Annotated in this window: 60 protein-coding genes and 2 pseudogenes (1 of these 62 cut by a window edge); 36 read left to right on the top strand and 26 right to left on the bottom strand. The window is 60.2% G+C overall.

Annotated elements, in window-relative coordinates:
- The coding region (gene hisC, locus FJ938_RS10365) for a histidinol-phosphate transaminase (protein WP_140693337.1) at positions 1 to 1,025 on the top strand (1,025 nt) is incomplete at its 5' end.
- 161 nt (positions 1,026 to 1,186) lie between these two features.
- A complete protein-coding gene (locus FJ938_RS10360) occupies positions 1,187 to 2,590 on the top strand; it encodes an FAD-linked oxidase C-terminal domain-containing protein (protein ID WP_140693377.1) in 1,404 nt (467 codons plus the stop codon).
- 54 nt (positions 2,591 to 2,644) lie between these two features.
- Here FJ938_RS10360 and FJ938_RS10355 read toward each other — a convergent pair whose 3' ends face one another.
- Positions 2,645 to 3,544 (bottom strand): LysR family transcriptional regulator, encoded by a 900-nt coding sequence (locus tag FJ938_RS10355; protein WP_140693335.1) that lies wholly within the window; start codon positions 3,542 to 3,544, stop codon positions 2,645 to 2,647.
- An 85-nt stretch (positions 3,545 to 3,629) separates the two neighbouring features.
- Between FJ938_RS10355 and FJ938_RS10350 the strand changes: the two genes are divergently transcribed.
- Positions 3,630 to 4,448 (top strand): phytanoyl-CoA dioxygenase family protein, encoded by an 819-nt coding sequence (locus tag FJ938_RS10350; protein ID WP_140693332.1) that lies wholly within the window; start codon positions 3,630 to 3,632, stop codon positions 4,446 to 4,448.
- Between the two features lie 97 nt (positions 4,449 to 4,545).
- Here FJ938_RS10350 and FJ938_RS10345 read toward each other — a convergent pair.
- Positions 4,546 to 4,858: pseudogene (locus FJ938_RS10345) on the bottom strand (transposase); the annotation flags it as partial.
- A 442-nt stretch (positions 4,859 to 5,300) separates the two neighbouring features.
- On the opposite strand from FJ938_RS10345, the gene FJ938_RS10335 reads away from it, so the two are divergent.
- The 3 genes from FJ938_RS10335 (at position 5,301) to FJ938_RS10325 (ending at position 8,443) form a co-directional block, all read left to right on the top strand.
- Positions 5,301 to 6,878, top strand: a complete 1,578-nt coding sequence (locus tag FJ938_RS10335; RefSeq protein ID WP_140693329.1) for an HD domain-containing phosphohydrolase — start codon at positions 5,301 to 5,303, stop codon at positions 6,876 to 6,878.
- Positions 6,879 to 6,968: 90 nt separating this feature from the next.
- The gene (locus tag FJ938_RS10330) at positions 6,969 to 7,241 is read left to right on the top strand and encodes a hypothetical protein (protein WP_140610904.1); all 273 of its coding nucleotides are present in this window, start codon (positions 6,969 to 6,971) and stop codon (positions 7,239 to 7,241) included.
- A gap of 68 nt (positions 7,242 to 7,309) precedes the next feature.
- Positions 7,310 to 8,443, top strand: a complete 1,134-nt coding sequence (locus FJ938_RS10325; RefSeq protein WP_140693326.1) for a substrate-binding protein — start codon at positions 7,310 to 7,312, stop codon at positions 8,441 to 8,443.
- A 435-nt stretch (positions 8,444 to 8,878) separates the two neighbouring features.
- On the opposite strand, the gene FJ938_RS10320 is transcribed toward FJ938_RS10325, so the two are convergent.
- The gene (locus FJ938_RS10320) at positions 8,879 to 9,622 is read right to left on the bottom strand and encodes a DUF1194 domain-containing protein (protein WP_181169052.1); all 744 of its coding nucleotides are present in this window, start codon (positions 9,620 to 9,622) and stop codon (positions 8,879 to 8,881) included.
- Between the two features lie 476 nt (positions 9,623 to 10,098).
- Here FJ938_RS10320 and FJ938_RS10315 point away from each other — a divergent pair, with 476 nt between their 5' ends.
- Positions 10,099 to 11,226 (top strand): helix-turn-helix transcriptional regulator, encoded by a 1,128-nt coding sequence (locus FJ938_RS10315; RefSeq protein WP_140693321.1) that lies wholly within the window; start codon positions 10,099 to 10,101, stop codon positions 11,224 to 11,226.
- 232 nt (positions 11,227 to 11,458) lie between these two features.
- Here FJ938_RS10315 and FJ938_RS10310 read toward each other — a convergent pair whose 3' ends face one another.
- From FJ938_RS10310 to FJ938_RS10295, 5 genes are all read right to left on the bottom strand, one after another.
- Positions 11,459 to 12,625, bottom strand: a complete 1,167-nt coding sequence (locus tag FJ938_RS10310) for a sulfite oxidase (protein ID WP_140693318.1) — start codon at positions 12,623 to 12,625, stop codon at positions 11,459 to 11,461.
- 856 nt (positions 12,626 to 13,481) lie between these two features.
- Positions 13,482 to 13,655: a hypothetical protein gene (locus FJ938_RS29395; protein ID WP_181165666.1), complete on the bottom strand. Its 174-nt coding sequence runs from the start codon at positions 13,653 to 13,655 to the stop codon at positions 13,482 to 13,484.
- Positions 13,656 to 13,688: 33 nt separating this feature from the next.
- Positions 13,689 to 14,816, bottom strand: a complete 1,128-nt coding sequence (locus FJ938_RS10305; RefSeq protein ID WP_140693316.1) for a WD40 repeat domain-containing protein — start codon at positions 14,814 to 14,816, stop codon at positions 13,689 to 13,691.
- 13 nt (positions 14,817 to 14,829) lie between these two features.
- On the bottom strand, positions 14,830 to 15,150 hold the full coding sequence (locus tag FJ938_RS10300) for a hypothetical protein (protein WP_140693313.1): 321 nt from the start codon (positions 15,148 to 15,150) through the stop codon (positions 14,830 to 14,832).
- The gene (locus FJ938_RS10295) at positions 15,147 to 15,623 is read right to left on the bottom strand and encodes a hypothetical protein (RefSeq protein ID WP_140693310.1); all 477 of its coding nucleotides are present in this window, start codon (positions 15,621 to 15,623) and stop codon (positions 15,147 to 15,149) included. The genes FJ938_RS10300 and FJ938_RS10295 overlap by 4 nt, the downstream gene beginning before the upstream one ends.
- A 563-nt stretch (positions 15,624 to 16,186) precedes the next feature.
- Here FJ938_RS10295 and FJ938_RS10290 point away from each other — a divergent pair.
- From FJ938_RS10290 to FJ938_RS10255, 8 genes are all read left to right on the top strand, one after another.
- Positions 16,187 to 17,854, top strand: a complete 1,668-nt coding sequence (locus FJ938_RS10290; protein WP_056565045.1) for an aromatic/alkene/methane monooxygenase hydroxylase/oxygenase subunit alpha — start codon at positions 16,187 to 16,189, stop codon at positions 17,852 to 17,854.
- A gap of 51 nt (positions 17,855 to 17,905) precedes the next feature.
- Positions 17,906 to 18,967 carry a 2Fe-2S iron-sulfur cluster binding domain-containing protein gene (locus tag FJ938_RS10285; RefSeq protein WP_140610909.1) on the top strand — a complete coding sequence of 354 codons (1,062 nt, stop codon included), beginning with the start codon at positions 17,906 to 17,908 and terminating at the stop codon, positions 18,965 to 18,967.
- Positions 18,968 to 19,014: 47 nt separating this feature from the next.
- Entirely contained in the window at positions 19,015 to 20,073 is a 1,059-nt protein-coding gene (locus FJ938_RS10280; RefSeq protein WP_140693307.1) for an aromatic/alkene monooxygenase hydroxylase subunit beta, read from the top strand.
- Between the two features lie 17 nt (positions 20,074 to 20,090).
- On the top strand, positions 20,091 to 20,462 hold the full coding sequence (locus tag FJ938_RS10275; RefSeq protein WP_056565037.1) for an MmoB/DmpM family protein: 372 nt from the start codon (positions 20,091 to 20,093) through the stop codon (positions 20,460 to 20,462).
- A gap of 74 nt (positions 20,463 to 20,536) precedes the next feature.
- On the top strand, positions 20,537 to 21,559 hold the full coding sequence (locus FJ938_RS10270; RefSeq protein WP_140693304.1) for an amidohydrolase family protein: 1,023 nt from the start codon (positions 20,537 to 20,539) through the stop codon (positions 21,557 to 21,559).
- 5 nt (positions 21,560 to 21,564) lie between these two features.
- Positions 21,565 to 22,362 carry an iron-sulfur cluster assembly protein gene (locus FJ938_RS10265; protein ID WP_140693302.1) on the top strand — a complete coding sequence of 266 codons (798 nt, stop codon included), beginning with the start codon at positions 21,565 to 21,567 and terminating at the stop codon, positions 22,360 to 22,362.
- A gap of 77 nt (positions 22,363 to 22,439) precedes the next feature.
- On the top strand, positions 22,440 to 24,071 hold the full coding sequence (locus FJ938_RS10260) for a molecular chaperone GroEL (RefSeq protein ID WP_140693300.1): 1,632 nt from the start codon (positions 22,440 to 22,442) through the stop codon (positions 24,069 to 24,071).
- Between the two features lie 38 nt (positions 24,072 to 24,109).
- Entirely contained in the window at positions 24,110 to 25,153 is a 1,044-nt protein-coding gene (locus FJ938_RS10255) for an NAD(P)-dependent alcohol dehydrogenase (RefSeq protein ID WP_140693297.1), read from the top strand.
- Positions 25,154 to 25,257: 104 nt separating this feature from the next.
- Here the strand turns inward: FJ938_RS10255 and FJ938_RS10250 are convergent, their stop codons facing one another.
- Both FJ938_RS10250 and FJ938_RS10245 read right to left on the bottom strand, forming a co-directional pair.
- On the bottom strand, positions 25,258 to 27,336 hold the full coding sequence (locus FJ938_RS10250) for a sigma-54-dependent Fis family transcriptional regulator (protein WP_140693295.1): 2,079 nt from the start codon (positions 27,334 to 27,336) through the stop codon (positions 25,258 to 25,260).
- 84 nt (positions 27,337 to 27,420) lie between these two features.
- Positions 27,421 to 27,894 carry a hypothetical protein gene (locus FJ938_RS10245; RefSeq protein WP_140611905.1) on the bottom strand — a complete coding sequence of 158 codons (474 nt, stop codon included), beginning with the start codon at positions 27,892 to 27,894 and terminating at the stop codon, positions 27,421 to 27,423.
- 214 nt (positions 27,895 to 28,108) lie between these two features.
- Here FJ938_RS10245 and FJ938_RS29865 point away from each other — a divergent pair, with 214 nt between their 5' ends.
- The 3 genes from FJ938_RS29865 (at position 28,109) to FJ938_RS10235 (ending at position 29,998) form a co-directional block, all read left to right on the top strand.
- A complete protein-coding gene (locus FJ938_RS29865) occupies positions 28,109 to 28,564 on the top strand; it encodes an SDR family NAD(P)-dependent oxidoreductase (RefSeq protein WP_246673254.1) in 456 nt (151 codons plus the stop codon).
- Complete coding sequence (locus FJ938_RS29860) at positions 28,486 to 28,830, top strand: SDR family oxidoreductase (protein ID WP_246673252.1); 345 nt, start codon at positions 28,486 to 28,488, stop codon at positions 28,828 to 28,830. Before FJ938_RS29865 ends, FJ938_RS29860 begins: the two co-directional genes overlap by 79 nt.
- Before the next feature lie 322 nt (positions 28,831 to 29,152).
- Positions 29,153 to 29,998, top strand: a complete 846-nt coding sequence (locus FJ938_RS10235) for an SDR family NAD(P)-dependent oxidoreductase (protein WP_140693292.1) — start codon at positions 29,153 to 29,155, stop codon at positions 29,996 to 29,998.
- A gap of 98 nt (positions 29,999 to 30,096) precedes the next feature.
- Here FJ938_RS10235 and FJ938_RS10230 read toward each other — a convergent pair whose 3' ends face one another.
- From FJ938_RS10230 to FJ938_RS10220, 3 genes are all read right to left on the bottom strand, one after another.
- Positions 30,097 to 32,130, bottom strand: a complete 2,034-nt coding sequence (locus FJ938_RS10230; protein WP_140693289.1) for an HWE histidine kinase domain-containing protein — start codon at positions 32,128 to 32,130, stop codon at positions 30,097 to 30,099.
- A 317-nt stretch (positions 32,131 to 32,447) separates the two neighbouring features.
- Positions 32,448 to 33,566 carry a DUF1501 domain-containing protein gene (locus FJ938_RS10225; RefSeq protein WP_140693286.1) on the bottom strand — a complete coding sequence of 373 codons (1,119 nt, stop codon included), beginning with the start codon at positions 33,564 to 33,566 and terminating at the stop codon, positions 32,448 to 32,450.
- A complete protein-coding gene (locus FJ938_RS10220; RefSeq protein ID WP_140693283.1) occupies positions 33,557 to 34,909 on the bottom strand; it encodes a S8/S53 family peptidase in 1,353 nt (450 codons plus the stop codon). The genes FJ938_RS10225 and FJ938_RS10220 overlap by 10 nt, the downstream gene beginning before the upstream one ends.
- A gap of 162 nt (positions 34,910 to 35,071) precedes the next feature.
- Here FJ938_RS10220 and FJ938_RS10215 point away from each other — a divergent pair, with 162 nt between their 5' ends.
- Positions 35,072 to 35,653, top strand: a complete 582-nt coding sequence (locus tag FJ938_RS10215; protein WP_140693281.1) for a hypothetical protein — start codon at positions 35,072 to 35,074, stop codon at positions 35,651 to 35,653.
- Positions 35,654 to 35,665: 12 nt separating this feature from the next.
- Here FJ938_RS10215 and FJ938_RS10210 read toward each other — a convergent pair whose 3' ends face one another.
- Positions 35,666 to 37,399 (bottom strand): tetratricopeptide repeat protein, encoded by a 1,734-nt coding sequence (locus FJ938_RS10210; protein WP_140693278.1) that lies wholly within the window; start codon positions 37,397 to 37,399, stop codon positions 35,666 to 35,668.
- Between the two features lie 125 nt (positions 37,400 to 37,524).
- On the opposite strand from FJ938_RS10210, the gene FJ938_RS10205 reads away from it, so the two are divergent.
- From FJ938_RS10205 to FJ938_RS10195, 3 genes and pseudogenes are all read left to right on the top strand, one after another.
- Complete coding sequence (locus FJ938_RS10205; protein ID WP_140693275.1) at positions 37,525 to 38,799, top strand: YcaO-like family protein; 1,275 nt, start codon at positions 37,525 to 37,527, stop codon at positions 38,797 to 38,799.
- A gap of 129 nt (positions 38,800 to 38,928) precedes the next feature.
- Positions 38,929 to 39,045: pseudogene (locus FJ938_RS10200) on the top strand (leucine zipper domain-containing protein); the annotation flags it as partial.
- Positions 39,046 to 39,330: 285 nt separating this feature from the next.
- Entirely contained in the window at positions 39,331 to 39,747 is a 417-nt protein-coding gene (locus FJ938_RS10195; protein ID WP_140611923.1) for a hypothetical protein, read from the top strand.
- Between the two features lie 284 nt (positions 39,748 to 40,031).
- On the opposite strand, the gene FJ938_RS10190 is transcribed toward FJ938_RS10195, so the two are convergent.
- The 4 genes from FJ938_RS10190 to FJ938_RS29680 form a co-directional block, all read right to left on the bottom strand.
- Positions 40,032 to 41,273, bottom strand: coding sequence for an HlyD family type I secretion periplasmic adaptor subunit (locus FJ938_RS10190; protein ID WP_246673250.1), 1,242 nt, complete (start codon positions 41,271 to 41,273; stop codon positions 40,032 to 40,034).
- 85 nt (positions 41,274 to 41,358) lie between these two features.
- Entirely contained in the window at positions 41,359 to 43,602 is a 2,244-nt protein-coding gene (locus FJ938_RS10185; RefSeq protein ID WP_140693269.1) for a cadherin-like domain-containing protein, read from the bottom strand.
- Positions 43,603 to 43,612: 10 nt separating this feature from the next.
- Positions 43,613 to 45,412, bottom strand: a complete 1,800-nt coding sequence (locus FJ938_RS10180; protein ID WP_140611930.1) for a type I secretion system permease/ATPase — start codon at positions 45,410 to 45,412, stop codon at positions 43,613 to 43,615.
- Positions 45,413 to 45,488: 76 nt separating this feature from the next.
- Complete coding sequence (locus FJ938_RS29680) at positions 45,489 to 54,041, bottom strand: peroxidase family protein (protein WP_210243410.1); 8,553 nt, start codon at positions 54,039 to 54,041, stop codon at positions 45,489 to 45,491.
- A 253-nt stretch (positions 54,042 to 54,294) separates the two neighbouring features.
- On the opposite strand from FJ938_RS29680, the gene FJ938_RS10160 reads away from it, so the two are divergent.
- From FJ938_RS10160 to FJ938_RS10150, 3 genes are all read left to right on the top strand, one after another.
- Positions 54,295 to 54,519: a hypothetical protein gene (locus FJ938_RS10160; RefSeq protein WP_140693267.1), complete on the top strand. Its 225-nt coding sequence runs from the start codon at positions 54,295 to 54,297 to the stop codon at positions 54,517 to 54,519.
- 524 nt (positions 54,520 to 55,043) lie between these two features.
- A complete protein-coding gene (locus FJ938_RS10155) occupies positions 55,044 to 55,706 on the top strand; it encodes a response regulator transcription factor (RefSeq protein WP_181165704.1) in 663 nt (220 codons plus the stop codon).
- 85 nt (positions 55,707 to 55,791) lie between these two features.
- The gene (locus tag FJ938_RS10150) at positions 55,792 to 58,122 is read left to right on the top strand and encodes an ATP-binding protein (RefSeq protein WP_140693264.1); all 2,331 of its coding nucleotides are present in this window, start codon (positions 55,792 to 55,794) and stop codon (positions 58,120 to 58,122) included.
- A gap of 91 nt (positions 58,123 to 58,213) precedes the next feature.
- Here the strand turns inward: FJ938_RS10150 and FJ938_RS10145 are convergent, their stop codons facing one another.
- The gene (locus FJ938_RS10145) at positions 58,214 to 58,588 is read right to left on the bottom strand and encodes a histidine kinase dimerization/phosphoacceptor domain-containing protein (RefSeq protein WP_181169051.1); all 375 of its coding nucleotides are present in this window, start codon (positions 58,586 to 58,588) and stop codon (positions 58,214 to 58,216) included.
- 871 nt (positions 58,589 to 59,459) lie between these two features.
- Here FJ938_RS10145 and FJ938_RS10140 point away from each other — a divergent pair.
- The 3 genes from FJ938_RS10140 to galE all read left to right on the top strand — a co-directional run bounded on the left by FJ938_RS10140 (position 59,460) and on the right by galE (position 62,874).
- Positions 59,460 to 60,527, top strand: a complete 1,068-nt coding sequence (locus FJ938_RS10140) for a cyclic nucleotide-gated potassium channel (protein WP_140693258.1) — start codon at positions 59,460 to 59,462, stop codon at positions 60,525 to 60,527.
- A gap of 401 nt (positions 60,528 to 60,928) precedes the next feature.
- Positions 60,929 to 61,903, top strand: a complete 975-nt coding sequence (locus tag FJ938_RS10135) for a UDP-glucuronic acid decarboxylase family protein (RefSeq protein ID WP_140611945.1) — start codon at positions 60,929 to 60,931, stop codon at positions 61,901 to 61,903.
- Positions 61,900 to 62,874 (top strand): UDP-glucose 4-epimerase GalE, encoded by a 975-nt coding sequence (galE, locus tag FJ938_RS10130; RefSeq protein ID WP_140611947.1) that lies wholly within the window; start codon positions 61,900 to 61,902, stop codon positions 62,872 to 62,874. Before FJ938_RS10135 ends, galE begins: the two co-directional genes overlap by 4 nt.
- Before the next feature lie 124 nt (positions 62,875 to 62,998).
- Here galE and FJ938_RS10125 read toward each other — a convergent pair whose 3' ends face one another.
- The 5 genes from FJ938_RS10125 to FJ938_RS10105 are packed head-to-tail and all read right to left on the bottom strand — an operon-like array spanning position 62,999 to position 70,993.
- Entirely contained in the window at positions 62,999 to 64,819 is a 1,821-nt protein-coding gene (locus FJ938_RS10125; RefSeq protein ID WP_140693255.1) for an ABC transporter ATP-binding protein, read from the bottom strand.
- Positions 64,816 to 65,805: a glycosyltransferase family 2 protein gene (locus FJ938_RS10120; RefSeq protein ID WP_140693252.1), complete on the bottom strand. Its 990-nt coding sequence runs from the start codon at positions 65,803 to 65,805 to the stop codon at positions 64,816 to 64,818. The genes FJ938_RS10125 and FJ938_RS10120 overlap by 4 nt, the downstream gene beginning before the upstream one ends.
- Positions 65,802 to 68,816: a trifunctional glycosyltransferase/class I SAM-dependent methyltransferase/polysaccharide deacetylase gene (locus FJ938_RS10115; RefSeq protein ID WP_140693250.1), complete on the bottom strand. Its 3,015-nt coding sequence runs from the start codon at positions 68,814 to 68,816 to the stop codon at positions 65,802 to 65,804. Before FJ938_RS10115 ends, FJ938_RS10120 begins: the two co-directional genes overlap by 4 nt.
- Positions 68,817 to 68,822: 6 nt before the next feature.
- Positions 68,823 to 69,995: a glycosyltransferase gene (locus FJ938_RS10110; protein WP_226890666.1), complete on the bottom strand. Its 1,173-nt coding sequence runs from the start codon at positions 69,993 to 69,995 to the stop codon at positions 68,823 to 68,825.
- Positions 69,996 to 69,997: 2 nt separating this feature from the next.
- Complete coding sequence (locus tag FJ938_RS10105) at positions 69,998 to 70,993, bottom strand: glycosyltransferase family A protein (protein ID WP_140693247.1); 996 nt, start codon at positions 70,991 to 70,993, stop codon at positions 69,998 to 70,000.
- A 940-nt stretch (positions 70,994 to 71,933) separates the two neighbouring features.
- Here FJ938_RS10105 and FJ938_RS10100 point away from each other — a divergent pair.
- From FJ938_RS10100 to wecB, 5 genes are read left to right on the top strand one after another with little or no spacing between them, the layout of a single operon-like run.
- Positions 71,934 to 73,808, top strand: a complete 1,875-nt coding sequence (locus FJ938_RS10100) for a nucleoside-diphosphate sugar epimerase/dehydratase (RefSeq protein ID WP_140693245.1) — start codon at positions 71,934 to 71,936, stop codon at positions 73,806 to 73,808.
- The gene (locus FJ938_RS10095) at positions 73,805 to 75,103 is read left to right on the top strand and encodes a glycosyltransferase family 4 protein (RefSeq protein WP_210242687.1); all 1,299 of its coding nucleotides are present in this window, start codon (positions 73,805 to 73,807) and stop codon (positions 75,101 to 75,103) included. The genes FJ938_RS10100 and FJ938_RS10095 overlap by 4 nt, the downstream gene beginning before the upstream one ends.
- Positions 75,104 to 75,117: 14 nt before the next feature.
- Positions 75,118 to 75,990 carry an SDR family oxidoreductase gene (locus tag FJ938_RS10090; protein ID WP_140693242.1) on the top strand — a complete coding sequence of 291 codons (873 nt, stop codon included), beginning with the start codon at positions 75,118 to 75,120 and terminating at the stop codon, positions 75,988 to 75,990.
- Between the two features lie 18 nt (positions 75,991 to 76,008).
- Entirely contained in the window at positions 76,009 to 77,019 is a 1,011-nt protein-coding gene (locus FJ938_RS10085) for a polysaccharide biosynthesis protein (protein ID WP_140693239.1), read from the top strand.
- Positions 77,012 to 78,136 carry a UDP-N-acetylglucosamine 2-epimerase (non-hydrolyzing) gene (gene wecB / locus FJ938_RS10080; protein WP_281409095.1) on the top strand — a complete coding sequence of 375 codons (1,125 nt, stop codon included), beginning with the start codon at positions 77,012 to 77,014 and terminating at the stop codon, positions 78,134 to 78,136. The genes FJ938_RS10085 and wecB overlap by 8 nt, the downstream gene beginning before the upstream one ends.
- Positions 78,137 to 78,153: 17 nt before the next feature.
- On the opposite strand, the gene FJ938_RS10075 is transcribed toward wecB, so the two are convergent.
- The gene (locus tag FJ938_RS10075) at positions 78,154 to 79,749 is read right to left on the bottom strand and encodes a hypothetical protein (RefSeq protein ID WP_140693236.1); all 1,596 of its coding nucleotides are present in this window, start codon (positions 79,747 to 79,749) and stop codon (positions 78,154 to 78,156) included.
- Positions 79,750 to 79,966: 217 nt separating this feature from the next.
- On the opposite strand from FJ938_RS10075, the gene FJ938_RS10070 reads away from it, so the two are divergent.
- From FJ938_RS10070 to FJ938_RS10060, 3 genes are read left to right on the top strand one after another with little or no spacing between them, the layout of a single operon-like run.
- A complete protein-coding gene (locus FJ938_RS10070) occupies positions 79,967 to 80,920 on the top strand; it encodes an NAD-dependent epimerase/dehydratase family protein (protein ID WP_140693233.1) in 954 nt (317 codons plus the stop codon).
- Positions 80,917 to 82,053 (top strand): glycosyltransferase family 4 protein, encoded by a 1,137-nt coding sequence (locus tag FJ938_RS10065; RefSeq protein WP_140693230.1) that lies wholly within the window; start codon positions 80,917 to 80,919, stop codon positions 82,051 to 82,053. Before FJ938_RS10070 ends, FJ938_RS10065 begins: the two co-directional genes overlap by 4 nt.
- Positions 82,054 to 82,110: 57 nt before the next feature.
- Positions 82,111 to 83,037: a glycosyltransferase gene (locus FJ938_RS10060; protein ID WP_140693228.1), complete on the top strand. Its 927-nt coding sequence runs from the start codon at positions 82,111 to 82,113 to the stop codon at positions 83,035 to 83,037.
- Between the two features lie 2 nt (positions 83,038 to 83,039).
- Here the strand turns inward: FJ938_RS10060 and FJ938_RS10055 are convergent, their stop codons facing one another.
- Positions 83,040 to 83,213, bottom strand: partial view of a heme-degrading domain-containing protein gene (locus tag FJ938_RS10055; RefSeq protein ID WP_140693225.1) — the 3' end only. Its footprint extends 339 nt past the window's final position; the window shows 174 of its 513 coding nt (coding positions 340-513); its start codon lies off the right edge, out of view; it ends in the stop codon at positions 83,040 to 83,042.

Genomic DNA, 83,213 nt, shown 5'->3' with positions numbered 1-83,213 from the left:
GTCGGGGGCGGGCGGGGCAAGGCGTCGTTTTTGCGCACAGGCTCGGCTCCAATGAGGCGCCGGACCCACCCAGCGCCGCCATTCAGGCCGCCGTGGCAAGGGCAATGGCGGGTGCACACCGCTATCCGGACCTGCGTGGCGAAATGCTGGTGGAAGCGTTGGCAAGCCGGCATGGCTTGCCCTCCGACATGATTGCGGTATCCGCGGGCTCGGTCACCATGCTGGACCAGCTCGTCCGAGCATTTTGCGACCCGGGCGACAGGGTCATCACCGCCTGGCGCTCCTACGAGGCTTATCCGATCATTGTCGGCGGAGCGGGGGCGCGCCTCCTGGAAGTGCCGCTGGACAGCGACCATCGGTTAGACATGGCAGCGATCCTCCACGCCTGCAGGTCCCAGGCGCGAGTGGTGATCATCTGCAATCCCAACAATCCGACCGGCACCATGCTTGGGCCGGCTGAATTGGAGGCTTTGCTGGATGCCATACCCGCGCAAACGCTCGTTATCCTCGATGAGGCTTATGCCGACTATGCCGACGAGGCGGGCATGGTTGCATCCTCTCCCGCGCGACGTCTTTCCCGACATCGAAACCTGGTCGTGCTGCGCACCTTTTCCAAGGCTTGGGGGCTTGCCGGCATGCGGGTCGGCTACTGCCTCGCGGATCGCAGTATCGTTGCCGCGGCGAACACGGTTGCGCCGCCCTTTCCGTTGCCGATGACCGCGCAGGCGGCGGCACTTGCCGCGCTTGCCGAGGGGGACGTGGTAACGGCGCGAATAACGGCCAGCGTTGAGCAGAGACGGCGCATGTCTGAAGGTCTCGCAGCTCTTGGGTTCCAGGTTGCGCTCTCGAAAGCCAATTTTGTATGGCTGGCGGTCGGCGAGGAGGCGGGGGCGCTGACGCTTCACTTGCATGCGGCCGGCATAGCGGTGCGCTGTTTTCATGGCGAGGGGGTGCGTGTCACAACGGGCACGGCCGCAGATACCCAGGCCCTGCTCACAGCGGCGGCGGCGTGGATGTCGAGATGAGGCAAGCGGCGCGGGACAGCCATCCACCGGCGCCCGCAGGTCGGCTACCTTGTCGCCCATCATGACCCCGACAGGATATTTTTTCACGGCCGCAAACCGTGGCCCCTCGATCCATTCCAGAGCCTTCCAGCAGCCTGCGGACTAACAATCAGTTGAGCGCCATGTCGAGACAAAGCACCCTTCCCAGCGCGTTCGAGCAAACCATGCGCGATCGGTTTGCGGATCGTTTCCAGACCGGTACGGCCATCCGTGCTCAACACGGTTCCACAGCCACCTGGATCGAGAACCAGCCCCCGGATGGCGTGGTCTTTGCCGAGAGCACCGAGGAGGTGGCGGATATCGTCACGCTTTGTGGCGGCGCCGGCATGCCCATCATTCCCTTCGGTGCGGGCAGTTCGCTCGAAGGTCAGGTCAATGCACCAAGCGGCGGTATTTCCGTCGACCTGACGCGGATGGACCGCATTCTTTCGGTCAATGCCGAAGACATGGACTGCGTCGTCCAGCCAGGCGTGACACGCAGCCGCCTCAACGACTATCTGCGCGATACTGGCCTTTTCTTCCCACTAGACCCTGGTGCCGATGCAACGTTAGGCGGCATGGCCGCCACCCGTGCTTCGGGTACGACAGCCGTGCTCTATGGGACGATGAAGGACGCGGTCCTGTCGCTTCAGGCCGTGATGCCGAACGGCCGGGTGATCCGCACCGGCCACAGGGCGCGCAAGAGTGCGGCAGGCTACGATCTGACGAGGCTGCTGGTCGGTTCCGAAGGCACGCTCGGCATCATCACGGAGCTGACGATTCGGTTACGCGGCATTCCGGAGGCGGTGTCGGCGGCTCGCTGCTCCTTCCCAACCGTCGAAGATGCGAGCAACGCCGTCATCGGCGGACTCCAATTCGGCCTCCCCTTTGCACGGATCGAACTGTTGGACGCAGCCACGGTCAAAGCGGTCAACGCCTACTCGCAGTTGAGCCTTCCGGAGATGCCATTGTTGCTGGCCGAGTTCCACGGCACACCTGACACTGTCGCCGAATTATCGGTGCGTTTTGGCGAGGTCGCGCGTGAGTTCGGCGCCACCGCTCTGGACTGGACGACCGATCCGCAAGAACGGACGCGGCTGTGGAAGGCGCGCCATGACCTGTTCTGGGCGGTCCTGGGTCTACGGCCCGGCGCCAAAGGTATCAGCACCGATGTATGCGTGCCGATCTCGCGATTGGCCGAATGCATCGGCGCGGCGACGGAGAGGGCGCAATCGCTGGGGTTGCTTGCCCCGATTGCCGGCCATGTCGGTGACGGCAATTTCCACAATTTGATCCTCATCGATCCGCAGAACCCGGCAGAGAGGGCCGCCGCCAAATCCTATATCGGCTGGTTGAACGAGCTCGCTCTTTCCATGGAAGGAACCTGTACGGGCGAGCACGGCGTGGGGCAGGGCAAACGCTCCTACATGGAGCGCGAGATGGGCCCGGCGCTGGACGTGATGGCGGCCATCAAGGCTGCGATCGATCCGAAGAACATCATGAACCCGGGAAAGATCTTGCCCGAACGATCTGAGAAGACAAGCTGACGCTTGGCGACCTCATCACGGCAGCGACGATAGAAGGCATTGGGCAGGGCCTGCTCATGCATGGTCAAACGCGTCAACGATGGCTTGCGAAGCCGGATGCACGATCGCGCTCTTCGCCCCGTCGAGCGAGCGAGCGAGAATGATTGGCTCCCAGGCGAAATCCTCGGTAATCGGAACGCTGGCAAGCGGCTCTCCGTCATAAGCGGATCCGCCCAGCGGGCCCGAATAGGCGATGCCAATGCCTTCGCCATGAGCGGCCAGGCTGCGCATGACCTCTAGCGCCCGCACTCTGTGATGGACGACCGGCTCCGCACCGATCCGTCTGAAGAGGCCCAGGACGTGCCGAACCGACAGCCCTTCTTCGAAGAGGATCAAAGCGCGTTGGCTGAGGTCCTTGAGACTGACTTCCTGCAAGTCAGCCAAGGGATCATCGATCCGCATGAGGGCATGGGGTTGAACGGATGTGAGCGGGCGACGCAGGAAACTTGCGTCGAGACCGAGGTCGAACGTCACGGCGATGTCGATGCGCGACTGCAGCATGTCGCGGGCGAGCGTCTCGAAATCGGCGATACGATAGCGGATCTCCGCTCCTGGAAGCTTGCTGCGCACGGCATCGAGCAGGCGGCCGATGTGAAGCGGCGCCAGATCCTCGAATAGGCCCAAGGTCAGGCGGCCGACAGTCGCATGCCGGGTGCGGGCAGGATCGTCCAACTGGCGGGCTTGCGAGAGGATGTCCTCGACCTTGGCGAGATAATCCCGACCAAAATCGGTCAACTCGACCGGGGCCCCCCTGCGTCGGATAAAAAGCTTGCGCCCAAGACGCCGCTCGACCTGGGTGATGGCGACCGAAAGTGAGGGTTGCGAAACGTTGAGCTGCGCGGCCGCACCGGAGAGGCTGCCGAAACGGCCCACGGCCGAGACATATTCGAACTGGCGAAGGGTGAGGTATAGCATGAGCCTAAGAGCATATTAAAATACTTATTATTTGCAACTATGAATAACTGCGTGTTTGCTCGAACCGTCAAATCGGGAGAAAGCAATGACACGTCCACTCGTCGCACAGGAACAGATCGAGGCCTATCAGCGCGACGGCGTCGTGCTCGTGCGCGGGCTGTTCAAGGACCACGTCGAAGCGCTGCGGGCTGGCGTCGCCCGCAACATGGCGGAGCCCAGCCAATACGGCGCCGAAAACCTCAAGCCTGGCGAAGCAGGCCGCTTCTTCGACGATTACTGCAATTGGGACCGCATTCCCGAATTCGAGAAGGTGATCCGTCACTCGGCGGCCGGCGAGGTGGCCGCGGAACTGATGAGGTCGGATTCGGTCCAGCTTTTCCACGATCATGTCCTTGTCAAGGAGCCCGGCACATCAAAGCCAACGCCCTGGCACCAGGATGGGCCCTACTACTTCGTCGAGGGGATGCAGACGGTCAGCTTCTGGTCGCCGCTGGATCCGGTGCGCGAGGCCTCGCTGCGCTGCGTCGCCGGCTCGCATCGTTGGCCCAAACCGGTATTGCCGACGCGCTGGCTCTCGGAAGAGAATTTCTACGCCGATAGCGACACCTATATCCCAGTCCCCGATCCCGATGCCGAGGGCATGGACATCCGCGAATGGGAAATGGAGCCGGGCGATGCCGTCGCCTTCAACTATATGACCCTTCATGGCGCACGCGGCAACGAAGCGGCAACACGCCGGAGGGCCTTCTCCCTGCGGCTCGTGGGCGACGACGCCCGCTATGTCCAGCGACCCGGGCGTACCTCGCCTCCCTATCCCGGCCATGGCATGTCGGCAGGCGAGAAGCTGCGCGAGGATTGGTTCCCGACGATCTTCCGCCGCGAAGCCGTGCGCGACGTCGGCTGATCAGCCACGGAAGATGGTCGACCGAGCGTCGTCAAACCCCACGGCGTCACAATCGCCTGCCTAACCCCTCAAGCAGCGTGAGCCCTCTAACCACGTCGACCGAAATGACGTGAACCGCATCGCGAACATATTCGCCGCTGGAGTGCTTCACGGTCTCATGCCCGGCGAAGCTCTCACCAATGGCCATGAACGCGTTCGCCATCGCTCTCGAGCGGGCATTGGGGCGTAATCTGCGTTTCGATCGCGCGCTCCGCACCGCGGAGCGGAAGGCCGGTCACGAGGCGGCGTGCATCGCCGGTCGGAGCGCCCGGCGTTTCGTCACCCGGCCGTTGCACCATCGCCATGACTGGCGTTTTCTGAGTATTCGGCTGACCTTTTCGGCCTCGTCCGGGTGGCGGATCGTCTGGATGCGAAGCGGTTCGCCAAAGCTTTGCGCCTGCTTGTCGGCCGTTGGAGTCAGCCTCATCGTCGTCTGAAATCAGACATCGTTCGCGACCGACGCTTGAGATCCGGTTGCGCCAAGACCCGACGATCAAGGTGCGTGGTAGTCGACGCCAATATCGATAGAACCCACTATGTGATCGTCGGTAACGAAGTCGCCTATCAGGTCGACGCCGAAGGACCGCTTTGTAAGTACCCTGGTCTTGCCGATGAGTTCGCGCAGGATCTGGGGTGGGTTAATGTCGGATACCTATCTTTATCACCACTACCGCGCTTGGCACCGTCGAGGTAACGGCTCTCACCTGTCGCAGCCAACCCAACGAGCCGCCGGCACCGGCTCTTGCACGATAAGGATTTCCCTAGGCGATAGCCGCATGCAGGCGTAGCATGCCGTCGATTTGGGGGTGTGCGATGACGGATGTCTCGATACGCCGGGCGGACTTCATGATGGTCCTAGCCTATGCTTCGGACCTTGCCACCGGGCATTCGCGTGACTTCGCGCTCAAATCCTGCGTGCTCGCAATGCGCATTGCCGAGTTTGCTGGCGTTTCAGAACAGGTTCGGCGCAACGCCTATCACCAGTCCATGCTGCGTTATGTCGGCTGCAACGCCGATACCGATCTGCTCTCGGCCACCTTCGGCGACGAAATCGCGCTTCGCCAGGACCTTGTCGGTCTCGACATGGGCAACCGTGCGGAACTGGGCAAGGTCTTCGTGCAGGCCTTTAAGCGGTTCTACTACGATCTCGAGCCTGACGCCCACGCAAAGGCGATCGAGGCTGCGATGGGGCAAGCGATCGCGGTGGCCCGCCCGGTGCTCACCGCACATTGCGAGGTCGCGCAGCGGATCGGCGAGCGGCTCGGACTGTCCGACGAGATCCGGCGCAATCTTGGGCAGATCTACGAACGCTGGGACGGCAAGGGCCTGCCGCGCGGGCTGAGCGGCGAGGATGTTCTGCCAGCCGTGCGCCTGATCACATTGGCACAGGACGCTATTGCGCTCAGCGACGCCGCCGGTATCGAAGCAATGGCCGAAACCATCGCCAGCCGCGCCGACGGTCCGTACGAAGCGGAGCTGGCCCGGCTCGTCTCGACCAATGCAGCGATGTTGATGCAGGGTATCGGCGCGACTGTCGACCGCGACACAATCCTGGCGCTGGAGCCCGATCCGCCGGTGACGCTGGACGAGGCGGCCTGCGACCAGGCGTTCCTCGCCATAGCCGACATGATCGATATGCGCATGCCATTTACGCACGGCCATTCGCGGATGGTGTCGGAACTGGCCGCGGGTGCGGGGACACAGGTCGGGCTGCCCGCCGCTGACGTCCGCGCGCTGCGCTGGTCGGGCTGCATCCATGACCTCGGCGAACTCGTGGTGCCGGTCGCGACCTGGATGCGCAACGGTCCGCTGTCGGTGCGCGAGCGCGACGCTGCGCAGCTGCACGCCTACTACGGCGAGCGGGCGCTGACCTCCTTAGGCCGCGACAGCGATGCGATTGCCACGCTCGTGCTGCGCCATCACGAACGGCTCGACGGCTCTGGCTATCACCGCAAGGTTGGCGGCGCCGACCTGTCGCCGGCGGCGAGGATCCTGGCGGCTGCCGAGGCGTTCCAGACATCGCGGGAGGAACGTCCTCACCGCAGGGCGCTGTCCAGCGAGGCGGCGGCGACGCAATTGCGCGCTGCCGTCCGCGAGGGCTGTATCTGCTCCGATGCCGCCGAGGCCGTGTTGTCCTTCGCAGGGCAGCCGTCGCGCCGGGCGGCGCCGCGGCCGCTGGCCGGCATGACGCCGCGCGAGATCGAGGTGCTGCGCCTGATCGCCGCCGGACTTACCGCGAAGGAGGCGGCGCGGAAGCTGGAAATCTCGCCCAAGACCGCGGACCACCATATCCAGAGCGTCTATTCCAAGATCAGCGTGACCACCCGTGCCGCCGCCGCGCTCTATGCGGTCGAGCATGGCCTTATCCGACCGGGCGAAACGCAGGCATAGGGAATCCACCCCATGTGCGCCTGCTCCGGGGCGCGCATCGTGCTCCTGTCGACGGACCAATGGTGGCCCCGACCGACAGGAGGAAATCAGATGCTTCTCGCAACGACCAAGGTGGCGGACGTCGACCACTTCATCCGTATCTTTTCGACCAAGGGCGCCGACAAGCGCCGGCTGCACGGCTCGAACGGTGCAACCGTGTTCCGCGACCCCAGCGAGGCCGACCGCGTCTGGGCGATCTTCGACTGGGACGCCGAGGGCTGGAAGAACTTCGTGTCGGATCCGGAAGTGCCGGCGATCCTGCAGGAAGCCGGTCATGTCGGCAAGCCGCAGGCGGCACTGCTGCTCGGCCACTACGAGGCCTGACGTCCACACTGCGCGCCGCCTGCTGTCCGGCGACGGCGCGCCCGACCAACCCGCAACGGAGAAATCAGATGGACCCGAAACCAATCAAGATCGGCCTCATTGCCGAACTCACCGGCCCATTGTCTTTCATGGGCATCGCCAACGCCAACCTCACGACCATGCTCGTCGACGACATCAACGCCAAGGGCGGCCTCCTCGGCCGGCCGGTGGAGCTCGTCATCGAGGACGGCGAGACCACCGAAAACGTCGCCAAGGCAAGGGCCGCGAAACTGATCGACGTCGATAAGGTCGACGTGGTCGTCGGCGGCATCTACAGCTCGACCCGCCAGGCCATCAAGAGCGAGGCGGTCACGCGGGGCAAGACACTCTACATCTACACCGAGCAGTACGAAGGACAGGAAAACGATCCCTTGATCTTCTGCACCGGTCCCGTGCCCGCGCAGCAGGTCGAACCGCTGATCCCATGGCTCATGAAGAGCACCGGGGCAAAGCGGTTCTATTTGCCGTCGGCCGACTACATCTGGCCGCATTTGTTGAACAAAGCCGCGAGCCGGGTGGTGCGCGCCAACGGCGGCGAGATCGTCGGCGAGGAGTACTTCCCTCTCGATACCACCGATTTCCGGCGGACCGTGCAGCAGATCATGGCGAGTCGCGCCGACGTGGTGTTCAACACCATCGTTCCGCCGGGCCTGACGCCGTTCTTCGACGAATTGCACAAGGCCGGTTTCGGCAAGCGCGGCGGCAAGATCGTCTGCACATACTTCGACGAGAACTTCTTCAATCTCGTGCCTTCCGAGCAGATCGAGGGCCTCTACAGCTGCCTCGACTACTATCAGGAACTCGATGATCCGTTTGGCCGTGCACTCTTGCTTCGCTACGAGGACCGGTTCCCGGGCAGCGCGATGTTGACCGCAGGCAGCGGCTGCACCGGCCACTACCGGGCGATCAGGATGTGGGAAGCGGCGGTTGAGGAAGCCGGCACGGTTGAGCGCGATGCGGTCATCCGGGCACTCGATCATGTCCGCATCAGCGAGGGCCCGGGCGGCCCGGCCGAAATGATTCCCGGCCAGCACCATGTTCGCATGAACATGTACATCGCGCAGGCGTATGGCGGTCGCTTCCGGGTTGTGAAGAATCTAGGCCCGATCGATCCGAACGAGCGCGTGCTCACCGGCGAACTCCACCTCGACAACGTGGGTTGACTTGGCCACGTCAATCCCGTTCTTCCAAGTGGCGAGGGCGGCCAGTTGCGTGCCTTCGCCACCCAACCGGACTCACAGTGACCGTCCCAATCACACCCATAAAGCAGTTCATTGGTCGCAATGGTCAGTTTTACTAGCCACAATTCGGAACAGGTGTTGATGATGCCTAATCATCTCGGAAGAGTTTTCAAATATTGGAACTGAACTGTCGACGGTTGTCGCCGATATGGGCAATGGCGATCGCCGGAGGGAAGCGCCCCGATGCGAACGCGTAGCAGAACGAGAGGCGCAGCGTCGTTGTAGAGGAATTTCGAACGTGTTGCGTTCCTGAGAACTCCACGATGTGCGCACGGGTGGGGCGTTCCGGCTCTCGTTTCGTAACGCCCGTGGCTTTCGTGACAAATCGGCCGCTGCGGAATTAACGTTAGGGGCTCTCTATCGTCCAGGCGCCTCTCCGACCGTGTCGCAATCGACAACCGGTCCTGAGTGGACCTGATAAGCCGCGGGGTGCACGCTGGCAGACAGACCAGCAATCTCATTTACGAGCTTGTTTCGGATCGCGTTTGCAAAGTCGGCTGTCTTCGCTACGGTGACAACGAAAGTCCCGGAACCGCCGATGACGCAGCTCTCATAGTACAACTCGACATAGCGCGGACCAAAGCTGTCGAGTGTGTCGTCTGCGTGCAGCGAGATCACCAGCCCATTGATGGTCACGCCATCGGCTATGAGTGTGTCGTGCACCAGTTGAAGCGGAAGGCCGGCATTGTTGGGTCCATCGCCGGAGACGTCGATGACTTGGCGATCGCCTGCAGGCCCACCCGCCAGCAGCTTGCCCGCCAACAGGAGCGCCCCTGAGATTGAGGTGCCGCGCCCCCTGATGATTGGTTGGGCTCGCAGCGCCTCTGCGAAGGCGGCCGCATCTTCGGGCTGCTCCAGAATAGCCCATGGTATCCGCACGCTCTGGTGGTCTGGGCCTGCCCACTCGACATAGGTTATACCGATTCTGCCGCGCCGGCCGGATTTGATGGACTGCCAAACTTTGGCATCCTGGAGCGCTTCGACATATCCTTCCCGCTGCAGCCGTTGTTCCGCCTCGCTCATTGAAGATGATACATCGACGCTAAGAACCAGTTCGAGATCCACCGAGGAAACCGGCTCAGCCGTGGCTGACATCGACATTGTCACCCCTACCGCGACAGCGAACAATCGGCCTCGTGCCTGTCCTTTTTGCGCAGCGTAGCGTGGAACGAAAGACACCATCTCACTGCGTCCATCCGATGGGAGATCGGGAAGATGCTGCCGGCGACTTTGTCTGCCATCACCCGTATGGGTGAATATCGGGACTACGCTGCTCCTAGCGAATGTGGGCCGGAATCCAGCACCAACGCGTCGAGATTCCTGCCTGCCGGGAGGTGGGAGATGCCTGAGCGGGCCGCGCAAGTCTGGTACGACGCCGTGGCACCGGCACGCGCGGCGCCGAGGATGTCCGCCTCTACGCCCGGTCAGAGTTACCGACCAGATGGCCAAGTGAGCCTTATCGTCGCCTTTCATCACGTCCCGCAATCGGCGATGAGTGACTTGCTGTACTGAATTTCAACCATCTGTGATATCGTCGCGGGTGAGTGGTAACTCATCCAAATGAAGGTGGGTTTCGAATGGCTCCCGACGCAACCGCACTTGCCCTAGAGGCCTGCTACGACGCCGCTTTCGAATTTGAGCGGTGGCCGGGAGGGCTGCAAAAACTTGCGGATGCGCTGGGCGCGACGAGCTGCGCTCTCCGCACCTGCGAAAAAGCGCACCCTTTTGCGGCCGATCAGCGTGGTAAAGCCGGCTGCGTGCCGGACTCCACGGAACATGCTGAATTTTCGGCTCTTTGGCATGAGCGGATCGGAGACGCTCCCAGTCCCCATCTTGAGAGGCCGCAGCTGCTCGCGAAACCCCCGGTCAGTTTCACCGTAGAGGACGAAATCACAACTCCGGAGGAACGAAAGGTTCTGCCTTATTATCGAGAGATCGCCCGTCCTGGACACCGAGAATGGTGGGCCTCCGTCAGCACAGTGGTGAACAACCGTAAATGGTGTGTGTCGCTGTACCGCGATGCTCATATCGGACCGTTCTACCCGAGCGAAGCTGACCATTTCCTGAGAGTGGCGCCGGACCTGAGCCGGATCATAAGCGCAGCAGAGAAGCTCGGCGAGCTATCTGTCGGTCCAAGCCTAGTAACTCTTGATCGGCTCAATTTTGGCGCGGTGCTGCTGGACTGTCATGGATGCGTGAGGCGGTTTAACGAACGCGCAGCAGCCCTGTTCGGCTCCGACCTCGTTGTCCGACACGGCCGCATCCGCGCGACTGATCAGCCGAGTGACGCCCGTCTTCAAGGCTTCATCAGAGCCGCCGTTTCGGGTCTGTCGGTTCGGTCCGAACCCGTTGTCATTGCGCGCCAGGGGTACCCCCGGATGATAGCGGAGGTGATGCCCATGACTGCATTAGGGCATGATCTGTTCAATGGCGGCGACATCCTACTGTATTTCACAAATCTTATAACCGAACCGGTTCTAAATGAGCAATTGCTGAGCGTGACTTTCAAGCTGACAAGAGCGGAAGCGCGTCTGGCCTCGCAATTGGCATCGGGGGAAGGCATTCGCACGGCCAGCGCAAAATTGGGCATCAGCCGCGAGACTGCCCGAACGCAGCTGCGGGCTGTTTTTGCGAAAACGGGGACGTGCCGACAGGCCGAACTGGCGGCACTGTTGTCCCGCTTGCGTATACCTTCCCTGCATTAGACGGCCACTCTCCCAGTTCAGTTTGGCCACAATGTTAGCGAGAGGCGATCCAAGGTCCGCCTTTGGTCATAATGAGCCTACCTATCCCCTACATGCAGTGCAGCTTTGCGCGTCTAAGCGGAAGTCATCCCTCACATGCGAATACGCTTGCTTGATAGTGACGAAATGACCCCATGTTCCGCATGAGGTCAATCGATTCTCCTGAGGTGGGTACGGCCGACTGGTAGACTTCTCAAACAATACCGATCCGACGCGTGACCTGGCCGTTGCTTTCCCAGTATGTATGTTTCCTGGTAATCCATGGATCATCCATGGCAGGCTGGATTTGTCCCGCCATATCAGTGGCACGCGAGGTGACCGTATGCTCGCCCTTTGCTGGGTGTTTCCAGTCGAGGTACCACACCTTCCAGGCGAATTCAGCTTCTTCACCATGGTCTATCGTCGCTTCAAGCCATGGGCCGTTATCAACCTTCACTTCGACCTTGGCGATTGGGGCCCCCCAGGCTGCACCGCTGATCCGGTATCCGGCATCGCTACGCGTCACTCTGGCAGGCGCCGACTTCAGCAATGCACGGCCGACCGAGGTCTCGGCCCACACCGTCTCGCCATTGTGCTCTTCCTCGCGGATGGTGACGTAGTCTCGTGCCATCAATTGACTCATGAAGCGCGTGTTGCGTATCTCAATGCGCTTGAGCCACTTGACATTGGCGATGCCATACCATCCGGGGGCGATGAGCCGCACCGGGGAACCGTTGGGTGGCGGCAGGGCGGCCCCATTCATCTCGTAGCAGAGGATGTTGTTGGGGCTCATCGCATCGGCGAGCGACATGCTGCGGGCGAAATTCTGATGCATCTTGACGTCGCGGTTATTGTCCTTGAGAGCGATGTCACCGATATCAGTGCCCCAGAAAACAACTTCGATGCCGTTTTCGTTGACCCCTGCCTCCTCAAGTATGGCGGCGAGCGGCGTGCCGGCCCAGCGGGCGTTGCCAATGCCGCCGATAAAGAATGGAAAACCATGATTGCCCGAACATTCCACCGTGAAAGCCACTTCGTGGCGCGGCCGCGCCTTGAGGTCGGCGAGCGACAGGCTCAGATGCTTCTTCACCAACCCATCAATTTCCAGCTTCCAGGCATTCACATCGATGCTTGGCCGATCAAAATGAGCGATGCTGAAGAACTTGTCATTAGGCGTCACCCATGAATCCATATCCTCCCAGACAAGCTGGTTCTGGATGACCGCGGGAACAGGATTGGGCTGCGGCTGGTCTAGCCACGGGATCACGCTCTCACCCGCCCGGCTTGGAAAGGCTTGGGCAAACTGTGAATTGAAGACCGCCAGTGCGGCAACGGCCGCGCTACCTTGAACGATGAATTCGCGGCGTGCAAGATGATGCATAATGGTTTCTCCTCCAGTGTGAAAAGCTGTTTTCTCCTCCAGGCATAAAAGTGACAGCGGCCGGAATCGCACGAGGGAAGGCCGGCCGAGGCGGGCAAATCTTGAGAGCGCTCGGAATCTGGCGAATAGAAGCGCGCCGTGTTTAGGCGGATTTTCCCGCTCTCAATCGCAGGCTCTATCAGGTCCCAGCAAGCGATCCGAAAATGTACGCCTTATGTGCGTTCGTGGCGAGGGCAAACGTAAGGATTCGCTAATTAATAACGAGCGTTACCATCAAGATGGGTCTGTCCGCCGATTGCGGCCTTCCCGTTCGGTGAGATCAGCGCTTTGTTAGGTTGTTGCACCAGCTATTCTGGAGAGCCTCCTGGTTAATCACCCATCCCGTAGCTGCACTAGCTCCTGCGCCGCAGTCCAACACAATATACGCCACCGGGCGACAGACTCGCATCGGGTCGAAAGCGGAATGGCGGCTTCTGGCTAGTTCGCTCCAGAGCCGGATCGTCGGTTCCCGGCCCAAACCAGCCGCGCTCATGCGCTCACCGAACCCCTTGCAGGAAAGGGAAACCCCGCTTGCATTGAAACTAGTCTTCCTCCTGATCCTTAGGTTCGCCAGAGCATATGAGATGATACGAAGGATATGGGTTGGCTAACCATCCGTTAAACCCCTGATTATCTTTTATAATCCCACACCTTCCGCGTTCAGTTCGAATGCCTAGCGGGCCGGCGCAGAGGCAGTGCACCGCGCAGTTCCGCCGTTGGAGATGTCCGTTGTCTTATCGTGGCCGGCTGAAGGGCAGGACAGTTGCGACCATTGTCCACCGGGACGCTCGACCGTCCACAAGGCCAACGAAACTTCCTAGTTGGTCTTCAAGCGTCCAACCCGGTTTTCGGCAATCCAGCGCGCCGCGAGCACCAGCGCACCCATGCTGAAATCCTTGCCGTGCTTGGCGACCATTTCTTCCGACAGTTTTGCCAGCTGTTCGAAAAACGCGTCCTTGCTCTTCTCCTCGGCGCTCAGTTCAGCCTGCATCACATCCTCCTGTCTTGCGCGGATCCGCGTCCGCTATTTGAACATCTGTGCCGGGAAGGTGACGATCGCAGCGGTGCCGTCGACCGCGCCAACCGCCAAATGCCGACCGTCACCCGACCAGGCGAGCGCGCTGATCGCACTGCCCAATGGCCTGACGAGAAGCTCGTCGCGTCCGCCGATCTGGGCGACAGCGATGCGGCCATTGGCGTAGCCGGCTGCGATCAGCTTCTTCTCAGGGTGCGCCGCCACCGCTTCCACCAGAACCAGCCCGGCGCGGCCTGTTTCAAGAGCCCCGGAGGTTTCGCCGTCAATGGGCGGGGCGGTCATTGACCAGCCGGCGATCCGGAACGCGCCCGACGCGAAAAGCGCATTGCCCGGCCGGCTCCAGCACATCGTGCGGACCGGCGATGGAAACCCCGCGACAATGCCGGAGCGGCCATCGGCCAGGTTGACAAGGGCAAAGCCACCCGTTTCGAGCCCGCAGGCCAGCCATGTGCCGTCGACGCTCCAGCGGATGGATACCGGTCGGGCTGGAAGAGACGATTCGCGGATCAGGACGGCGTCTCCCTCAACCGCCCAGATCGACAATCCGTCATCGAGACCGCAGGCGAGGCGCCGTCCGCCAGGCGAGAAGGCAAGTGCACTTGCGGGCGATGTCGTCGCGTTCTTTAGCGGCACGGCATTGTCTTGGCTGCGCGACAGGAACACATCGTGCCCATTGCTGGCAGCCGTCATATCAGTCCTGGCGCTATGGTCGAGGGCGACAATCGGTCCGTCCACCCTGATCGGCAGGGCGGCGACGTCGCCGCTGGCGCTGAGATGTTGCACTTCGCCACTGGCCGCGCCGGCCAGGAAACCGGAATGCCCATAGGCAATGATCGGCACATCGCCATCGCCAAACGCGGCCGACGCGATCAACGGCACCGACGGCTTTTCGCGCGGCCGGATTGTCGTCTGCCCGAGGTCGCCGCTCACTCGCATCCGCGATTCCGGCGGCTCCTGATCGGTAACAGCGGCGATGGCTACGGTTCCGTCCACGGAACTGAAGGCGACTGCTGAGCCATCGGCGCTGAAGCAAAGATCGGCGATAGCCGACGGACGCCGCCAGCTGCGCGCTAGAAGATCGAACAAGGTCAGGTTCTGCATCGTCTGCTGGTTCACAGTGTCACTCCCATCACTCCTTGTTCGCCATCGCGGCAAGCCGGCGATCGACATCGTCGACATCGCCTTCGGCGGCCACGATGCGCTCCTCGCAAGCCGCACATGCCTGCATGATCGCCGCCGCGCTCTGCTCAGCCTCATGCAAATCCCGCACCAGTTGCTCGCTGGCGCCGCTTCTGCCGATCTCCAACTCGAGGCGCAGCACCTCCATTTCGATGCCGGCGCGTTTCTGGTTGAGCCGCAGTGCTTCCGCTGTGAGGATGGAAACGCCGGCGACAAGATCGAGCCGGCGAGCGAGCAGCGCGTCACGCGCAGCGGTTTCGGATCCGCTCATTTCTCCCTCCCAGCCATCGGCCCGAGCGGCTTTTCGAAGGCCGACAGCAATCTGGGCAGCGTGCCGGCCTGCGACTGGAACTGCTTTTCGGCCGTCTCGATGTGGCTCTTGAGCTGGTCCCAGATGTCGACGCGGATCATCGATGTCGTGTCGCCGGTCAAGCGCTCGATCTCCTCGACACGGAACTGGCGCGTCAGTGAAACGCCGGAAAACACGAAGTCGCGCAACAGGATCGCGTGGCTCTCGATGAACAGATGGATCATCGGATGCGTTTCCGTGGTCACGCCGCCGGCTGCGAACTCGCCCCTGATGAAGTCCTGGAAATGGCTCTGCAGGCGGTGCTGACTCTCGCCCATGAAGCGCATGACGAAGACCAGGTCGCGCGGCATCAGCCTGACAAGATCGCCGGTGACGCCGTCGGCCTGACTGGACATCGGCCCCGGTGGCCCCTGGCTGTCTTTACCGTTTGCCATGATCTTTCTCCAGCGCCAGGACATCACCGGCCGCCGTCTCCAAGTAGTATAGAAAAATGACAAGTTAAATAGCTTGAGGTGAAATTTGATGTTTGCTGCGATTGCTAACTGAATATCTCGCATATGCGAAATAACGCTAAATATTACATGCGTAAGTTACATCTGTAAAATAAGGTTACAGTTTGCACCTTGCCCATGTGCGCAAAGAGCGGGAATTTTGTTGTGAGTGCCAGCTATGGGCACTGTCGCCAAACTGGCACGACGTTTGCTTTGTCTCTTGCACAAGAAGCCCATCGCGCTTTGACGCCGGGCCAAAAGAACGAAGGACCGGAGGAAGCAGGACATCGGCTTCGATACGCCATCGCAGATGCGATCGGCGTCTCGCAGCTCACGCCAGACGCCTCGAACACCTTTGCCCGATCCACTTGAACGGCCCGACCTTGTCGAGCGCGTTGCCGCGCAACCCCTTGTCACGCCGTTCGCACTCTCACTGGCGGTGCTTTTGTGCCGCTTCATGCCGGGGTCAAGGGACCCGCGGCTCAAACCTGGTGGAGGCTTATGAGATGACGTCTCTGACGCTCAACAAGATTACCTCGCAGCGCGGAATCTCCGTGGGCGAGGCGACCAAGAAGATTGCCGACCTCGGCTGGAATCCTTCCTACGTGCAGGAAGCGATGACGTTTCCGACCGACTACAAGATCAACAAGACGCCGCGCGACCCGATGAAACAGGTTTTGCGGTCCTATTTCCCGATGCAGGAAGAAAAGGACAATCGCGTCTATGGCGCGCTCGACGCGGCATTGCGCGGCGACATGTTCCGCAACGTCGAACCGCGCTGGGTCGAGTGGATGAAGCTCTTCCTGGCCATCATTCCCTTCCCCGAAATCTCCGCCGCCCGCTCGATGGCGATGGTTGCCCGCATCGCGCCCGGTGAGGAACTCAGAACCGGCTTCACCATGCAGATGATCGACGAGTTCCGTCACTCGACGATCCAGATGAATTTGAAGAAATGGTACATGGAGAACTACATCGACCCGGCCGGCTTCGACATCACCGAGGAAGCCTTCGGAAAGTGCTACGCCACCACCATCGGCCGGCAGTTCGCCGAAGGCTTCATCACCGGCGACACGATGACCGCCGCCTGCATGTACCTGACCGTGGTGGCCGAGACCGCCTTCACCAACACGCTGTTCGTCGCCATGCCTTCGGAGGCCGCCCGCAACGGCGACTATGCGCTGCCGACCGTCTTCCTGTCGGTGCAGTCGGACGAGAGCCGGCATATCGGCAATGGCCATTCGCTGCTGATGGCGGCGCTCAAGGAGCCGGAGAACCATCTGCTGCTTGAACGCGACCTGCGCTACGCCTTCTGGCAGAACCACGCGATCGTCGATGCGGCCATCGGCACCTTCATCGAATACGGCACCACCAACCGCGATAAGAACAAGGAGTCCTACGCGGAAATGTGGCACCGCTGGATCTATGAGGACTACTATCGCACCTACATGCTGCCGCTCGAGAAATACGGCATCAAGGTCCATCACGACGACGTCCAGGCGGCTTGGGAGCGCATCACCAAGAAGAACTACGTCCACAAGGTCGGGCAGTTCTTCGCGGTCGGCTGGCCGGTCAATTTCTGGCGCATCGAGGCCCAGACGGACAAGGACTTCGAGTGGTTCGAGCACAAGTATCCGGGCTGGTACGCCGAATTCGGCGACTTCTGGAAATGGTACGCCAAGCTCAGCCACAAGGGCGAGAAGGTGCTGCTGTTCAACAGCGATGTCGGCTACGTCTATCCGCACCGCTGCTGGTCTTGCCTCGTCCCCTGCCTGATCCGCGAGGACATGGTGGTCGGCGAGATCAACGGCGAACTCTACACATTCGCTCACGAGCTCGACCGCTGGACCACGATGGTCGCCTTCAACGACGAGTATGAGGGCCGTCCGACGCCCGCGATGGGCCGTTTCAGCGGCAAGCGCGAGTGGGAGACGCTCTATGACGGCTGGGACCTGGCTGATGCCATCAAGGACCTGAACTTCGTCCGCTCCGACGGCAAGACGCTGGTTCCGCAACCGCATCTGCGCTTCGACGACAAGGAGATGTGGACGCTTGACGATGTGCGCGGCAACACGCTCGGATCGCCGCTCAACGCGCTGCGTGCCATGTCGCCCGCGGACCGTGAGAAGCATCTGGCCGAATACCGGGCCGGCTTCACCATCAATCCTTGCAACTGATCAGGCCAGGGGGCGGGTTCATCCCGCCCCTTGCTTTCACTGGAGGTCCGTATGTCGGAAACCCACACGGTCAGGCTCAGCCCAGTCGGTGTCGAGTTCGATGTCGAGAATGGCGAAACGGTGCTCAACGCCGCGTTTCGTCAGGGCATCGCGCTGCCGCACGGCTGCAAGGAGGGGCAGTGCTCGGCCTGCAAAAGCGTGCTGCTCGAAGGCGAAGTCGACATGCTGAAATACTCGACCTTCGCGCTGAACGACATGGAGAAGGAAAACGGGCACGTCCTGTTGTGCCGTTGCATCGCCTACTCCGACCTGGAAGTCGAGCTTCTCAACTACGACGAGGAGATTCTGGCGAAGGCGATCGCCGTTAAAACATACAAGGGCCGGATTGCTCGCATCGAGCAGCTGACCCACGACATTCGCGGCATCGAGATCGAACTCGGCTCGCCGATGAAGTTTTGGGCGGGGCAATATGTCGACATCACGGTTACCACGCAAAAAGGGGAGACGATTACGCGCTCGTTCTCCATGGCAAATACGCCGGACCAAACCCAAAAACTCTCCTTCATCATCAAAAAATACCCCGAAGGAAAGTTCTCGGGAGAACTCGATTCCGGAGGCATCAGGGCCGGAGCCGAAGTCACCGTCGTCGGACCCTACGGAACCTGCTTCCGCCGCGACGAACGGCAAGGACCGCTAATCCTGGTCGGCGCCGGTTCGGGCATGTCGCCGATCTGGTCGATCCTCAACGACCACCTGAAGAGCGGCGAGAAACGTCCGGTCTATTTCTTCTACGGCGCCCGCACCCGCAACGACCTGTTCTATCTCGACAGGATCGCCGAGTTGGTCGGTAATCATTCCGACGTCACCTTCATTCCCGTGCTGTCGCACGCCAATGACGACGCCGAATGGCAAGGCGAGCGTGGCTTCGTGCACCAGAGTGTCGATGCCAAGCTCAAGCAATTGGCGGTCGACGGGCAGGGCGATGTCCATGCCTGTGGCCCGCCGCCGATGATCGATGCGCTGCAGCCGGTGCTGTTCATGAACGGCTTCGAGACCGAGCGGATCTTCTTCGACAAATTCACCACATCGGCAGGCGCAACGCCGGCCCATTGAGGGCGGTCGTGCCAAGCCAACCACAACTGCAACAAGGGAGAGAGACTATGCCTGCAACCTCGAGTTCAGTCGGTTCCGGTGCCGCTGGTGCCGCGATCTTCGCCGACTCCGACAGCCGGAAATACCGGTACTTCGAGCCGAAAGGCCAGCGTGCCACACACTACGAAGACATGACGGTCGACGTTCAGCCCGATCCGGAACGCTACCTGATCCAGGACTGGATCATCTCCTTCGCCGACGGCAAGGGCGCCTATGTCAAGCAGAACACCGCCGCCCAGAGCTCCAACTGGCATGCCTTCCGCGCCCCCGACCAGGAGTGGGAGCGCACGCACTACCAGCGCCAGTCGAAGATCGAGACGATGGTGCAAAGCGTCATCAACAATGCCCGCAAGTCGGGTGCGCCGAAGACCTTCGACAAGGCCTGGGTCAAGATCCTGCAGACGCAGCTCGGCGCCTGGAAACATGCCGAATTCGGGCTCGGCACCTCGCTGATGCAGGCGCAGCGTTACGGCTACACCCAGATGATCAACAACGCGACGCTGACCAACTCGTCATACAAGCTGCGGCTTGCCCAGGACATCACGCTCTACCTTGCCGAGATCGGCATGGACCTGCCGGGCTGGGACGACGAACTCGGCAAGAAGACCTGGCTCGAGGACAAGAACTGGCAGGGCACGCGCGAAGCGGTCGAGACCATCATGGGCGCGACCGATTATCTCGAGCAGTATTTCGCCATCAACATCGTCTTCGAGCCGCTGGTCGGCGAGGTGTTCCGCTCCGGTTTCCTGATGCAGATCGCCGCCGCCAACCACGACTTCATCACGCCTGCGGTGATCTCGGCGGCCGAGGCGGACTACGAGCGCAACCTCGCCAACACGATCGACCTGATTCACATGCTCGCCAACGACGAGAAATACGGCGCGGCGAACAAGAAGCTCTTCCAGGGCTGGGTCAAGAAGCACGGCGCACTCGCCGACAAGGCAGCCACCGGCCTGCAGCCGATCTGGTCGATGCCGCATTCCAAGCCCGTCGCATTCGTCGATGTCCGCGCCAAATCCGAGGAACGGATTGGCCAGATCCTTGGCGAACTCGGCCTCAAGCGCTGAAACAGGAGAAAATCGTCATGTCACTATCTGCACGCGACGCAACGCATTCCAACATCTTCAAGGCGATGAAGGATATCACCTTCGAGCAGACGATTTCGCATCAGTGCGGCGTCACCATGAACGACTCGGTCGAGGCACGCGCCATCGCCGAATTCATGGGGCAGAAGCCTGGGGTGACCATCACCTACCAGCCGGCACTGATCCGCATCGACGGCGACGGCAAGCTGATCTTCAAGATGGACGCGATCGGCGAATATCTCGGCCGTGAGATGTCGGCCGAGACCTTCGAGGTCAACACCTCCACCCATTACGGCCGCATGGTTCGCGTCGACGACAACACCGTGATCCTGTTCGGCAACATGGACGAGATGTTTGAATACATCGAATAGCCACCGAAAAAATCTGGCGCGCCGCTGGGTGCGGCGCGCCGAACCGTTCAACGCGATTTGCTGCGGAGGCAACAATGTACAGAACACCGGAAGGCAAGGACATTTTCGTGGTCGACGGCCACACCCATTTCTGGGACGGCAGCCCGGAGAACCAGAAGAACATCCACGGCAAGCAGTTCATCGAGTGCTTCTATGCCTACCACACGGGCTTGAGCCCCAAGGAACAGCTGTGGGAGAAGAGCAAGTTCGAGAAATACAGCGCCGACGATCTCTATCGCGACCTGTTCATCGACGGTCCCGACGATATGGCGATCGTCCAGTCGACCTATCTCAAGGATTTCTACAAGAACGGCTTCAACACGATCGAGCGCAATGCCGAGGTGGCCAAGCGCTACCCCGAGCGTTTCATCGTCAACGGCGCCTTCGACCCGCGCGATGGCGAGAAGGCGCTGGAGTACATCCACTTCCTCAAGGAGACCTATAACGTCAAGGGCGTGAAGATGTACACGGCCGAGTGGAACGGCGCCTCCAAAGGCTGGAAGCTCACCGATCCCGATGCCTACAAATGCTTCGAACTCTGCGACAAGCTCGGCATCCGCAACATTCACGTCCACAAGGGACCGACGATCATTCCACTTTCGAAGGACGCCTTCGACGTGCATGACGTTGACCACGCGGCGACGGATTTCCAGGGCCTCAACTGGATCGTCGAGCATTGTGGCCTGCCGCGTCTCGACGATTTCTGCTGGATCGCCACGCAGGAAACCAACGTCTATGGCGGCTTGGCGGTGGCACTGCCCTTCATCCACGCACGCCCGCGCTATTTCGGCGAGGTCATCGCCGAGCTTCTGTTCTGGCTCGGGCCGGAGAAGATCCTGTTCGGCTCCGACTATGCGATCTGGACGCCGCGCTGGCTGGTCGAGAAATTCTGGGCCTACCAGATCCCGCAGGATATCGCCGCCGAACGGGGTGTGCAACTGACCGACGAGATCAAGGAGAAGATCCTCGGCCTCAACGCCGCGCGTCTCTACGACATCGACGTCGAAGCCAAGAAGAAGGCGCTCGCCAGTTCGCCCTTCAGCATCGCGGCGGAGTAAGGGCCATGGCAACCGCCAGCATTTCCGGCGACTGCCAGAAGGAACTCTGGCGGCGCCTGGGTGAGGTCAACGACCCGGAACTCGACGAACCCATCACCGAGATGGGTTTCGTCGAGCGAGCGGAGGTGAAGGGCGATGGCAGCGTGGAGATAGATTTTCGGCTGCCGACCTACTGGTGCTCGCCCAACTTCGCGTTCCTGATGCTGGACGGTGTGCGCAAGGCACTCGACCAGCTTTCCTGGTCACCGGGCTATCGCGTCAAGCTGCACGATCACATGTTCGCCGAAGAGATCAATCGCGGTATGGAGGCCGGCAAGGCGTTCGGCGACATCTTCGCCGTGCTTGCCGAGGATCAGGATCTCGGCGCCTTGCGCGAAACCTTCGCGATGAAGGCCTTCAAGCGGCGACAGGAGGCACCTCTGCGCGGCCTCAAGGCGCATGGTCTTACCGATCGCGAAATCCTCGGCATGGGCCTGCCGGCATATGACGTCGCGCGTTTCGAGCCGGGCGAGGCAGCCAAACAGAAGCCGAGATACCGGGCGGCCCTGCTTGAGCGTTTTCCCGGCCGCAGGGCTGACGAACCCGCCTTCGTGACCTGGGAAGGGCAACCCATACCGCCTGCCGCCCTCACAGCCTACCTCGCCGAGTTGCGCGGTGTGCGCATCAACATGGAGTTCAACGGCGCGCTGTGCCGGGGACTCAAGCAGACCAGATACAAGGAACTGGATGTGGTCGACGGCGAACCGACGTTGGTCGATTTCATCATGGATCGCGTGCCGGTGCGAGTTGCACCAACCGCCTGAAGCAGAGCCGACAGCAACGGCCTCCCTTGCACGAGGCCCCTAACCAACAACCCGCCCGTAAGGCGGAAGGAGGAACCATGCCCAAGATAATGCTTCATAATTCCGAAGCTCGCCGCGCTCTCGCCCGCGGCGTCTTCCGGCTCGCCGCCGCCGTCGAGCCGACGCTCGGCCCTAAAGGCATGAATGCCATGATCGACCGGCCGATCGGCACGCCGATGGTGACCCGCGACGGTGTCAGCATCGCCTCCGAGATCGAGTTGCACGACCGTTTCGAAAACATGGGCGCGCAAGTCGTCCGCGAAGTATCGATGCAGACCAACGAGGTCGCCGGCGATGGCACCACGACAGCCATCGTGCTCGCCAATGCGCTGATCCAGGGCGGCGTCGAAGCGAACGAGCGCGGGGTGAAATCCGTCGATCTGTGCAAGGGCATCGACCTTGCCGTGGCGGCGGTGGTGGCCGCGCTCAAGACTTCCGCCAAACCCGCCAAGGGCAACGGCATCCTGGCGTCGGTCGCCAACATTGCGGCGACCAACGCCAAACTTGGCGCCCTGGTGGCGGAGGCGCATCAGCGGGTGGGTGCCGAAGGCGTCATCACCACCGATTTCAGCGTCACCACCGAGACCACGCTCGACGTCGTCGAGGGCATGTCCTTCGAACGCGGCTATCTCTCGCATCATATGGTGACCGACCAGGAGAAGATGGAGGCGGTTCTCGAACGGCCCTACATCCTAATGACTGACCTCAAGATCAAGGAGCCGGGACAGCTCGATGCGGTTCGCCGCATTGCCGACGAGAATGGCCGGCCATTGCTGATCGTATCCGAGGAGATGTCGCCGGAAGTGGTGGTGACGCTGCTCGGCAAGCAAGGGCCGGGAAAATACCTCGTCGTCCATCCGCCGGAATATGGCCATTGGCGCAAGGCGATGATGGAGGATCTGGCCATCATCACCGGCGGCAAGGTGATCGCGCGCGATCTCGGCGGCCGACTGGAAGACATCACCGCCGAGGATCTCGGCACGGCCGACCGGGTGAAAACCAGTTCGTCCTACACCTCGATCATTCGCGGCGGCGGCGATCATGCCGCAATCGTGTCGCGCCGCGCCCAGGTGCAGCGGCAGTACGAAGCTTCGCCGCCGAATATCGACCAGGACAAGCTGCGCGAACGCCTGGCCAAGCTCTCCGGCGGCACAGCAATCCTCTATGCCGGTGGGGTCACGCCGGTCGAGCAGAAGCGAACCATTCAGCTCATCGAGGATTCGCTGAATGCGGTGCGCGCCGCGTCCGAAGAGGGCGTGGTCGCCGGCGGCGGCTCGGCACTCGCCCAGATCGCGCCGCTGCTCGACAAGGTGGCGGCCGGGGTGGACGGCGATACCGCCGAAGGCGTGCGCCTGGTGCGCTCGGTTCTGTCGCGGCCGCTGTGGCGCATTGCCGCCAATGCCGGCGCCGATCCCGAAGCCGTCGTCGCCGAGGTGACGCGGATCAATGGCGGCTACGGCTATAACGCATCCGCCGGCAGCTACCAGAACATGTTCGAGGCAGGGATTATCGATCCCGTCCGCGTCACCTACACCGCGCTCGCCAATGCGGCTTCGGTGGCGACGCTGATCCTGACCACCGAAACGCTGATCGGCGATCTTGCCGAGGATGAGGATCCGACCGCAGGCCCTGCGCGGGGCGGCGGTTCCGAAAAGCTCGGCCGCGCTTGAACCATTCCAGACAAACTCGACGCTGAGAGGACAAGACGATGAAAGCTGCCAGGCTGTACGAATACGACCCGAAGGTGAATGTTCAGCTCAAGATCGAGGAGGTCAAGGCGCCGACGATCACCGCGCCGGACGAGGTGATCGTGCGGGTGGGTGCCGCCGGCCTCTGCCGCACCGATCTGCACATCATCGAAGGCGTGTGGAAGCCGACCATGGATCCCGAGGGCACGCTCTTGCCCTACATCATGGGTCACGAAAATGCGGGATGGGTCGAGGAGGTCGGCAGCGGTGTAAAATCGGTCAAGCGCGGCGATGCGGTTATCTGCCATCCGTTCCGCTCATGCGGCATCTGCCTCAATTGCCGCCATGGCGAGGACATGTACTGCGACAACGGCCAATTTCCCGGCCTTGGCATGAATGGCGGCTTCGCCGAGTATTTCATCACCAGCGAACGTTCGCTGATCAAGCTGAACGCCAATGTCACGCCGATCGAAGTGGCGCCGCTGGCCGATGCCGGCATCACCGCCTACCGCGCCGCCAAGCGCGCCGCCAAACTGCTGCGACCAGGAAGCTACTGCGTGCTGCTCGGCATCGGCGGGCTCGGCCATATCGCGCTGCAATCGCTGCACGCGATCTCGGGTTGCCGGATCATCGCCGTCGATCGCGAGCCGGCTGCGCGGGTTCTGGCCAAGGATCTGGGTGCCGACTTCATCCTTGATGGCGGGCCAAACGTCGTCGAGGAGGTCAGCCAGATCACCGGCGGCGGCGCCCATGTGGTCATCGACTTCGTCGGCGAACTCGGCGTCGAGAACATCTGCTGGAAGATGGTGCGCAAGGGCGGGCAACTGTTCGTCGTCGGCTATGGCGGCAACATAAACGTGCCGACCGCGCATCTGGTCATCGAGGAGATCAACATCGGCGGCAGCCTGGTCGGCAATTTCACCGAGCTGGTCGAACTGATGGAACTCAACGCCGACGGCAAGGTGAAGATGCACTACACCGAGTACAATCTTGCCAGCATCAACACCGCGCTCGACGATTTCAAGAACCGGCGGTTCACCGGCCGCGGCGTCATCGTTCCCTGACGCTCGGCCGGAATGCAGGCGTAGGCCGGTCGCCAGTCCGATCCATCGGCTGCAATTCCCCAACCCCATGGCGCGAATGCCGTGGGGGTCTTTTTTGCTGCGTGTCAGAGGAACCCGCGCCGGATGCCGTACTGGCCGAGCTTGCGATAGAGCGTCGGCCGGGAAACCCCAAGCCGCAGCGCAACCTTGCTGAGATTGCCGCCCTCCGCGGCAAGCGCGTTCTTGATCGCCTGGCGTTCCGCATCCTCAAACGAGCACACCGGCGCTTCGAGCGTGGCCGTGGGATGGTCCCCGAGCCTGGCCATGCTGTTTCGATCGCCCGAGCCGATTTCCCCGGGAAGGTCTTGCAGGTCGATCGCACTGTCGCGCGCCAGAATATGCAGGCGCTCGACCAGGTTCTTCAGTTCGCGCACATTGCCCGGCCAGCGATAGGCCAGAAGCGCGTCGAGCGCGTCGTTTGAAAACTCCAGCGGATCATTGCCTGCCAGCTTTGCGATCTGCCTGTTGAAGTGCTCGATCAAAAGCAGGACGTCCTCGCCACGCTCGCGCAACGCCGGGACGTGGATGGAGACCGCGCCGATGCGGTAGTAGAGGTCGCTGCGGAAGCGCCCGGCAGCCACTTCCTGCTTGAGGTCGCGGTTGGTCGAGGCGACCAGCCGCACATCCACCGGCCGGCCCTTCGAATCGCCGATGCGATGCACCACGCGCTCTTCCAGGACACGCAGTAGGAACGGCTGGATTTCGAGCGGTAGCTCGCCGATCTCGTCGAGGCTGAGCACGCCGCCATTGGCGAGTTCGAAGATGCCCGGCTTGCCGTCGCGCGAAGCGCCGGTAAACGCGCCCGCCACGTGACCGAACAATTCGCTGCCGAACAGTTCCTTGGTGATCGCCCCGCAATTCATGGCGATGAACGGATCGTTTTCCGAGCGCCGGCTGCCGGCATGGACAAGCCGCGCGAACAGCTCCTTTCCGACACCCGTTTCGCCTTCTATCAGCAGCGAGGTGACGCCGTTCGATCTTGCGACGCGGGAGGCGACATCGATGGCGGCAAGCAGCTTCTCGCTCTCGCCGACAATCATCGCAGCCGCCGTCTGCAGCTGCTTGTTCGCCTGTCGGTCGATCACGGTCACGCTGGAGACGACCGGCACCGAAGGGAAAACCAGCGCCGCGCCCCGAAGGTCACCGTCGAGCTTCAGCGGCGTGACATGGCAGGATCGCAGATGCGCCGGCAGCGCATTGGCGAGATCGGTCTCCGAGCCGGAGGCCGGCAGGTTCATCAGCCAGCGGCCGCGGCCCGGTTCCATCGGGCCGTCCATCATCTCCGTCGTGTCGCCGTTGGGCACGTTGTTGCAGAAGATCGCGCGGCCGCGATGATCGACGATCACCAGCCCATCCTTGCGGCGATAACTGGGGGCCGACGAGATGAAGGCCTCGAGCAAGCGCGTGCGCTGCTCCTGCTGCTGTTCGGCCAGCGCCTTTTCGATCTGCCTGGCGGTGGCGGCGACGAGTGCTGTGTTGTGCGGCCGAAAAATCGGCGAATAACCGGACAGGTCGACCACGCCGACGATCTTGCCGTCCAGCGGATCGCGGATTGGCGCACCGGCGCAGGTCCAGGATTTGATGCCGGCGCAGAAATGTTCGGCCGCATGGACGAAGATCGGTTCGCCGGTCCACAGCGCGGTACCGATGCCATTGGTGCCGACGGCGTCCTCGTTCCATTTGCCGCCGATGCCCAGATGAATGTCCATGCCGTCATGCAAGGTCTTCTTGTCGCCGATGGCGTCGATCAGCACGCCGTCGCTGTCGGCGAGCACCAGCATCGCTCCCGTCCCCTCCAGCAACTGGCCAAGGGACGCGAACGATCGCCGTGCTGCCGAAAGCAGCTCGGCGTTGGCGCGGGTCAGGTATTCTATCTCGTCACGGTCACTGCTCAGCGGCGCTTCGATGCCTTGCGCATTGATGCCGCCGGTGGCGCTGCGATACCAGGAATCGTGGATCAGCGAGCGAACGTGGACCGGATCGCGTGCGCTTGTCGGCTCGTCGGAAAGAAAACTCTCCCACGCACGCATGGTGGCGCGCTCATCATAGTCGATCTTGTCCAGAACCAGTTGCCCGGTGGCGATCGACGCACCCGCCGGAAGAGCACCGGGTTTCATAGGATTGGGGCCGCTCGCGTGTTTCATTCAGTCATCACAGTACCTTTGAGGTATGCCATTTCTGTATGCTGTCGCGGATCGGACGTGCACAGCCACGCCGGATATCAGTCCTCAGTCGATGCCTAGTCTCGCCCCGATGTCGGCAGCAAGCTGCTCTTCGCTGTAAGCCGCCGTCAGCCGCGATCCATCCAGCCCGGCAAGCGCCTCGGCGATAGTGTCGTCGACCGGTGAGAAAAAGCCGTTCTTCTTCGTAGCCAGCACGAAGGTCTGGTCTCCGTTGCGGTTGCGGACATCGCCGATATGATGAAGTTGGCGGCCGGTATTCTGATCCTTTGAGATCACCCGGCCATTCATCGTCACCTGGATGGACGGCTTGGCGTCAGTCGCGGTTGTCGTGCTGCCGCCGACATGGATGATCAGGCCTTCCGCCTTGGGTTGCTGGCGCGGCTGCCTGGACGCCGAATAACCACCACCGCTGATCTGGTCGGCGAGGCGAACGATGGTCGAGCGGTTCTGCTCGATCAGCCGCTTGACCTGAACATCCTCGCGTCGCGGGCCGTCCCGCTTTGAGATGATCTCGACCATGAATCCTCCCAGATTCGTCGGCAGTGCCGTGGACGCGGCGAATTCTTCTTCCTTACAGCGAACCCTACACTGACGCAGCCAGCTTCGCCATTCACACATTAGATAGCAACGAAATTCGGCTGGTTGGTAGCAGGTGGCTGCTACAGTCCCGCCCCCAAGCCGCGCAGATCAAACTGGATCACAACGCGATGCTGCGTTCGACTATCGAATATTCATGCGCACATTGGCTAGAGAAGACCAAACTGCGAGTGCCGCCTGTTTGCCATACAATCATCAGGAAGCCGTTGAGGAACCCTCGCAGGCGGCTGAGCTCGCGATCACGAAGGGCGAGATCGAGGCGGCCGGGCGCAAGGCCTACGTCTATACGATGGATGTGAGCAAGAAACAGGACATCGAAGCCACCGCGCAGGCGCTGCTCAAGGCCGCGGGCAGCATCGACGTGCTGGTCAACAATGCCGGCATTCTCAAGCCCAGCCTGCTGCAGGATCTCGACGAGGCCAACTGGGACGCGCATTTTGACGTCAACGCCAAGGGCGTGCTGATGATGTGCCAGGCGGTGTTGCCGCACATGCGCGCAAAAAATCGGGAAGGGTGGTCAACATCGCCTCGATCGCAGGCCGGCAGGGCGTGCCGACGCAGGGCCATTATGCCGCGACGAAGGCGGTCGTGATCACGCTGACCAGGGTGCTGGCGCAGGAGGTCGGCATGGACGGCGTCACCGTCAACGCAATCTGTCCCGGCATCATCCTGACCGAGATGGGCAAGAACAATCTGGGCAGCGAAGCGGCGATCCGCCATTGGGAAGATGTCGCGGCACTCAAGCGCCTTGGCGCGCCGGAGGATGTCGTTGGCCCGGTGCTTTTCTTCGCCTCGGACCTATCGGCATTCGTCACGGGGCAGGCGCTCAACGTCGACGGCGGCATCTACTATCACTGACGATCAGCTTCAGCGGCACGGCAGCTGCGCCTTCTTTGCCGAGCGTGGGACCATTGAAGTCCCCACCCGTTCAAGCGCCTCGCTGAAGTCAGCAGGGTATCGTGGCGCCGGCAATGCAGAAAATGCTCGCGGCGAGACCGCGGGGCAGCTGGCGCCAAACTCGTCAAAGTCGCTTTGGAGCAGGTGAGGGCTCTGAAGCAGCTAATTAGAAGCGTAGCTCAGCGGTTCAGATCATCGGCGTTGGCAGCGAAATTTCATCGCTGCCAGGTACTGGAGTAATGGTACTATTTGGAGAGCGGGTGAGATTTAGAGAGCGGGTGAGATGCGTTTTGAAGACAAGGTCGTAATCGTCACTGGAGGCAATTCGGGAATTGGACGTGGAATAGCGCGGTACTTCGCCAAGGAAGGCGCCAGACTTGCTCTTGTCGGTCGCGACATTGCCAAGGGCTCGGAAGTGGAAGCGGAAATTGTTGCCGCAGGGGGAAGAGCCACTTTTTTCCAGTGTGATCTTGCAAGCGAAACGGCGGTCGAGGCGCTGGTGAGGACGGTTGCTCAATGGGGCAGTCTGGACGTCGTCGTCAACAATGCGGGGGTCGGCTCCCGCCGGTCAGGCATCGAAGCCAATGAATCGCCGGGCCAGCGCTGGTCGAAGTTGCGCGGCCCCAATCTCGATTCGACCTATTTCGTCTCCTCCTATGCGCTTCCGGTGATGCGCGACTGCGGCGGTGGGTCGATCGTGAACATCTCATCGACGGCCACACTGCACGGAAACTGGGGATTGTACGGCGTTGCGAAGGCGGGGGTGGAGGCGCTCACACGCTCGCTGGCGGTCGAAGGCGCGCCATTCGGAATCCGGGCAAATTGTGTCAGCCCCGGCTGGATCGCCACAGAGCTCGATGAAAAAGAACCTGCGTCGAGCACGAACTCCTCGGGCGAATGGGAAATCCCGCCGGGTGTCTTCAACCGCATGGGTACACCCAACGAGATTGCCGCAGCGGTGGCCTTCCTCGCAAGCGAGGAAGCATCCTTCATCACCGGTCAGACGCTTGTGGTCGATGGCGGGTTGTCGATCCTTGATTACACGTCCTTGTCGCTGCTCAAGACGCGCGGCCCCGCGCTGTTTTCGGGAACGTTGGCCGATACGTCCACCCAGCAGGAACCAAAGTGACACAATCAAGGCGCTCATCGCCGGTGCGGGTGCGAAGGATGGCTGAGTTAGAACCGTAGCACGGCAGTTCAGATCATTCGGCGTTGGCGGCGAAATTTTCACTGGGAGCCAGGTGCGATCACTTGGACCCCTGGCAGGTCTATTTCGAAGAGGCAAACTAAGCCTGACTGCTCAAATGAAAGCGAAACGGTGCCAGCGGATTCGGACTCGAAAATCCGCTCCAGCATCCTGGTGCCGAATCCCTTGCGCTCCGCCGGTTTTACGGGCGGACCTCCCTGCTCGCGCCATTCGATCCTGAGACGTCGAGCTCCGGCCGTATCGATCGCGACCCAACCAATTTTGATTGTTCCGTCGGCCACCGAGAGGGCGCCATACTTGATGGCATTGGTGGTGAGTTCATGAAAAGCCAACGCCAGCGACAGGGCGAGGTTGGGCGGTAGCCATACGGATGAGCCCGTAAGCTGAAACCGACCTGTAACCGCGTGCGGCGAGACCGAGGCCGTAATCACGTCCTTAAGGTCGGCACCCGTCCAGTTCTCGTGGGTCAGAATCTCGTGCGCTTTCGAAAGAGAGACGAGTCGGCTCGCGAGAGTGCGCCCGGCCTCGGGAAGGCTCGTAGCGTTTCGCAGGGTTTGACTGGCGATCGCCTGGACTACAGCAAGAGTGTTTTTGACGCGGTGGTTGAGCTCGTTCACAAGCAGCTTGCGCTGTTCCTCGCCGCGCTTGCGATCGGTTATGTCCAGGCTGATTTGCACCGCACCTATGATGTTGCCACTGGAACCGGGAATAGGGCGCGCACTCGAGAGCAGGAAGCGTTGTACGCCAGAGGGTAGGATATAGGCGAACTCCTCGTTGTCGGTCTGCTCGCCACGCATGGCCCGGCTAAGCGGCCGATCCGCTCGACTAACCTTGTGGCCGTCTTTGAGGGCGATGGTGTCGATGACCATGTCAGGAGCGCCGAAGGATCTTCGAGTATCGGTCGGCAGCCCCATCAGCTCTGCAGCAAAGCGGTTGCGAATGACCTGAAGTGCCTGCGGGTCATAGGTGAACCACACCGCGGCAGGGACCGTTTCGAGTACGGCTTCCAATTCGTGTGTTCTTTCAGCGATGGCGCGCTCTGCCCCAATTAGAGCGTCCGCGATGGTCGCGAATTCCGAGACTGAAGTCGGCATTGGCGTGACCGGCTGACCCTTACCCATCGCCTCAGCGCGAACCTCAAGATTACGAGCAGCTCCGGCAAAGCGCTTGCCTACGACGTAGGCGAGGGCAAAGGACAATAGCATCGCCAAAAAGCCAATCGCGCAGATAGCGGCGAGAGAACGCCAGAGCGGAGCCTGAACTGCGGACAGGGGTACATTGGCGGTATAAAACCAATCGGAGAGACCTGAGCGGTAGTAGCCTGCAAGCAGTGTCGTTCCCTGGTAGTTGCGCGATGTGAACGTCCCGGAACTTCCCACGATCTTCTCAAGATACTCCGGCAGCCCCGGCTTGCCGGTCATTTCGTCGTGCAACTGAGAGCGTGCCACATAGGTGCCGCTGCGATCCCCGATACCTATCGTCCAGCCTGCGGGTGCTGCAGGCATCATGACATCGCGAATCTCGCTGGTCGGAACAGTAAGGGCAAGAAGCCAGCTTTCGCCGTGCGGGCCTTGCACTGGAATAGCGACGGCAATTCGATACTCTTTCGACGTAGGGCTGGCGTAGACTCCGCTGACCAATGGCAAATGCGATTTGAGCTTGTCGAGATCGGCAGGCGACAATGGGACAGCGGGAGGGAGTCCGCTCTCATACTCGGCTTGCGTGTTGAACAACTGACCACGGTCGAGGTCCCGGAGGAGTATGATCCGATCCGTGCCTTGAATTAGACTGCGTGCCTCTCTGTGCAGAGCCTTCAGATCGCCGTTGGCCAATGCCGTTGATTTGGATAACCCCTTTATCACTGTCTGAAGGTTGACCAGTTCACCTTCGACAACAAGAGCGACCTGACGTGCTGTCTGCAGCGCGTCCTCCTTGAAGCGATCTTGTTCACGGACGGCGTACTGGACAAGGAGATAGGCCGCAAAAAGCCAGACCGGAAAAACAGCGGCGGCGATCAAACCGAGTAGGTGCAATCGAGCGGAAACGCGACGCATCTAGTCCCCTGCGGAATTTTCCTCGCACAATAGAGGCGGTGATAGGAGCTGCAAGCGGATACTTGCATACGGTCACACAGCGGCCCAGATGTGTGACTATTGCGCCGGTGCGTCGTGGGCCTAGGGAATTCCGCGCTAAGCGCTTGAATCAGGCGCCTATCGGCGGTGGCGGCGAGACCGCGTCCTTCCGGGCCCCGACGTCTCGCCCCTGATGCAGGGCGTTGGCGTTGGGGCTGGCGCAAAAGACCTGCCGATCAACTGTCATCTTGGTTCACAAGCGGACGTTGGCGCTGCTACGCGTTCTTGCCAAGGGTGCATCAGATCTGAAACAACCCCTTGGTTGCTTGAAGGCCCGATGCGTTTGGAGCGACCATCGCCATTGCCTGCCTTGAGAGTCCAAGATGGTCTTTCAACACAGCGTTGACGATCGAGCGTATATCGGTGGTGACCGCTAAATCGGCCCCCTCGTCGAGCTGATCCGCCGCCAACCCGGGCCAGCGACCCTCGATCCGCCCCCCGGCTATCGCACCACCCATCAAGAACGCTACGCTGGCACTGCCATGGTCGGTGCCGCCTTGTTCGTTGAAGTGGATAGAGCGCCCGAATTCCGTAACGCCGAGCACAACGGTTTGACGCCAGATCGCGGCTGCTGCTTCCGAGAACGCGACGACACCACGCACCAATGTCTCAAGGGTCGCCGAAAGACGCCCTCCCTGAGCAACGTGGGTATCGATGCCGTCCAACCGCAGCAGGGCCACGCGCGGACCGTCCGGCCTGGACAGCGCCTGCGCCGCGGAGGTCGCCGCTGCGGCAAAGCTGGCAGCACTCAGCGCCTGTCGCCGTGCAAGCAACGTCTGTACCGCGTCTCCGGCTGAACCAAACGCCTCACCGAGGCAAAGGCGGGCGATGTCAAGTCCCGGATTGGCCAACACGAGATCGAAAAGCACATCATTTGGGAGTTCGGCCGGCGCTGCGCGCCAAAGTGTTTGCCTTCCCTGCGACAGCACCGAAGCGGCTCTTCCTGGCCAGCCAAAATCGCCGCCGTCGACATCGCCGTCGAACAGGACCCTCTGCGCGGCGTCATGCGATTTCCCGATACCCGGGATGCCCGTCGCGGGCAGGATCAGCAATTCGCCGGCCGAATAGAACCGAGCAAGAGGTTCCAGCGCCGGATGAAGCGCAAACAGCGGATCAAGCTTCCAACCGAACGCGTCGTCGGACGTGTCAAGTTCTCTCGCCGTGCCTCGCACCCGCCGGAAATCCGGATCGCCATGGGGCGGCAGCGCGGCCAGCGCATCAAGTCCGCCCCGAAGATGAACGACCAGCAGCCGTGGGTGGCTGTCGCCAGCAAAAACCGCCGAAGCAAGCCCTGCGCTCGTCCCAAACAGCGAGGTGAGACCCAAACACTGGAGGGCCGTGCGGCGCGTCAATTGCATTTCGGATAATCCGGATCGGTGACGTCCGACTTTCCGGGCGTCGAATATCCGACCTGATCGGCATTTGGGATCACGTACTTTTTGATCGGGACCTCCAGCAAATTCGCAGGGTTCCGAGCCAGCAGTCCTGCCAGAACTGGAGCGGCAAGGGATGTCCCCGAACAGATATTCTGTCTTAGCTCGTGTTTTTTTGTGCTCCGCCAAAGCACCGGGACGTCAACGCCGGGCTCGGACATGGCCGCGCCAAAAGAGCCGCCATTCCAAAGCAGATCACACCAATCGTTTGAAACGGTGCTGCACGCACCAATGACGATGGTACCGGTCGGGATATAAGTGCTTTTGGATGCCGAGACACTTTGGATGAAGCCTTGCGTCGGGTTTGGAGAAAAATATTCCGACGCATTCGCCGGGAAAAAGGACTGTACCCACGACGCCTCGTCATCTTCCGGCGCATTGCCCGCCGCAATCACAATGCGGACCTGCTTGTTTGCGATCGCAAACAGCAGCTTGTCCATCAGACCAAGCTGTTCTAATTGGCCATCCTTCCTCGCGGTCTCCAAGAACTGCGCGCCCCAGCTGATGTTCAGGATTTGGCCGGCGGACGCATTGTCACTGACATATTGCAGGGCGACAAGCGGCGATCCGACGATCTTCGACTTGTTATCCTCAAATGCCTTGACAATCTTGAGCGGCACCCCGGGGCTGACCCCAACGATGCCGAGGTATTCTCCACTTGTTGTACCTGACACACGCTTTCCGCCAACGATGCCTGCGACCATCGTGCCGTGACCTTGAGTGTCTGCCACACCCATGGTCGTGCTGCATGGAGTGACCGTGCAGTTGATCCGTTCCAAAATATTAAGAAGCCCTTTTGTGACGATGTCTTCGTCGACGCCGCTATCGATGATCCAGACCGCGGACCCGTTGGTCACAGGACTGGGCGACCCGACGACTCTGCAAACGCTCGGCGGCACGAGCTTGTCACCCGCCACATCCGCTAGCGGACTGCGTCCTTCGCAACCGCCATCCGCGAAGAGACTTACCTCAAATGAGTCCGGTTCCTGATACCCTTCCGACAGAAGCTTGTTCGCTTCCTCGTCGGTAAAGCTTCCCGTGACCAGGCTAAATCCCAGGTCCGGCATGTCGACAGCCTGCAGGGCGTCCCCCGACGGATTGATCTTTTTCAGACTGGCGATAACCGATCCAAATCTGTCCTTGTCCGCAAGTGGCGCAATGAATGTGTGTTGCGTTACTTGCGGCCCGTCCGGGTCTTCGTCCGCGTGCACGATCGTGGCCGCGAAAAGGGTGGTGGCAAGAAAAGTCACAAGCCAGGTGAGCCTCATGGATCCCTACCGTCTGCTGGTCGACTGACGGGCAGCATGCTCCCAATAGCTCTGTCTGTCCACGGCAAAGCATTGGAGGCAAACCGTTGAGGCTCTTCTTGCAGCCGAAGAAAAAGCAGCCTAGGTTGTTCGCGCACGCCTCAAGCGCGGGGAGTAATGCTTGTGCCCAAGGTGAAACTCAAGCAGGGCCGACAGGCTCAGGAGATTGGCGCGGCGCTCGTGGGGGCCTGGCTGAAGGCTTTGCCGCCCGCGTTCACGGCGACTATATCAGCAGTAGGTTCGACCAGTCCTTTGAGTATAACCGTGAACGTGGCGAACGCATTCATGCTCAATGAAGTCATAGCTCTGCGCACTAAAGACAAGACTGGCGGCGTTCGAAGTGTGAGGGTAGGACCGATCACCACGGGAACTTCGGGTAAAACCTTTCGTATAGTTGATCTTGATGGTGTCGATATCAATTACGAAGGAAAAAGTTTGGTGAATGGCGTGGTGTCGAAAGTAAAAGACTTGAATGACGCCACTTTTCGCAACGAACTTAAGATTGTGCTGGAGCAGATCGTCGTCGCGAAAGTGAAAGTGGTGTGCGATGCCCCGACGGAGCTGACTGTGGTCCTGCCAGCCCTGCCGGAAGGCGTTGTCACGCGCGAGGACCTGATAGATTACCTGGGGACGTACCACAACAACGCACAGGGTCGGCACTATCATGAAGAGCTTGCTTCCGCGGTCCTTTTCGGTTGCCGATAGCAAACTTCTACTTCATTTCGGCAGCCCAGCGGCGAGCAGCGCCTTGAACAGCGTGGCCCGATCCTCCTCCAGGCGATAGGGCTCCTTGGCCACGAATCGACTGCAAGAAAAGCTGGGCGTACCCGCCAACACGCGAGCCGCATACAACTTCGCGTCGCTGTCCCGGCCAAGCGCCGAGCTCGAAGCGGCCATGTAGGCGCTAACCCATGTCGGCATTGTCGACGAACGGGTCAAAGCAACCAATGCCGGCTCGGGCCGGCCCGCAATGAAGTGGACGATGCCGCGAAACGGCCAATACCAGGATGGTTCATAGAGGGGATCGAGCACCTGCGCCCGCTCGAACCATTGCATGGCGCGATCCGGTTCGCCGCCAAATGTGTAGAGGGTGCCGAGATAGGAAACCTGCTCGGGATCGTTCGGATTGAGAGAGAGGGCCCGTGCATAGAGTTGCGCGGCGACGTCGAAGTCTCGCAAGTGCAGCAGCACCCAGCCGAGAATGTTGAGGCAAACCGGATCGTTGGCGGAGAGCGCCACCGCCTTCTTGGCAATTGCATGCGCCTCGTCGAGCAGGGCATCGGAAGATCCCATGTCGCGAAACCATTCCAGCTGCTTGTAGTGAGCCAGCTTGGCGTAAGCGCGCCCATAGGTCGGATCGAGGTCGATGGCGCGCTGATACCATTGCCTGGCTTCCGCTTCGGACGCGAGGTCGCCTAGCGGCAGGGCATTGCCGCGCAGCACACATTCATAGGCCGCCAGGTTGGCCGGCGGCTTGCGCCGCGCCTTCTCCGCACCCGCTGCCTTGAGGCGCCCGATGACTGTGCCCACGATCTTGCGGACCAGTTCGTCCTGCACATCGAATATGTCCTGATCGTCGCTGTCATAATACTCGGCCCAAACGTCACCGCCGGACGTTGCGTCAACCAGTTCGCACGAAAGGCGGATACGCTTCCCCATCCTCCGGATTCGCCCCGAAAGCTCGAAATCGAGCCCGATATCCGAGACCAGCTTCGGCAGTTCCACATCCTTGAGCCGCAACGAGGTATGATATGACGCGACGGAGAGCTGCGTGAACCGCGTCAGCTCGGTGATGACGTCTTCTGTGAACCCTTCGCTGAAATAGGGTTCCACGCCGCCGGTGCTGACAAATGGGCGGACCAGGATCGATGGCGTGTTCGAGCCAGAAGTCTCGGCGCCGATCCTCGGAGAGGGGCCTTCGGGTCTGTGAATAAGCGAGTAGACTGCCACGGGTCGGGGAATGTTCTTGAGCTGAAACTCGCCGCAATATTCGAAGGGCAATTGCAGCCCTCCGCGGACCTCCTCATGCACTTTTGCCGAAAGGCAAATGCCTCCGGGTGCTGCGATCTGTTCAAGGCGTGCAGCCACGTTCACACCGTCGCCGAACACGTCTCCGTCGCCGTCGACGATAATATCGCCGAAATTTATGCCCATTCGAAGCAACAGACCGGGCGACGATCGCTCGGGGTTTGCGAGATGGGCTTGAATAGCCACGCCACACCGGACCGCTTCGATGGCGCTGGGGAACTCCGCTACGACACCGTCGCCGGTGTTCTTTACAACGCGGCCGTCATGCCGATGAAGGTAGCCTGGGACCTCGTCGTGCATCAGCGCCCGGACGCGGGTAAACGTGCCTTCCTCGTCTTCCGCCATCTGTTGCGAATAGCCGACCACGTCGGCGACCACGATCGCGGTCAGGCGCCGCTTCAGGGTGCCGTTGTTTGCGGTCAATTCATGCTTTGGGGTCAATCCATACCTCGGGTCGGACGTCCGAACGTACTTTAGCACATTTGCAGGATGCTATCGCGCATGGCAGCGTGTAAACTGCCACATGAGAGCTTCGGACGTGCGACAGAGTGAATCCGTTCAGAAGCGCTCGCAATGCGAAGATCCGTACATTCGAGGGCTGCGTGGGGTCGAGTCTTCTTTATGGCCCGGTGGTAATCTCGGACCCGTTGCTCGGCTGTCCTCTCACTGTGGCGGCCGGCCGCGTTCGCGCCGCCCGAGATGGGGATGAGAGCACTTACTTCGTGTCTGGTTGGGGCACGACAGCCGAGCAGGCGCTGCAGGGCTGCCTTTATGAGGCGGACGAGACCTACTTCGCCCAGATCATTCCCGAGAGGCGAATTCTCCGGTCTTGCGCCAATGCGATTTATGGGCGGGTCGTCGAGCCGCCCGGCATCCTTCTTTTCAGCGAAGAGCAATATGACCGGAGAGAGGGCGGGAACCGACAACCCGCACTCCGCAACATGGTTCCGACCCGCTGGGATAGATCCGCGCCTGAAGACTGGATACTGAATGACGACAAGCTCGGTACGGAGCAAGCTTGGGTGCCCGCGAGACTGTGTTTCCTCGGATATGATCCCTGCGGCGAGGACTCATCTCTGCCGGCGGCCGACTCGAACGGACTTGCGCTGGGCATCAGCCTTGAGGATGCTGCGATGAGCGCACTTCTCGAGCTGATAGAGCGAGATGCGACCTCCATCTGGTGGTACAATCGGCTTGTTCTGCCTCGAATCGATCCGAAGTCGATGGCAAGCGACACCGTATCTTCGTACGAGGATTGGCTTCGGCATCACGGCCGCGAATTGCGGCTTCTACGACTTACGTTGGATTTGGCGGTGCCAACAGTTGCGGCAATCTCCAGCGACAGTTCCGGCCGGTTTCCGGCGATGGGGTTTGCGGCAGGCGCATCGTGGTCAGAGGCTGCCATAAGGGCGGTCGGCGAGCTTGCTCAATGCGAAGCGAACCTCGCTCTGCTCTCACAACAGGCGCGGCAACAGGGAACGATTCGCTTTACGCCCGGCGCGCGGCAACTTTATCGCTGGCATCAAGAAACAGATCTTGGGCTATGTCCATTTCTGCAGGGTGGGAATAGCGGGCCGGCTTGCACGGATGAATCGACACTTGACTACGCCTCATGCGTCAAACTCTGCCAAGAGCGAAACCTGGAGATATTCGCCGTCATCTTGATGCAGGATGAGCAGCGGTCCCTTGTCCGCATTTTCGCTCCAGGCTTACGTTCGACCAAACCAAGGTTTGGCCCGGGCAGGCTCTATTCTGTTCCAGGCACTCTTGGCCTCAGGCCTGCGAGCTCAAATCTCATATGCCGAGACCCTTTCCCATTTTAGCGTCGAACCCAAGGCTGCTGCGGAGTTCCAAATTGGGACCGAACACCGGGGTCATGCTCTGCCGCTTCAGCCCATTCGACGCTGTTGCGTCGAGAGGAGATGGTGCGCTGGCCGTTGTTGAAGGCCGCCTCCAAAGCCGATGTGGCGCGGATCCATGGCGTGATGGCGAAGGTTGTAGTGCGCTGGGTTGAGCGGTTCCTGTCGGAAGGACCTGCCGGCATGGCTGATCGTTCGTCGCGGAACCGCTGATATAGCGCGACATTATTCCTGCTTGGCTTTGTCAGAATTCCGAAACCTGGAGGCGGCGTGGCCGCGCAGGCTGGCTAGCTCCCTGGAGCAGTCCATCCGAGTTCCCGGCCTGTGCAATAGGGAATATGGCATAGCGCGCAACTTCGGAGAGTTCAGAGACGGATCCATTGCGACCGTTGCGACGCATAGAGCCGGGCCCATGCCTCCTCATGTTCACAAGCCTTTTCAAGCCGGGTACGGCAGGTTACCAATCATTATAAGACAATTGCAAAAGGCCGCCGCATGACCGAGGCCCTTGGGTCCTTGCAAGATTGGTTCCACCAAACGGTTCCCCCGGTGCTCTCATGGTGGCTCGGTTCGATCATGACCGGCGTAGCCCTGTCGCCGGCGTTTGCCCTGGTTCTACTGCTGATGTCGATTCTTTGTGCGGTGCTTGGAAGAAGTATCGCCATCATGATCGTTTCCCTCTGCTTCAGCGCGAATGCCGTTGCACTGTGCGGTCTCGTCCCTACGCAGCCTTTGAGAGGCGGGTTGATCGTCCTGGTAATGTTGGGCTTCGGATTGTTGGCGTCGGCCTTATATCGTGAGCGGGGCAAGGTCGACAAAATGTATCAACGACTGGAAGCCGCTCGAAAAGAGACTGAGGAAATAAGGGGGCTTCTGGATAATGAAATCAAATGGCGCAAGGCATCGGAATGACGCCACCGAGGTTGGTAGCGGACCGCACCGTTGACGGCCATTGAATTGCACCTTGGGGCTGAACCATGTCGTGGCCAGGCACCATGACGCGCCTCGCGGGCTGGCGGGTGTCGGCCTGTCGGAATTTCCAGGCTCATCCGCCGAGAGCAGAGGAAGGAAGCAAACAGGCAGCTGCCAACGCCTGGCGGGTGGGGGGGAAAGGCGTTGGCAGCTATCAGGGCGCGCATGCTCACCCCGATCACCCCGTCGCCCCCCGCAATCAACGACGACGGAACGCTATTCGATCATTCTTCGTTCATGGCCCGCTTCATCTGATCGGTGAATGGCTTGACCAGGTAGGAAAGTGCAGATCTTTCCTTGGTGTGCAGGAAGACCTCGACCGGCATGCCTGGCACCAGTTGCTTGCCTTCGAGGCCACTGTCATCGACGATCGCGATTGTTGAAAGGTAATAGGCCTGGCCGGTCTGCGCGTCGACACTAGCAGCCGCTCCAACAACGTTGACGCGTCCGCCAATCTCGGGTGTGGTGCGCTGGTTGAATGACGAGAAGCGCAGCCTCACATCCTGGCCCGTTGATACCTGGTCTATATCGGTCGGTGCGACCCGAGCCTCGATGACAAGTTCGTCACCGCCAGGCACGATTGACATGACGGTTTCGCCGGGCGCAATCACCCCGCCCACCGTGTGAACCTTGAGATCGTTGACGATTCCCGAAATCGGCGCCCGCAGCTCCATGCGCGTGAGACGATCCTTTGCGGCGACGATACGATCGTCCAACTCGGCGCCTTTGGCCTCGACGTCGCGCAATTCACGCTGGGCATCAGTCCTGACCTGCTGGTCGAGTTCAATCATCTTGAGATTGACCTCGCTGATCTGGCCCCTGGCCCGCGCTATGTCGGACTCGACCTCGGCGATATGGCCGTCGATCTTGATCAGGTCTCGTTCCAGCGTGCGCGTCTTGTCGCCTTCGATGAGCCCCTTGCGCAACAAGGGCGCCAGGCGGCCTAGATCTTCAGCGACGAGGGCACGTTCGCTTTTGCTGGACGTTTTCTGCGCTTCCAGGCCTCTGATCTGTTCCTCGTACTGTTCGATCTGCGATGCCAGTTGCGCCTTCTGAGCCACACGCGTCGCCCGGTTATTGGCAAACAGCCGCTGCTCGCCATCCACGATGGCGTGCGGATCGACATCGGCTGCAAAATCGAATGTGATCTGGTCCAAATCGTCGCGCTCGGCGCGCAAGCGGGCGGAGCGTCCCTGGAATTCCAGAAACTGGCCACTCAACACGCCCAACTCCGCCCTGGTCTGGGTTTCGTCGAGACGGATCAAAACGTCACCGACTTTCACCGCATCGCCGTTGGCGACTTCGATCGCGCCGATGATGCCGCCGTCGCCATGTTGAATCATCTTCAACTGCTTTTTCGAGGTGACTTTACCCTGTGCGATGATCGCACCCGACAGGTTTGCATTGGCCGCCCAACCTCCGCAGCCCAGAACCAAACCCAATGCCAGGAGGCCGGAAACCGCCACCCTGGAGTGAATGGTGTAATGTGGCCGACGCGTCTTCTTCTCAAGATTCTTGTCCACGCTTTACTCCTATCGTCTGCGCGGTCGCCTATGCCTGACCAGGCATTGCGGCGTCGTGCTTTGCTTCAAGAATGAAGTCCTGGGCCGTCAGTTCGTGATGGCCGTCCAGGGCCAATGAGAATTCATCGTCCGGGTCGCTGTCGAGATTCCCGGAGACGAGCGTGACTTCGTGATCAATGTCGAGCGTTTGAAATTTGAAGACCACCGCCCCTAGATCGGCTGGTGCCGCCGAGGCCGCGCCGGCAAAGAACAGTTTGTGGCCTGCAAAGTCATTGAGATCTTCGGAAATGCGCGACAGATCGATGCGGTCTCCGGCATGGAAATCCATTATCAGGTCGCGCGGCCCGCCCTGGTTTTCCAGGGATTGAAGCGACTGGAACACGAACAGGTCACTGCCGCCGCCGCCCACCATGACATTGACGGCATCGTTCGCCACCAGCGTGTTTCGCCCATGGCCGCCCACGATGCTCTCGATTTCAAAGATATGGGCCTCTTCGATGCCATCGAGGAAGACGAGCCCGTCCGGCAGGTCCACAAGGGTGTCGTGGGCATTGGCGGAAAGATCGAGCGTATCCTGGCCCGCGCCGCCATCCACGATATCGATCCGGACGTCGTTGCAAAGAACAATGACGTCATCGCCCGCGCCGCCGTCAATGTGGTCGAGACCTGCGCCATCGCTCAGATGATCATTGCCGTCGCCGCCGCTCATGGTGTCGTCACCGGCGCCACCAATGAGCGTGTCATCGTCTTGCCCGCCGTCGAGCACATCGTTGCCGTCGCCGCCGTCCAGCGTATCGGCGCCCGCATCACCATGGAGCGAGTCGGCGCCGTCGCCGCCCAGCAAAGAGTCCGCGCCGTCGTCCCCGGCGATTGCATCGTCACCGCTGCCGCCAATCAGGAGGTCGGCCCCAGCGCCGCCGTCGAGCACATCGTTGCCGTCGCCGCCGTCCAGCGTATCAGCGCCGTCTTCGCCTTCCAGCACGTCACTGCCCGTGCCGCCGTCGGCGACGTCGTTGCCATCGCCACCATGGATCTGGTCCTGGCCCTCGCCGCCGAGAAGCAGATCGTTGCCCGCATCGCCATACAGAATGTCGTTGCCCTCGCCGCCGAACAGGGAATCGTCGCCATGACCGCCAAAAAGGACGTCATTGCCGCGGCCGCCCCAGATGACATCGTTGCCGTCGCCCCCGATGAGCCGGTCGTTGCCGTCGCCGCCGTGGATCGTATCGTTGCTTTCGCGCCCATAGACGACGTCGTTGCCGCCGCGGGCATCGATCAAATCATCGTAAGGGGTTCCTATCAGCACATCGTCACCCTCGGTGCCGGCGGTGGATTCACCGGCGGGCTCCGTGACTTCGAGGTGAGCGCTCTGCTGGATGGTCTCGACGCCGTCGCTGATTTGATAATGAAACGTGACGGCTCCAATCTGGTCGTGCTCGGGCGTATAGAGCCATCGTTCCAGTCCGATGCGGCGAAGTTCACCACTATCGGCCTCCAGCGAGCGCACGATCAAATTGTCCCCATCCGGGTCGCTGGCGCCGTTCAGCAGTTCGCCCATGGTGATGATGACCGACAGGTTCATCATGCCGTCGGAAAGAAAGACCGGACCGGTCAGGACCGGCCGCCGATTTGACTTAGTCGGCCCTGGCGAACCCTGGCCGGGGTCGGTTTGGCCGGGCTGATTTTCTTGTCCCCCGCTGCCGCCCGGCTGGCCGCCCGGGCCCGACCCGCCGCCGGTTTCGCTCCCGCCATGGCCCGGCAAAACGCCACCGGGAGGTGAGGATCCCCCACCACCATTGTCGTTGCTGGCAACGGGTGGCGGCGGGGCGCCATGGCCGACCGGACCGTGGATGCTGTTGCCGACGCCAGCGCGAACGTTCGGGTGCAGCCCTTGCACGCCCCAGGGCCGATGTGGCTGCCAGACGTCGAAATTGAGGTCGCTAACATTGACGCCTATGGGTTCGGCGAGACTTCGCAGATAGTCCGCGACATCGCCGATCTTCTGTATCTGCGTCACGACCGGGTCGTCCTCGGCGTTGGGTGGGTGATCGTCGCCCTTGGTGGGCTGGTCGGCATGTCCGCCCGGGTTTTTGTCGGGGACGTTCTGGTCGGTCTCGAACATCTTTTTCAGGAGTGCCGCGAATGCACCGATCAGGAATGGAAAGGCGGAGACCGAATTGACGCGCGAGCGTGCATCACGCAACTTAAAACGGTTCTTCGGAGCGTCGAGCTCCTCGTGGTTGGGCAGTCCAAGTGCGAGCCGATCGTCCATTTTTCGCTCATCAATCCTTTTGCGCGGCCGCAACGGCCGCCGCGGCGCGCACCTTGCCGCCAGAGCTAGGCGTTGGAGCGGCGCGCGTCTTGCCAGCTGAGGCAGGCACCGTGGCGACGCGCGCCGGTTCGCGGATCAGCTCATCCTTCGGGCCTATCGCAACCAGCTTGCCGTTCTGTATCAGCCCGACGAGATCGACCGCTGCCAGGGCACTCGGGCGATGGGCAATCACAATGGCGATGCCACCACGCTGACGAACGCCCTTGAGCGCCTCCGTCAAGGCGGCCTCGCCTTCGGCGTCGAGGTTGGAATTCGGCTCGTCCAGCACGACAAGGAAAGGGTCGCCGTAAAGAGCGCGAGCAAGGCCGATGCGCTGGCGCTGGCCGGCCGACAGGGAGGTGCCGTTTGGCCCAAGTTCGGTCTGGTATCCCTGGCTGAGCCTGACGATCATTTGATGGACACCGGCGGCGCGCGCGGCGGCAACGATCCCGCGTGCGTCGGCTTGCGGATCGAAGCGCGAGATGTTCTCGGCGATCGTCCCCTCCAGCAGAGACACATCCTGAGGCAGATATCCGATATGGGCACCAAGTTTATCGCTGTGCCACTGATCGAGATCAGCATCGTCGAGCCTGATCGAGCCGCGCAGCAGCGGCCAGACACCGACAATGCTTTTGGCCAGCGATGTCTTGCCGCCGCCGCTTGGGCCGATCAGTCCCAGCGCATCGCCGGCCTTGAGTTCGAAAAAAACCTCGCTCAGAAGAACCGCGCCGGTATGGGGCGCAACGACGGTTGCTTTTTCCACTTTCAGCGTTTGGCAAGGCGCCGGAAGATCGATAATCCGGGCCTCATCATCCATAGCCGCCAGGGTTTCCTTGAGCCGGCCAAAGCTTCGGCGTGCAGCGACGAAACCTTTCCAGTTGCCGATCGCCATGTCGATGGGAGCGAGGGCGCGCGCCGAAGCGACCGAACACGCAATGATGGAACCCGATGAGAGTTCTCCTTTCATGGTGAGATAGGCGCCAAGGCCCAGAAGCGCCGATTGCAGCATCATGCGCAGCACTTTTGCCAGGCCGCTGAAGGACCCCGTCACATCGCTGGTCTTGGTTTGCAAATGGAGATGTTTGTCATTGGCGGCTGAAAAGCGCGACACGGCACGCGAGCCGAAGCCCATTGCCTTGAGAATATCGGCATTGCGCGCATGTGCGTCGGCGATGTTCGAACGCGTGATGGCGGCGCGGTGCGTATCCTTGACGACATTTCTCGTCATCACTTCGGTAACGACGGTCAGGGCGATGAGGACTATGGCGCCCGCGAGTGTCAGCAATCCGAGCATGGGGTGGAGGAGATAGACGAAGCCCAGGAAGAGCGGCATCCAGGGCAGGTCGAACAGGGCGATAGGGGCCTGGCTGGATATGAAGCCGCGCACGGTATCCACGTCCCGGCCCCGCTCGAGCGCTTCCGACGTGGAATAGCCGTAGCGCGGCATCTCGATAACCACCTGATGGGCCAGCGGGGCCAGCCTGGCGTCGAGGCGCGCACCATAGCGGACGAGAATCTGGGACCGCAACACGTCGAACAGGCCCTGGAAGAGGTAGAGTCCGATGGCCAGCACCGAGAAGGCTACCAGCGTGGGCACGCTGCCGCTGGGCAAGGCCCGATCGTAGATCTGCAGCATGTAGAAAGAGCCGGTCAACGCCAGAAGGTTGATGACACCGGAAAGGCAGAGCAGAAAGACTGCAAGCCCGCGATAATTGCCGATGTATTGCGACACATCGGGAGCAGAACGGGTGCGTTTCTTTTGGGTACTCATGAAAGCCCACCTCAACCATATTGAACTGTCTGCAGACTTGAACGGCCGCCAGGGATTGCCCCGGCGGCCAGAACGTTCAGGCGAACTTGAACGAGGTTCCGTCCAGGTCGTGGTGGCCGGCAACATCGATGCTGAAGTCGGCCGCGCCGTCTCCGTTGATCTCGCCCTTGACCAGCGTATGTTCACCGTCCGCGGCGGTCTGGTAGCTGACCATCACCTGGCCCGCCGAAGTGAACCCGGCTCCGGCAAAGAGGACGAAGGACTGGTGGCCCGCGGCACTCGTGTCGGCGTCGATCAATGACAGATCGATCTTGTCGCCCGGCTGCAAGCCCACGATCGTATCGCCATTGGCGTCGGCTGCCGACCCGAACACGAAGGTGTCGCTGCCAAGCCCGCCATCCATTGTGTTGGCGGCGGCGTTGGCAATGATTGTGTCATTGCCGGAACCGGCGATCACGTTCTCGAAGCCGAACACCGTATCCTGACCGCTTTGCGCGCTCGAGACACTGCCGTGGTGCAGCAGCCCGTTGCCAAGATCGATTGTCAAGCTGGCGCCGATGGCCGCGTAGTCGAGCGTATCCTGCCCATCCTCGCCCCAGTAGACGTCGTCGCCATCGCCAACATTGGCGATGATGTGGTCGTCGCCGGTGCCGGCATAGACAGTGTCGTTGCCAGCTCCGCCTTCCACGACGTCGTTGCCTTCGTCGGCAAATATCCGGTCGTTGCCGCCATCGCCGAAGATCGTGTCATGCCCGGCGCCGCCGAAGATGTTGTCGTTGCCTGCGCCACCGAAGACGACGTCGTCGCCGGCGCCAGCCTTGATGAGGTCGTCTCCGGCACCGCCAAGCAGCGTGTCCGCGCCATCATTGCCCAGGATGACGTCGTCACCCTGGCCGCCGCTCAGCACGTCCGCATCGGGCCCGCCGATCATGACGTCGTCACCATCGGTGCCGAGATGGGCATCGCCGCCGGGCACCGGCGCATCCTCGCTGTCGCCTTCTCCCGCGGCGGCCGCCCTCAGATCCAGCGAAGCCGTTTGGTGGACGGAAGCCTGGCCGTCGCTGATGTCGTAACTGAAGCTCACCTGGCTGGTGTCGTCGGTATCGGGTGTGAAGGTCCAGCCATCGGGCTCCTCGGTGACGGATCCCGAAGACGGCGTGAGGTTGGTCACGGTCAGGGAGTCGCCATCGGCATCCGAGGCTCCGGCCAGAAGCGTCGCCGCGGTGATCAGCATCGCCGTGTTCGCGCCCAGCGGGGGCAGCACGATGGCTCCGTTCACGACCGGCGCACGGTTCTGGTGCTCGTTGTCGTCTTCGTCGTCGTCGTCACCTTGTGAGGTGTCGCCTCCGTTGCCAGGCGCATTTCCGTTGCCGGGCACGCCATTGTCGACGACGTCCTGGGGACGCAGGTCGCCAATGACATGGTTCGTCCCACCGGCACCATGGAAGACGATACGATGATCGGAGGTCAGGCCGGAGATATCGACCGTGTCGTCGCTGTCGCCGCCGTTGACCGTGATGGTGGAGTAGTTGAGGTCCGTGGCCGCGAAGTTGCCATGGATGACGACCGTGTCGCCGCCGGTGGGGCCACCATCGGGTCCACCATTGTTGTTGTTGGCAGTCACGTTAAGCGTGTTGACCGTGATCTCGTCGATATTGTCGAGTTCCGCCGCGACCGTGGTCACGCCGCTGACCGTCCGGGTGATGACGATCTCGGTGTCTGTGGCAAAGCTCGTGCCGAGCAGACTTGCCAGGCCAGCATTCTGACCATCAGTCATCGCGTAAATGTCGAAGGTCTCTGCCGAAGCATTGCCATTGACAACGAAGGTGTCGCCGCTGCCGCTGCCGCCGTCGATGGTATCTCTGCCGCCCAAGGCGTTCCAGGTGAATATGTTGTTGCCACCGTTGCCGACAAGGACGTTGTTAGCGCTGTTACCGACAATATTTAGGCTTGAGCTGCCGGTCAGGGTCGCATTCTCGACATTGGCAAAGACCGAGTCGCTGAGATTGAGGCTCGAATTGGACGACGTGATCGTGTCGGTGCCACCGCCGACGTCCTCGTGTACGACGTCCCTGGTGCCGCTGACGTCGTCGATGACATAGGTGTCATCGCCGGCGCCACCCGTCATCGAGTCCGCACCCGTACCTCCGTCGATATAGTCATTGCCGCTGCCGGTCACGATCGTATCATCGCCGTTATTGGCGAAGACGATGTCGTTGCCGCCATTGCCGTTGATGGTATGGACGCCTGTGCCACTGGTGCTGTCGACGATGATTTCGGAACCCGCCGTGCCGGTAAGATTTCCACCGTTCTGGTTGGAGACAGTCACTGTCGGGCGGCCAACATCATTCGAACCGACACCGCTGCCATAGTATCGGAAAGTACCGCCATAGGCGCCGTTTTGACCGCTTGTTGAATCCTGGATCGTGACGGACTGGCTGTTATTCGAGTGTGTGGGCGACCCGTTAGCGAGCCCAAAGGCTCCGTTCACGCCACTGATGCTGAGAACCGAGTCCGGATCGCTGTCATTGGCCAGCAAGGCCCAGTCCGGTACAGTGAACGACGTCGTGCCATTGTTGGTCAGGATAGTATCGTTGTGAAGCGTCGCCGGATCGTCGACAGGCGTCACATGCACCGTCGTCGTCGCCACGGGGCTGTTCTTGAGACCATCGCTGACCGTCACCTGGATGTGCCGATTGGCGCCGGTCGGATTGTCGTTGGTCGGGTTCGAGAAGGTGATCGCCGCGATCGCGTCTTTGTAGATCGTCTTGTTGGCCGACCCGCTCAACGTGATGAGCGTCGCATTCGTCAGCCCACCCAGACCGGTGCCGTTGCCGGTTGCGGTGATGGGCGAGCCGGCCGGTAGTGTGACATTGAGCCGATCCCCGGACACCGCATCGGTTAGGACGATCTTCGCCGAAACCATGTTCGTGTCGTCCGGGTCGGTGATCAGCGGGGTCGAGGCGATGGCGACCGGCGCGAGCTGTTCCGTGTAATTGGTCGAATAATCATTGCCGGGAAAAGTGTCGACCGTCTTGGTGGCGGTGACACTGATGTTATCGATCGTGACAATATCGCTGCTACTGTTCATCGAACTGGCCACGAAGTAGAGCCGCGAGCTCGATCCGAACGTTCCTGTTACATCGAAACTGACCTGCCCGACCGCGTTGGTATTTTGGTCGATTGTATAGATCGGCACATCGCTGCCGCTGGGCGGGCTCCCGTTATTCGTCAGGTAAACTTTCACGGTCTCATTACTGCCAAGGCCAGACTCCGAAACCTGGAAGCTGACGTGAGCGGTCCCGTATCCATTCAGGTTAACGCCACGATAGATCGACGCGCCGTTATATGGATTGTTGAAGCCCGAGCCTGGCCCACCGTTAATCTGGAGGGCTCCGCCCGAACTGTCGAGCCCGGGAGAAATATAAAGAATTTGGCCCGAACCAGAGTTGGTGTTGTTGCCATCGCCAGACTCGAACCACGATCCGCTCCAACCCGAGCCTCTCCCATAGGGATTGTTGCTTGGGCTGCCCGAAAACGTGTCCGTGGCGGAAAAATTAGTGGTGGCGATGTTTGAATGCAGGTCCAGCGTCGGGGCGATGTCGAAATAGGCCTGGATGTTGAAGTTGTGGTCGTTGGCGAAGTCGAGATACTCGACCCCAACCAACAGGTCAGTGCCATCGGAGGCTAGGACCGTGCCGTCGGCCAAGGTGCGCTCGCCGACATCATCGTGGATCTTGACCGCGAACACATTGCCCCAGTTCGCATGGGGATTTGCCACTATCGCGCCGTTGGCGTCGAGCGCCGTCAACGTGTAGTCGCCAACATTGCCGGTGTAGATTGCGACGTCATGGTCTCCCGCTGCACCAACGTCCGCGCCGAGGACCAGGTCCTTGCGGTCATGGGTCTTGAGCATTTCAGTGAAGTGCTTGGCGAAGCCGGCTGCCTCGCCGTGGCCGAGCAAGCCTCCTATCAAAGTGGTGTCACCGTTCAGCAACCCGTGCAGTGCGTTGCCGTTCGCATCGAACTGCGGCAGCTCGGGGTGATCTTCCAGGTAGCCGGAATAGTGCCCGATCAGCGCGTCGAGACGGACGGAGTCGCCGACGATGACGTCGTCGCCACCGTTGCCGAGGCTGCCGGTCTCATCGCCGACGCGGGTACCGAAAGTGTCGTTGCCGCCACCGCCTATCAGCCAGTTATCGCCTGACTGCACGCCTTCGGCGTCGACGGCGCCGGTGTCGGCGCCGATGATGGTGTCGTTGAATTTCGAGCCAACAACGCCCTCGAGGTCGGTCCAGAGCTGGTTGAAGGGTTCGAAGGCCGTTCCGCCAGGCGCGCCGGTCAGGTTGACGTTGCGCAGGTCGGCTGCGGTGTCGAGCACGATGCTGGTGTCGCTGAAGGCCGCCATGTCGAAGCCGGTGTCGCCCAGCGCTTCATCGCTGTCGCCGGTCTGGGCCGCCTGGCCGATGCCGCCGAAGAAGATGTCGTCGCCATGCTCGCCCTTGAGCTGGTCGGAGCCCGAGCCGCCCGACAACATGTCGTCGCCTTCACCGCCGCGCAGTTCGTCCGGGCCGTCGCCGCCGAACATGATGTCGTTGCCCGAATCGCCGAAGGCCAGGTCGGTGTCGCCGCCGGCGTCGATATAATCGTCGCCCTCGCCGCCATAAAGTTCGTCGATGCCGGCTTCGCCGTACACCCTGTCATTGCCGTGGCCGCCGATGGCGACATCCAGCCCGCCGGCGCTGGTGCCGGCATAGATGATATCGTCGCCGGCGCCGCCTTCGAGGAAGTCCTCGATGTCGCCGCCGTAGATGACATCCTGGCCATCGCCGCCATAGATGTGGTCGGCGCCCGCCTTGCCGTCGAGCACGTCGTTGCCCTTGTCGCCATAGATGGTGTCGTCTCCATTGCCGGCATCGAGCCAGTCGTTGTAGTCGGTGCCGGCGAAGGTTTCGTGCGAATTGTAGCCCGAAGAGGGCGTCCCGTCGGGGTTCTCCCCGACGTCGGGCCGGAAGTCGGCGATATAGGTATTGCTGAGGCCAAGATCGGCATTGATCTTCGTGAGCAGCGTACCGTTTCCGGCAGTGCTGTTGCCCGAGCCGGAATAGATGCCGTAGCCCGTTGCAGTGCTGGTGCCGGTGACCGCATGGGTGACAGGATCAATCTTGAAACCGTTCGTCATCCCAGCAGTGGCCGCGAGTGCCGCAAGATACATTGGCGCGAGCTCGAACGTGTGATCGGACCAGCCCATCACGTCGCCGTTGAGATGCAACGCCCCCGTCGTGCGCTCGATGATGTCCTTGAACTGCTCCGTCGTGATGGCGTGACCCAGGTCCGGATCGATGTTCAGCCCGAGACCAAGCCGATAGAGGTAATAGAAGCGGTCGCCATCCATCAGCCGTTCCATCTGGTCTTCGAAGATGGCGTTGAATGTGGTGCCGAGCTGGCCGGTGAACACGTGCAGTTCGGCCAGGCCACCCATCCAGAAATCGATATGGTTGTAGCCGTCGTCACCGCCATTCAGGAAAGCCACGGCCTGCTGCAACGTATAATTCATGGCATCGGGGGTGCCTTCGCTGATGGAGCCATCCTCGAGGCCAACAATTGCCCGGGCTTTGGCGAGATCTCCGTCGAAGGAATAGGCCGCGATGAAATTCACCAGGGATTCGGGATGCTGCATCTGAGAGCCGAACTCAGCCCAGCTGGTATATGGATTGAGGGCATCGACGATCAGATTGGTGTGGTGGGGCGTCGCCGGATCGGCGAGCCGCTCGGCAACGAGCGCGTCATGCAATTGGCGGCGCACTTCGTTGAGGGTTGGCATGCCGACATCGCGGCCGCGAGCGATGTTGATGGCGGCGAGATCGAGCGGCTGGCCGAGCAGCGTCTGCTGCATGGCCGGGGTGACGAACTCGTCCACTTCGTTGGTAAGTTGCTGCGACATGCCGCGCAGGATGTCCTCGGCGCCGGTTTGGGCGTAGGCGGTCGGGTTGAGGAACGCCGCCTCCAGCGCCCATTTGGTCACAGTGCTGTTGGGGTCGATGGCATCAATTGTTTCACGCAGCTGGGAGTGCCCAAAGCGGAATGCGGCCTGCGAGTATTCGAGCGAGATGTCCGACTTGATGTCGTTGTCGTAGGTCACGAACTCCGGCAGGTCGGGGGTCACCAAGCGCGCGTACTGGTCGATCGCGACGTGCTGGTACTCCATTTCGTTGATAAGCTTGGCCGCCTCGAACATCTTGTCCTGGTTCCAGGAAATTGAACCATCGGCGAGCGTGTAGTTGTGGTTCGCATCTTCGTAGTGACCGTTGATCAGGCTGATGCCATTGGCAACCACGTCACCGCTGTGTTGCGTGACCGCGATCTCGTAGCCGTGGCGCGCATCGATATCGGGGGACGCCAGCACCATCTTCTCGAGGTTGATCAGTTGCACATTGTGGTTGGCGTGGAAGACATGGTGAATGGCGGTGAGGCCGAAGTTTTCGTTGGCACGTCCGTCACCGGCGACGTAGTGGTCGCCGACCGACGCCATCATTATCTCGCTGACCGCGCCGTAGATGTCATCGGTCGCAGTTATGCTGAAGTTCGAGAAGTCGACCCAAAGCGCCATGGCATAGGCGCCGGTATACGCGACATTGGCCTGGAGCGGCCCCATCGCCGCGTTGAGGGTGAGGGTGAGGTCGTTGCCGACGAGTCCGAAGGAACCCAGACCGTTGTTCGAAACCCATTGGCTGAGGGTCGCGATGGCCGCATCCACCTTCGCCGCGGCGTTGGTATCCCAGTTCGTCCCGGCGTTCCCGTCATTGGGATGGAGCCGGCCGATGTCGAAGCGCGGATTCATGTCGAGCAGCAGCGCTTCGCCCGTGTAGTTGAAGCCGCCTGGAACGCTCCCGTTGGTGTCGATGACATGACCCTGAGCATCCCGCGCACGCAGGTTGTTGATGTCGTCCCACGTCAGGTCGTCGCGCATGGTGACGCGCAGGTGCTCGCGCAGTTCGTTGAGCGTGGGCAATGTTCGGGTGGTCTGGCCGACGCCAAGGCCAGTCAAGGAGGAGTCGTCGAAATATTGGCTGTTGTAGGCCTGGGTCTGGTGCCCGTCCAGCAACTCGGCGCCCGCGATGTAGTGGCCCGGATTGTTGGGATCCTTCACCCATTCGCGCAGGATGTAGGTGGTCTGCGAATCCGAGCCATAGCTCTGGCTTTGGTCGATGTAAGGCGAGGTATGGTTTGTGTAGGACGTCGTGGCCGGCTTTACCATTGCCGCGTGAACATCGTCGCCGGTCCCATAGACGCCGTCAGCGCCTGGGGCGCTCAGGTCGTCTGGTGTGCCCCAGACGTTGTCCGCTCCGGCTATCGAGATCGGGCGACCGTGATAATCGTCCACGGTGTATCCGTCCGGCGTGGCGCGCGAGATCGTGATGGTTGTGTTGCCAGGGTCGCTTGGACCATTTGCCATCGGAGCTCGGTACAGAGGATCGGAGGGCGACAGCGGAATGATGATCTTGGAGCCTTGGCCGCCTTTGCCGATGAAATCGAGACCATGGTCAAAAAATTGGCCGAACAAGGTGAAGATACCGCTGGTCGACGGGTCACCCGGCAGCGTGTTCAGGTTTCGCACCATATATTCGGTGATCGTTTCAGTCGTGCCGCCGACGCCGTGAACATTCTCGGACGTCACCACATCGGTGTAGACACCCGTTCTGATCATGGCGCTGGCGCCATCGGGCACGACAGGGTCAAACGTGCCGCCGAGGCCAAGACCGGCGTAGTCGAAGACCGCAAAGCTGCCATCCTGCGGAGAGCCCAATGACATGCTGATATGACCGTTTGCGTCGATGGCGACCACCGCGTCGGGAACACCGCCAATATGAGGATCGCGCAGGGCAACCTGCATGGCCTGCATGGCACTGGCTACGGTCGCCGGCGGGTTGACATTGATACCGACCAGATTGCCGTTGGAAGGATCCGCTCCGATATAGAAGCTGAAGGCAACCAGGCCAGCGCCGGTGCTTACGATCATCAGCTCGCCAGGAAGCATGGAGACTATCGCTGGATCCGTGCCAGCGAGAACGATGCCGGTGGCAGTCGCGGCACCGGGCGCACCATACGAGGAACTGATCGTCTGGGTGATCATGCGCGGCGTGTAGTCCACCACCGTGGTGTTGAGGTCGCCATAGGCGCCCGGTGATGCAAGTTGAGTGGTGTCGGGAAGGGTATGTGTATCCAGATAGCCCGTGTGAAATCCATTGGTCAGCGCCGGATTGAGCATCACCTGGGCCACGTAATTGTTGTAATCGGCCGCGGTCAGGCGCGGGAACGGATTGTCCGAAGAACCCCACTTCCAGCGGGTGACCTCGACCAAGTTGTTGAAAAACCCGATCGGGATACGAAAGCCACTTGCTTCGCGCGCGCCATCGTAAATAGAAAGCTGTGTAGTCGGATCGATAATGCCTAGAGGGTCGAACGTTCCAAAAAGGCCTAGCGTCCGGGTGGTTCCGGCAGCATCCGTATAGCCATAGATGGCGTGACCGTCGGCGTCGTAGCCAGTGATGAAGATTGCGTCGCGCATCTGGTCGAGAAGAAAGTTGATATCACTGAGCGTGATGTCGAACGGCTTGATGGAAGGCATCGCTTTTCTCCATTCGTGTGCCGTACGCAACGGCGACAGGACTACGGTCAGCGCCCTCGGGCGCATTGGCGGGAGTTGGGAAGTGCCTTCTCGGGGGGAGGGCAATGAGGCTGTGAAGCAGCGCCAATGCCGGTCTTCTCCGACTGGTTTAATCCCCACGTTAACCCTTGATTAAGCATGACACCGCCAGTTCGAATGCCTACGGTCGGACGTCGCATGATGTTTTCGGCACAAAGGCTAGGAATTTCGACGGATGGTCTGGCGCCAGCCTGGACCAAGGTTGGGGCTGAAACCAGACTTTGGTCAGGACCGGGCCAAGGTGTCGAATTTGTCAGGTAAGCTTTCGCGTCTGCAGCGATTGGGCTGGGCGCTACACGCTTGCTCGCTGGCGGCCCATGGCAGCGACGCCTTGCGCGCCGTCGTCTCCGCGGTGGAAGCCGAGGCCGAAATCCCTGCGGTCCAGCCCGCCGAAACCTAATTGCAGCGATTTCGAGGCCTCGAACGCTGCCTCAACGCCTCAAACACTTCGAAAGCATCGCCACCGATGTGACGGACACGCCTTGTCCTTCCTCAACTCCGTCCGCTCGTCTGCGCCATGTCTGGATTGAATATCGATCGAAGCCCGTCGCAGCCCCGCGGGCGGCTCAAACGCATGGGACAGGCGCAATGATTGTATTGTCGATCTCTCAGGCCCGATCGATTTAACCGCGATCACAGAATCTCCATGCGCGTCTCCGCGGGATTTTATATGTATCGATAAAACAATGTTCCTGATTTTCTTTCGTGACTACAAAATGTATAAAAGATTACCCTCCGCAAATTGTTATACACGAAGAGATTTAGAAAGATTTGCTGAATACCTCGCGTCTTCGACGATCCTTAGCTGCGTTGACATCCACTTAAGTCAAGTCTAACATATGGTCAGGGTGTTGATGGGATTGTGCAGGGTTGACGGCTCACTGGCGTGAGACACGCCTTGGGTTGTGCGCTGGGGGTAGCGGCGTGGGCGATCTGGAGAGAGTTTCAATTGCCATTGTCGACGATCATCCGATCGTTCGACGCGGTCTAGCCGCTGTCATTTCAGGCGAGGCGGGTTTCAGTCTCGTTGCCGAAGGCAGTACCGCGCGTGAAGCGCTGGAAATCGCCGAACGGTGGCGACCCCAGATCATGCTTCTCGATCTGGGAATCCCAGGAGGCGGCATGGAGGCGCTAAAGCGCATCGTCGTCCAAGCGCCTTCCGTCCGATGCATGATCCTGACAGTCTGTGATTTGGCGGCCACGGCGATTTCTGCCTTGAACGCAGGCGCCAAAGGCTATGTGCTCAAGGGCGTGAGCGCCGGGGACCTCAAGAAGGCGATGTGGACGGTGGCGAACGACGAGTCGTTCGTCTCGCCTGAATTTGCGACGAAACTGCTGCAGGCCGCGCAGATGAACGTCCGGCAGACGTCCTCCATCGATCAGCTTACCCACCGTGAAGCTCAAATCATGAAAGCCGTTGAAGAGGGTCTTACCAATCGAGAGATTGGCGAGAAGCTGGATATCAGCGAAAAGACGGTCAAATATTACATGTCTGGCATTCTGCAGAAGTACGGCGTCACAAACCGTGTTTCGGCGGTAATTGCGGCGCAAAAGTCGCGCGGAGTAAATCCGCCTCTGGGCAATTGACGCGTCAAGGACCGCCTTCTACGCGGTGCAGGTCTTGCGGGATGATAGCAAACGAGTGAGAGCCCCTGCGGCGGAACCGAGATCAATGCGCCACGCGCGTCTCTCCTGGATCGAGTTGGGTGGCTGCCTCCTGCTGGCCTCGCTCGGCTATCTGCTTTGGTTCCAGTTCAGCACTGGGCGGGAAATGGACATCAAGGCCGCGATGCTGGCGTTCCAGGCAGAGAACCAGGCCAAGAATCGAGCAGTCGCGGTCAACATCGAGGCCAGTTTTCGCCAGATGTACCAAGGCATTCGCACGATCGCCCGCTTGCCGACGGTGCGAGCGCTGAGCTCCGAATCCCATTCCTTGCAAGAGGATGCGAGGGTAAGCGCCCAGGAGATCTACAACAATCTGGCGGAAAACCTCTCGGTTTCCGAACTGTACATAGTGCCGGCCAATTTCGATCCGGACCGCGTCGACGCCGATCGGGCGACGCCAGAGGTACCGTTGATGACGTTCGATGAATTTATAGTTGGCAAGAATGCAGATCAGAACTCGGCGCGCTTAGCCTCTTCCGTAAAAAGCAGAGTAGAAGAGGTAGAAATATTTGAGTATCGAGCGATGAAAATCCAGCTCGACTATCTAAACAGAAAATATGGCAACGACAACGTAATCTCGAATCTGAACTATCCTGCAATTGCAAGCAGGGAAGTCATTACATGCGACAACACGCACTACTCGCCGACGGCACCTGATGACGACAATCGCAAGGGCCTTGTCTATTCGGTTCCATTCTTCGGGTTTGACGGAAAACTGCGAGGCATCGTTACCGCGGTCGTGCTGTCCGACGTCCTTACCGAAATTCTGCCGAACGACGGCTATGCGTTAAGCAATGACAGGCTCGGTTTCTACAGGGGGTCCCGTGACGGCCAACTTTGGAGGCAAGTCTCGCCGCGAACCGAAGCCAGTCTCGACAACGTCGCTTATGGCAGCTCGACGCCGCTCGATTTTCCGGATGTCGGGGGAGGATGGAGCCTTTGGTCCGTGGTGCCGACGGCGGTGTTCCTGAAATCACCCGCCGTCCAGTCGATCAACGAGCGTTTCCGCACCGAGGTCATGATCCTAATTTTGGGGAGCGTGGCCCTGGCCGCCGCGCTCCGATGGCTCGCCTATAGAGGCTCGACGGTTGAAAGGCACAATCGGGAGCTCGCCTTGCGCATCGAGGAGCGCACGGCCGAGCTGGCCAATGCCAAGAAGGTAGCGGAGGAGGCCAGTTCCGCCAAAAGCCGGTTCCTTGCCCGGGTCAGCCACGAGATCAGGACGCCTATGCATGCGATAGTCGGTGCGGCGGAGTTGCTACGCGCCAGTCAGCCCGACAGGCGTGCGCAGGCCAAACTTGAGATCATCGACCATGCCAGCCAGACATTGCTCGACATCGTCAACCAGGTGCTTGATCTGTCGGCGATCGAACACGGCAAGCTGAACGTCAACTCGGTCGAGTTCGAGCCTTCGACGCTTTTGTTGGAAACATGCGACATGATGCGGGCCGTTGCCGACCGCAAGGGACTGACGATCGCCGTCGAATGCGCTTCGAACACGCCCGCCCGCTACCGCTCGGATCCGGCGCGCATTCGCCAAATCCTGGTGAACCTGATCGCGAACGCCCTGAAGCATACTCCGGCCGGCGGAGTGACCGTCCGGGTCAGTAGCGAGGTATCCGGCATTCTCGCCTTTGACGTCGTGGACACGGGTTCGGGCATCGCAGAGGACGATCGCGAGCATATCTTCCAGGAATTCTATCGCGGTGCCAATTCGGACGGGTCGGGACTGGGGCTGGCAATCAGCCGCCAGCTTGTCGAACGGCTCGGCGGAACCATCCAGGTCAGCGAAGCTCACCCACATGGCGCTCACTTCCGCTTCACCATCGCCATCGAACCGGCGGCCGCAATTCCCATCGCACGCGAAGAACCTAGCCTGCCGGAGCCGAAGCGGAAGCTTTCGACCGCGGCAGGGCCGGCGATACGCATCCTGTTGGCGGAAGACAATGAGCGTGTCCGCGGACTGCTCGAGGAAACCCTTCGCCAGTTTGGCTGCCTTGTACAAGTGGCCAGCGATGGAGAGGGGGCGGTCGCCGCAGTTCGCCACACCAGTTTTGACGCAATTCTGATGGACTGCTCGATGCCGAAGCTCGACGGAATTCGTGCCACTTCCAGGATCCGTGAGATCGAGGCGGCCTCAGCCCCCGACTGTCGTCGGGCCCGTATCATTGCCTTGACAGCCAGCGCATATGCCAGCGATCGCGAAGCATGCCTGCGGGCAGGAATGGACGATTTTCTAAGCAAGCCATTCAAACGGGAAGAGCTCTTTCGTGTCTTGGGAATTGCCGGCGAAGCAACGGGCAACGCCAGTGCAGTTTTGGCACCGGTTGCGGAGTAGAGTAGCGCTGTCCGATTTCGTATGGCTGCGCCAAGCGCCGGGAGCATAGAAAAGCAGGGCCACTGGTCAGTATCTTCCTGGACCAGGCCTGTCACGCCAGCTGGCGCGAGATCTGCCGGAGATCGTTCAGCGCGTCGACGCTCGCCGACTTCACATCCTGAATTATCTGTCTGGGCACCGGTTGGGCGCTGCCTTCGGTGTCTCGCAACATGTCTTCGAGTTCATCGAGGCGCAGTATTGCATAGGTGAGCATTTGTGCGGGGCCATCATGGATGCGCTGGCCGATTCCTTCGTGGTGCAGGCCATGGGCGCGCCGGAAGACGACAACGATTGCGCCGAGCATGATGGCCCAAACGAGAGCGACTGCTGCGGCCACATGTGTTCTGCCGAGAACTGCATCCGGACCGGTCGTCGCCCCAACTGCCACGGAGATGTATTGATCGATCCACCAGCCGAGGGCGATCATCGAAAGGGAAACGACGACAACGAGAAAGACACAATGCCGAATCGCCCGAGGCGAATGCCTGAGCCAAGCCCGTGCACAGTTGAATCCACGTGCTGCGGCACAAACTGCCTGCCAGGCGCGAGCCGTAAGTCCAATCGCCTTTCCCCTACCATTTCCAGCCATATTGTTCCTCATGGCGAGCGCAAAACAGGTGAATAGACGTTAGAAAAAAAACTTTCAAAAATTTCATGAATCTCGGTTGCGTTAAAATTTACGCTGCGCCCGAACACTACATTTCGCAATGAGCCTCGCATCCGGTTCGCGATCTTGTGTGACAGAATAGGTCCGTTGCCGGTGGGCGGCAACGGTCTGGAAGGCTTGCCAGCTTCGCCAAGCAGATTTTGATCCGGGCGCCGTTGACCGTCAAAAAGGATTGGTGCAGTTCCTGGTCGGCTACAGAGAAATTCTGGAGGAACAGTTCCGAAGGACGTCGTGCCCGCTATTGACTGGACACTGCTTGGGGATCGCTGAAATCGCTACAGCGAACCTTAGATGTCAGTGCAGTAATGCAGCCTGCCGATCATTGGCCGTGCCCTAGCAGCCCCAATACTCCGGTGTGGGCGCGCTGGTGCCTTCTCTTTCGATTCACTTGCGTCGGTGTGGGAGGCTCAAAACGTCCCTACATAAAACCTGCCCATCGGCTTGTCGTCCTTCATCCATCCGGGCTTTGAGGGCCGGTTGTGTGTGGCCTGTCTGTTCACGTCCGGTCACGAAGCAATCCCGGACATCTGAGTTCACCGTTGGTGATGCACATCGCAGTGACAGTAAGCGCCTTTACGCTTGCCTTGAAGACATTCTATTTTGAAGGATACTAGCCGCTCGTGGGCACAGAATGTCGGTACTGCCTTTCTTGAGAATTTACGCGCCGCTCAACGCGGTGCTGGCCGCGCCTGGGCTTCTGGCGGTGGCTGCGCTCACGATACCGGACATGCCCGGACGAAGCAGACTCGCTCTGGCCGTCCTGCTTGCTGTCATTTGGGGCGCCTATCTCCTGCAAATGGGCGCGACGCTGCTCAAGCACCGGGCGGGAGACGTACGGAACTGGACGCCGGTAATCGCCATCGATGTGCTCGCGGTTTTGGTTCCACTCGCCGCATTTCTGTTCGTCGGCACGCCCGACCGGAGCCTCTACTGTGCTGTCTGGCTGCTGAAACCGCTGCGTGACTCGACGTTCTTCCCGGTGCTGGGCAGGGTCCTAGCCAACGAAGCGCGCAACCTGATCGGCGTCACCACGCTCTTCGGCGTCGTTCTGTTCGCCGTCGCGCTCGCGGCTTATGTCATCGAGCGCGACTTTCAGCCCGAAAAGTTCGGCAGCATCCCCCAGGCAATGTGGTGGGCGGTGGTCACGCTGTCCACCACCGGCTATGGCGACGCTATTCCGGAAAGCTTCGCCGGTCGCGTCCTTGCCGGGGTGGTCATGATGAGTGGCATCGGCATCTTTGCGCTTTGGGCTGGCATTCTTGCCACCGGCTTCTATCAAGAGGTCCGTCGCGGGGATTTCGTCCGTAATTGGCAATTGGTCGCCGGCGTGCCGTTGTTTCAGAAGCTCGGCCCGGCCGCGCTAGTCGAGATCGTGCGCTCGTTAAGACCCCGCGTCCTGCCGGCGGGCGCCGTGATCTGCCGCAATGGCGAGCGCGGTGATCAGATGTTCTTCGTCGTGGAGGGGCGCGTCAGCGTTGCGCTGCCGAACCCGGTGGAGCTTGGCCCTGGCGCCTTCTTCGGCGAGATGGCGCTGATCAGCGGCGAACCGCGTGCGGCGACCGTCAGCGCCGCAACGGTGGTCTCACTCCTGTCGCTGCACTCGGTGGATTTCCAGATGCTGTGCAGCAGCAGCCCAGAGATCGCGGAAATCATCCGCAAGACAGCGCTCGAACGGCGCGGCGCGGCGCCGATGGCGTGACCGTACCAGGTGTGCAGTTCCCGGACTGTATTGGTGTGTCATCGATCTTGAGTACCGAAATCGACGGATAATTTCCTCGTACTGCGCCCCTTTCCCAGGGTGGCCTCTGTCAGAGAAATACGGGAATCCCGACGCTGGGAGTATCGTATGACAATGCTGGCATATGCGCTGTTAGCCAGCGACAACAAACGGCTCGTTTCAGCAAGATCCTGAGACAGCGTGGTTGTCCAGCAAGGCGAGCCGCAGAGCATCATCCTCAACCCCCGGAATACGCCTCGGCGCGGGCGCATCCGGCAATGATGTCTTGTCGGTAATGTAAATTGAAGGCGGCGTGCTGTTGAATCGCCCAACTGTCCGGCTAGTTTATTAGGGATGTCTAAATTGGCCGGAAGGGTTCGAAAATGCAGCGGGCGAAACGAGTTCTGGTGACGGGGGGCGCGGGTTTTCTGGGATCGTTCTTGTGCGAGCGACTGCTTGGTGAAGGTCACGAGGTTACATGTGTCGACAATTTTTTCACCGGAAGCCGAAGAAACGTCTCGCATTTCCTCGACAACAGGTCCTTCGAGATCATTCGTCACGACGTCACCTTTCCACTCTACGTTGAGGTCGACGAGATCTACAATCTTGCCTGTCCTGCGAGCCCCGTTCACTACCAGTTCGATCCGGTCCAGACGACCAAGACCAGCGTCCATGGGGCGATCAACATGCTGGGGCTGGCCAAGCGCGTTCGCGCCAAAATTCTTCAGGCGTCCACGTCGGAAGTTTACGGCGACCCTGAAATTCATCCGCAGACCGAGGACTATTGGGGCAGGGTAAACCCGATAGGACCCCGTTCCTGCTACGACGAAGGCAAAAGATGTGCCGAAACTCTGTTTTTCGACTATTGGCGCCAGCACAAGCTGCGGATCAAGGTCGCGCGCATCTTCAACACATACGGCCCGAGGATGCGTCCGGACGACGGCCGTGTCATTTCCAACTTCATCGTCCAAGCGTTACAGAACGAGCCGATAACAGTGTACGGGACGGGCCAGCAAACACGTTCATTTTGCTATGTCGACGATCTCATCGACGGTCTGGTTCGCTTGATGCAGACCGATGACGATGTTACCGGTCCGATCAATCTTGGCAATCCAGTCGAATTTACGATGCTCGAGCTCGCCAATCTTGTGATCGAGATCACTGGAAGCCGGTCGGCGATTAAATTCACGCCGTTGCCAATTGACGACCCAAAGCAGCGGCAGCCCGATATCGGGAGCGCCTTGCATGAGCTCAATTGGAGACCAAAAACCGCATTGCGCGATGGTCTTGCCAAGACCATCGCCTATTTCGAAAGCTTGGTTTCGTCGAAACATTTACGATCGACCGCTGCCGAATGAAGACTGTCCTGGTTACCGGCGGGGCCGGCTATATCGGATCGCACTGTTGCAAGGCGTTCGCTGAATCCGGCTGGTCGGTCGTCGCATATGACAATCTCTCGCGCGGTTGGCGCGACGCGGTCAAATGGGGGCCGATTGTCGAGGGCGATATTTCCGACGCCGCGACCGTGTCGGCGGCGCTACGACAATATCGGCCTGATGTGGTGGCGCATTTCGCCGCCTATGCCTATGTGGGCGAGTCCGTCGAGCACCCCGAACTCTATTACCGAAACAACAGTTTCGGGTCGCTGGTCTTGCTCGAGGAAATGTTGAAGGCCGGCGTCGACAAGCTCATCTTTTCCAGCACCTGCGCATCTTATGGCGTTCCGGTTCGCTCGCCGATCGATGAAATGCATCCGCAGTCGCCCATCAATCCCTATGGATGGTCGAAATTCATCATAGAACGGATGGTGGACAATCTGTCGTCTGCCCATGGCCTGAACGCAGTCATACTCCGGTATTTCAACGCGGCCGGATGCGATCCTGACGGCGAGGTCGGTGAGCGGCATGAACCGGAAACACACGTCATACCGCTCGCCATCGAGGCGGCGATCAGGCCGGACCGGATTTTTACCGTCAACGGCACCGACTTCGATACCCGCGATGGAACCGCGGTACGGGACTATGTCCATGTCACCGATCTCGCGCGTGCTCACGTCCTGGCAGGGGAGAAGCTTCTCCGCGACAGGGGTGTCGACGTCTACAATCTCGGGACGGGAACCGGAACGACGGTGAAGGAACTGGTCGATGCGGTGAACCGAGCTTCGGGGTCGCGCCTTCCGGTGGTCTACGGCCCGCGCAGGGCAGGTGACCCGCCAGCGCTCGTAGCCGCGGCAGGCAAGGCGTACCGGGAACTTGGCTGGACACCCGAGCAATCTGGAATCGACAGGATCGTCGAGACGGCACTGGCTTGGTATCGTAGCCGATTGTGAATTGTGATGGGTACGACACTCCGCCAGCTGGCCTGCCCGCCCGTCATCAAGAGAGCAACCGCGCCGGCCGAAACTGTCGATTCCATTGCCCCGCGCCGGACCGACACGCTGGGGATCGAGGACGTCACGGCCCCTCACTTTCAGCCTCGGACGCACGTACGACTTCGTGCTGGCGATGTTGATATTGAGGAACGACGAGTGAGGCAGGCCCTTGGCTGATGACTCTGCCGTTCTCGATCCAAATGACATTCGCGGCCTCACGCGCCGTGTCGATGCGGTGCGTGATCAGCAAAATTGTCCTGCTACCAAGCTGCCTATCAATCGCACGCCGCACCTGGTCCTCGAGCGCGGTATCGAGTGCGTTCATCGCCTCATCCAGGATCAGGAGGTCCGGATCGCGCAATACAGCCCGCGCCAGGCCAATGCGCTGCCGTTGGCCACCGGAAAATCGCAGTCCCTCCTGTCCGATCCAGGTGTCATAACGGGCTGGAAGGCCCTCGACGAATGCCGAGACACCGGCACTGCGGGCGGCGGCAATGATCTCTTCTTCGGTCGCATCGGCTTTGGCCATTCGGATGTTCTCCGTCACCGTGCCCTCGACGAGGTCGACGTCCTGACCGGTCACGGCGATCTTGGATAGCCAATCGTCCCGCCTGATTTCCGCGAGCCGGGTGCCGTCAATCATGATGTCGCCGGAGGTCGGTTCGTATAGCCGCAGAAGAAGATTCACGATCGTGGTCTTGCCGGCGCCACTTGCACCGATCAGCGCCGTAGTCACTCCGGCTGGAATCTCGAGCGACAGGTCGGTGAGCACCGGCGTGCTTGGATCATACCCAAAGCTTACGTGGTCGAAGACGATACTCGCGTTCAAATCCCTGAGCGCGATTGTGCCCTGCGATGGATATTCCTTGTCCTCGGAGCGGATCATCTCCAACACCGAGCGCAGCTGTGGCTGCATCTGAGCCAGAAACAGCAGGTTGCTTTCGAACTCCTGCGTATGCGGCTGCAATCGATACAGCAGCGCGACAGCGGCCAGTGTCACCTCGAAGCTGATGTGCCACCACCCGGAGACCAGAACGATAGTGCCCAACATTCCCAGATAACCGATCTCGGTGGTTGGGCCGATCCACGACGAAAGGCGGATCATGGACAACGAGGCGTTGCGCGCGGCCGCTGACGATTGCACGAAACGGCGCTGATGGAGCGCCTCTTGTCCATAGGCGCGTATGGTGCGCAACGCCTGGAGCGTCATCAGCATGTGCTCGCCGAGCGATTGATGGATCTTCTTTACCTGATGCCCCAGGTCACGCGCGGGCCGCGAAAAGATGCGCAAGATCGCGGAGATCGCAACTGAGCCGAGAGCTGCGATCAGCAGGATCTTCCAGGAGATCATGAGCAGGAAGACGGCGAAGACGAAGATCGAGCAGCTATTTATGATGAGTCGGGTGACCGCCCCATAGGACTGCGCGACCAGCCACGATTCGGTCCCGAGCACCTCCATGAGTTGCGATTGCTCGTGCTGCTGGATGGATCCGAAAGCGACCCTGAGATATTGTTGGTGGATGAGGTTGCGCACGCGTTCGCTGATCCGTTCGCCAATGCTGGAGCTTATCAACGAATACACCAGCGCTAGTGCTCCCCGCGCGAGGATGAGCAGGAGGATGGCAACGGCGAGCCGAGTGGGACTACCGAACCAGGCGACTGCCAGGCCCAGCGCTCTGCCCTGAAGGCCACCTCCTGCTTCCGTGATCCGATCGGACACCAGATAGAGGAACAGCAGGATCAGCGTGATGCCGAGCGTCTCGGCCAAGGACGACAGAAAGCCGAGCGCGAGCAGCACCGGGGTCGCCCAGCGCGGCTTTCCAACGATGCGAAGCAGCTGCGAAAGATCGCGCAACGAAGCACGGACCGCACCGCGGCGTGTGGGGCCGTTGGCTTCGCTCATTTCAGTTCCCCGGTCGGGAAGCGCGCGGTCACCTGCGAGCGGATCGGCCGGCGACCACGCACCAGCCTCGTCACGACGCGCTTGGCCAAATGCGCGCCGACCCATGGCAAATCGATGACGATTATCCGCATAGCGATCGCAGGATGATGGCGAAGCAATAGCGACAGGATCGGAAGCACATAGCGTGATTGCCGCTGGCGCAACGTTCGCTCCAGGAGCCAGACCGAATAGAAATGCAACCCCTCACGCAGCGTGGATGCCGCATCCGGGTGGCGGCCGAGCATCTCGTCCACCACAAGCATCCAGGATCGCAGCATGCGCGTCATGTTGCTTGACATATTCCCCGGAAGGTAACGATATCCGACCAGCGGCTCTTCGACGACTTCGAAGTGGTATCGTTCGGCGACGCGACAATAGAAGAGGATGTCTTCACAACCTTGCGCGCCCGCCTCGCGCAGTCCGCTCTCGAAACCGCCGGCGTCTATCAGTGCCTGCCGGCGTACCAGGGCGGCGCTGCCGTTACCAACGAAATTGCCGTGGAAGAGGCGTTCAAGCACATCGCCCCGCCAGTTTGGCCGATGCTGATCATCAGTTACCTTGCCTTGGGCGTCGACCACCAAATACCAGCAGTAGACGAGCCCAACTTTCTCGTTTGTCCGGTCGAACACAGCCAGCTGCCGCTCGATCTTGGTCGGCGCCCACAGATCGTCGGCATCGACAAAGGCGATCAGATTGGATCTCGCCGCTTGCCAACCCGTATTGCGAGCAGCGGCCACGCCGGCGTTTGCCTGCTCGATCAGCCGCATCCGCGGGTCGATCTCCATGTGACGTCGGGCAATGGCGACAGTCTGGTCGCGTGAACCGTCGTCGACGACAATAATCTCAAGCGCGCGGTGAGACTGCGAGCGAACGCTGCGGAGCGTCTCGTCGATTGTATCTTGCGCGTTGTGCGCGGGGATAATGACACTGACAAGTTCACCGTTCATTCGAGTGCGGCCTCCAGAATGGCGACAAAGTCATCGAGCGAACGATCGCCGCGAATCTCGATGCGGGGAAGGTCGATCGGATCGCAATCGAGGTCCGCCGGCCCGTGCCTGCCGCCGAAGCCGGTTCGATAGCCGCACTCCCTGGCCAGCCGGCCAAGCCGCCGGTCGGTGACAGAGAAAGGCGCCGCGAACGTCGTCGTTGGCCGGCCGGTCCATCGTTCGACGAACATGCGGGAGCGCAGCAGTTCGGCGGCCAGCTCGGAGCTCGACAGACCGTCGATGGCACGATGCGTCGCCATATGGCTTCCGAAGAACGCACCTTCGCCGGCGAGGCGCCGCACCGTCCCGGCGTCCACGAGCGGCGTCGGCGGACCGCAGTCGGCATCCCACTTGGCACTGTCCCCCACCAGATCCGTCACCAGGAACACTTCCGCGGTCAAGTCGTTCCCGCGCAAGATCGGCCAGGCATGGTCGGCAAAGTTCTGGAAGCCGTCATCGAACGTGATCAGCACCGGGCGGCCAACGAAAGGGTGACGGTTGGCGATGAACCATTCCAGCTGCTCGGACATGATCGCGTGGAAGCCGTTGGCGCGCAGCCACGCCATCTGCTCGGCAAACGCGGCGGGCGCCAACCGGAAACGGGCGAGCGCGGCCGGCCCATCATCGGCGACGCCATGATACATGAGGACGGGGATACGCTGCCGCCGCTCGCTGCGCGCGACATCGCGGCGCAAGGCCCGCGCCCCGCCCCAGACGATTTTTCGCGCGACCTCCCTTTCGATGGGCGCGCGGATTGGCACATGATCAATCATAGGTTCCGCCGCCACATCTTCAGGTGAAAGGCGGCGGAAGCGGTCTATGCGATAGAGCTCGGTCTGGATCGATTGCTCGAGCACGAGGCCTTCGGTCGCCGCCAGCGTCTCCGAGATCGCCTGTGCACCGAATGTGTTCCAGTCGAAGCCCGTCCGTTCCAAATTGTCACGCAGCACGAATGCGTGTGCGCTGACGAAACTGCCGCCAGGCGCCAAAGCCTCGACGAGTTTTTTGGCGATGCGCCGCAACTCGGCGAGATCATCCAAATAGTAGAGGACTTCCGAACAGACGATCAGATCCATCTCGCGCGGCAGCGTGTCGGCAGAGAGATCCAGCACCCCGAACTCGACATTCGGCTGATCGCCGCATCGCGCGCGCGCGCGCTCGATGGCTACGGCGGAGATGTCGGTCGCGGTCAAATGGCCCACTCGCGGCGCCAGCTGCCGCGTGAAATGGCCCTCCGCGCAGGCCAGCTCGAGCGCCCGGCCGATTGGGCCGGCCGGCAGAATTTCGAGCTGCCGCTCATATTTTTCCTGTTCATAGGCCGAACCATAGTTCCAGGGATCCTCGGTCGCGAAATGGCGATCCCAGAACGACGCGCGATCATTGTCGCGCCCACCGTCGGCCGGTGCGTGACGCGGCGCTGCAAGAGGCTCCGCAACTTCGGCGCTCGAGCCCATCAACTGCTGGGCTTCCGCCGCCAACCGCGCGAGCCTGCCGTAGTGGCTGTCTTGATCAGACCGGCGTCCCGCCATGGACAGCAATGCCGATGCTGCAAGCATGTCTGACTTGTCGGCTCCGGCGTTCTGTTGCAGAGCTGGTACGAGCGATCGGCCCGCCAGCCGCGCAACGCCCTTCCAGAAGCGGAACGCCATGCGCCGATGGCCGGAGAGGCCGCGTATGATCTCCCGAGGAGGCACGAGATCCAGGATCAATTCCATCCAATGACGCCTCGTCACTTTCCCGAGTGCACCGAACTGCACCAAAGCCTCGATCTTGCCGTCGATCATCAGGTAGGCGTAGATTTGATCGATCCCTTCCGGCAGTTCGGTCGAGGTCGGATTTCGGGCATCGACGCGAATCCCTAGTGTCCGCGCTAGCGGACGCGGCGCGGCAAGGTCGTCGAAGTCGAGAAGCATTTGCTCAAGGTGATATTGGACGCGGCGACCCGCCACGGGATTGTCCCAGACCTGGCCGAGTTCGACGATCAATTTGCTTAAGGGGCCGCCGAACCCCGCCCATCTGGCAGCCAATTGCGCCGGCCCCGACAGGCTTCCCACCATCAGGCCGTCGAAAATCACCTTGGCGACCTCACGCGCCCACTTACGTCCCACGGGGAGCGCGCGCAGGGGCTCCGGGTTGGCCAGGCGCGAGCCGCTGCCGCAATCCGACGCGGCATTCCACAACGCGAACCAGGCGAGCGCTTCGGAAGCGGTGCGGCCGTTCGCCGGGATCGCCCCCTTGGCGTGCGCCGGGGCTGGGTGTTTGACCCTGGGGTCGGCAGAAAAGCCGCGGGCGATGACGATTTCCGCGTCTGCCAGCATCTGCGTTGAATTGCGGGTGAGCGAGTTGGGGCTGGCCCGATAGAAAGCGAGCGGCTCGTCGACCATCAGCCAATTTTTGCCCTGACGTGCGACGCGCTGCCACAAATCCCAGTCCTCGCAGGTGCGCAGCGACACATCGAAACCGCCCAGCTCGACGATTGTCGCCCGATCGATCAGCAGCGCGTGCGTGCGGATGCCGCACCGGCGCGCGAATGTCTCGAAGGGCTCGATCGCAACCTCGGTCGCGATGCTCGGCGGGGTGAGTGCGCCATCGGGCATCACGCGCCGGGAACCACAATAGGCGGCCACGGCATCGGGCGCGGTTTTCAGCGCGGCCAGCATCTTGGCAAGGAAGCCGGCGTCCACCCAGTCGTCCGCGTCCAGGAACATCAGCCAGCGGCCGCGCGCTGTCGAAATCCCCTTGTTGCGCGCGCCGGCGGCGCTGTGGGCGCAAGACTTCAGCGTCCGAAATCGGGCGTCGCCTTCCATATAGCCGGCGATGATCGCGGGGGTGCGGTCCGTGGAGGCGTCGTCGACGACGATCGCCTCCCAATCAGCAATATCCTGACCGACAAGGCAATCGAGCGCCTGCGCCAGCGTCACCTCCGCATTGTGCGCAGGCACCACGATCGAAACCAGGGGATGATGCACCACGCCGTCTTACCCGCGCCTGGTTCGGAGGTAGAACAGGAGCCCCGACACATAGCCGGCGATTTCCTGCCAAAGGAAACGATCCTCAGGGACCCTGCGTCCAAGCAGCCTCCTGCGAACCCTGCCGAGATACCAAAGCGGCTTCCATTTGAACGCCTGTCTCAAATTCGCCCTGACGCCAGTCCGTTCATGCTGGACGAGCAAAGCGGCTGAGTGACCGCGCATGTAGAAGTAGATTTGCTTGGCCAGGCCTTCCATCGTCCGCCTGTGGAAATGGAACGCGACGGAGGTGGGCTGGTAGCGGCAGTCATATCCATTGGCGAGCAGCCGATACCAATATTCGGAGTCTCCAGAACATCCGGCCTGACCGACGTCGAGACGCTCGTCAAACAGCCCGGCGTGGTCAAACACGTCGCGCCGGAACGCCATGCTGGCGCCAGCCCCAACTTTCCAGGCAGGGAATACCTCGTGCTTGCTGGCGGCAAAATCGGCCGCGCGGAAAATCCGAGGTGTATAGCCTTGCCCGAAACTCCAGAATGTCTCGAAATAACGCTGCGCTTCGGTGGTAATCTCGGCGGGCAGCACAAGACCCGTCACCGCGCCGATCGAAGGTCTGTCAAATGCTGTGACCAGCCGCTCAAGCCATTGCGGATGAAGCAGAACGTCATCGTCCGTGTAGGCAACGATCTCGGAGGATGCACGCTCAGCGCCTCGATTTCGGGCAATATCCAAGCCGGGTCGGTCCTCGCGGACATAGATTGCGCCGGCAGCGAGCGCTACCTCGCGCGTTTCGCCGCCTGCCGACGCGTTGTCGACCACAATGACCTCCGCGGGCGGAAGGGTTTGCAGAGGGAGCGAGGAGAGGCAGCGCCGCAGCTCTTTCGGCCTGTCGCGCGTACAGATGACCACGCTGGCGCTCGGCAGGTCCAGAACCGGTGGAGCCGGGCTTGAGTCTTGAGCGATCGCAATTGGGGCAATGCGGCACTCCCCGTCGCTCGCCCTGAGCAAATGCCCGACCGGCAGCCCGCCGCGCCACAAGACGATCATGCCGGCATCGCAGTCCTCAGGAGCACCTTGGATGTCTAGATCCACGTGGCGGACACCTACGCAGCCGTCCACGCCAAACATCTCCCGCAGTTCTGCCTCCAGCACATTTACGTGCCCGTCTGGAGTGGATGACATTTTCACCAGCTCATTTCGCTATAAAGAGGCCGAAATTCGGCGTCTTTGTTTAGCATCCGTTTCACTCGAAGCTTGATCCAGCGAGGAACCAGCCTGGCCCGGCAATATGCGTCTACGATGTCAGGCAGACCAGAAATCGCGGTGCGTGGGTCCAGGACGACGGACTTCTTCAGCAGTTCGTAGGCCGCGAAAAACCGTCCCTCAATCAAAGCTCTTGTGGCAAGCCAATGGATCATGTCGACCAGATGGGCATCGAGATCGCCCCCGAATTGCGGATATTTTTCACGAAACTCGGCAAGGACGATTTCGCAGGAACGAAGCATCTGCATGACATCGCTCGACATGTTGACGTTCGTCATTCGGTAGCCCACAAGATGTTGAGGCACGACACGGAACTCGTAACTTTCCGCTATTCTGAGGCACATCAGAAGATCCTCGCAGCCTTGTGCGCTCTTGGCCCGCAAGGACGAATCGAATTGTCCCGCTTGCTCGAATGCGGAGCGACGTACAAGCATCGAACTTCCATTGCCGACAAAATTTTGTCTGCACATGCGCTGGAGCACATGACCTTGGGCGTCGGGGTGATTATGCAGCGAGAATACCCGACCGTCCTCATCGATATGCGCAAACCAACAATATGCCAGGCCTGCTGAAGAGCCACCTTCCAGCAAGGCGCGCAATTGCAATGCGATCTTGGATGGGGCCCAAAGATCATCCGCATCGACAAACGCTAGAAATTCCGCGTCGGTAGAAGCCGCGCCGCGATTGCGAGCGTGCGCAACTCCGCCATTTGACTGCCTTATGAGGCGTATACGCCGATCTTTATCGGCACAGAAGGCCACGATTGATGCGGACTCATCCGTCGATCCATCGTCGACCACGATAATGTCCAGTGCTTGGTAGTTCTGGCGGCAGATGCTGGTCAGGGTGGAGCGAATGGTTCGCTCCGCGTTGAACATCGGCACCACGACGCCTACTGTGGCATTGTCCTTGACCATCGGGGACTTCGTTTTCTCCGCAAGGTGGTGGAGTTCATGCAGGCACGCCGTCAGTACCGCTCTCTTCAAAGATCGGGGCGAATTCGCGGCAAAAGACGCTATTCTATTAGTTTTTACTAAATAATCATGCAAGCCAGCAGGCTCGGGTGGGCTTGGCAGGTCCACCCATAGTGATTTTTTGCCGCAGGCGGCTTCAGTTACGCGATGTGGCAGACAGAATGGAGTTCGTTCCGGTTCGCGTTTCAGGTCGGACCGGCCGCCATGGGCGGCGGTGTGTCGAGCGAGCGTCGACCGAGGACCGAAAACATTCCGACAGATGATCTTCACTTCTTGTCCAGGCCTGCACACTCTTGTGGCGGCAAGGGCGCATATTAGGTCGTCGCTCGAATGAGAGAGGGTCTTTTGCGTCGATTGGCGGATACGTGGTACACTGCATCAGCGGCGTGTGGGGTTGTCTTAGCCCCGGGTCTTACGTCGGCAGAATTTGAACACGCACCCTGCGTGCCTTGCGAGCCGGACAATGATCCACGCTGACGCCCTCTGCTCGTCATCGCGGTGCACTTCTGGAAATAAGTATTGGACGATCAGGCCATGTGCGGTACAGACTTCTCCGAGCACCGGAGCACCGGACCTCATGTTTGGGTAAGAAGAAAGATATCAGGACAATTGGTTTTAAAATGCGACCTTCCTGCCGGACACTGTCATCTCCGACGCCATGGCAAGCGCAGAACGTGTCGCTGCTGAACCGCACAGGGCGTGGACGATCGTCTCGAATATCGATCGAGAAAGGCCGGAAGCATTCGTGTCTTCAAGGTGAAGCCTAGTGCCTTCCGGTCTCAAAAAATCTGAAGTCGCCCATTCAAAGATCGGGTCCAAGAGGCCCCGCGTCATCTCGCGGCTCTTGACATTGCGCGGTTTGGCCCTCGTGCACGATGGCCTTATGGGGGCCGCCGCGCTGTTGCTGTCATTCGCATTGAGGTTGGACGGCTTCTCGGGGAACTTTTGGAAGTTCGTTGCAGCTGCGGCACTCTTCGGATTCATAGTCAGCATCACTGGCTTTTTCCTTGGGCTCAATCGCGGCGTATGGCGTTACGCATCGCTGTCAGATTTCCTGGCGATCGCCGGCGTAACTACCGCATCTCTCGCCATCTTCACGGTCATCGAATTTCTGGTCGATCGACTGAATTCGATCCCACGTTCTTCCATTCTCATCGCGTGGGCCTTCGCGATCGTGTTTCTGGCCGGGCCGCGTGCCGCATACCGCGTCTATCGGAATCGGCACGATGTTAGAAAGGGGAAGGTTGCCAAAGGAAGCGCCAAGAACGTTCTTCTCATCGGGGCGACCGATAATGCCGAGGCTTTCATAAGAACGATCAAGGAGAGAAAAAGTGCCTCTGTGGAGGTGCTTGCAATTCTCGACGAACGCGGCCGAAGAACTGGGCGAGCGATCCGGGGTATTCCGGTCGTGGGGCCGCTGAACAACCTGCCTCAGATATTGGACCGGTTCGAAGCGCGGGGCCGCCGGGCCGAGGCAATAATCCTTACTCGATCTCGCGAGGAATATCAGCAATACGCCAGCCTCGAGGAGTTGGTGGACGTCGCGGCGCAGCAGAAGGTGGAGTTGCTGGCACTCCCCAATCTGCTCGACATGAAGAGTATCGATGCGGAGATTCAACTTAGCCCGATAAAATTAGAGGATCTCCTGCAGCGTGCGCCCGTGAGGTTAGACACGCAGAAAATCTCCGCCATGATTGGCGGTAAGAACGTGATGATCACCGGAGCCGGAGGTTCGATAGGGTCCGAACTGGCGCGACAGGTATTGGATCTCAGTCCGCTGAGCCTCGTTCTCGTGGATGCCAATGAGTATGCGCTCTATTGCATCAAATCCGAGCTGAGCCAAAAGCATCCTGACCTACCTATCCACGCGGTGCTGTGCAACGTGCGCGAGAGGGAGGCGATCAGCAACGTCGTTGAAACCCACGCACCCAATCTGATCTTTCATGCAGCTGCTCTAAAGCACGTGCCGATGGTGGAGGCTCAACCAATCGAGGGCATTTTCACCAATGCCATCGGTACGCGGAACGTTGCCGACGCCGCATTGCGCTGGAAAGTCTCCAAGATGATCATGGTTTCGACCGACAAGGCAGTAAACCCTGCTAACGTCATGGGAGCCACTAAACGTATGGCGGAAATGTATTGCCAAGCGATGGATATCGATCAAAAGACGTCCACCACGCGCTTCATGACGGTTCGATTTGGCAACGTATTGGGATCAGCCGGATCCGTGGTTCCGCTCTTTGAACAGCAGATAAGGGCCGGCGGCCCTGTAACAGTGACCCACCCGGACATTGTGCGTTTTTTCATGACCATTCCCGAAGCGTGCCTGCTGGTGCTGCAGGCAGCAGCCCATGATCCGGACGACGTTAATGAGCGCGGCCGAATCTTTGTTCTCGATATGGGTTCACCGGTGAAGATTGCTGACCTGGCGAGGAACCTCATCCGCCTATCTGGGCTGCGTCCGGACACCGACATTCAAATCGCTTACACCGGGCTGCGTCCCGGAGAGAAACTCTACGAAGAACTGTTCGACAGTAACGAGACATTGCGTGAGACGGGGTCGCCGGGAATCCTGGCAGCGTCCGCGCGATCCATCGAGCGGGCGATGATCGAGCGCATCTTCGATGAGATGCAGCGTATGATAGATAGACTGGATTTGGAGGGCGCGCTTCGCCTTCTTCAATCGACAGTACCAGAATTCACCGCGGGACCTGATATTCACCTGACAATGAGCAACACGCGCTCGCTACGGCAATGAATTTCATTTACCCGGCAACTGAGGGTCTGCAGACAGAAAGCGGCGCGACCGAGGAGAGATTGCGCGTACTGGTGATCAGCCAGCATTTTTGGCCCGAGAGTTTCAGGATAAATGAGGTTGTCGAATCGCTGCGGCACCAAGGCTGCGACGTTGAGGTCTTGGCCGGGCAGCCGAACTATCCACAGGGCAAGATTTTCGAGGGCTATAGCGCCTTTGGCTTCGGGACCGAGACCCACCCTTCAGGGTACTTGATTCATCGAGTACCCGTGGTGCCTCGAGGCCGCGGCGGCGGAATTCGACGGATATGGAACTACTTCTCATTTGTAATATTTGGAGGGCTGCTGGGCCCGTATCTTACGCGGACCAAGCGATACGACGTCATCTTTGTCTACGCAATCTCGCCCATATTGCAAGGACTGGTGGGCGCCGTTTTCCGGCGTATCAAGGGAGCAGCTCACGTCATTTGGGTGCAGGACCTGTGGCCAGAAAGCCTTGAAGAAACCGGCTTCATAAAAAACAGATGGATGCTGGCAGCGGTCGAGCGGCTCACTGGTTTCATATATCGACGCGCTGACCTTCTACTTGTCCAGTCTCGCGGATTTATCGGGAAGATACAGGCCATTGTGGGTGACGACGTGCCAATCGCGTATCATCCGAACCCCGGTGACAACCCCTTGGCGGAGAGCGCATCCCCTGAGAGTTCATCTCTCAAACTACCCACGGGATTTAACGTCGTGTTCGCGGGTAACCTTGGGACGGCTCAGGCATTGGAGACCGTGCTGGATGCAGCAAGTCACATTCAAGATCCAGAGATATGCATCGTTCTTGTGGGCAGTGGCAGCAGATCCGATTGGCTCAGAACGCAGATCGAGCGGCGTCGCTTGAGCAACGTGGTATTGGCAGGCCGATTTCCAGCCGAGATGATGCCAAGGATATTGGCGCAATCATCGGCGCTTCTTGTCACATTGAAGCGGTCGGCCGCCTTCGGGCTGACCATACCCAGCAAGATTCCAACTTATCTTGCCGCAGGCCGCCCCATTCTGGCCTGTTTAGATGGCGAGGCTGCAGAGATCATTCGTGAAGCCAATGCCGGAATAACGATTCCGGCAGAAGATTCGTTTGGTCTGTCCGAAGCTATGGTGCGGCTCAAAAATATGCCCGAAGAAGCGAGGGAATCCATGGGAGAGTCGGGCCGCGAGTACTTCAAATCGCATTTTGCGCCCGCGCCGCTTGCTCGTCAGCTAATTGATCATTTTCGACATGCACGAAGTAAGCTAGCACGCTCGCGGTTGTAAATCAGGAATCGGTGATGGAACGACAGACTCATCGCAAATTGCTGGTGCTAGGTGCCTCTGGCATGCTGGGCAATGCAGTCTTCAGATTTTTCTCAAATAGTCCTGGCTTTCAAACTTTTGGCTCAATCCGTTCCAGATCCCATCAACGCCTCTTCTCGGAGGAGGTCAGAGGAAATTTGGTCAATCTGCCCGACGCGGAAAACCCCGACGCGCTCCTCGATCTGTTCGCCGACGTGGCACCCGACGTCGTCGTAAACTGCATCGGCTTGGTCAAGCAGCTTTCCTCGGCGAGTGATCCTTTGGTGGCAATCCCCATCAACGCGATCTTGCCACACCGGCTAGCACGACTCTGTAGGATCGCAGGTGCCCGCCTCATTCACATAAGTACGGACTGTGTTTTTGATGGCGCGGACGGCAACTACAGTGAAAGTTCGCGTCCTAACGCATATGATCTCTATGGGAGAAGCAAGCTGCTCGGCGAAGTCGATTACGACAACGCGATAACACTGCGGACTTCGATCATCGGCCGGGAATTGAACAGCGCCCACAGCCTGATCGACTGGTTTCTGAACCAAGAGGGCAGCGTTAAGGGGTTCACGCGGGCGATCTTTTCCGGCTTGCCCACTGTCGAGCTAGCCAGGGTCATCCGCGATTTCGTTCTTCCGAACCCGGCCCTGACAGGCCTTTATCATGTCTCCGCCGCGGCAATCAGCAAACACGATCTCTTGAACATAGTGGCGCAAATCTACGCGAAGGAAATTCGCATCGAGCCGGATGATAGGGTGGGGATCGATCGATCTCTTAACTCATCCCGTTTCCGCCACGCTACCGGATACGAGCCTCCACAATGGCCCGCGCTCATTCAAGCCATGCATGATTTCTGCTAACCAAACGAGACCATAAGTATGTTTTCCAACAAGACGCTGCTCATAACCGGGGGTACTGGATCCTTCGGGAATGCCGTGCTTTCGAGATTTCTAGCAAGCGATTTCGCGGAAATTCGCATATTCAGCCGAGACGAGAAGAAGCAGGAAGATATGCGCTTGGCGCTTCGGGATGAGCGCCTCAAGTTCTACATTGGCGATGTTCGCGACTACCATGCTGTCGACGATGCGGTTCGTGGTGCCGATTACATTTTTCACGCGGCGGCTCTCAAGCAAGTACCTTCCTGCGAGTTCTACCCAATGGAGGCGATCAAGACCAACGTCCTGGGGGCGGAGAATGTACTTCGCGCGGCAATCAGTCATGGGGTTCAGCGGTGTGTCGTGCTCAGCACGGACAAGGCGGTGTATCCAGTCAACGCGATGGGGATGTCCAAGGCTCTAATGGAGAAGATGATGATCGCCAAATCCCGACTGAGCGATTCCGTCCGTACGGTCGTCTGTGCGACACGTTATGGCAACGTGATGGCTTCTCGCGGATCGGTGATCCCTCTTTTTTTGGACCAACTCATGCGTGGCCAACCGCTCACGGTGACCGATCCGAACATGACTCGCTTTCTCATGTCTCTCGACGAATCGGTGGATTTGGTTCTCTACGCCTTCGAGCATGCGCGGTCGGGCGATATTTTTGTTCAGAAGGCGCCAGCTTCCACAGTGGGGGTTTTGGCGGACGCGATGCGGGAGGTTCTCGGACGCGACAACCCCGTGAGAATCATCGGCACGCGGCACGGCGAAAAGCTCTTCGAATCTTTGGTCTCTCGCGAAGAAATGGTTCGCGCAGAGGATCTCGGAAACTACTACAGAATTCCAGCCGACTCGCGCGATCTGAATTACGATAAATATTTCGTAGAGGGGGAGCGGGCGGTTTCAGCTCTCGATGACTATACATCTCACAACACGGTTCGCCTTGATATTGCTCAGGTCAAAGAACTCTTGAGCCGCCTTGATCTAATCAGGGAGGCTATCAGTGCTTAAAGTCATGACTATCGTGGGGACGCGGCCGGAAATCATACGGCTGTCGCGGGTCATCGCCCTGTTCGACGCAAATTTCCAGCACACCCTGGTGCACACAGGACAGAATTACGACTACGAACTGAACGACGTCTTTTTCTCAGAGCTTGGAATCCGGACGCCGGATATTTTTCTCAGGGCAGCCGGGAAATCAGCGGCCGAAACGATAGGGCAGGTGATTATCGCCGCTGACGAGGTGCTGGATAAGCACAATCCAGATGCCTTGCTCATCCTCGGTGACACAAATAGCTGCCTGGCAGCCATCTCTGCGAAAAGGCGTAAGGTCCCCATTTTCCACATGGAAGCGGGGAATCGGTGCTTCGATTTTCGAGTGCCCGAGGAGATTAATCGTCGCATCGTTGACCATATCTCGGACGTCAACCTGACTTATAGCCAAATTGCTCGCGAATACCTGTTGCGAGAAGGGCTGCCGCCTGACCAGATAATCGTCACCGGAAGTCCCATGCGCGAAGTCCTCGAGTACTACCGCGAACCGATCAACGGCTCAGATGTGCTCGGCCGTTTCGGACTCACCCCGGGAAGATTTTTCATCGTCAGCGCACATCGCGAGGAGAATGTCGACGCGCCTGATAGATTGGAAAAGCTGCTGAGGATCATCAATGGGATTGCGGATCGTTACGATGAGCCAGTGATCGTATCGACCCATCCCCGCACGAGGAAGCGCCTGGATGCACTCGGCGTGGATTGCAGTCCTAAGGTAAGGTTCGAAAAGCCGTTTGGCTTCCTCGATTACATAAAACTTCAGAGCTCTGCCCGAGCTGTTTTATCCGACAGCGGGACCATTACGGAAGAGAGCGCAATCCTCAACTTTGCCGCGTTGAATTTGCGCGAAGTGCATGAACGTCCGGAGGGGTTCGAGGAAGCTTCGGTAATGATGGTTGGGTTGGAGCTAGAGCGGATACTTGATGGACTTAAAATCCTCGAAAGCCAACCGCGCGGTGCGGACCGGCTGTTGCGCATGCCGAGCGATTACCATCCCGACAACGTGTCCGAGAAGGTCATGCGAATTATCCTAAGCTATACCGACTTCGTGAACAGGCGTGTCTGGAGAACACAATAGCGACTAACCGCGTTCGCCTACTGCAGCGATTGTGGCTCAACGGGCGTGCTTTCAACTCGACCGTTGCTGGACGCCAACCACTTCGTGGCCCACCAAACCGCGCCAAGGAACATAACGGAAAGGAGTAGTTCGATCGCATAGATCAGCAAAGTCCATGGAAATCCCATTTGGACCGTCAGGTAGGCCAGCGACACGCCTGTTACGGACGCGGCTGCCAGGTTTTGCGTCGAACGGGCAGCTATCCACTCGACCAAGTGACCCGCTAGCGTGAGTGCAAACATAAAGGCCGCCACGACCATCGCTGACCCGGACAGGCTAGCTACGCCGATAGGGCCGGGGAGTGTGAGGAATGTATAGTACTCAACATGCCCGTAACGATTGCCCGACATTTCTTGGTAGATTGCGTGGGAGCCTGCGGCGGGATCCTCAGAAATCACTTTCAAGAACAGGTCGGCGCCGAGTCGGTCGGAATTGGCGGCTGCTGTCATAACGCCCTCCATTCCGACCCAACGCATGACAGCGAGATTGCGGAGTTGGCGGAACAATCCCTGGAGAGCAGAACGATTTCGCGTTACGGTTTCCACTTTGTCGGCCAATGAAGTTTCTTGAAGCGCGGGAGGCTTCGGGACTGCTCGCGGAGTTGCAGGAACCTCTGAAGTCGAGCTCGCCTCAGCGGAGTTCGAATCATTGGATGCTTCAGGAGGCGTTGCCGGCAGAGGCACGGAGGTCCCGGACGCAGTTTGCGAGAAGTCGAACGTGCGTTCGAAACTGACTACCGCCAGCGACGCCACAAAGATAAACGCGGCTAAACCCATCGCCAAGCCAACGGCAATCCAGCTCCGCACCTGCCGCCGCCGCAACGCAATGACTACGACCGCAGCCAGGACGTAGAGAAGAAGCTGGATCCGGCTGCCCATCGAAATAGAAGCGAGCAAACCAAGAAATGTCGCCGTAAGGATCAAGGCGGCATATGGCCATCCCCGGAGTTCGATGAGCCAGAGCACCGCAGTCAGCCCGCCCAAGAGGGAGCCCCAGGCGATGCCAAAGGCGGCGACCGCGTAGATGCGAGCGTCCATGTCAATGCCAAGGGGGAAGCCAATTCGGAGGATATGAAATGTGTAGTTCGCCCAATACATCCCGATTGAGCAAACTATCAGCACAGAAAACGCTCCGAGGACCGAATTGGCAAGATGAGCGGTTCCAGAAGCTCTCAAAGTGTTTGGAAAGGATGGAAACAATGTCGCCATGAAGTTCGCCAAACACACGCCCGACAAGCCGCTGGCCGCAAAAATTAACGCTTGGTCCCATTGCGACGTGAATGTGCTAACCGGCTCAATTAGCTGCACAGCAAACACGAAGTGCGCGATCGCTTTCGCTATGAAACCCACGAAGAGGAATGACGACAACAAGAAAACGAAGAAAGAGGAGGGAAATGCAAGCGAGATGGCTACCGCGGCGCAGCCGGAAACATAGAACCAGAGGAGGATTAACGGCGAGGCGCCAGAATTGGTCGTCAAGAGCAATAGGAACAGAGGTAGCGCTATGACCGCTCCTGCAGGCAGCGCGAAACCTGTGATCGAGCCGGATCGGGAATTTGGCGAAGACGCAGTCATGGGCATTCCCTATACTCCGAAAGCGGCTTGCGACCCAAGGGCGACTTTTCCATTTCCCCAGCAAGGGTTGGTGGGCCTACGCCAATGGTCCGGCCGTCGTTGCGCGGCGTGTCGGGCTTATGGTATAGGCCGAGCAAATGCGAATTGGCCTGGCTCGCTTTAACCGCTCACCATCTCGGCATCGCCGCGTGCAGTATCACTCCGAAGAAGCCTCTACATGAACGACGAGCGATTCGAAAACGAGCCACGCGTAGTCGTGCTCGGAGGGACCGGTTTCGTCGGCGAGGCCTTTGCCAAGTGCTGGAATATCTCTGCGGTTCGTCCCAGCCGATACCTGGTGCACAGGTCGCGGCCAAAATGGCTCGACTCAAGCGACGTGGAACGCAACGACGTCAACCTCGGTGACCCTGCTCAAATGCTGAGCGTGCTTCGCGGTCAAGATGTTCTGATCAACCTTCTGCGCCCGGATGGCAGCGGCTGGTATAGCGGTGCGATGGAGAGCCTGAAGTCGATCTTTCGGGAGTCCGGAATCCGTCGTTGTATCCACGCGAGCAGCATTGACGTTTATGCCGGCGTAAAAGACCATCTCGTTGACGAAGATACGCGACCGCGGCCACTGTCACCTTATGAGACAGAGCATATTGCGGTCGAAGCGGTAATGAGAGATTCGTTCCCCGAGACGATCGTATTGCGACTGGGGGCCGTGTTCGGGCCAGGCGGTCGCAATCTGGTCAGCTTGGCGGAAGAGATAAGCCGTGCCCCGCAGTGGAAAATCGTGCTTCGCCGTTCACTGTATGGCGCCAGACGGATGCACCTTGTCAGTGTCGAGACTGTAGCTCGGGCACTCGTCCAATTGTCGCTCGAACGAAAGCGTCTTGGCCCTCAGGTGGTGCTTGTCACAGACGATCACGACCCAAACAACAATTTCGCTTTCGTCCAGGATCGCCTCGCTGTGGCATTTCGTCGTAATGTACCCAAGGTTGGGCCTACGGCGCCGAGATCGTTGCTGAGGTTGCTCCTTCGTGCGAGAGGATTGCCGGATCGGAACATCGACCGACGTTTTTCCCATAGAAAGGCCTCCGAACTCGGATTGCCGTCCGAGGCGTTCGTGGATCGATTGGAGGAATATGCTCAGCATCTAGCCGACGACATCGGCAGATACGACGAATGAACGTCCTCCTGACCACCGTATCGCTCGATTCCCAAAAGGGAGGAGGTACCGCAGAACGAACGCGGCGCCTCTCGGCTCATTTGGCGGCCAGGGGACATCGATGCGAAGTCGCGACTATGCAGGATGGCGATTTGGCGGAAAAGCTTCGCCAGCGAGGCGTCCCAGTGTATGCGACGGGTTCAGTGCGCCTACGGCTTACGGTCCCCTTTATCAATCCTCTGCGGCTCGCCCGGAGCCTCCGCAGAGCCGATGTTGTTCACATTCTTGGTTACTGGAACCTTCTTTCGGTCGCGACAGCGTTTCTGGCTTCGCGGCTGGGCAAACCTTACGCATTCAGCGCCGCGGGCGAGTTCGTGGGCCTTGACCGCCCACGTCCGATCGCGCGTCTTTTCCATGTCCTTTTTGGCAAACGGGTAATCCGCGATGCAAGCTTGCTGGTTGCGATTACCCCACTGGAACGAAGCCAAATTCTGGAGCGATTTCAGCTACCAGAAGACCGTGTCATCGTCCTCCCCAATGGAGTGGAGGAGCACGCCCAGGCCGTCACCCATCACCCTTCTCAGTCGGATGCGCCCTACATACTGTTCATGGGACGCCTTGCCGAAGTGAAAGGCCCAGACCTGCTCGTCCAAGCTTTCGCCGATGTGGCGTCGGAATACGGTGATGTCCGGTTGGTGATGGCAGGGCCGGACTTTGGAATGCGCTCCAGTTTGGAAAAGTTCGTTGGAGAAAGGCAACTTGGTGATCGCGTTATCTTTACGGGTCATCTAGGCGAGATTGAGCGGAACGACGCTTACGAGCGAGCTCTGTTTCTTGCCGTCCCATCTCGCGCCGAGGCGATGTCGCTTGTTGCGTTGGAAGCTGGAGTTGCCGGAACACCGGTGCTACTGACCGATCAATGCGGATTCGACGAGATTGAAAGCGTTGGTGGTGGCCTTGTTGTGCAGGCGACCGTTGAGGGGCTGCGTGGCGGCCTCCGGTCGATGCTGGCAGAACGCGAGTCGCTGAGCACGATGGGCCAAGCTCTTCAGGCCCACATTCGCGGAAAGTTTACATGGCCTTCGATCGTGGATCGCCTAATTTTACAGTTCCACAGTATGATCGCGAACCGCAGAGGGGAGGGCGGGGATTAGGATTGTCTCGGTTCGGCAACTTTCAAGAGAAGCAGCAAGCAGCAAAAAACGTCCCAAATGAGCGCCTTGGAAATGAATTTGGATAGGATGCCGCGGGTTTCTTTGGTCGTTCCCGCCTTCAACGCGGCTGAGTATATTGGCGAGACGATCGAGAGTCTGCTCGTTCAGGATTACCCGAATTTAGAGATCACCGTGGTGGACGACGGTTCTACCGACGCCACCAGCGACATCGCCGCCACCTTCTCCGGGAAAGTGAAACTGCACCGCCAAGTCAACGCTGGTCAAAGTGCGGCCATGACGGTGGGATGGGCGATGAGCACCGGAGAGGTGCTTGGCTATGTTAGCGCGGACGACCGGCTTCGCCCTGCTGCTATCCGGCGATGCGTCGAGGAGCTAATGGCGCGTCCAGAAGTCGTTCTCGTTTACCCTGATTTTCACATCATAGATGAACGGTCGGTCCTCCGATCAACGCTCCGACCACCGGATTATTCACGACGCGCGCTCTTTGCCAAGCTCCATTGCTTGCCAGGCCCTGGCGCGCTCTTTCGACGCGCCGCCTACGAGAAGGCCGGTAGTTGGCGTTCCGACCTGCGCCAAATTCCTGACCTGGATTTCTTCCTCCGCTTGGGATTGCAGGGAAGTTTCCATCACCTGCCGGCGGTGCTCGCGGAGTTTCGGATGCATAGTGCTTCGACGACGTACAGAGCTGTCCCATTCGAAAGGGGGGAAGAGCCGCAGCGCATGGTCGATGCCTTCTTTCGGCGGCACGACCTGCCAGACGATATCCGGAGGTGGGAGCGCGAAACTCGGGCTAATGCAAGTCTGCTTTCGGCAGCAATTCATGGGCGTTCGGGCCGAACAGGGATCGCCCTGCGCCGGGTTGCCGCAGCAGCGTTGCATCCGCCCACACTTGCATCACTCAAGGCGCTAAAACATACTTGGCTGATAGCTCGGAGCGCATTTACGGGGGCAGTGCCGCGGTGAAGTTAGGCCGGGTCAAAAGCCAGCCGTTTCTTGTCTTTGCCAAGGTATTCACAAAGGGCCGCCACCCCGCATTGGTGGTCGGCGCGTTGACTAAGACCCGAAACGGCAATCGCGCCGACCACACCCACGCCCTGGACGTGTATGGGGAACGCTCCGCCGGCCAGGACGTAGTCTGC

The sequence above is a fragment of the Mesorhizobium sp. B2-4-14 genome (assembly GCF_006442155.1).
Taxonomy (GTDB): Bacteria; Pseudomonadota; Alphaproteobacteria; order Rhizobiales; family Rhizobiaceae; genus Mesorhizobium.
Note: the sequence above shows the minus strand (reverse complement) of the source record. Positions and strands in the feature narration are given on the sequence as shown.

What these genes read in the sequence shown, in the direction of transcription:
- FJ938_RS10360 (WP_140693377.1), top strand. Translation starts at nt 1,187, where the DNA reads ATGTCGAGACAAAGCACCCTTCCCAGCGCGTTCGAGCAAACCATGCGC.
- FJ938_RS10355 (WP_140693335.1), bottom strand. Translation starts at nt 3,544, where the DNA reads ATGCTATACCTCACCCTTCGCCAGTTCGAATATGTCTCGGCCGTGGGC.
- FJ938_RS10350 (WP_140693332.1), top strand. Translation starts at nt 3,630, where the DNA reads ATGACACGTCCACTCGTCGCACAGGAACAGATCGAGGCCTATCAGCGC.
- FJ938_RS10335 (WP_140693329.1), top strand. Translation starts at nt 5,301, where the DNA reads ATGACGGATGTCTCGATACGCCGGGCGGACTTCATGATGGTCCTAGCC.
- FJ938_RS10330 (WP_140610904.1), top strand. Translation starts at nt 6,969, where the DNA reads ATGCTTCTCGCAACGACCAAGGTGGCGGACGTCGACCACTTCATCCGT.
- FJ938_RS10325 (WP_140693326.1), top strand. Translation starts at nt 7,310, where the DNA reads ATGGACCCGAAACCAATCAAGATCGGCCTCATTGCCGAACTCACCGGC.
- FJ938_RS10320 (WP_181169052.1), bottom strand. Translation starts at nt 9,622, where the DNA reads ATGTCGATGTCAGCCACGGCTGAGCCGGTTTCCTCGGTGGATCTCGAA.
- FJ938_RS10315 (WP_140693321.1), top strand. Translation starts at nt 10,099, where the DNA reads ATGGCTCCCGACGCAACCGCACTTGCCCTAGAGGCCTGCTACGACGCC.
- FJ938_RS10310 (WP_140693318.1), bottom strand. Translation starts at nt 12,625, where the DNA reads ATGCATCATCTTGCACGCCGCGAATTCATCGTTCAAGGTAGCGCGGCC.
- FJ938_RS29395 (WP_181165666.1), bottom strand. Translation starts at nt 13,655, where the DNA reads ATGCAGGCTGAACTGAGCGCCGAGGAGAAGAGCAAGGACGCGTTTTTC.
- FJ938_RS10300 (WP_140693313.1), bottom strand. Translation starts at nt 15,150, where the DNA reads ATGAGCGGATCCGAAACCGCTGCGCGTGACGCGCTGCTCGCTCGCCGG.
- FJ938_RS10295 (WP_140693310.1), bottom strand. Translation starts at nt 15,623, where the DNA reads ATGGCAAACGGTAAAGACAGCCAGGGGCCACCGGGGCCGATGTCCAGT.
- FJ938_RS10290 (WP_056565045.1), top strand. Translation starts at nt 16,187, where the DNA reads ATGACGTCTCTGACGCTCAACAAGATTACCTCGCAGCGCGGAATCTCC.
- FJ938_RS10285 (WP_140610909.1), top strand. Translation starts at nt 17,906, where the DNA reads ATGTCGGAAACCCACACGGTCAGGCTCAGCCCAGTCGGTGTCGAGTTC.
- FJ938_RS10280 (WP_140693307.1), top strand. Translation starts at nt 19,015, where the DNA reads ATGCCTGCAACCTCGAGTTCAGTCGGTTCCGGTGCCGCTGGTGCCGCG.
- FJ938_RS10275 (WP_056565037.1), top strand. Translation starts at nt 20,091, where the DNA reads ATGTCACTATCTGCACGCGACGCAACGCATTCCAACATCTTCAAGGCG.
- FJ938_RS10270 (WP_140693304.1), top strand. Translation starts at nt 20,537, where the DNA reads ATGTACAGAACACCGGAAGGCAAGGACATTTTCGTGGTCGACGGCCAC.
- FJ938_RS10265 (WP_140693302.1), top strand. Translation starts at nt 21,565, where the DNA reads ATGGCAACCGCCAGCATTTCCGGCGACTGCCAGAAGGAACTCTGGCGG.
- FJ938_RS10260 (WP_140693300.1), top strand. Translation starts at nt 22,440, where the DNA reads ATGCCCAAGATAATGCTTCATAATTCCGAAGCTCGCCGCGCTCTCGCC.
- FJ938_RS10255 (WP_140693297.1), top strand. Translation starts at nt 24,110, where the DNA reads ATGAAAGCTGCCAGGCTGTACGAATACGACCCGAAGGTGAATGTTCAG.
- FJ938_RS10250 (WP_140693295.1), bottom strand. Translation starts at nt 27,336, where the DNA reads ATGAAACACGCGAGCGGCCCCAATCCTATGAAACCCGGTGCTCTTCCG.
- FJ938_RS10245 (WP_140611905.1), bottom strand. Translation starts at nt 27,894, where the DNA reads ATGGTCGAGATCATCTCAAAGCGGGACGGCCCGCGACGCGAGGATGTT.
- FJ938_RS29865 (WP_246673254.1), top strand. Translation starts at nt 28,109, where the DNA reads ATGCGCACATTGGCTAGAGAAGACCAAACTGCGAGTGCCGCCTGTTTG.
- FJ938_RS10235 (WP_140693292.1), top strand. Translation starts at nt 29,153, where the DNA reads ATGCGTTTTGAAGACAAGGTCGTAATCGTCACTGGAGGCAATTCGGGA.
- FJ938_RS10230 (WP_140693289.1), bottom strand. Translation starts at nt 32,130, where the DNA reads ATGCGTCGCGTTTCCGCTCGATTGCACCTACTCGGTTTGATCGCCGCC.
- FJ938_RS10225 (WP_140693286.1), bottom strand. Translation starts at nt 33,566, where the DNA reads ATGCAATTGACGCGCCGCACGGCCCTCCAGTGTTTGGGTCTCACCTCG.
- FJ938_RS10220 (WP_140693283.1), bottom strand. Translation starts at nt 34,909, where the DNA reads ATGAGGCTCACCTGGCTTGTGACTTTTCTTGCCACCACCCTTTTCGCG.
- FJ938_RS10195 (WP_140611923.1), top strand. Translation starts at nt 39,331, where the DNA reads ATGACCGAGGCCCTTGGGTCCTTGCAAGATTGGTTCCACCAAACGGTT.
- FJ938_RS10185 (WP_140693269.1), bottom strand. Translation starts at nt 43,602, where the DNA reads ATGGACGATCGGCTCGCACTTGGACTGCCCAACCACGAGGAGCTCGAC.
- FJ938_RS10180 (WP_140611930.1), bottom strand. Translation starts at nt 45,412, where the DNA reads ATGAGTACCCAAAAGAAACGCACCCGTTCTGCTCCCGATGTGTCGCAA.
- FJ938_RS29680 (WP_210243410.1), bottom strand. Translation starts at nt 54,041, where the DNA reads ATGCCTTCCATCAAGCCGTTCGACATCACGCTCAGTGATATCAACTTT.
- FJ938_RS10160 (WP_140693267.1), top strand. Translation starts at nt 54,295, where the DNA reads ATGGTCTGGCGCCAGCCTGGACCAAGGTTGGGGCTGAAACCAGACTTT.
- FJ938_RS10150 (WP_140693264.1), top strand. Translation starts at nt 55,792, where the DNA reads ATGCGCCACGCGCGTCTCTCCTGGATCGAGTTGGGTGGCTGCCTCCTG.
- FJ938_RS10145 (WP_181169051.1), bottom strand. Translation starts at nt 58,588, where the DNA reads ATGATCGCCCTCGGCTGGTGGATCGATCAATACATCTCCGTGGCAGTT.
- FJ938_RS10140 (WP_140693258.1), top strand. Translation starts at nt 59,460, where the DNA reads ATGTCGGTACTGCCTTTCTTGAGAATTTACGCGCCGCTCAACGCGGTG.
- FJ938_RS10135 (WP_140611945.1), top strand. Translation starts at nt 60,929, where the DNA reads ATGCAGCGGGCGAAACGAGTTCTGGTGACGGGGGGCGCGGGTTTTCTG.
- galE (WP_140611947.1), top strand. Translation starts at nt 61,900, where the DNA reads ATGAAGACTGTCCTGGTTACCGGCGGGGCCGGCTATATCGGATCGCAC.
- FJ938_RS10125 (WP_140693255.1), bottom strand. Translation starts at nt 64,819, where the DNA reads ATGAGCGAAGCCAACGGCCCCACACGCCGCGGTGCGGTCCGTGCTTCG.
- FJ938_RS10120 (WP_140693252.1), bottom strand. Translation starts at nt 65,805, where the DNA reads ATGAACGGTGAACTTGTCAGTGTCATTATCCCCGCGCACAACGCGCAA.
- FJ938_RS10110 (WP_226890666.1), bottom strand. Translation starts at nt 69,995, where the DNA reads ATGTCATCCACTCCAGACGGGCACGTAAATGTGCTGGAGGCAGAACTG.
- FJ938_RS10105 (WP_140693247.1), bottom strand. Translation starts at nt 70,993, where the DNA reads ATGGTCAAGGACAATGCCACAGTAGGCGTCGTGGTGCCGATGTTCAAC.
- FJ938_RS10100 (WP_140693245.1), top strand. Translation starts at nt 71,934, where the DNA reads ATGGGGGCCGCCGCGCTGTTGCTGTCATTCGCATTGAGGTTGGACGGC.
- FJ938_RS10095 (WP_210242687.1), top strand. Translation starts at nt 73,805, where the DNA reads ATGAATTTCATTTACCCGGCAACTGAGGGTCTGCAGACAGAAAGCGGC.
- FJ938_RS10090 (WP_140693242.1), top strand. Translation starts at nt 75,118, where the DNA reads ATGGAACGACAGACTCATCGCAAATTGCTGGTGCTAGGTGCCTCTGGC.
- FJ938_RS10085 (WP_140693239.1), top strand. Translation starts at nt 76,009, where the DNA reads ATGTTTTCCAACAAGACGCTGCTCATAACCGGGGGTACTGGATCCTTC.
- FJ938_RS10075 (WP_140693236.1), bottom strand. Translation starts at nt 79,749, where the DNA reads ATGACTGCGTCTTCGCCAAATTCCCGATCCGGCTCGATCACAGGTTTC.
- FJ938_RS10070 (WP_140693233.1), top strand. Translation starts at nt 79,967, where the DNA reads ATGAACGACGAGCGATTCGAAAACGAGCCACGCGTAGTCGTGCTCGGA.
- FJ938_RS10065 (WP_140693230.1), top strand. Translation starts at nt 80,917, where the DNA reads ATGAACGTCCTCCTGACCACCGTATCGCTCGATTCCCAAAAGGGAGGA.
- FJ938_RS10060 (WP_140693228.1), top strand. Translation starts at nt 82,111, where the DNA reads ATGAGCGCCTTGGAAATGAATTTGGATAGGATGCCGCGGGTTTCTTTG.